Source organism: Enterobacter sp. CFEC122 (genome assembly GCF_052983755.1).
In genome coordinates, this window is record NZ_JBRIQR010000006.1 from 1 (window position 1) to 114827 (window position 114827).

The 114827-nt window shown below is 55.2% G+C and carries 111 protein-coding genes, 2 tRNA genes, 1 other RNA gene and 1 pseudogene (1 of these 115 running past the window's edge); 49 read left to right on the forward strand and 66 right to left on the reverse strand.

Going from position 1 to position 114827, the window contains the following annotated elements; all coding sequences use genetic code 11:
* Nucleotides 1-193: 193 nt before the first annotated feature.
* From exuR to ACVCAM_RS06000, 10 genes are all read left to right on the forward strand, one after another.
* Nucleotides 194-970, forward strand: a complete 777-nt coding sequence (gene exuR / locus ACVCAM_RS05955; RefSeq protein ID WP_008503145.1) for a transcriptional regulator ExuR — start codon at nucleotides 194-196, stop codon at nucleotides 968-970.
* Between the two features lie 344 nt (nucleotides 971-1314).
* Nucleotides 1315-1977 carry a DedA family general envelope maintenance protein YqjA gene (yqjA, locus tag ACVCAM_RS05960; RefSeq protein WP_008503144.1) on the forward strand — a complete coding sequence of 221 codons (663 nt, stop codon included), beginning with the start codon at nucleotides 1315-1317 and terminating at the stop codon, nucleotides 1975-1977.
* Nucleotides 1978-1979: 2 nt separating this feature from the next.
* Nucleotides 1980-2363, forward strand: coding sequence for an EnvZ/OmpR regulon moderator MzrA (gene mzrA, locus ACVCAM_RS05965; protein WP_039024794.1), 384 nt, complete (start codon nucleotides 1980-1982; stop codon nucleotides 2361-2363).
* 143 nt (nucleotides 2364-2506) lie between these two features.
* Nucleotides 2507-2875: a DUF1090 domain-containing protein gene (locus ACVCAM_RS05970; RefSeq protein WP_008503142.1), complete on the forward strand. Its 369-nt coding sequence runs from the start codon at nucleotides 2507-2509 to the stop codon at nucleotides 2873-2875.
* Nucleotides 2876-2904: 29 nt separating this feature from the next.
* Nucleotides 2905-3210: a DUF883 family protein gene (locus ACVCAM_RS05975; protein WP_407223703.1), complete on the forward strand. Its 306-nt coding sequence runs from the start codon at nucleotides 2905-2907 to the stop codon at nucleotides 3208-3210.
* Nucleotide 3211: 1 nt separating this feature from the next.
* Entirely contained in the window at nucleotides 3212-3610 is a 399-nt protein-coding gene (locus ACVCAM_RS05980; protein ID WP_407223704.1) for a phage holin family protein, read from the forward strand.
* The gene (locus ACVCAM_RS05985) at nucleotides 3607-3903 is read left to right on the forward strand and encodes a YqjK-like family protein (RefSeq protein ID WP_008503139.1); all 297 of its coding nucleotides are present in this window, start codon (nucleotides 3607-3609) and stop codon (nucleotides 3901-3903) included. The genes ACVCAM_RS05980 and ACVCAM_RS05985 overlap by 4 nt, the downstream gene beginning before the upstream one ends.
* Before the next feature lie 251 nt (nucleotides 3904-4154).
* The gene (locus tag ACVCAM_RS05990; protein ID WP_023294633.1) at nucleotides 4155-4547 is read left to right on the forward strand and encodes a DoxX family protein; all 393 of its coding nucleotides are present in this window, start codon (nucleotides 4155-4157) and stop codon (nucleotides 4545-4547) included.
* Nucleotides 4548-4618: 71 nt separating this feature from the next.
* Nucleotides 4619-5605, forward strand: coding sequence for a glutathione S-transferase family protein (locus tag ACVCAM_RS05995; protein ID WP_447093552.1), 987 nt, complete (start codon nucleotides 4619-4621; stop codon nucleotides 5603-5605).
* 106 nt (nucleotides 5606-5711) lie between these two features.
* Nucleotides 5712-6077 carry a DUF805 domain-containing protein gene (locus ACVCAM_RS06000; RefSeq protein ID WP_008503136.1) on the forward strand — a complete coding sequence of 122 codons (366 nt, stop codon included), beginning with the start codon at nucleotides 5712-5714 and terminating at the stop codon, nucleotides 6075-6077.
* A 41-nt stretch (nucleotides 6078-6118) separates the two neighbouring features.
* On the opposite strand, the gene ACVCAM_RS06005 is transcribed toward ACVCAM_RS06000, so the two are convergent.
* Nucleotides 6119-7021, reverse strand: a complete 903-nt coding sequence (locus ACVCAM_RS06005) for a LysR family transcriptional regulator (protein ID WP_407223705.1) — start codon at nucleotides 7019-7021, stop codon at nucleotides 6119-6121.
* Nucleotides 7022-7125: 104 nt separating this feature from the next.
* Between ACVCAM_RS06005 and ACVCAM_RS06010 the strand changes: the two genes are divergently transcribed.
* Nucleotides 7126-7827 (forward strand): pirin family protein, encoded by a 702-nt coding sequence (locus ACVCAM_RS06010; RefSeq protein WP_407223706.1) that lies wholly within the window; start codon nucleotides 7126-7128, stop codon nucleotides 7825-7827.
* A gap of 61 nt (nucleotides 7828-7888) precedes the next feature.
* Here ACVCAM_RS06010 and ACVCAM_RS06015 read toward each other — a convergent pair whose 3' ends face one another.
* The 13 genes and pseudogenes from ACVCAM_RS06015 to garL all read right to left on the reverse strand — a co-directional run bounded on the left by ACVCAM_RS06015 (nucleotide 7889) and on the right by garL (nucleotide 22707).
* A complete protein-coding gene (locus ACVCAM_RS06015) occupies nucleotides 7889-9190 on the reverse strand; it encodes an L-cysteine desulfidase family protein (protein ID WP_407223707.1) in 1302 nt (433 codons plus the stop codon).
* A gap of 20 nt (nucleotides 9191-9210) precedes the next feature.
* The gene (locus ACVCAM_RS06020) at nucleotides 9211-10542 is read right to left on the reverse strand and encodes an amino acid permease (protein WP_021242373.1); all 1332 of its coding nucleotides are present in this window, start codon (nucleotides 10540-10542) and stop codon (nucleotides 9211-9213) included.
* Nucleotides 10543-10803: 261 nt separating this feature from the next.
* Nucleotides 10804-11214, reverse strand: coding sequence for a Spy/CpxP family protein refolding chaperone (locus tag ACVCAM_RS06025; RefSeq protein WP_023326151.1), 411 nt, complete (start codon nucleotides 11212-11214; stop codon nucleotides 10804-10806).
* A 152-nt stretch (nucleotides 11215-11366) separates the two neighbouring features.
* Nucleotides 11367-13661: a formate C-acetyltransferase gene (pflB, locus tag ACVCAM_RS06030; RefSeq protein ID WP_150147945.1), complete on the reverse strand. Its 2295-nt coding sequence runs from the start codon at nucleotides 13659-13661 to the stop codon at nucleotides 11367-11369.
* A gap of 15 nt (nucleotides 13662-13676) precedes the next feature.
* Nucleotides 13677-14885 (reverse strand): propionate kinase, encoded by a 1209-nt coding sequence (tdcD, locus tag ACVCAM_RS06035; protein ID WP_094945148.1) that lies wholly within the window; start codon nucleotides 14883-14885, stop codon nucleotides 13677-13679.
* A 30-nt stretch (nucleotides 14886-14915) separates the two neighbouring features.
* Entirely contained in the window at nucleotides 14916-16247 is a 1332-nt protein-coding gene (gene tdcC / locus ACVCAM_RS06040) for a threonine/serine transporter TdcC (RefSeq protein ID WP_008501506.1), read from the reverse strand.
* Between the two features lie 9 nt (nucleotides 16248-16256).
* Nucleotides 16257-17246, reverse strand: coding sequence for a bifunctional threonine ammonia-lyase/L-serine ammonia-lyase TdcB (gene tdcB, locus ACVCAM_RS06045; protein WP_023326154.1), 990 nt, complete (start codon nucleotides 17244-17246; stop codon nucleotides 16257-16259).
* Between the two features lie 101 nt (nucleotides 17247-17347).
* Entirely contained in the window at nucleotides 17348-18268 is a 921-nt protein-coding gene (gene tdcA / locus ACVCAM_RS06050; RefSeq protein ID WP_008501504.1) for a transcriptional regulator TdcA, read from the reverse strand.
* 754 nt (nucleotides 18269-19022) lie between these two features.
* Nucleotides 19023-19910 (reverse strand): colanic acid biosynthesis glycosyltransferase WcaA, encoded by an 888-nt coding sequence (gene wcaA, locus ACVCAM_RS06055; protein WP_348581826.1) that lies wholly within the window; start codon nucleotides 19908-19910, stop codon nucleotides 19023-19025.
* Between the two features lie 24 nt (nucleotides 19911-19934).
* Nucleotides 19935-20294 (reverse strand): annotated as a pseudogene (locus tag ACVCAM_RS06060) (pentapeptide repeat-containing protein); the annotation flags it as partial.
* A 294-nt stretch (nucleotides 20295-20588) separates the two neighbouring features.
* An RNA gene (rnpB, locus tag ACVCAM_RS06065) (RNase P RNA component class A) lies at nucleotides 20589-20965 on the reverse strand.
* 59 nt (nucleotides 20966-21024) lie between these two features.
* Nucleotides 21025-21915, reverse strand: a complete 891-nt coding sequence (gene garR / locus ACVCAM_RS06070) for a 2-hydroxy-3-oxopropionate reductase (RefSeq protein ID WP_008501502.1) — start codon at nucleotides 21913-21915, stop codon at nucleotides 21025-21027.
* Nucleotides 21916-21936: 21 nt separating this feature from the next.
* Nucleotides 21937-22707: a 2-dehydro-3-deoxyglucarate aldolase gene (gene garL / locus ACVCAM_RS06075; RefSeq protein ID WP_023294648.1), complete on the reverse strand. Its 771-nt coding sequence runs from the start codon at nucleotides 22705-22707 to the stop codon at nucleotides 21937-21939.
* 373 nt (nucleotides 22708-23080) lie between these two features.
* Between garL and garD the strand changes: the two genes are divergently transcribed.
* Complete coding sequence (gene garD / locus ACVCAM_RS06080) at nucleotides 23081-24652, forward strand: galactarate dehydratase (protein ID WP_025912544.1); 1572 nt, start codon at nucleotides 23081-23083, stop codon at nucleotides 24650-24652.
* Between the two features lie 155 nt (nucleotides 24653-24807).
* Here the strand turns inward: garD and rsmI are convergent, their stop codons facing one another.
* Nucleotides 24808-25671 (reverse strand): 16S rRNA (cytidine(1402)-2'-O)-methyltransferase, encoded by an 864-nt coding sequence (gene rsmI / locus ACVCAM_RS06085; protein WP_407223710.1) that lies wholly within the window; start codon nucleotides 25669-25671, stop codon nucleotides 24808-24810.
* Nucleotides 25672-25733: 62 nt separating this feature from the next.
* On the opposite strand from rsmI, the gene ACVCAM_RS06090 reads away from it, so the two are divergent.
* The 4 genes from ACVCAM_RS06090 to dolP are packed head-to-tail and all read left to right on the forward strand — an operon-like array spanning nucleotide 25734 to nucleotide 29449.
* The gene (locus ACVCAM_RS06090) at nucleotides 25734-27899 is read left to right on the forward strand and encodes a penicillin-binding protein activator (protein WP_025912546.1); all 2166 of its coding nucleotides are present in this window, start codon (nucleotides 25734-25736) and stop codon (nucleotides 27897-27899) included.
* On the forward strand, nucleotides 27857-28252 hold the full coding sequence (locus ACVCAM_RS06095; protein ID WP_021242244.1) for a YraN family protein: 396 nt from the start codon (nucleotides 27857-27859) through the stop codon (nucleotides 28250-28252). Before ACVCAM_RS06090 ends, ACVCAM_RS06095 begins: the two co-directional genes overlap by 43 nt.
* 21 nt (nucleotides 28253-28273) lie before the next feature.
* A complete protein-coding gene (diaA, locus tag ACVCAM_RS06100; RefSeq protein ID WP_003861754.1) occupies nucleotides 28274-28864 on the forward strand; it encodes a DnaA initiator-associating protein DiaA in 591 nt (196 codons plus the stop codon).
* Nucleotides 28865-28873: 9 nt separating this feature from the next.
* Nucleotides 28874-29449, forward strand: coding sequence for a division/outer membrane stress-associated lipid-binding lipoprotein (gene dolP, locus ACVCAM_RS06105; RefSeq protein WP_008501489.1), 576 nt, complete (start codon nucleotides 28874-28876; stop codon nucleotides 29447-29449).
* Nucleotides 29450-29514: 65 nt separating this feature from the next.
* On the opposite strand, the gene ACVCAM_RS06110 is transcribed toward dolP, so the two are convergent.
* Nucleotides 29515-30552 (reverse strand): permease, encoded by a 1038-nt coding sequence (locus ACVCAM_RS06110; RefSeq protein ID WP_023344975.1) that lies wholly within the window; start codon nucleotides 30550-30552, stop codon nucleotides 29515-29517.
* Nucleotides 30553-30591: 39 nt separating this feature from the next.
* A complete protein-coding gene (locus tag ACVCAM_RS06115; RefSeq protein WP_023344976.1) occupies nucleotides 30592-31236 on the reverse strand; it encodes an NAD(P)H-binding protein in 645 nt (214 codons plus the stop codon).
* Nucleotides 31237-31364: 128 nt separating this feature from the next.
* On the opposite strand from ACVCAM_RS06115, the gene ACVCAM_RS06120 reads away from it, so the two are divergent.
* Nucleotides 31365-31883 carry a type 1 glutamine amidotransferase domain-containing protein gene (locus ACVCAM_RS06120; protein ID WP_008501486.1) on the forward strand — a complete coding sequence of 173 codons (519 nt, stop codon included), beginning with the start codon at nucleotides 31365-31367 and terminating at the stop codon, nucleotides 31881-31883.
* Here ACVCAM_RS06120 and ACVCAM_RS06125 read toward each other — a convergent pair.
* Nucleotides 31863-32297 (reverse strand): YhbP family protein, encoded by a 435-nt coding sequence (locus tag ACVCAM_RS06125; protein ID WP_008501485.1) that lies wholly within the window; start codon nucleotides 32295-32297, stop codon nucleotides 31863-31865. The two genes, ACVCAM_RS06120 and ACVCAM_RS06125, sit on opposite strands and share 21 nt — an antisense overlap.
* Before the next feature lie 14 nt (nucleotides 32298-32311).
* Between ACVCAM_RS06125 and ACVCAM_RS06130 the strand changes: the two genes are divergently transcribed.
* Nucleotides 32312-32641, forward strand: a complete 330-nt coding sequence (locus ACVCAM_RS06130; protein ID WP_008501484.1) for a GIY-YIG nuclease family protein — start codon at nucleotides 32312-32314, stop codon at nucleotides 32639-32641.
* Here ACVCAM_RS06130 and ACVCAM_RS06135 read toward each other — a convergent pair.
* Nucleotides 32628-33131: a GNAT family N-acetyltransferase gene (locus ACVCAM_RS06135; RefSeq protein ID WP_023344977.1), complete on the reverse strand. Its 504-nt coding sequence runs from the start codon at nucleotides 33129-33131 to the stop codon at nucleotides 32628-32630. The genes ACVCAM_RS06130 and ACVCAM_RS06135 overlap by 14 nt on opposite strands.
* Complete coding sequence (gene ubiT / locus ACVCAM_RS06140) at nucleotides 33125-33649, reverse strand: ubiquinone anaerobic biosynthesis accessory factor UbiT (RefSeq protein ID WP_008501482.1); 525 nt, start codon at nucleotides 33647-33649, stop codon at nucleotides 33125-33127. The genes ACVCAM_RS06135 and ubiT overlap by 7 nt, the downstream gene beginning before the upstream one ends.
* Before the next feature lie 211 nt (nucleotides 33650-33860).
* Between ubiT and ubiU the strand changes: the two genes are divergently transcribed.
* From ubiU to ACVCAM_RS06155, 3 genes are all read left to right on the forward strand, one after another.
* Nucleotides 33861-34856: a ubiquinone anaerobic biosynthesis protein UbiU gene (gene ubiU, locus ACVCAM_RS06145; protein ID WP_021242249.1), complete on the forward strand. Its 996-nt coding sequence runs from the start codon at nucleotides 33861-33863 to the stop codon at nucleotides 34854-34856.
* A gap of 7 nt (nucleotides 34857-34863) precedes the next feature.
* Nucleotides 34864-35742, forward strand: a complete 879-nt coding sequence (locus ACVCAM_RS06150) for a U32 family peptidase (protein ID WP_348581808.1) — start codon at nucleotides 34864-34866, stop codon at nucleotides 35740-35742.
* Between the two features lie 78 nt (nucleotides 35743-35820).
* Nucleotides 35821-36828 carry a luciferase-like monooxygenase gene (locus ACVCAM_RS06155; RefSeq protein WP_447093553.1) on the forward strand — a complete coding sequence of 336 codons (1008 nt, stop codon included), beginning with the start codon at nucleotides 35821-35823 and terminating at the stop codon, nucleotides 36826-36828.
* Between the two features lie 85 nt (nucleotides 36829-36913).
* Here the strand turns inward: ACVCAM_RS06155 and mtr are convergent, their stop codons facing one another.
* From mtr to ACVCAM_RS06215, 12 genes are all read right to left on the reverse strand, one after another.
* Complete coding sequence (gene mtr / locus ACVCAM_RS06160; protein ID WP_407223711.1) at nucleotides 36914-38158, reverse strand: tryptophan permease; 1245 nt, start codon at nucleotides 38156-38158, stop codon at nucleotides 36914-36916.
* Nucleotides 38159-38300: 142 nt separating this feature from the next.
* Nucleotides 38301-40196 (reverse strand): DEAD/DEAH family ATP-dependent RNA helicase, encoded by a 1896-nt coding sequence (locus ACVCAM_RS06165; protein WP_021242253.1) that lies wholly within the window; start codon nucleotides 40194-40196, stop codon nucleotides 38301-38303.
* Entirely contained in the window at nucleotides 40189-40269 is an 81-nt protein-coding gene (gene yrbN / locus ACVCAM_RS06170; protein WP_100122156.1) for a protein YrbN, read from the reverse strand. Before yrbN ends, ACVCAM_RS06165 begins: the two co-directional genes overlap by 8 nt.
* A gap of 107 nt (nucleotides 40270-40376) precedes the next feature.
* Nucleotides 40377-41261: a lipoprotein NlpI gene (gene nlpI / locus ACVCAM_RS06175; protein WP_008501476.1), complete on the reverse strand. Its 885-nt coding sequence runs from the start codon at nucleotides 41259-41261 to the stop codon at nucleotides 40377-40379.
* 108 nt (nucleotides 41262-41369) lie between these two features.
* Nucleotides 41370-43508 carry a polyribonucleotide nucleotidyltransferase gene (pnp, locus tag ACVCAM_RS06180; protein WP_008501475.1) on the reverse strand — a complete coding sequence of 713 codons (2139 nt, stop codon included), beginning with the start codon at nucleotides 43506-43508 and terminating at the stop codon, nucleotides 41370-41372.
* A gap of 242 nt (nucleotides 43509-43750) precedes the next feature.
* A complete protein-coding gene (gene rpsO, locus ACVCAM_RS06185) occupies nucleotides 43751-44020 on the reverse strand; it encodes a 30S ribosomal protein S15 (RefSeq protein ID WP_003861789.1) in 270 nt (89 codons plus the stop codon).
* 154 nt (nucleotides 44021-44174) lie between these two features.
* Nucleotides 44175-45125 carry a tRNA pseudouridine(55) synthase TruB gene (gene truB / locus ACVCAM_RS06190; RefSeq protein ID WP_025912549.1) on the reverse strand — a complete coding sequence of 317 codons (951 nt, stop codon included), beginning with the start codon at nucleotides 45123-45125 and terminating at the stop codon, nucleotides 44175-44177.
* Nucleotides 45125-45529, reverse strand: a complete 405-nt coding sequence (rbfA, locus tag ACVCAM_RS06195; protein WP_003024988.1) for a 30S ribosome-binding factor RbfA — start codon at nucleotides 45527-45529, stop codon at nucleotides 45125-45127. Before rbfA ends, truB begins: the two co-directional genes overlap by 1 nt.
* An 89-nt stretch (nucleotides 45530-45618) precedes the next feature.
* A complete protein-coding gene (gene infB / locus ACVCAM_RS06200; protein WP_008501472.1) occupies nucleotides 45619-48306 on the reverse strand; it encodes a translation initiation factor IF-2 in 2688 nt (895 codons plus the stop codon).
* Between the two features lie 24 nt (nucleotides 48307-48330).
* A complete protein-coding gene (nusA, locus tag ACVCAM_RS06205) occupies nucleotides 48331-49833 on the reverse strand; it encodes a transcription termination factor NusA (RefSeq protein WP_003861798.1) in 1503 nt (500 codons plus the stop codon).
* A 28-nt stretch (nucleotides 49834-49861) separates the two neighbouring features.
* The gene (rimP, locus tag ACVCAM_RS06210) at nucleotides 49862-50314 is read right to left on the reverse strand and encodes a ribosome maturation factor RimP (protein WP_014833432.1); all 453 of its coding nucleotides are present in this window, start codon (nucleotides 50312-50314) and stop codon (nucleotides 49862-49864) included.
* A gap of 207 nt (nucleotides 50315-50521) precedes the next feature.
* A tRNA-Met gene (locus ACVCAM_RS06215) sits at nucleotides 50522-50598 on the reverse strand.
* Between the two features lie 287 nt (nucleotides 50599-50885).
* Here ACVCAM_RS06215 and argG point away from each other — a divergent pair.
* A complete protein-coding gene (gene argG / locus ACVCAM_RS06220; RefSeq protein ID WP_023294661.1) occupies nucleotides 50886-52232 on the forward strand; it encodes an argininosuccinate synthase in 1347 nt (448 codons plus the stop codon).
* 179 nt (nucleotides 52233-52411) lie between these two features.
* On the opposite strand, the gene ACVCAM_RS06225 is transcribed toward argG, so the two are convergent.
* The 6 genes from ACVCAM_RS06225 to rlmE form a co-directional block, all read right to left on the reverse strand.
* Nucleotides 52412-52498: transfer RNA gene (locus ACVCAM_RS06225), tRNA-Leu, on the reverse strand.
* A gap of 9 nt (nucleotides 52499-52507) precedes the next feature.
* The gene (gene secG, locus ACVCAM_RS06230) at nucleotides 52508-52840 is read right to left on the reverse strand and encodes a preprotein translocase subunit SecG (RefSeq protein WP_021242256.1); all 333 of its coding nucleotides are present in this window, start codon (nucleotides 52838-52840) and stop codon (nucleotides 52508-52510) included.
* Nucleotides 52841-53063: 223 nt separating this feature from the next.
* Entirely contained in the window at nucleotides 53064-54401 is a 1338-nt protein-coding gene (glmM, locus tag ACVCAM_RS06235) for a phosphoglucosamine mutase (protein ID WP_021242257.1), read from the reverse strand.
* The gene (folP, locus tag ACVCAM_RS06240; RefSeq protein WP_008501468.1) at nucleotides 54394-55242 is read right to left on the reverse strand and encodes a dihydropteroate synthase; all 849 of its coding nucleotides are present in this window, start codon (nucleotides 55240-55242) and stop codon (nucleotides 54394-54396) included. Before folP ends, glmM begins: the two co-directional genes overlap by 8 nt.
* A gap of 98 nt (nucleotides 55243-55340) precedes the next feature.
* Nucleotides 55341-57275 carry an ATP-dependent zinc metalloprotease FtsH gene (gene ftsH, locus ACVCAM_RS06245; RefSeq protein ID WP_013098921.1) on the reverse strand — a complete coding sequence of 645 codons (1935 nt, stop codon included), beginning with the start codon at nucleotides 57273-57275 and terminating at the stop codon, nucleotides 55341-55343.
* A gap of 102 nt (nucleotides 57276-57377) precedes the next feature.
* The gene (gene rlmE / locus ACVCAM_RS06250; protein WP_003861812.1) at nucleotides 57378-58004 is read right to left on the reverse strand and encodes a 23S rRNA (uridine(2552)-2'-O)-methyltransferase RlmE; all 627 of its coding nucleotides are present in this window, start codon (nucleotides 58002-58004) and stop codon (nucleotides 57378-57380) included.
* 127 nt (nucleotides 58005-58131) lie between these two features.
* Here rlmE and yhbY point away from each other — a divergent pair, with 127 nt between their 5' ends.
* A complete protein-coding gene (gene yhbY / locus ACVCAM_RS06255; RefSeq protein WP_003861814.1) occupies nucleotides 58132-58425 on the forward strand; it encodes a ribosome assembly RNA-binding protein YhbY in 294 nt (97 codons plus the stop codon).
* Nucleotides 58426-58576: 151 nt separating this feature from the next.
* On the opposite strand, the gene greA is transcribed toward yhbY, so the two are convergent.
* Nucleotides 58577-59053 (reverse strand): transcription elongation factor GreA, encoded by a 477-nt coding sequence (gene greA, locus ACVCAM_RS06260; RefSeq protein ID WP_003861815.1) that lies wholly within the window; start codon nucleotides 59051-59053, stop codon nucleotides 58577-58579.
* Between the two features lie 228 nt (nucleotides 59054-59281).
* Between greA and dacB the strand changes: the two genes are divergently transcribed.
* From dacB to pmrB, 3 genes are read left to right on the forward strand one after another with little or no spacing between them, the layout of a single operon-like run.
* On the forward strand, nucleotides 59282-60715 hold the full coding sequence (dacB, locus tag ACVCAM_RS06265) for a serine-type D-Ala-D-Ala carboxypeptidase (RefSeq protein ID WP_407223712.1): 1434 nt from the start codon (nucleotides 59282-59284) through the stop codon (nucleotides 60713-60715).
* A gap of 2 nt (nucleotides 60716-60717) precedes the next feature.
* Complete coding sequence (gene pmrA / locus ACVCAM_RS06270; protein ID WP_008501465.1) at nucleotides 60718-61380, forward strand: two-component system response regulator PmrA; 663 nt, start codon at nucleotides 60718-60720, stop codon at nucleotides 61378-61380.
* Nucleotides 61377-62420 (forward strand): two-component system sensor histidine kinase PmrB, encoded by a 1044-nt coding sequence (gene pmrB, locus ACVCAM_RS06275; RefSeq protein ID WP_025912550.1) that lies wholly within the window; start codon nucleotides 61377-61379, stop codon nucleotides 62418-62420. Before pmrA ends, pmrB begins: the two co-directional genes overlap by 4 nt.
* 34 nt (nucleotides 62421-62454) lie before the next feature.
* Here the strand turns inward: pmrB and cgtA are convergent, their stop codons facing one another.
* From cgtA to rplU, 4 genes are all read right to left on the reverse strand, one after another.
* A complete protein-coding gene (gene cgtA / locus ACVCAM_RS06280) occupies nucleotides 62455-63630 on the reverse strand; it encodes an Obg family GTPase CgtA (RefSeq protein WP_021242261.1) in 1176 nt (391 codons plus the stop codon).
* Nucleotides 63631-63645: 15 nt separating this feature from the next.
* The gene (locus ACVCAM_RS06285; RefSeq protein WP_008501462.1) at nucleotides 63646-64611 is read right to left on the reverse strand and encodes a DMT family transporter; all 966 of its coding nucleotides are present in this window, start codon (nucleotides 64609-64611) and stop codon (nucleotides 63646-63648) included.
* 96 nt (nucleotides 64612-64707) lie between these two features.
* Nucleotides 64708-64965, reverse strand: coding sequence for a 50S ribosomal protein L27 (gene rpmA, locus ACVCAM_RS06290; RefSeq protein WP_004385076.1), 258 nt, complete (start codon nucleotides 64963-64965; stop codon nucleotides 64708-64710).
* Nucleotides 64966-64984: 19 nt separating this feature from the next.
* Nucleotides 64985-65296 (reverse strand): 50S ribosomal protein L21, encoded by a 312-nt coding sequence (gene rplU, locus ACVCAM_RS06295; protein WP_003025032.1) that lies wholly within the window; start codon nucleotides 65294-65296, stop codon nucleotides 64985-64987.
* Between the two features lie 257 nt (nucleotides 65297-65553).
* Between rplU and ispB the strand changes: the two genes are divergently transcribed.
* Nucleotides 65554-66525 (forward strand): octaprenyl diphosphate synthase, encoded by a 972-nt coding sequence (gene ispB / locus ACVCAM_RS06300; protein ID WP_008501461.1) that lies wholly within the window; start codon nucleotides 65554-65556, stop codon nucleotides 66523-66525.
* A gap of 229 nt (nucleotides 66526-66754) precedes the next feature.
* Nucleotides 66755-67042, forward strand: a complete 288-nt coding sequence (gene sfsB / locus ACVCAM_RS06305; protein WP_008501460.1) for a DNA-binding transcriptional regulator SfsB — start codon at nucleotides 66755-66757, stop codon at nucleotides 67040-67042.
* A 60-nt stretch (nucleotides 67043-67102) separates the two neighbouring features.
* On the opposite strand, the gene murA is transcribed toward sfsB, so the two are convergent.
* The 7 genes from murA to mlaF form a co-directional block, all read right to left on the reverse strand.
* Nucleotides 67103-68362: a UDP-N-acetylglucosamine 1-carboxyvinyltransferase gene (murA, locus tag ACVCAM_RS06310; RefSeq protein WP_008501459.1), complete on the reverse strand. Its 1260-nt coding sequence runs from the start codon at nucleotides 68360-68362 to the stop codon at nucleotides 67103-67105.
* A gap of 50 nt (nucleotides 68363-68412) precedes the next feature.
* The gene (gene ibaG, locus ACVCAM_RS06315) at nucleotides 68413-68667 is read right to left on the reverse strand and encodes a BolA family iron metabolism protein IbaG (RefSeq protein WP_008501458.1); all 255 of its coding nucleotides are present in this window, start codon (nucleotides 68665-68667) and stop codon (nucleotides 68413-68415) included.
* A gap of 126 nt (nucleotides 68668-68793) precedes the next feature.
* Complete coding sequence (mlaB, locus tag ACVCAM_RS06320; protein ID WP_025912552.1) at nucleotides 68794-69087, reverse strand: lipid asymmetry maintenance protein MlaB; 294 nt, start codon at nucleotides 69085-69087, stop codon at nucleotides 68794-68796.
* Nucleotides 69087-69722, reverse strand: a complete 636-nt coding sequence (gene mlaC, locus ACVCAM_RS06325; RefSeq protein WP_021242263.1) for a phospholipid-binding protein MlaC — start codon at nucleotides 69720-69722, stop codon at nucleotides 69087-69089. Before mlaC ends, mlaB begins: the two co-directional genes overlap by 1 nt.
* 18 nt (nucleotides 69723-69740) lie before the next feature.
* Entirely contained in the window at nucleotides 69741-70289 is a 549-nt protein-coding gene (gene mlaD / locus ACVCAM_RS06330) for an outer membrane lipid asymmetry maintenance protein MlaD (protein WP_025912553.1), read from the reverse strand.
* Between the two features lie 4 nt (nucleotides 70290-70293).
* Nucleotides 70294-71076: a lipid asymmetry maintenance ABC transporter permease subunit MlaE gene (gene mlaE / locus ACVCAM_RS06335; RefSeq protein ID WP_008501454.1), complete on the reverse strand. Its 783-nt coding sequence runs from the start codon at nucleotides 71074-71076 to the stop codon at nucleotides 70294-70296.
* Between the two features lie 7 nt (nucleotides 71077-71083).
* Complete coding sequence (gene mlaF / locus ACVCAM_RS06340; protein ID WP_008501452.1) at nucleotides 71084-71896, reverse strand: phospholipid ABC transporter ATP-binding protein MlaF; 813 nt, start codon at nucleotides 71894-71896, stop codon at nucleotides 71084-71086.
* Nucleotides 71897-72123: 227 nt separating this feature from the next.
* Between mlaF and ACVCAM_RS06345 the strand changes: the two genes are divergently transcribed.
* The 11 genes from ACVCAM_RS06345 (at nucleotide 72124) to npr (ending at nucleotide 80043) form a co-directional block, all read left to right on the forward strand.
* On the forward strand, nucleotides 72124-73101 hold the full coding sequence (locus ACVCAM_RS06345; RefSeq protein ID WP_008501451.1) for a calcium/sodium antiporter: 978 nt from the start codon (nucleotides 72124-72126) through the stop codon (nucleotides 73099-73101).
* A 13-nt stretch (nucleotides 73102-73114) separates the two neighbouring features.
* Nucleotides 73115-74101 carry an arabinose-5-phosphate isomerase KdsD gene (gene kdsD, locus ACVCAM_RS06350; protein ID WP_008501450.1) on the forward strand — a complete coding sequence of 329 codons (987 nt, stop codon included), beginning with the start codon at nucleotides 73115-73117 and terminating at the stop codon, nucleotides 74099-74101.
* A 14-nt stretch (nucleotides 74102-74115) separates the two neighbouring features.
* Complete coding sequence (gene kdsC / locus ACVCAM_RS06355; protein ID WP_008501449.1) at nucleotides 74116-74682, forward strand: 3-deoxy-manno-octulosonate-8-phosphatase KdsC; 567 nt, start codon at nucleotides 74116-74118, stop codon at nucleotides 74680-74682.
* Nucleotides 74679-75254: an LPS export ABC transporter periplasmic protein LptC gene (lptC, locus tag ACVCAM_RS06360; protein WP_407223713.1), complete on the forward strand. Its 576-nt coding sequence runs from the start codon at nucleotides 74679-74681 to the stop codon at nucleotides 75252-75254. The genes kdsC and lptC overlap by 4 nt, the downstream gene beginning before the upstream one ends.
* A complete protein-coding gene (lptA, locus tag ACVCAM_RS06365) occupies nucleotides 75223-75777 on the forward strand; it encodes a lipopolysaccharide ABC transporter substrate-binding protein LptA (protein WP_008501447.1) in 555 nt (184 codons plus the stop codon). Before lptC ends, lptA begins: the two co-directional genes overlap by 32 nt.
* 6 nt (nucleotides 75778-75783) lie before the next feature.
* Nucleotides 75784-76509 carry an LPS export ABC transporter ATP-binding protein gene (lptB, locus tag ACVCAM_RS06370; protein WP_008501446.1) on the forward strand — a complete coding sequence of 242 codons (726 nt, stop codon included), beginning with the start codon at nucleotides 75784-75786 and terminating at the stop codon, nucleotides 76507-76509.
* Between the two features lie 47 nt (nucleotides 76510-76556).
* Nucleotides 76557-77990 carry an RNA polymerase factor sigma-54 gene (rpoN, locus tag ACVCAM_RS06375; protein ID WP_008501445.1) on the forward strand — a complete coding sequence of 478 codons (1434 nt, stop codon included), beginning with the start codon at nucleotides 76557-76559 and terminating at the stop codon, nucleotides 77988-77990.
* A gap of 22 nt (nucleotides 77991-78012) precedes the next feature.
* On the forward strand, nucleotides 78013-78300 hold the full coding sequence (gene hpf, locus ACVCAM_RS06380; RefSeq protein WP_088475250.1) for a ribosome hibernation promoting factor: 288 nt from the start codon (nucleotides 78013-78015) through the stop codon (nucleotides 78298-78300).
* An 82-nt stretch (nucleotides 78301-78382) separates the two neighbouring features.
* A complete protein-coding gene (ptsN, locus tag ACVCAM_RS06385) occupies nucleotides 78383-78874 on the forward strand; it encodes a PTS IIA-like nitrogen regulatory protein PtsN (protein WP_008501443.1) in 492 nt (163 codons plus the stop codon).
* Nucleotides 78875-78919: 45 nt separating this feature from the next.
* Nucleotides 78920-79774 carry an RNase adapter RapZ gene (gene rapZ, locus ACVCAM_RS06390; RefSeq protein WP_008501442.1) on the forward strand — a complete coding sequence of 285 codons (855 nt, stop codon included), beginning with the start codon at nucleotides 78920-78922 and terminating at the stop codon, nucleotides 79772-79774.
* Nucleotides 79771-80043 carry a PTS phosphocarrier protein NPr gene (gene npr / locus ACVCAM_RS06395; RefSeq protein ID WP_003861872.1) on the forward strand — a complete coding sequence of 91 codons (273 nt, stop codon included), beginning with the start codon at nucleotides 79771-79773 and terminating at the stop codon, nucleotides 80041-80043. The genes rapZ and npr overlap by 4 nt, the downstream gene beginning before the upstream one ends.
* Before the next feature lie 41 nt (nucleotides 80044-80084).
* On the opposite strand, the gene mtgA is transcribed toward npr, so the two are convergent.
* From mtgA to lptF, 5 genes are all read right to left on the reverse strand, one after another.
* A complete protein-coding gene (gene mtgA, locus ACVCAM_RS06400; RefSeq protein WP_023326169.1) occupies nucleotides 80085-80810 on the reverse strand; it encodes a monofunctional biosynthetic peptidoglycan transglycosylase in 726 nt (241 codons plus the stop codon).
* Nucleotides 80807-81460 carry an isoprenoid biosynthesis glyoxalase ElbB gene (elbB, locus tag ACVCAM_RS06405; RefSeq protein WP_039024476.1) on the reverse strand — a complete coding sequence of 218 codons (654 nt, stop codon included), beginning with the start codon at nucleotides 81458-81460 and terminating at the stop codon, nucleotides 80807-80809. The genes mtgA and elbB overlap by 4 nt, the downstream gene beginning before the upstream one ends.
* 232 nt (nucleotides 81461-81692) lie before the next feature.
* Nucleotides 81693-84026 (reverse strand): aerobic respiration two-component sensor histidine kinase ArcB, encoded by a 2334-nt coding sequence (gene arcB, locus ACVCAM_RS06410; protein ID WP_008501438.1) that lies wholly within the window; start codon nucleotides 84024-84026, stop codon nucleotides 81693-81695.
* 135 nt (nucleotides 84027-84161) lie between these two features.
* Nucleotides 84162-85244, reverse strand: coding sequence for an LPS export ABC transporter permease LptG (gene lptG / locus ACVCAM_RS06415; protein WP_008501437.1), 1083 nt, complete (start codon nucleotides 85242-85244; stop codon nucleotides 84162-84164).
* The gene (gene lptF / locus ACVCAM_RS06420) at nucleotides 85244-86344 is read right to left on the reverse strand and encodes an LPS export ABC transporter permease LptF (RefSeq protein ID WP_407223714.1); all 1101 of its coding nucleotides are present in this window, start codon (nucleotides 86342-86344) and stop codon (nucleotides 85244-85246) included. Before lptF ends, lptG begins: the two co-directional genes overlap by 1 nt.
* 266 nt (nucleotides 86345-86610) lie before the next feature.
* On the opposite strand from lptF, the gene pepA reads away from it, so the two are divergent.
* The 5 genes from pepA (at nucleotide 86611) to ahr (ending at nucleotide 93268) form a co-directional block, all read left to right on the forward strand.
* A complete protein-coding gene (pepA, locus tag ACVCAM_RS06425; RefSeq protein ID WP_008501434.1) occupies nucleotides 86611-88122 on the forward strand; it encodes a leucyl aminopeptidase in 1512 nt (503 codons plus the stop codon).
* A gap of 117 nt (nucleotides 88123-88239) precedes the next feature.
* Nucleotides 88240-88683: a DNA polymerase III subunit chi gene (holC, locus tag ACVCAM_RS06430; RefSeq protein ID WP_008502815.1), complete on the forward strand. Its 444-nt coding sequence runs from the start codon at nucleotides 88240-88242 to the stop codon at nucleotides 88681-88683.
* Entirely contained in the window at nucleotides 88683-91538 is a 2856-nt protein-coding gene (locus tag ACVCAM_RS06435; protein ID WP_023294670.1) for a valine--tRNA ligase, read from the forward strand. Before holC ends, ACVCAM_RS06435 begins: the two co-directional genes overlap by 1 nt.
* A 123-nt stretch (nucleotides 91539-91661) precedes the next feature.
* Entirely contained in the window at nucleotides 91662-92165 is a 504-nt protein-coding gene (locus tag ACVCAM_RS06440; protein ID WP_008502817.1) for a GNAT family N-acetyltransferase, read from the forward strand.
* 83 nt (nucleotides 92166-92248) lie between these two features.
* Nucleotides 92249-93268, forward strand: a complete 1020-nt coding sequence (gene ahr, locus ACVCAM_RS06445; RefSeq protein ID WP_021242270.1) for an NADPH-dependent aldehyde reductase Ahr — start codon at nucleotides 92249-92251, stop codon at nucleotides 93266-93268.
* Between the two features lie 43 nt (nucleotides 93269-93311).
* Here ahr and ACVCAM_RS06450 read toward each other — a convergent pair whose 3' ends face one another.
* Nucleotides 93312-94952, reverse strand: a complete 1641-nt coding sequence (locus tag ACVCAM_RS06450; RefSeq protein WP_025912558.1) for a dihydroxyacetone kinase subunit DhaK — start codon at nucleotides 94950-94952, stop codon at nucleotides 93312-93314.
* A 137-nt stretch (nucleotides 94953-95089) separates the two neighbouring features.
* Between ACVCAM_RS06450 and ACVCAM_RS06455 the strand changes: the two genes are divergently transcribed.
* Complete coding sequence (locus tag ACVCAM_RS06455) at nucleotides 95090-96592, forward strand: helicase HerA-like C-terminal domain-containing protein (RefSeq protein WP_023294672.1); 1503 nt, start codon at nucleotides 95090-95092, stop codon at nucleotides 96590-96592.
* Here the strand turns inward: ACVCAM_RS06455 and ACVCAM_RS06460 are convergent.
* Nucleotides 96572-97513: a TIGR01212 family radical SAM protein gene (locus tag ACVCAM_RS06460; protein ID WP_100122167.1), complete on the reverse strand. Its 942-nt coding sequence runs from the start codon at nucleotides 97511-97513 to the stop codon at nucleotides 96572-96574. The two genes, ACVCAM_RS06455 and ACVCAM_RS06460, sit on opposite strands and share 21 nt — an antisense overlap.
* A gap of 687 nt (nucleotides 97514-98200) precedes the next feature.
* Here ACVCAM_RS06460 and gltB point away from each other — a divergent pair.
* Entirely contained in the window at nucleotides 98201-102661 is a 4461-nt protein-coding gene (gene gltB, locus ACVCAM_RS06465) for a glutamate synthase large subunit (protein ID WP_047071282.1), read from the forward strand.
* 9 nt (nucleotides 102662-102670) lie between these two features.
* Nucleotides 102671-104089, forward strand: coding sequence for a glutamate synthase subunit GltD (gene gltD, locus ACVCAM_RS06470; RefSeq protein ID WP_177317889.1), 1419 nt, complete (start codon nucleotides 102671-102673; stop codon nucleotides 104087-104089).
* Nucleotides 104090-104270: 181 nt separating this feature from the next.
* Here the strand turns inward: gltD and ACVCAM_RS06475 are convergent, their stop codons facing one another.
* The 9 genes from ACVCAM_RS06475 to zapE form a co-directional block, all read right to left on the reverse strand.
* Entirely contained in the window at nucleotides 104271-104831 is a 561-nt protein-coding gene (locus tag ACVCAM_RS06475; protein ID WP_023294675.1) for an outer membrane protein, read from the reverse strand.
* Nucleotides 104828-107242: a fimbrial biogenesis outer membrane usher protein gene (locus ACVCAM_RS06480; RefSeq protein ID WP_023326178.1), complete on the reverse strand. Its 2415-nt coding sequence runs from the start codon at nucleotides 107240-107242 to the stop codon at nucleotides 104828-104830. Before ACVCAM_RS06480 ends, ACVCAM_RS06475 begins: the two co-directional genes overlap by 4 nt.
* Nucleotides 107243-107257: 15 nt before the next feature.
* Nucleotides 107258-107962, reverse strand: a complete 705-nt coding sequence (locus ACVCAM_RS06485) for a fimbria/pilus chaperone family protein (protein WP_407223822.1) — start codon at nucleotides 107960-107962, stop codon at nucleotides 107258-107260.
* A 120-nt stretch (nucleotides 107963-108082) separates the two neighbouring features.
* A complete protein-coding gene (locus ACVCAM_RS06490; RefSeq protein WP_008502828.1) occupies nucleotides 108083-108760 on the reverse strand; it encodes a DUF1120 domain-containing protein in 678 nt (225 codons plus the stop codon).
* A 450-nt stretch (nucleotides 108761-109210) separates the two neighbouring features.
* Complete coding sequence (gene sspB, locus ACVCAM_RS06495; RefSeq protein WP_025912562.1) at nucleotides 109211-109708, reverse strand: ClpXP protease specificity-enhancing factor; 498 nt, start codon at nucleotides 109706-109708, stop codon at nucleotides 109211-109213.
* 5 nt (nucleotides 109709-109713) lie between these two features.
* Nucleotides 109714-110352 carry a stringent starvation protein SspA gene (gene sspA / locus ACVCAM_RS06500; protein WP_008502830.1) on the reverse strand — a complete coding sequence of 213 codons (639 nt, stop codon included), beginning with the start codon at nucleotides 110350-110352 and terminating at the stop codon, nucleotides 109714-109716.
* A 308-nt stretch (nucleotides 110353-110660) separates the two neighbouring features.
* Nucleotides 110661-111053, reverse strand: a complete 393-nt coding sequence (gene rpsI, locus ACVCAM_RS06505) for a 30S ribosomal protein S9 (RefSeq protein WP_003860436.1) — start codon at nucleotides 111051-111053, stop codon at nucleotides 110661-110663.
* Between the two features lie 15 nt (nucleotides 111054-111068).
* Nucleotides 111069-111497 (reverse strand): 50S ribosomal protein L13, encoded by a 429-nt coding sequence (rplM, locus tag ACVCAM_RS06510; protein WP_003860434.1) that lies wholly within the window; start codon nucleotides 111495-111497, stop codon nucleotides 111069-111071.
* A gap of 299 nt (nucleotides 111498-111796) precedes the next feature.
* Complete coding sequence (gene zapE / locus ACVCAM_RS06515) at nucleotides 111797-112921, reverse strand: cell division protein ZapE (RefSeq protein WP_407223716.1); 1125 nt, start codon at nucleotides 112919-112921, stop codon at nucleotides 111797-111799.
* Nucleotides 112922-113110: 189 nt separating this feature from the next.
* Here zapE and zapG point away from each other — a divergent pair, with 189 nt between their 5' ends.
* Together zapG and degQ are read left to right on the forward strand one after the other, a co-directional pair.
* Nucleotides 113111-113509 carry a Z-ring associated protein ZapG gene (gene zapG, locus ACVCAM_RS06520; protein WP_008502832.1) on the forward strand — a complete coding sequence of 133 codons (399 nt, stop codon included), beginning with the start codon at nucleotides 113111-113113 and terminating at the stop codon, nucleotides 113507-113509.
* Between the two features lie 171 nt (nucleotides 113510-113680).
* On the forward strand, nucleotides 113681-114827 hold the 5' portion of the coding sequence (gene degQ / locus ACVCAM_RS06525; protein ID WP_021242281.1) for a serine endoprotease DegQ. It continues 221 nt past the right edge of the window; only the first 1147 of its 1368 coding nucleotides appear in the window; its start codon is at nucleotides 113681-113683; its stop codon lies beyond the right edge, outside the window.

A 114827-nucleotide genomic window follows, 5' to 3' on the forward strand; every position in this document is an offset into this window, starting at 1 on the left:
TCTAAAGTGTTACCCATGTTTCCGGTTCATACCCTACGCTTACCCGGCCTACAAACCCCGTAGGCCCGTGCAAGCGAAGCGTCGCCGGGCATTTAAAGGCCACTCAGTAGTGGCTTTTTTAATGGCAAAATCTGGAGAGTGGCACGCAAAAGTGGTATAACAAATCATCTGCCGTACCCTGCCTGGAGCGCATATGGAAATCACCGAACCACGTCGTTTATATCAACAACTTGCTGCGGAGCTGAAAGATCGCATCGAGCAAGGTGTCTATCTTGTCGGTGATAAACTGCCCGCCGAGCGCTTTATCGCGGATGAAAAAAGCGTCAGCCGCACCGTGGTGCGTGAAGCGATCATCATGCTGGAAGTCGAAGGCTACGTTGAGGTACGCAAAGGCTCCGGCATTCACGTCATTTCCAATCTGCCGAAACACTCTCCCGTCGCGGACGAAAGTCTGGAATTCGCCAGCTATGGCCCGTTTGAGCTGCTCCAGGCTCGCCAGCTGATTGAAAGCAACATTGCCGAATTTGCGGCGACGCAGGTGACCAAGCAGGACATCATGAAGCTGATGGAAATCCAGGAGAATGCCCGCAAGGAAAAATGTTTCCGCGATTCTGAGTGGGATCTGCAGTTCCACGTCCAGGTCGCCCTGGCGACCCAAAACACGGCGCTGGCGGCAATCGTTGAGAAAATGTGGACTCAGCGCGTTCACAACCCGTACTGGAAAAAACTGCACGACCATATCGATTCCCGTACCGTCGACAACTGGTGTGACGATCACGATCAAATTCTTAAAGCGCTGATTCGTAAAGATCCGCACGCCGCTAAGCTGGCGATGTGGCAGCACCTGGAAAACACTAAGCAGATGCTGTTCAATGAAACCAGCGACGACTTCGAATTTAACGCTGACCGCTATCTTTTCGCCGATAATCCCGTTGTTCATCTCGATACGGTCCCCAGTGCCGCAAAATAGATGACCTTCCCGCTGGCAGGCGCTTCGCTGCGCCTTCCGGCGAACGTGGGTAAGCAAAACATATATAGTGTCAGCCTTTGTAAATCCCCTCGCTCACTTTCTGGGCTTACGCCAAAATCAACTCACGCCTGCAAATTCTGTGACGCAGAACGTTGGGCTTTGTTACAATTGGATTCACTTCGTTATTTTGTAAGTTAGTGCTTGCTAACCAGCCAATTAACAGGGAACAGTGTTGGCCACACCGCAATGTGTCCGCGAGCGACCATAATGAAATCACAACCATGTCGCCGTGCTGTTTGTCCCGGATAACAGGCATGACGTTAACCGATTTCCAGGAACACTGAATGGAACTTTTGACCCAACTACTGCATGCCCTCTGGGCGCAGGATTTTGAAACGCTGGCCAACCCTTCCATGATTGGCATGCTCTATTTCGTCTTGTTTATGATCCTGTTCCTTGAGAACGGCTTGCTGCCTGCTGCTTTCCTGCCCGGTGACAGTTTACTGGTGCTTGTCGGCGTGCTGTGCGCTAAAGGGGCGATGGCATTCCCGCAAACTATTTTGTTACTGACCGTCGCTGCGAGTCTCGGCTGCTGGGTCAGCTACATCCAGGGAAGATGGCTGGGCAATACCCGGATCGTCCAGAACTGGCTCTCGCACCTGCCTGCACATTATCACCAGCGGGCGCACCACCTTTTCCATAAGCACGGGCTTTCTGCGCTGCTGATTGGCCGCTTTATCGCCTTTGTACGCACCCTGTTGCCGACCATTGCCGGTCTGTCGGGGCTGAGCAGCGCGCGCTTCCAGTTCTTTAACTGGATGAGCGGCCTGCTGTGGGTACTGATTCTGACGACGCTCGGCTATGCGTTGGGGAAAACGCCAGTCTTTATGAAATATGAAGACCAGCTGATGTCCTGCCTGATGCTGCTGCCTGTGGTGCTGCTGGTCTTCGGTCTGATCGGCTCGCTGGTCGTCCTGTGGAAAAAGAAATACGGAGCCAGAGGCTAACGATGGCTATCTCACCGCTCGCCCTGCGCCGTTTTGCCTGCGCCGTGCTGACACTGGTGGTGCTCAGCGCCATGCTGCTGGCATGGAGCGCGCTTTCGCACCAGGAATCCACGCTGGCCATTCGCCCGGTGAACCAGGGTGCCAGCGTGCCTGACGGTTTTTCTGTCTGGCACCATCTGGACGCGAACGGGATCCGCTTTAAAAGCATCACCCCGCAGGACGATGTTTTACTGATCAAGTTTGATTCCCGAGCGCAAAGTGCCGCCGCAAAAGTGGTTCTCGACCGTACGCTGCCGCACGGGTATATCATCGCTCAGCAGGAAGATGACAGCCAGCCTGCTGCCTGGCTGTCGCTGATTCGCGATACGTCGCATCGGTTTGGATAATTACCAGGATTCCGAATCTTTTCACTCACTTTGGTGAATCCCCCGTTTACTTACTATGCTTAAGTACGCGGAGCACCCCTCGAATGTACTCCGCATAACTTTGGATAGCGGCTTACGCCGCAACACAATGGAAGGTTTCGATAATGAAATTCCGCATGACTCTGGCTCTGGCCCTTTTTTCTTTAAGCACAGCATCCTTCGCAAATTCTCTCTGTCAGGAGAAAGAACAGGATATTCAGCGTGAGATCGGTTATGCCGAAAAGCATAACAATCAGCACCGTGTTGATGGTCTAAAAAAAGCGCTGAGCGAAGTGAAAGCGAACTGTTCAGACAGCAAGCTGCGTGCCGACCACCAGAAGAAAATCGCTGAACAGAAGGACGAGATAGCCGAGCGCCGTCGCGACCTGCAGGAAGCGAAAGAGAAAGGGGATGCGGAAAAAATTGCTAAGCGCGAGAAGAAGTTGAAAGAAGCGCAGGACGACCTGAAAGCGCTGGAAGCTCGCGATTATTGAGTTAACGGAAATCTCAACAGGAGAGAATCATGTCAAAAGATACGACGTCTGAACATCTGCGCGCTGAACTGAAATCCCTGGCCGATACCCTGGAAGAGGTGCTGAACTCCTCTGCTGACAAGTCAAAAGAAGAGGTCAGCAAGCTGCGCAGCAAGGCGGAGCAGGCGCTGAAAGAGAGCCGCTTTCGCCTGGGTGAAACCGGCGATGCGCTGGCAAAACAGACCCGCGAAGCGGCCGCGCGTGCGGACGAATACGTGCGTGATAATCCATGGACGGGTGTCGGAATTGGTGCCGCAGTCGGTGTGGTACTGGGTGTCCTGCTGACGCGTCGTTGATATGGAAGATCCTCGTCACGCACAAGGGCCTGCTAACAACGTCCTCGGCATCGGCCAGCGTATTTTGACGACGCTGGTCGGGATTGCCGAAACGCGCGTCCGGCTGGCAGTGGTCGAACTGGAGGAGGAGAAAGCGAACCTCTTCCAGATGCTGCTGATGCTTGGACTGACCATGCTCTTCGCCGCGTTTGGTCTGATGAGCCTGATGGTGTTAATCATCTGGGCCATTGAACCGCAGTATCGTCTTAACGCCATGATTGCCACGACCGTCGTTCTGCTGGTCGCGGCGCTGATTGGCGGCATATGGACGCTGCGTAAAGCGCGTAAGTCCACGTTCCTGCGCCATACGCGTCAGGAGCTTGCTAACGATCGCGCCCTGCTGGAGGATGACAAGCCGTGAGCGGTAAAGCCGAACGTCAAAAGCGAAAAGCGTACCTGCTAAGCCAGATCCAGCAGCAACGGCTGGATCTGTCGGCCAGCCGTCGCGACTGGATTGACGCGACGCGACGGTTTGACCGGGGCTGGAACACCTTCCTGAGCCTGCGTTCATGGGCGCTGGTCGGCAGCAGCGTGATGGCTATCTGGACGGTTCGTCATCCAAATATGCTCATCCGCTGGGCGCGCCGTGGTTTTGGTGCCTGGAGCGCCTGGCGTCTGGTGAAAGCCACGATCCGTCAGCAGCAATTACGCTAGCCTTCTCGCCGGGTGGCGGCTACGCCTTACCCGGCCTACTTACACTCGTAGGACGGGTAAGCGCAGCGCCACCCGGCAAAATCCTCCCCCTCCCTTACTCAATATCTTTGAAGAAGATTGACAGTTTTCCTTGCTAACAATCGCCCACCGTCACGTTTATGATGCTCTCCATCGACAGCAACGACGCGGTATCTACCCGGAATTGCAGACAAATAACGTTCAGCCGCTGATGTGGTTTCCTGGAGAGTAAAATGAAAAAATTAGAAGATGTTGGTGTACTGGTCGCGCGTATTCTGATGCCAATTCTGTTCATCGTGGCAGGTTGGGGGAAAATCACCGGTTATGCGGGTACCCAGCAGTATATGGAAGCCATGGGCGTTCCGGGGTTCCTGTTGCCACTGACCATTCTTCTTGAGTTCGGCGGCGGCCTGGCAGTGCTGTTCGGCTTCCTGACCCGCACCACCGCGCTGTTTACCGCAGGCTTCACCCTGCTGACCGCGTTCATCTTCCACAGCAACTTTGCGGAAGGCGTGAACTCACTGATGTTCATGAAAAACCTGACCATCGCGGGTGGCTTCCTGCTGCTGGCCGTCACTGGCCCGGGCGCATACAGCATCGACCGCGTTCTGAATAAGAAATGGTAAGCACGCTATACTGAATAAACACAAAGCGAGGAGACATCTCCTCGCTTTTGCTATCTGACGGAGGAGAAAAAATGGGACAACTCGTAGACGGCGTCTGGCAGGATGTCTGGTATGACACCAAATCCACCGGAGGTCGCTTTAAGCGCTCTGTTTCGGCCTTCCGTAACTGGCTGACCGCCGACGGCGCACCAGGCCGGAGCGGCGAAGGCGGCTTCGCGGCTGAGAAAGATCGTTATCATCTTTATGTTTCCCTCGCCTGCCCGTGGGCCCACCGCACGCTGATCGTGCGCAAGCTTAAAGGTCTCGAATCCTTCATTCCGGTTTCCGTGGTCAACCCGCTGATGCTGGAAAATGGCTGGACGTTTGACAGTGATTTCCCTGCGGCAACCGGCGACGATCTTTATCACCATGATTTCCTGTACCAGCTCTATCTGCGCGCCGATCCGCACTACACCGGGCGCGTGACCGTGCCGGTGCTGTGGGACAAGAAAAACCAGACGATTGTCAGCAATGAGTCTGCGGAAATCATCCGCATGTTCAATACCGCGTTTGACGCGCACGGCGCCCGTGCCGGAGATTACTATCCGGTGGAACTGCGCGAGAAAATTGATGAGCTGAACGGCTGGATTTACGACAACGTCAATAACGGTGTCTATAAGGCCGGTTTCGCCACCAGCCAGGAAGCGTATGACGAAGCGGTCGGAAAGGTGTTTGAATCGCTGGAACGCCTGGAACAGATCCTGGGCCAGCATCGCTACCTGACGGGCGATCGCCTGACGGAAGCGGACATTCGCCTGTGGACCACGCTGGTTCGCTTTGATCCGGTCTATGTCACCCACTTTAAATGCGACAAGCACCGCATCAGCGACTACCTGAACCTGCATGGTTTCCTGCGCGACATCTACCAGATGCCGGGCATCGCGGAGACGGTCGACTTCGACCATATTCGCACCCACTATTTCCGCAGCCACAAGACCATCAACTCGACGGGTATTATCTCCATCGGTCCGTGGCAGGATCTGGATGAACCGCACGGGCGCGACGTCCGTTTTGGATAAATATTAAGGGCATCACCAGATGCCCTTTTTTAATTCACAATCTCCATCTATTCTTACCTCGATCGCTTAGAAAACAAGTGATTGACTGACTAATGAGGCAAGGAAAATGGACTGGTATTTAAAAGTACTGCGCAACTACATTGGATTTGGTGGCCGCGCCCGCCGCAAAGAGTACTGGATGTTCGTTCTGGTGAACTTCATCCTCATCATGGTGCTGGGTATTGTGGATAAAATTCTTGGCTGGGAGCGGGCTGGCGGTGAAGGCGTGCTGACCACCATTTATGGCCTGTTAGTCCTGCTGCCATCGTGGGCGGTACTGTTCCGTCGGCTGCACGACACCGATCGTTCAGCATGGTGGTTATTGCTGCTGTTGATCCCGATCGTGGGCTGGATCGTGATTCTTATCTTCAACTGTCAGAGCGGCACCCCAGGTGAAAACCGCTTTGGTCCGGATCCTAAGATCGTCGCGTAAATTACTGCCCGGTGGCGCTTACGCTTACCGGGCCTACTCGTTTATTTATTGTGGTGGGCGAAGAGTTTGGGTATTTCGCGCAGGCACCATGATTTGGCTTCGCCCATGCTGTCGCGACGCCACGCCATAATGATATCCACTTCGCTGGTGTACTCCGGACTCACGACCCGCAGCCGCCCTTCCGCAATATCTTTCTCCACAAACGGGTACGGCATCGTCGCCACGCCCAGACCGGCCAGCAGCGCCTGCCGTTTGTCTTCCAGTGAGGTCACCGTCAGACGTGGCTGTTTATCCAGCAGCTGCACCGTCAGTACCGGACGCTCGCGCGCGGTATCCGCGACCGCGACGCCGCGATATTTCACGCGCGTCACTTCAGAGAGCGGCTCCGGCTCCTGGTGAATCGGATGGTTGGGGGAGGCAACGTAGACGTTCATGACGCTGTAGAGCTTGCGCGAGTTGATTTCTGACGATGAGCGGAAGTGCATGTCCGGCGCAATAACGATATCTGCCCTGCCCGTCTCCAGGCGCTCCCACGCCCCTGCCAGCACCTCGGTGATGATCGACAGCTGCGTATTAGCCTTCGCCGCCAGGCGGTCCACCAGCGGGAACAGCGCTTCGGTCGGCACCAGCGCTTCGGTCACGAGCGTCAGATGGGTTTCCCAACCGCGCGCCAGCGCTTCGGCGTCGGTCGTCAGCTTATCCGCCGCTTCCAGCAACACGCGGCCGCGCTCCAGCAGCATTCGACCGACGTTGGTGAATTTTGTTCGATGACCGGAGCGGTCAAACAGCACCACGTCCAGCTCTTCCTCCAGCTTCTGCATGGTGTAGCTCAGCGCAGACGGAACGCGCCCCAGTTCATCGGCCGCCGCCGCAAAACTGCCGCGCCGGTCAATCGCGTCCATGACGCGAAGCGCCTCAAGCGTCAATGCTCTCTCTTTAGCCATCTCGTTCTCATTCAGGAAATTTGAACATACCAGGCAGAATATCTGGCTAACAATGAAGCGTCCATACCTTTACCATTGTTTTAGTGTAAAGAGAGGTCAAGTTTATGATTACGACAAGAACAGCTAAACAGTGCGGACAAGCCGATTTCGGTTGGCTGCAGGCCCGCTACACCTTTTCCTTTGGACACTACTTTGACCCTAAACTCCTCGGTTACGCTTCACTGCGCGTGTTGAACCAGGAAGTGCTCGCCCCGGGCGCCTCCTTCCAGCCGCGTACGTACCCGAAAGTCGATATCCTGAACCTGATCCTGGAAGGCGAGGCAGAATACCGCGATAGCGAGGGCAATCATGTCCAGGCAAAGGCTGGCGAAGCGCTGTTAATTTCCACGCAGCCGGGCATCAGCTACAGCGAGCATAACCTCAGCAAAGACAAAACGCTGACCCGCATGCAGCTGTGGCTCGACGCCTGCCCTGAGCGGGAAAATCCGCTGGTACAGAAGTTAGATTTAACGGGCGATAAGCAACAGCTGATTGCATCCCCTGATGGCAGTAAAAAGAGCCTGCAGCTGCGTCAGCAGGTGTGGCTGCACCATATCGAGCTGAAGAAAGGTGAGCAGGCAAGCTTCCAGCTTCACGGCCCGCGCGCCTATCTGCAGTCGATTCACGGTACGGTGCATGCGGTGACGCACGCGGAAGAGAAAGAAGCGCTCACCTGCGGCGACGGCGCGTTTATTCGTGATGAAGCGAATATTACCCTGGTGGCGGATACGCCGCTGCGCGCGCTGCTGATTGATTTGCCGGTTTAAAGAACGCCCTCACCCTAACCCTCTCCCACAGGGAGAGGGAACCGATAGAGCTCTGAACTCGCTACACCTTACTCGCCATGATCTCAATAATCTGCCGGTCCGTGGCCTGCATCGAGCGGCACGCCAGGGCGCACAGGTTCGCGATCGACTGCTCCACATCGTGCGCGACAATTCCCTCGTTGCCCGTCACGCCCGACTCATCCAGCGCCATCATCACCGCTTTCCAGGCGCTGCTGACGCTGGTGGAAACCTTCATGGCGCAGCTGTTTGACGCCCCGTCGCAGATCATCCCGCTGACGTCACCGATCATACTGCCGATCGCCATTGCGATGGTCTGGTAACGGCCACCCATCAGCCACGCCATGCCCGCCGCAGCGCCCATCGCCGCCGTTGTCGCCGCACACAGTGCGGACAGGCGCGGAAGCTGATAATGGATATAGATCGCCGACAGATGCGACAGCATCAGCGCCCGCGCCAGCCGTTCGTCACCGGCCTGAAGGTGCTCAGCCACAACAACGACGGGCATGGTGGCGGTGATCCCCTGGTTACCGGAGCCCGAATTGCTCATCGCCGGCAGCGTTGCGCCCCCCATCCGGGCATCCGAGGCGGCGCTGGTGCGAATAACAATGTCCGAACCCAGATCCTGCGCCAGCCATCCGCGCGAGCGCTGCTTATCAAGCGTTGCGCCAATGTGCAGCCCCCACTTCCCGCTGAGCCCTTCGCGGGAGAGCGCATCGTTCAGTTGCCCTGCTTCCAGGATGAAGCGAATGGCCTCAAACGGCACCTGCTCGACAAATTCCAGGATCTGCGACAGCGTAGCGTGTGACAGTACCGCCAGCGGGTCGTCATCCACCTCGGTCACGGGCTTATCCAGCGTAAAGCGCGTTTCCCCCTGGCAAACCACTTCCACCACCCGGGTATGCCCGCCCGCGATGGTCACCATTGCCGAGAGTTCGCCGGCATAAACGCAGGCGCGGGAATAGAGGATCTCATCGCAGGGCTCCTGCAGTTTTACCTGCACTTGCCCTGCCTCAAGCAGGGCTTTGGCGCGGACCAGTGCATCGGCTGTGGCATCTTTCAACACCTCCAGTCCGGCGTGCGCGTTACCGCCAATCGCGCCCAGCGCCGCCGCAATCGGTAATCCGACCATGCCGGTACCCGGTACCGTCACGCCCAGCCCGTTTTTCATCAGGTTCGGCGAGACCCACGCCTCAATCCGTGTGACCTCCCCCGGCAGGAGGTCTGCGGCCATCGCACAGGCCAGTGCCAGAGAGACGGGCTCGGTGCACCCAAGGGCAGGCTTCACTTCTTCCTGCACCGCGCATATAAATTGATTCCATAAAGGATGAGTTTGCTCAGACATCGTTACGACCTTAATTACCCTCAGGAGAATGCGAGGAAAGGAGAAACACAAAGCAGCAGTCCGGTGATGATGATTATCACCAGCGATACGCCTTTATATTTATGCAGCGCCGGTACCTTGTAGACCAGCCATGCCGGGATCAGACAGCCCACCATGCCGAAGATGGGGCTACAGATGGAGGTGAAGCTCAACACCGGCGCGTTCAGGACTATCGCGCTCCAGGCCAGCAGAATGGCGAACAGCATAATCCCGCGCTGGACGGCGTTTTCATTGATTCTTTCTGCCGGCATTTTGCGGCGCAGGATGTTCATGACGATACCCTGCGTGGCCTCGCGGAAGCCGAGGTAGACGCCGAAGAATGCGGTCATCACGGCGAAGATATTGAGGATCACGCTGACGATTTTGACCCAGCCCGCGCCGTCGCCGCTGATAAACTGCGCCGCAATCGCCAGGGCAGAGATATTCTGCTCGTAGGCTTTGACCGCCTCATCGTGCCCCATCGCCAGGGTGAAAGAGACGGCATAGAAGAAGACCGTCACAAACAGGACGCCAAAAGCAATGTTCATTGCCCGGAGCGCCTTATGACGCGCCACCTCTACCGATTTTTCACGTGAACGGTACGAGATCACCATCGGGCTCAGGGTCTGAATAAAGAGAATGGAGGTTAAGGTAAAGGGCAGCGTAATGATGGCGTTTTTAATCAGCAGCCCCAGCGGCGGCAGCATGCCCACGTTGGCTAAATGCCAGAGGCCGATCATCGACAGGCCCAGCGCGGCAACTACGAATAATTTGGTCAGCACCATCAGGCTGGACACTTTAAACAGCAGCTTTTCACCGCGTGAAGAAATCGCGACCAGAATGCAAATCAGGAATAAACCGTAGAACGGATTTTCCGAGAGCAAACCGTCGGTCACGCCGAAGGTGTGCAAATACGAGGCGCTGTCGTTGGTAATGGCCGTGGAATAGACAAACATCCAGATCACCAGCATCACGAAATAGAGCGCACCTAATAAAATTCCCCAGTTCTTACCCAAATACCCGCTAATTACGCTCGGGTAGTCTTTGCATTCCGGGGATTCTGCCAGCGTGTTAATAAACAACCGTTGGAATAAATACATGGCGGGATAACCAATAATGGACGAGAGCAAAAAGACCCACAGCCCCATTAATCCGACTTGTACCGGGAGAAAAACAATCCCCGCGCCGATAGCCATCCCAATACTCATGATGACCCAACCCGTGTCGGTACTGTCGAATTTGATCGCCTCTCGCCACTCGCTTTCACTCATTCCCGCCCGCCTTGCCGCGGGGGAATCATTCACAATGACACTGCTGTTTGTTGCCGTATCCATGGGGCACTCGCTTATTTTGTAGGGTAAACAGTTGTTTTTATAAGGTTCCGATCGCCAGCGATGGCGATTCAGATGGCAGCAGGTGCTTGTTATTGATGTGAGAAAATCTTAACCGGAGCGAGGGAGAAAAAAGTCACAACTTTTATGAGGATTTTCGAATGATAGAGGAAAATTTGCTTTGTTAATGGGTTGATAGACGGTATTTTTCTAAAAGTGACGCCGATCAAGAAATAAAAACCCGCGCGATGCGCGGGTGAGAGATCACTCAGCCAGCGCGTTAGCCATATCCGTTCTAATCTGTTTGCGCTGTTCCGGCGTCAATACCTGACTGACGTCGAAGTAATATTTCACGCGGTAATAGCGGGTCTGCTCTTCAATTTTGCTGAATGCACTAAGCTGGCTTTTCACCGTGCTTTCGTCCCATTTGCCCGCCTGGAACATGTCGATCAGCGCACCGTCCTTCACGCCCGTCATCGGGATCCTGCTGACATTTTGTTCCAGCTGCTTATGCAGATCTTCAATCTTTTTCACCTGCTCATTGCTGAGCTTCAGGTGCTGTACCAGAGGATCCTGGGACGGTGACGGGGCAGCCTCAACGTTCGCGGCCTGCGCCGTAAAACTGCACACCACCAGTGAAGCAGCAGCCAACGCAATGCGGGTCATTTTCATCATCTTACAGTCCTTACATGCTGTTATAGGAAAAAGCAGGAGCATTGTTTTTCAAGAGCGGATGAATATGTGTGAGTAATTATATAAACAATTTTGTATGTTTAGCGGGCAAAAAAATGCCCCCTGCAGTGAGGGGGCATGAGAGTAGGTTTTCGTCAAATCGCCTGCGTAAACGTCCTCGAAATCACGTCCTGCTGCTGCTCGCGCGTCAGCGCATTAAACCGCACCGCATAGCCCGACACGCGGATGGTCAGGTTCGGGTAATTCTCGGGATGCGCAATGGCATCGAGGAGCATCTCCCGGTTCATCACGTTAACGTTCAGGTGCTGCCCGCCCTCAACAGATGCTTCGTGATGGAAGTACCCGTCCAGCAGCCCTACCAGATTGGTTTTACGCACCAGCTCATCTTTGCCCAGCGCCTGCGGCACGATGGAGAAGGTGTAAGAGATCCCGTCTTTGGCATAGGTGAACGGCAGCTTGGCGACCGACGTTAACGAGGCCACCGCCCCTTTTCTGTCGCGGCCGTGCATGGGGTTCGCGCCTGGAGCAAACGGCGTGCCGCCGCGGCGTCCGTCCGGCGTGTTCCCGGTCTTCTGCCCGTAAACCACGTTGGAGGTGATGGTCAGGATCGACTGGGTCGGTACCGCGTTGCGGTAGGTTGGCAGCGCCTGAATTTTCTTCATAAAGCGCTCCACCAGGTCGCAGGCGATGCTGTCCACGCGGTCATCGTTGTTGCCGTACTGCGGGTAATCCCCTTCTATCACGAAATCGACCGCCAGACCGGTATGGTCGCGCACCGGCTTCACCGTGGCGTATTTAATGGCGGACAGGGAATCCGCCGCTACCGACAACCCGGCAATGCCGCAGGCCATGGTGCGGTAAACGTCCCGGTCGTGCAGCGCCATCAGCGAGGCTTCGTAGCTGTACTTATCATGCATGTAGTGAATGAGATTCAGCGCGCTGATGTACTGCACCGCCAGCCAGTCCATGAAGTGATCGAGGCTCGCCATTACGGTGTCGTAATCCAGTACCTCATCCAGCAGCGGATCGGTTTTCGGGCCGACCTGGATCTTCAGCTTCTCGTCCACCCCGCCGTTGATTGCATACAGCAGCGTTTTCGCCAGGTTGGCGCGTGCGCCGAAGAACTGCATCTGCTTGCCGATCACCATCGGGCTGACGCAGCAGGCAATGGCGTAGTCGTCGCTGTTGAAGTCGGCGCGCATCAGATCGTCGTTCTCATACTGCAGCGACGAGGTAACGATCGACACCTGCGCGGCGTATTTCTTGAACGCGATCGGCAGCTGTTCAGACCAGAGGATCGTCAGGTTCGGCTCCGGCGCGGGCCCCATGGTGTGCAGCGTGTGCAGATAGCGGAAGCTGTTTTTGGTCACCAGCGTGCGGCCGTCCAGCCCCATGCCGCCGATCACTTCCGTGGCCCAGATCGGATCGCCGGAGAAGAGCGTGTCGAATTCCGGCGTGCGCAGGAAGCGCACCATGCGGATCTTCATGATGAAGTGGTCGATCAGCTCCTGCGCCTGCACCTCGTTCAGCCGCCCCGCCTGCATGTCGCGTTCGATGTAGATATCGAGGAACGAGGCCGTGCGCCCCAGCGACATCGCTCCGCCGTTCTGGGATTTCACCGCCGCCAGGTAGGCGAAATAGAGCCACTGCACTGCTTCCTGGGCGTTCATCGCCGGGCGTGAGATATCAAAGCCATAGTTGGCCGCCATCTGCTGGATCTGCAGCAGCGCGCGCTTGTGCTCCGCCAGCTCTTCGCGCAGGCGGATCGTCGCCTCCAGATCTTCGCCACGTTCCAGCCTGCCCTGCAGATCGGCGAACTGAAGCTCACGCTCGCGCACCAGATAGCGGATACCGTAGAGCGCCACGCGGCGGTAATCGCCGATGATGCGCCCGCGCCCGTAGCCGTCCGGCAAACCGGTCAGCACGCCGGATTTGCGGCAGCGCATCATCTCTGGCGAATAGACGTCAAACACGCCCTGGTTGTGGGTTTTGCGCAGGTCGGTAAACAGGTATTCGAACTGCGGATCCATCTCCCGGCCATAGGCTTCGAACGAGCTGCGGATCATGTTGATCCCGCCGTACGGATGCAGGGCGCGCTTGAGCGGCTTGTCGGTTTGCAGGCCGACGATCGTCTCCAGATCCTGGTCGATGTAGCCCGGCCCGTGGGCCGTAATGGTGGTGGCAATGTTGGTGTCAAAATCCACCGGGGCGTGGGTGGCATTCTCCTGACGAATGCCGACCATCACCTTCTGCCACAGCGCCGTCGTTGCTGGCGTCGCCTGCGCGAGGAAAGCTTCATCGCCCTCATAAGGGGTGTAGTTATGCTGAATAAAATCGCGGACGTTGACGGCGTTTTTCCATTCTTCACCGCGAAACCCGGCCCATGCGTCGCTGTAGGGCGCGACGCCCGTTTCGATTGTTACTTTCATCAGATTCTCGCTTTATCAGGCGTAAGCCGCAGCCGGGGTAACCTTCCCAAGACGGAGGGCGTCCAGCGCGATCATTTTTTCTTCGTTGGTAGGGATCACCGCGCAGATCACGCGGGAGGTATCAGTGGAGATGACGCGCTCACCCGCGCTACCCGGCAGGGCATTTTTGGCGTCGTCGAGGCGGATGCCGAACACTTTAAGATGTTCCGCCACCAGCGCGCGGACAAGCGTTGAGTTTTCGCCGATGCCGCCGGTAAAGACCACCCCATCGAGGCGGTGCAGCGACGCCGCGTGCCCGGCGATATGTCGCGCTATACGGTGAACGAAGGTCTGGATAGCCAGCTGCGCCCGCTCATTGCCAGCGTGCCAGGCTTTCTCCAGCGCCCGTAAATCGGAGGAGATGCCGGAGATCCCCAGCAACCCGGACTCTTTGTTGACCATGCGCTCCAGATCCTCAAACGACTGGCCGGTCTGCTGGGCAATCCACGCCATCGCGCCAAAATCCACGTCGCCGCAGCGCGTACCCATCATCAGTCCTTCCAGGGGGGTCATCCCCATCGAGGTATCCACGCTTTGGCCGTTACGCACCGCGCAGATGGACGCCCCGTTGCCGAGGTGGGCAACCACCAGGCCGCTGTCATCGGGGGACAGCCCGAGGAGCGCGTGCGCCTGCGCGGCCACGTAGCGGTGAGAGGTGCCGTGGAAGCCGTAACGGCGCACGCCCAGCGCTTCAAAATAGCGGTACGGCAAACCGTACAGGTACGCCTGCGGCGGCAGCGTCTGGTGAAAGCTGGTATCAAATACCGCGACCTGCTGCACGCCCGGAAACAGGCGCTCTGCGGCTTCCACGCCGCTCAGGTTGGCGTAGTTATGCAGCGGCGCCAGCGGGGAGACCTGGCGGATCTGCTCAATCACCTCTTCCGTAATCAGGGTCGACTCGCTGAAGAGGTCACCACCGTGCGCAATGCGGTGGCCAATTAAGGCCACGCTGCTCATCAGGTCACGCTTCTCCAGCTCCAGGGCGATGGCAGCCAGCGCCCCTTCGTAGTCCTGGTGAGCCAGTCTGGCTGGCTCACCCCCGTTCACGGAAATAAAGGCTTTATCCGTGTTGATGCCGTCTGCAATGCCCGTCATCAGGGCGTCGCAGCTGCTGGCATCGAGCACCGAAAACTTAACAGAGGACGAACCGCAGTTAATTACCAGTACAACCGGAAACTCAATCATCATGTGACTCCGCTCTTCCTGAGCAATGGGTTAGAACAGTTTGTAAACGATATTCAGAATGGTCAGCAGGCCCACAACCGTGACGAAGATGTTCTCGGGTTTGCCCTTATATTTCGCCATGGCCGGCGCTTTGCGGATGGCGTACATCGGCAGCAGACACAGCAGAGAGGCGATGATTGGCGCGCCCATGGCTTCGATAAGGTCGAGAATGTTCGGGTTGGCGTACGCGACAACCCAGGTGGAGCCCATGATGAACACCATGCTGATGGTGTTCAGTTTGCCGACAGAGACCTTCTTCTTATCGCCTTTGTAGCCGAACTTGAGGATCAGGCCATTCAGCCCTTCCAGCGTGCCCAGGTAATGACCGAAGAAAGATTTGAAAATAGCGACCAGGGCAATAATGGAAGCGCCATATTCCAGTACCGTCGCGAACGTCGATTTAGTGCCGGACATGGAGGCAAAGTGGTTCGCCAGGTAAGAGAGCACCGGAATGTTCTGCGCTTTGGCGTCCGCCATGTTCTGCGGAGAGAGCGTAAACAGGCAGCTAAAGGCGAAGAACATCACCACGGCGACCATCAGCATGCTGGCGCGACCGATGATTTTGGAACATTTCTGCTCGGTGAATTCTTTACCGAACTCCGGCTCGTACTCTTCGCGCTTGGAGACCACAAACGAGGAGACGATAGGCGAGAAGTTGAAGGAGAAGACCATGATGGAGATCCCCAGCCACACCGTGACCAGAATGCCGTCATGGCCGGTGAAGGCGATATCGCTCAGGTTGACCTGGTCGATCACCGCGGAGTTCCAGTAAGGGATCAGCGACAGGGAAATCAGCACCAGACTGGCAATAAACGGGAACACCAGGAAACTCATCACCTTCACCATCAGGTCTTTACCAAACCAGATAACAAAAGCCATCAGCAGCAGCAGGAACAGCGCCACCACGCCGCGGTTTAGCGCAGGCAGCTGGAGCTGGTTTTCCCAGAAGGTCATGAAGGTGTTAGTAATAGTGACGCCGTAAATCCACAGCAGCGGGCAAATGGCAAAGAAGTAGAGGAACGTGATCACCACCCCACCGGTTTTACCGAAATGCTCTTCTACCGTTTCGGTGATGTTGCCGGAGACGTTGCTGCCGGACAGGCAGAGGCGCGCCAGCGCGCGGTGGCAGTAAAACGCAATCGGGAACGCGAGAACCAGCATCAGCAGGATAGGGATTAAGCCCCCAAAGCCTGCGCGAATGGGGAAGAACAGCACGCCTGCGCCAATGGCGGTACCAAACAGGCCAAGCGTCCAGGTGGTATCAGACTTACGCCAGGAGGACGTTTTTGTCTGGCCAACGATAATGCTTTCTGTGTTGCTCATAGGTCACCTTTATGCGTCAACGAAGCCGGTAATTTGGGAAACACGGGAGAGATCGATATTGCCGCCGGAAATAATGCAGACGGTTTTGCGGCCCTGAATATAGTGGTCAAGCTTGCCGCTTAATAACGCGGCACAGGCCAGCGCGCCGGCGCCTTCCGTCACCACTTTATTTCGCTGAATAAGGGCAATCATGCTGTTGCGAATATCGTCTTCGCTCACCAGAACAATGTCATCGACCAGTTCACGAACGATTTCGAAGGTTAATTTACCCGGACGAGAGACGTCGCAGCCGTCGGCTAACGTGCCGGTAACGCGATGGTTGGTTATTTCTCCTGCCTGCCAGGAAGCTGCCATTCCGTGTACGTTTTCAGACTGTACGCCGATAATATTAATGGTCGGGTTGATGGATTTAATCGCCGTTGCAATCCCGGCAATTAATCCGCCGCCGCCGATAGGGACAATGACGTTATCCACGTCGTATAAATCTTCGAGAATTTCCAGACCGATGGTGCCCTGCCCGGCGATCACTTTGGCGTCATCGTAAGGCGGAATAAAAATGCGCCCTTCCATCTCGACGATTTCGCTCACTTTAGCGATGGTGTCGTTGAAGTTCTCACCGTGGAGCACCACTTCCGCCGAGTAGTCGCGGGTCGCGGCCACTTTAGATTTTGGTGCGCCCATCGGCATCACCACTTTACCGTCGATGCCGAGCATGGCGCAGGAGAGCGACACTCCCTGCGCGTGGTTTCCCGCAGAGCAGGCGACCACACCTTTGCGCTTTTCAGCATCGGTCAGCGAGCTTAATTTATTAAACGCGCCGCGAATTTTGAACGAACCGGTACGCTGCATGTTCTCAAACTTAAGGAATATTTCGCCCTTACACCGTTCGCTGAGATAATTCGAGCGCGGCATACCGGTTTTATATATCTTGCCTGCCAGTCGTTTTCTGGCGTCCTGAATATCTTCAATGGTTACCGGGAGATCGTAGGTAATATGCATAATATCCTCGTTATAATAATTCATTCTTTTCAGGCAAAGTCAGGGTATCAGAGCGTTAATACGTTAAGCTCTGGGTATTTTTTAAAATTAAAACTTATTATTCATCGTCGTCTTTCGATATTCATCGACGAATATTGTTTAGCCAGCTCAACTAATACTGACGCCGATTTTTTAATCCTGTAATTTTTAGACCACACGGCGGCATAACGCGCCACGGGTAATTCGTCTTCCACGGGCAGCACAATAAATTGATCCGAACCGAATGGGGCAATCATGTCGCGGGGAATCACCGTCAGATAATCGGCATTCAGGACAAGGTTATAAATGGTGACGACGGAATCGGTCTGGACGATGTTTTCGATGCTGATGTGGTTGTCTTGCAGAGTGGTCAGAAGTTCTTTGTAGTAGCCCATATCGGTTTGCGGCATCACCCACTGCTCGTGCGTAAGCGATGCCAGTGTCGTCGGGCCGGTGCACGTTCGCGTTTTGCTGGCGACCAGCACAAACTCAGACTCAAACAGCGGTTCGACGTGCAGATCCTGAAGCAGCATTTCATCGCTCAGCGTGCCGATAGCGAAATCCAGACGACCATCGCGAATGGCCGGGAGGAAAGAGGAGAGCTGAGCTTCATACATTGAGACGCGCGCTTTCGGGAACACTTCCTTGAATTTTTTGATCATCTCAGACAGGAAGGTAAAACCAATCAGCGACGGATAGCCAAAGGAGACATCCATAACGGTGCTAAAACTGAGACTATTGATTTCGCTCACCATGTTTTTCATTTCACGCGTGATCGACTCGGAGTACGAGAGCAGAACCTGGCCTGCAGCCGTCAGTTTTACGCCCGTATTTTTACGTACCATCACTTCCACACCGAAGTAAGATTCGATATCGCTGATGATTTTGCTGACGGCGGGTTGCGTCAGGCCCAGTTGTCTTGCAGCAGAACCTATGGAGCCACTTTTAATGACTTCCTGAAATACCACGAGGTGCTGTGTTTTCGGTAGAATAATAGTGTTCATAATATTCTGCGCTTATTTCCCTATGACGGGGTGAATTCTACTCAATAATGTTTAAAGGGGTATGTGCTGTTACTCACAATTTGCTTTGAGCAACCCTTAACTCACGCTTCAAAAACCCATTAAAAACCTTATAAATCAATGCATTGAAGGTAATGAAATACGCTACAACGCTGATATTGATCAACAAAAATAGCGCTAATAAATTTATTTTATGGCGATAACCCGGATTTATTTCACCGTTCTTAAAAAAACAATAAAGACGATATTTCAGGCAATTAAAGGCTAATAAATAACCGTCATTTATTTGAAACATACTTTCATTTAAGCCATTTTTTACGACGTAAATTTTCAAATTTCAGGAAAAGAGTGGAATACGTCACATATTCACGGAGGAAATGTATTTGATTTCAATAAGCGCATATCAAACGAGAAAAGATTTACGAACATTAAGCTAACAATCATAACAAATTATCAATACTACAGATCGCCGGTTTTTTAGATTTAAATTTTGTGATGGCGATCGTCTGCAGATGCCGAGGCGGAACCGTCGAGTGAAAAACAGTGAAATGTGCTTAATGTCGCAAATATGAGAATTGATGTCGTTTGTGTGGTGCCGGATAGCGCTGCGCTTACCCGTTCGTCGTGGTTGTCCGCCGGGGTAATTCCCGGCGACTTATCCAGCCCCTCGTCACAATCATTGCCGTATTAACCTACTATTTCCGGACACCACAACGACTCTTGTCGTTTGTAGGCATCAGAACTTTTTGTTCCGGAAGCGGGTATACATCATCAGATAGCGTTTCAGATTGCGTAGCGTCATCAGTTTCATCAGGGTTTGCGGGCGCATCTTTTTGTTGCGAATGTAGTATAGAGTGAAGAGCTGATATTTTTTACTCGATACGTCTAATTTGGCTTTGTGTTTCCGGTAAAAACGTAGATAACCTGAAAACTTTCGTCCTGAGCAGGTAATGCGGGCTTCGCCGTGATTGACATAAAGCACCTGTGTGATGTCATCCAGTTTGTAAGGTTCACCAAAAGTTTCTGCAAGCCGATAAAAAGCATCATAATCCTGAGCAGCAGGCAAGGCGTCGTCGAACAGGATCTGCTGCATTCTACTGGTTAAGGTCAGCATTTGGTTACCTATAATATTCCGTTTATCAAACAGGCTTTTTTTATAAGCCGGTTTCGGATACACCTGTAATTCATCAGGATGATGATATCCGGTACCGTCACAGAGATAATCATTTGCGTACAAAAAACTGTGCAACTGAAGTTTATGTTGCCAGGTAAGAAAAGAGGACAGGCGTGTCGGTAGCCATTCATCATCATCATCCAGACCCGTAATAAGGTCACCACGGGCCATTCTTATAGCCTGATTTCGGACTGCACAAGCGCCAGAGTTAAATTCATTGCGGATATAGGTAATGCGTGGGTCATTCAGTTCGGAGATATACGTCAAGAGTTGGTCAAATGAGGATGAGAAATCGTCAATGATAATGAGTTCCCAGTTCACATAGTCTTGATTCAGTACCGATTGTATGGCTCTGATCGTCAATGCCTGGCGGTTCCAGGTTGGCATGTAGATGGAGATGAGTGGTCGGGATAGTGGCGTATCACTTTCATTTTGTTGATGTTCCGTCAATAACCTGACATCATGGATATCACTTCCAGTAAAATCCACGCAAGTACAATCAGCGTGACTAAAAATTGTACCTTCCGTTTTACAGTAGCTAAGATTAGCGCCTGCAAGGTTGGCACAGGAGAAATCGGCTCCTCGAAGATCACAAAACGAAATATCGCATCCCGATAAATTTATATTGCGTAAATAGAGCCCCCTGAGATCCATAAACCTCAGATCTGCACCTGCTAAACCAGGCTGATATCGGTGATTTTTAAGTATATTTTTATGATATTTGATTAGTTTTTTTAGTTTGTTTTTTCTGTCCATGCTCAACCGAATACCGATGAGAAAATTAGGTATTGAGTTAAGCGCTCTTATCATTCTATAGCAATAGTCCCCCTTCATTTTCAGAAATTAATTAGGGACAAACTGTATTTATTAACGTTTTATTTATTTTTCTCATACATTGTAGTGAGCCAGGGGGGTCTGTAGAGCCAATATTGTCAGTAAATAAATATGAATCGCAATTCAGAGACATACATATAAACTGAAGGCAGACGGAAATGAAGGCTGTAGCGGTTGCAAGGTTTCAGGATAGTCGGGATGGAACAGCCGTTGGTGTGCCTCGTTTGTATCACAGTCTGTGTCACAGTTTTGCCTTAGAAAGCCTGAGACACACCAACGAATTGTTTTAGAAGAAGTTGAAGCTGACCGATAAGCCGGGTTCTGTCGTGGACAGTCATTCATCTAGGCCAGCAATCGCTCACTGGCTCAAGCAGCCTACCCGGGTTCAGTACGGGCCGTACCATGTGAACCCCTATTTGGCCTTGCTCCGGGTGGAGTTTACCGTGCCACGGACTGTTACCAGCCGCGCGGTGCGCTCTTACCGCACCCTTTCACCCTTACCTGATCCCGCTTGCGCGGGCCATCGGCGGTTTGCTCTCTGTTGCACTGGTCGTGGGTTTCCCCCCCAGGCGTTACCTGGCACCCTGCCCTATGGAGCCCGGACTTTCCTCCCCTCCGCCCGTCTCCCCCGAAAGGGACGACGACGAAGCGGCGACTGTCTGGTCAGCTTCGGCGCGCAGTATAGAGGGTTTGCGCGCCGCTGTCACCCTCGGCTGTGGGTAAGCCGTGATTAACGCGCCACTTCCACCTTCGCCAGTTTTTCGTAGTAGCATGCAATTGCGCTGTGATCGGCCGTGCCCAGGCCATCGGCACGCAGCGCCTGCATCATCTCCATGACCGCCGCGGTCAGCGGCAGCTGTGCGCCCACGCCGTGGGAAGTGTCCAGCGCGTTCGCCAGATCTTTAATATGCAGGTCGATGCGGAAACCGGGTTTGAAATTGCGATCCATGACCATGGGCGCTTTGGCATCCAGCACCGTACTGCCCGCCAGACCGCCGCGAATAGCCTGGTAGACCAGGTCCGGATTGACGCCCGCTTTGGTCGCCAGCGTCAGCGCTTCAGACATGGCGGCAATGTTGAGTGCCACGATCACCTGGTTTGCCAGCTTGGTCACGTTACCCGCGCCGATCTCCCCGGTGTGTACCACGGAGCCCGCCATGGCTTTCATCAGGTCGTAAAATTTATCGAAAATAGCTTTATCGCCGCCGACCATGACCGACAGCGTGCCGTCGATGGCTTTCGGCTCGCCGCCGCTGACCGGTGCATCCAGCATATCGACGCCCTTCGCCTTCAACGCCTCGCTGATTTCACGGCTCGCGAGCGGTGCGATAGAGCTCATATCGATCAGCACCAGGCCCGGTTTCGCGCCGTCGATAATGCCGTTTTCACCCAGCGCGACTTCTTTGACGTGCGGGGAGTTTGGCAGCATGGTGATGATGACATCGCACTGCTCGGCAATGGCTTTCGCGGTGGTGGCTGCTTCTGCGCCAGCCGCTATCACCTCAGCCACGGCCTGTGGATTATGATCGGAGACCACCAGCGAGTAACCTGCTTTGATGAGGTTCTTACTCATTGGTTTACCCATGATCCCCAGGCCAATAAAACCCACTTTCAGCGTCATAATCTGTTTCCTCAATGATGGTTATTTTTTAAAAGCGTCCGCTAATTTCTGCGTAGCCGAGCGGAAAACGCCGAGGTCGCTGCCGACGGCAACAAACGTGGCTCCCCACTCCAGGTAGCGGCGGGCGTCAGCCTCAACCGGCGCCAGAATGCCGCACGGCTTGCCGTGTGCTTTGGCGCGGGCAAAGATGTGCTGGATCGCGCGCTGCACGTCAGGGTGGCTGGCGTTACCCAGATGGCCAAAGGCCGCAGCCAGATCGCTTGGGCCGACGAAGATCCCGTCCACGCCGCTTGTGGCGGCAATCGCGTCGACGTTATCGACGCCCTGCTGGCTCTCGATCTGAACCAGAATGGTGATGTTGCTGTTGGACTGCGCGAAATAGTCCGGGACGGTGCCAAACATATTGGCGCGGTGCGAAACGGAAACGCCGCGGATCCCTTCGGGAGGATAGCGCGTTGACGCCACGGCCAGCGCCGCTTGCTCTTCCGTCTCCACAAACGGGATCAGGAAGTTGTAGAAGCCGATATCCAGCAGACGCTTAATAATCACCGGTTCGTTGGTGGGGACACGCACCACCGGGGCACTGTTGCTGCCTTTCAGCGCCATCAGCTGCGGAATAAACGTGCTGATATCGTTTGGTGCATGTTCGCCGTCCAGCACCAGCCAGTCGAAACCGGCCAGGCCCAGCACTTCGGTGCTGATAGGGTTTGCCAGCGCGGACCAGCAGCCAATCTGAATCTGGTGCGCCGCGAGGGCCGCTTTAAATTTATTCGGGAAGATAGCGTTATTCATCGTATTTACCTTTTTAATTCCGCAGCCTTTTTCAGTACCGTTTTATTTATTCAGACACCGCGCCAGCATGATATTTATTATTCGGACATATTCTGGCGTAATAAAATCGTCATTCAGTATAAGATGCAATCCACGACCGCACATTGTTTTAATGCTCAGGCATTACGCTATTTTTCGATAAAAATTTTTGCATATGCACAAAGCACTGGGCGCTAATGCACAGAATCAAGGATTACGGGCTCGCGAGCGATCGGGATCACATTTTGATATTGAATCTGCTGACATGCTTTATTTCTGAAAGTCGCGTATTTATTTCTACCATCAGAAAAATGGCTGAACCTATTATCAGAATTTTGCTGGAGAATACTGACCAATGGCCGACATTGAAATTCGACAGGCACCCCCGACGGCGTTTTATATAAAAGTGCACGATGCCGATAACGTGGCGATTATCGTCAACGACAATGGCTTAAAAGCAGGAACCCGCTTCCCGGACGGGCTGGAACTGACTGAGCATGTTCCGCAGGGACATAAAGTCGCCCTGGTGGATATCCCTGCTGAAAGCGAAATTGTGCGTTACGGTGAAGTCATCGGCTATGCCGTCCGTCCTATTCCGCAGGGAAGCTGGGTGGAGGAGTCGCTGGTGGCGCTGCCAGAAGCGCCGCCGCTGAACACGCTCCCGCTAGCAACCCGCGTGCCGGAACCGCTTCCCCCGCTGGAAGGCTATACCTTTGAAGGGTATCGCAATGCGGACGGCAGCGTCGGCACCAAAAATCTGCTCGGCATTACCACCAGCGTGCACTGCGTGGCGGGCGTTGTGGATTACGTGGTGAAAATCATCGAACGCGATCTGCTGCCAAAATACCCGAACGTCGACGGCGTGGTGGGCCTGAACCACCTCTACGGCTGCGGCGTGGCGATTAACGCGCCCGCTGCGGTGGTGCCTATCCGCACCATCCACAATATCGCCCTGAACCCCAACTTTGGCGGCGAAGTGATGGTTATTGGCCTGGGATGTGAAAAGCTCCAGCCCGAGCGCCTGCTGCAAGGCACGGAAGATGTCAAAGCCATTCCGGCAGACGAGGCCAGTATCGTGCGCCTGCAGGACGAACGCCACGTCGGTTTCCGCTCAATGGTCGACGATATTTTGCAGGTAGCAGAACGCCATCTGGACAAGCTCAACCGCCGCCAGCGCGAAACGTGCCCGGCGTCGGAGCTGGTGGTCGGAACCCAGTGCGGCGGCAGCGATGCCTTCTCCGGCGTGACGGCCAACCCGGCGGTGGGCTATGCGTCCGATCTGCTTGTTCGCTGCGGCGCCACGGTGATGTTCTCCGAGGTGACTGAAGTGCGTGACGCCATCCATCTGCTGACGCCGCGCGCCGTTAATAAAGAGGTCGGCAAGCGACTGCTTGAGGAGATGGCCTGGTACGATAACTATCTCGATATGGGCAAAACCGACCGCAGCGCCAACCCGTCTCCGGGCAACAAGAAAGGCGGCCTGGCAAACGTGGTGGAAAAAGCCCTCGGCTCTATTGCCAAATCCGGGCAGAGCGCCATTGCAGAAGTGCTCTCTCCGGGCCAGCGCCCGACGAAACGCGGCCTGATCTACGCGGCAACGCCGGCCAGCGATTTTGTGTGCGGCACGCAGCAGGTAGCATCCGGCATTACGGTACAGGTCTTTACCACCGGGCGCGGCACGCCGTACGGCCTGATGGCGGTGCCGGTGATCAAGATGGCGACTCGCACCGAGCTGGCAAACCGCTGGTATGACTTAATGGATATTAACGCGGGCACCATCGCCACCGGAGAAGAGAGCATTGAGGACGTGGGCTGGAAGCTGTTCCACTTCATTCTGGATGTCGCCAGCGGGCGAAAGAAAACCTTCTCGGACCAATGGGGATTGCATAATCAGCTGGCGGTGTTTAACCCGGCACCGGTGACGTGATTTTCCGTCCCACATCTATCCCGCATTTAGGTAACCCGTCGGACACGCCGCAAACCTTCCAGGTTGAGGCGATACCTGCTAGCTAAAAGACACATAACGATCCGTAGGCCGGATAAGGCGTAGCCGCCACCCGGCAAAAACCGGCAGGGGATGCCTTACTCCCCCTGCTGCTCCAGCGCATACTTATACAACGCATTTTTCTTCACGCCGTGAATTTCTGCCGCCAGCGCAGCGGCTTTCTTCAGCGGCAATTCCGACTGCAGCAGCGCCAGCGTGCGCAGCGCGTCGGCAGGAAGGGCGTCTTCTTCCGCCCTGTGCCCTTCGACGATCAGCACCATTTCACCCTTGCGGCGGTTTTCGTCTTCCTTCACCCACGCCAGCAGCTCGCCCACCGGTGCGCCGTGGATGGTTTCCCAGGTTTTGGTCAGCTCGCGCGCCAGCACCACGTAGCGGCCTTCCCCCCAGACGGTCACCATATCTTCCAGGCTCTCCAGCAGGCGGTGCGTGGATTCGTAGAAAATCAGGGTGCGCGGTTCCGCTTCCAGCTCTTTTAAGACGTCGCGGCGGCCTTTGGATTTAGCAGGCAGAAAGCCTTCATAGCAGAAACGGTCAGACGGCAGACCTGCGGCGCATAACGCAGCAATCGCGGCGCACGGTCCCGGCAGGGGCACAACGCGAATACCGGCTTCGCGACAGGTACGCACCAGGTGATAGCCCGGATCGTTGATCAGCGGCGTACCGGCATCGGAGACCAGGGCAATGTTCTGCCCCTCTTTCAGCTTCGCCACCAGCGTTTCGGCTTTTTGTTGCTCATTGTGATCGTGCAGCGCAAACAAACGGGCGTTAATCGCGAAATGTTGCAGCAGCAGGCCGGTGTGGCGGGTGTCTTCAGCAGCAATTAAATCAACAGCTTGCAGTACGGTGAGCGCACGTTGGGTAATATCAGACAAATTCCCGATAGGAGTAGGTACAATATAAAGCTGGCCTTGAGAATTATCTGCCGTTTCGTGTTGTTTCATTGTTTCGTCCGTATTGCCGATTTAATATTGAGCATTGCGTAAAAAAAATCACTGGATACAGTATGGTACCGTTAACGTTTCTTCGAAAAAAAGCCACGCGCAGCGTGCCGCTTCTGCTGGCAGCCCTGATCTTTGCAGGCTGTGGCACTCAGGCACCTGACCAGAGCACCGCCCATCTCCAGGGTTCTGCTCAGGCTGATTCTGGCTTTTATCTGCAACAAATGTCGCAGAGTTCAAATGATACCAAGACCAACTGGCAATTACTCGCCATTCGTGCACTGCTGAAAGAGGGTAAAACCCAGCGGGCAGCCGAACTGTTTAACCAGTTGCCAAAAGATCTTAACGACGCACAGCGTCGCGAGCAGAGCCTGCTCTCTGCCGAGCTGAAAGTCGCGCTGAAAGATTACGCCGCCGCGAAGAAGATCCTCGGTGATATCGACGTAAGCGCGCTGGATAAAAACCAGCAGGCGCGCTTCTGGCAGGCGGGTATTACCGCTGAGCAGGGACGCCCTTCCCTGACGCTGCTCCGCGCGCTCGTCGCGCAAGAGCCGCTGCTTGGCGGTGCTGATAAGCAGAAAAATATTGATGCCACCTGGCAAGCGCTGGCGTCGATGACGCAGGAACAGGCGCAGGCGCTGGTCATCAACGCCGATGAAAACGTCCTGCAGGGCTGGCTGGATCTGCAGCAGATGTGGTTTAACAACCGCAGCGATCCAAAAATGTTGAAAGCCGGCATTACGGACTGGCAGACGCGCTACCCGCAAAACCCGGGCGCGAAAATGCTGCCAACCCAGCTGGTGAACGTGCAGAACTTTAAGCCAGCTTCCACCAGCAAAATCGCCCTGCTTCTGCCGCTCAACGGCCAGGCGGCGGTGTTTGGACGTACCATTCAGCAGGGTTTTGAAGCGGCGAAAAACGGCACGACGTCGGTAGCCGGCAGCGCCGTTCCCGCACAGGCAGCCCAGGCGGCTAATGTGAATAATGATGTTGTCAGCCCATCCGCCGCAGAGACCAGCGACCTGACCACGGCGCAAACGCCAGCGCAGGGCACGATGCAAAACCCTGTGACGGCCCCGACGACGCCTCCAGCTGAAGCTGCACCGGCTACAGCAGCACCTGCGGCCCAGGCTCCGGCCGAGACGCAAACGGCGCCAGCTCCTGCCACAACAGCAGAACAGCCTCAACAGCAGCCTGCACAACCCGCGGCTCAACCTGCCACGCAGCCGCAGGCCGTGGCAACCACCAGCGCCAACCCGGGCGCTGAATTGAAAATCTACGACACCAGCTCGCAGCCGCTTGACCAGGTGCTGGCGCAGGTACAGCAGGACGGGGCGAGCATCGTTGTCGGTCCGCTGCTGAAGAACAACGTGGAAGAGCTGATGAAGAGCAATACCACGCTGAACGTGCTGGCGCTCAACCAGCCAGAGCAGGTTCAGAACCGGGCCAATATCTGCTACTTCGCGCTCTCTCCAGAAGATGAAGCCCGCGATGCGGCGCGTCATATTCATGAGCAGGGTAAGCAGGCTCCGCTGCTGCTCATCCCACGCAGCACGCTGGGCGATCGCGTGGCCAATGCCTTTGCCGATGAGTGGCAGAAGCTGGGCGGCGGCGTGGTGCTGCAGCAGAAATTCGGTTCCGTCTCTGAACTGCGCGCAGGCGTCAACGGCGGGGCGGGTATCGCACTTAACGGTAGCCCGGTCACCGCGAGCCTGCCACAGCAGCAGGGCGTGACGATTGGCGGCCTGACGATCCCTGCGCCGCCAACCGACGCGCAGATTAGCGGTGGCGGTAAAGTGGATGCGGCCTATATCGTTGCCACGCCGCAGGAGATCGCCTTTATCAAACCGATGATTGCGATGCGTAACGGCAGCCAGAGCGGCGCAACGCTCTACGCCAGCTCCCGCAGCGCACAGGGCACCGCAGGCCCGGATTTCCGTCTGGAAATGGACGGTCTGCAGTACAGCGAAATCCCGATGCTGGCCGGCAGCAATCCATCCCTGATGCAGCAGGCGCTGAGCGCGGTGCGTAACGATTACTCTCTGGCGCGTCTGTATGCGATGGGGGTTGATGCGTGGGCGCTGGCAAACCACTTTACCCAGATGCGTCAGGTGCCGGGCTTCGAGCTTAACGGCAACACCGGCGATCTGACCGCGACCCAGGATTGTGTGATTAACAGGAAGTTATCATGGCTCAAATACCAGCAGGGGCAGATCGTCCCGGCCAGTTAAGCCGCAAACAAACCGGCGATGCGTGGGAGTTAAAGGCGCGTCGCTGGCTTGAAGGCAAAGGACTGCGTTTTATCGCCGCCAACGTCCGTGGACGTGGTGGCGAAATCGACCTGATCATGAAAGACGGTCAGGTCATTGTGTTTGTAGAAGTGCGCTTTCGACAGTCCTCCCGTTTTGGCGGTGCTGCCGCCAGCGTGACGCTCGCCAAACAACATAAATTATTACAGACTGCCCACTTGTGGCTTGCCCGCCATAATGGGAGTTTTGATACTGTGGATTGCCGGTTCGATGTGATAGCCTTCACCGGAAATGAGATCGAATGGCTTAAAAACGCTTTTGGCGAAGACGCATAATTAAGATTTAAAAGGGATAACGTGCTCGAAAGAATTAAAGTGTGCTTCACAGAAAGCATCCAGACTCAGATTGCCGCGGCGGAAGCCCTTCCGGATGCTATCTCGCGTGCCGCAATGACGCTGGTGCAATCCCTGCTAAACGGCAACAAAATCCTCTGTTGTGGCAACGGCACGTCAGCCGCCAACGCACAGCATTTTGCTGCCAGCATGATCAATCGTTTTGAAACAGAACGTCCCAGTTTACCTGCCATTGCACTTAATACCGATAATGTGGTCTTAACGGCGATTGCTAACGATCGTCTGCATGACGAAATTTACGCAAAGCAGGTGCGAGCCCTGGGTCATGCCGGAGATGTGCTGCTGGCTATCTCCACGCGCGGCAATAGCCGGGATATAGTCAAAGCTGTTGAAGCCGCCGTCACCCGCGACATGACTATCGTGGCCTTAACCGGCTATGACGGGGGTGAGCTGGCGGGTCTGCTTGGGCCGCAGGATGTGGAAATCCGCATTCCGTCTCACCGGAGCGCGCGTATTCAGGAAATGCATATGCTCACGGTGAACTGCTTATGTGACTTGATCGATAACACGCTTTTCCCTCACCAGGATGATTAAGGAGTTCTTATGAAGGCTTTATCGACCCTCGCAGTCCTTATGTCTGCATTACTGCTTCAGGGATGTATCGCTGCGGCCGTTGTGGGTACTGCCGCAGTAGGCACCAAAGCGGCAACCGATCCGCGCACTGTGGGAACACAGGTGGATGACGGTACGCTGGAGCTGCGCGTCAACAGTGCGCTGTCGAAAGACGAACAGATCAAGAAAGAGGCGCGTATCAACGTGACGGCTTATCAGGGCAAAGTGCTGCTGGCAGGCCAGGCGCCGAATATGGAGCTCGCCTCGCGTGCGAAACAGATTGCGATGGGCGTTGAAGGGACCACAGAGGTGTTTAACGAAGTGCGTCAGGGCAAGCCAATTGGTTTGGGTGATGCCTCTTCCGATACCTGGATCACCACCAAAGTACGTTCCCAGCTGCTGGGCTCGGACCAGGTGAAATCTTCCAACGTGAAGGTGACAACGGAAAACGGTGAAGTGTTCCTGCTGGGTCTGGTGACCGAACGTGAAGGGAAAGCGGCGGCCGATATCGCCAGCCGGGTGAGCGGCGTGAAGCACGTCACCACCGCGTTTACTTACATTAAATAAAAAAATCCCCTCAAGTGAGGGGATTTTTTTGTAGGCCCGGTAAGCGTAGCGCCACCGGGCGTTTTTCACAGAAGCGCAATACTTCCCACCATCACCCCGCTCAACGCCACCAGCCCCGCGGTGAGCCACAGCGCTTTCGCCGGGAATGACTTACGCAGCATAATCAGCGACGGCAGGCTGATGGCCGGTAACGTGATGAGCAATGCCAGTGCCGGTGCGGTGCCCATGCCGGCCAGCATCATGGTCTGAACAATAGGAATTTCTGCGGCGGTAGGGATCACAAACAGGCAGCCTGCAACGGCCATCGCAATGACCCACAACAGCGTGTTGTCGATAGCGCCATCCGCATGCGGGAAGAGCCAGACGCGCGCCGCCCCGAGAACCAGCACCGCCAGGATATAGACCGGGATGGTGCTCCAGAAAAGCTGCCATAGCGCCCTGCCCCAGCGCGCAAAGAACCCGCCCTGCGGCTCGCTGACGTCCAGCTCAACAGACGCGGACTCTGGCGCCTTATCCTTCACCAGATTCTGCACCAGCGTCGCCACCACCAGCACGGTCAGCAGTCCGGCCACCAGACGAATGAACGCGAAATGCCAGCCCAGGACAAAGCCCATAAACACCAGCGTCGCCGGATTGAGCAGCGGGTTGCCCATCCAGAACGCCAGCGCGCCGCCCATCGACACGCGCTGGCGGCGCATCCCTGCCGCCACGGGCGCAGCGCAGCAGGAGCACATCATGCCCGGCAGGGAGAAGATCGTTCCCAGCAGCGTCCCCTGAAAGCGCGGCTGTCCGAGGGTTTTCACCAGCCAGTTGCGCGGGATCAGCACCTGAATCAGTGAGCCCAGGATCACGCCTAAGACGGCGGCCTTCCAGACGGCAAGGAAGTAGACCATGGCATAGTCCCACGCCGCCTGAAGCGGGCTGGCATCCGCCTGAGCGAGAATAGATTTACCGATGCTGTGCGTTTCGGCGGCGGTGAAGGCTTTGCCGTAGTACGGCTGCCATTTCACGTACCAAAGGCCAACGATGACCACGAGAAAGAAGAGTGCGGGCTTCCACCATTGAACAGGTGTTGCCGCCTGAGATGAAGACTGACCAGTCATAGCATTCCCCGGAGAGTATGAGTAATTAGCCGGGGGAGTTTACGCCTCGCCCTGCGCGATTTCACGCAGTTTTGCCGAAGGGATAATGTTTACGCCCGCTTTCGACGGAGCCAGTCCCTCTTTTAACAGCGCACGCGCGACGTCCCGCGCCTCGATAGATTTCCAGTTGCCGGGCAGGATCCGAAACAGCGGGGCAAATATCGACTCGTTAAAGCGGCGCTCGTCCCGGTGGCCGATCAGCATTGAGGGGCGCACAATCGTCAGCTGCTCCCATTTCTGCGCAATCAGCGCATCCTCCATCTTGCCCTTCACCTTGTTGTAGAAGAAAGGCGATCCGGCACTGGCGCCCAGCGCGCTGACCACCAGAAAATGTCTGGCTCCCAGCTTTTTCGCCGCAAGCGCGGTGTCCACCACCAGCGTATAGTCGGCGTGGATAAATGCCTCTTTGCTACCCGCCTCCCGACGCGTGGTGCCCAGACAGCAAAAGGCGATATCAATCGGGTCCTGGACCTGCGCCAGCGCATCCGTCAGCTGGGGATCGTGCGGATTAAAGACCCCGGAGATGTCCACCAGCGGTCGACGCGTCGGGGCGGCGATGTAGTTCACGCGGCGATCCTGAATCAGCAGCCGCAGCAGATGATCGCCCACTAGCCCGGTAGCCCCGGTAATCAGTACCTGACTCATCGTATCCCCTTTACAGAATTGTCCGTTTGCGAACTCAGCGTCGTCGACCACACTTAGAAGTCTGTTACAGGTAAGTATTTACCACAAGCGGAGAAAAATCAGTCTGAAGCCAAAACAACGGAGGAAGCATGGGCAAGAAAATCGCAGTCTTGATTACCGACGAGTTTGAAGATTCAGAATTCACCTCTCCTGCAGAGGCGTTCCGCAAGGCGGGACATGAGGTCATCACCATCGAGAAAGAGGCGGGCAAAACGGTGAAAGGCCATAAGGGCGAGGCCAGCGTGACCATCGACGAGACTATCGATAACGTGAGCCCCTCAGATTTTGACGCCCTGCTTTTACCCGGCGGCCATTCACCGGATTCCCTGCGCGGAGACGAGCGCTTCGTAACCTTCACCCGGGACTTTGTCTCTACCGGCAAACCGGTCTTTGCCATCTGTCACGGGCCGCAGTTGCTCATCAGCGCGGAGGTTGTACGCGGGCGTAAGCTCACGGCGGTGAAACCGATCGTTATCGATCTGAAAAATGCGGGGGCCGAGTTTTACGATCAGGAGGTGGTCAACGACAAAGACCAGCTGATCACCAGCCGGACCCCGGACGATCTCCCGGCGTTTAACCGCGAAGCGCTACGCCTGCTCGGCGCGTAACCAGTGCAGCTTCTTGCCAAAGCCCAGGGTGTTGTCGGTAAATTTCAGCTCATCGAGGCGGATTTCCCACACCGGGGCTTTTAGCGCAGCGGCGACCGGAAAGCGGCGCGTGTAGTGCTTGCGACGCGCGTCGCTCTCTTCTCCGTCCAGTCGACGGATTTCCCCCTTAAACTGTACCCCACGGATCAGCGCGACTGTCTTCGGCTGGCCATTTACCGTGCCCGCGACTTTTGCCTGCTGGCCGGTCATCTGCGCATGACGCGTTTTGTCTTCGCTCATGACGTAAAACGCGACGCGCTCCGGATCGTAGTAGTAAAACGCGTTTGCGCACCACATCTCACCCTCGCTGTAGACGCACCAGGTGACGACGTGCTGCTTCGCCAGCCAGCGGTTAATGGCGGCCAGTGTTTCCATTTTCGTTCTCTCTCATGCTATGGTGCGTTCACCTTAACATACTGAATCTGTTTACCGTGTGCTGGTTTCTCTATCTTGTCCGAACCGCTGATAACGCACTCTACACCGGGATCACCACCGATGTGGCGCGGCGTTTTTTACAACATCAAACGGGGAAAGGGGCAAAAGCGCTGCGGGGGAAAGGAGAATTACAGCTCGCCTTTTCGGCGCCCGTCGGTGACCGATCGTTGGCGCTCAGGCTGGAATACCGCATCAAACAGCTGACGAAGCGCCAGAAAGAGCGCCTCGTGACCGGAGACGGCTCCTTTGAGGCGCTACGCGAGAGCCTGATTAAAAGCGATTGAAATGGTCGTGGTATTCGACCAGACCATTGACGCCGTTGAGCGCGTCGTCCGCAAGACGGTGCACCTGGAAAGCGGATTCCGTACCCGGCCAGCGGCAGCGCAGATCGTAATGCGCGGCCTGCTCGAAGCCCAAACGGCCATAGAATGCCGGATCGCCCAGCGTTACAACGGCCGCATAACCGAACTCATTGAGCGAATCCAGCCCTTCATAGACCAGCTGGCGCGCTAGCCCCTGCCCGCGATAGTTTTCATCCACCGCCAGCGGTGCCATACCGACCCACTGCAGATCTTCGCCCTGAACGATGACCGGACTGAAGGCAACATAGCCCACCACCTGACCTTCATCATCGGTGGCAACCAGCCCCAGCGTGATCAGGCCGTCTTCACGGAGATCGTGGACCAGTTGGGCTTCCGCATCGCTCTCAAAAGCGCGGCGTAATAACGCATCGATACCCGGTGCATCAATCCCAATTTCGACTCGAATCAGCATGGCTCACCTACTGAAGTGTGTTTACTGTCCGGCGGGGTTTTCAGCCCGGCCTCAACGAAATCTGCCATTTGCATTAACATTACGCGCAGCGCTTTCGGCATCTGCTCCAGCTCAATGGCATCCATTAAATTCTTAACGTACAGGCCCAGCTCCGTGTCGCCTTCAATCACCAGACGGCGCTGGAAGAAGAGCGTATCCGGATCCTGCTTGCGCGCGGCGATCATCAGCAGATCGCTGGCATTGGCGCTAAAGCTCACGTCCGCCTCGGCGGTTTCGCGGACGATCAGCTGGTCATTCTCAACGGAGGTAAACCAGCGCAGCCCGATGTCACGCACCTCAATGCTCAACCAGCGGCCTTCCAGGAATTCCAGCTCGCCATCCTGCAGCGCCTGGCGGAACTGCCAGCTCAGGACCTGCTCCAGCACCTGACGTTTAAGCGCGAACGGCGCCAGCTTTACCGGCACGCTCAGCATTGATGGGCCAAATTGTACGAGACGTGAACGCAGTTTATCCAGCACGAGCTTTACTCCCTGATATCTATAGTCCTGCTATTTTGCCATATCCGACGCATAACATAGCGGCGTAAATCAACAAACCGTCGTCCGGACAACCTCATTATTGGTGCCATCAATACGCCATTAGCTGCCTTAAATCAAAAATTGTCGCGTATGGGTTAATTAAAATCCCAGCTCGTTAACATTTTTGCGATCGACAACATCAGGATAAATTATGGAGCTGCTCTGCCCTGCCGGAAACCTTCCGGCGCTTAAGGCGGCCATCGAAAATGGGGCCGATGCGGTCTATATCGGGCTGAAAGATGACACCAATGCCCGCCATTTTGCTGGCCTCAACTTTACGGAGAAAAAGCTTCAGGAAGCCGTTAACTTCGTTCACCAGCACCGACGCAAGCTGCATATCGCCATCAATACCTTTGCTCATCCTGACGGCTACGCCCGCTGGCAGCGCGCGGTGGATATGGCAGCACAGCTGGGTGCTGATGCGCTGATTCTGGCCGACCTCGCCATGCTTGAGTATGCGGCAGAACGCTATCCCCATATTGAGCGCCACGTCTCTGTTCAGGCATCTGCCACCAACGAAGAGGCCGTACGTTTTTATCACCGAAACTTTGACGTGGCCCGCGTGGTGCTGCCGCGCGTACTCTCTATTCATCAGGTTAAGCAACTCGCGCGCGTCACGCCAGTGCCGCTGGAAGTTTTTGCCTTTGGTAGCCTGTGCATTATGGCCGAAGGCCGTTGCTATCTTTCCTCCTATTTGACCGGCGAGTCGCCAAATACCGTCGGGGCCTGCTCCCCTGCCCGCTTCGTTCGCTGGCAGCAAACGCCGCAGGGGCTGGAATCTCGCCTGAATGAGGTGCTGATCGACCGCTATCAGGACGGTGAAAACGCGGGTTATCCTACCCTGTGTAAAGGCCGCTATCTGGTAGACGGCGAGCGTTACCACGCGCTGGAAGAGCCCACCAGCCTTAACACGCTGGAGCTGCTGCCGGAACTGCTGGCGGCCAATATCGCCTCGGTGAAAATTGAAGGTCGCCAGCGCAGCCCGGCGTACGTGAGCCAGGTGGCGAAAGTGTGGCGTCAGGCCATCGACCGCTGCATGGCGGACCCGCAGAACTACGCGCCGCAGCAGGCCTGGATGGAAACGCTCGGATCGATGTCCGAAGGCACGCAAACCACGCTGGGCGCGTATCACCGTAAATGGCAGTGAGAAAATCATGAAATATTCATTAGGGCCGGTGCTTTACTACTGGCCAAAAGAGACGCTGGAAGATTTTTACCAACAGGCCGCCACCAGCAACGCCGATGTGATTTACCTCGGCGAAGCGGTGTGCAGCAAACGTCGGGCGACGAAAGTGGGCGACTGGCTGGAGATGGCGAAAAACCTGGCGGGAAGCGGCAAACAGGTGGTGCTTTCCACGCTCGCGCTGGTGCAGGCCTCTTCTGAACTGGGCGAGCTGAAACGCTACGTTGAGAACGGCGAGTTCCTGCTGGAAGCGAGCGATCTCGGCGTGGTGAACATGTGTGCCGAGCGCAAGCTGCCGTTTGTCGCGGGTCATGCCCTGAACTGCTACAACGCGGTGACCCTGCGCCTGCTGCTCAAACAGGGGATGACGCGCTGGTGCATGCCGGTGGAACTCTCCCGCGACTGGCTGGCAAACCTGCTCACGCAGTGTGAAGAGCTGGGCATTCGCAACAAGTTTGAAGTGGAGGTGCTGAGCTACGGGCATCTGCCGCTGGCCTATTCCGCCCGCTGCTTTACCGCACGCTCGGAAGACCGTCCGAAAGACGAGTGCGAAACCTGCTGTATTAAGTATCCGAACGGGCGCAGCATGCTGTCGCAGGAGAATCAGCAGGTGTTTGTTCTCAACGGTATTCAGACCATGAGCGGCTATGTCTATAACCTCGGCAACGAGCTGCCGTCGATGGACGGACTGGTCGATATGGTGCGCCTGTCGCCGCTGGATACCGGCGTGTTCGCGATGCTGGACGCCTTCCGCGCTAACGAAAATGGCGCTGCTCCGCTGCCGCTGGCGTCAAACAGCGACTGTAACGGCTACTGGAAGCGTCTGGCCGGGCTGGAACTGCAGGCTTAAAAAAGGCTCACTTTGTTAACAACGGTTATCATTTTTTAATGCAGTATTAAAGATTCACCGTCGACAAAGTGAGCTGTTATGACTGACAAAACCCTTCCGTTTTCGGTGCTGGATCTGGCGCCGATCCCACAAGGCTCCTCGGCAAGAGAAGCCTTTTCGCACTCTCTGGATCTGGCTCAGCTGGTCGAAAAGCGTGGCTATCACCGCTACTGGCTGGCCGAACACCACAACATGGTGGGCATTGCCAGCGCCGCTACCTCGGTACTGATTGGTTATCTGGCGGCAAACACCACCACGCTGCACCTGGGCTCCGGCGGCGTGATGCTGCCGAACCACGCCCCGCTGGTGATCGCCGAGCAGTTCGGCACGCTGAATACCCTCTATCCGGGCCGTATTGATTTAGGGATTGGCCGTGCGCCGGGTAGCGATCAGCCGACCATGCGCGCCCTGCGCCGCCATATGAGCGGCGATATCGACAACTTCCCGCGCGACGTGGCCGAACTGGTGGACTGGTTCGACGCGCGTGACCCGAACCCGCACGTGCGCCCGGTACCGGGTTACGGCGAGAAGATCCCGGTCTGGCTGCTGGGCTCAAGCCTCTACAGCGCGCAGCTTGCCGCCCAGCTGGGGCTGCCGTTTGCGTTTGCCTCGCATTTCGCACCGGATATGCTGCATCAGGCGCTGCATCTTTACCGCACGCACTTCAAACCGTCCGAGCGTCTGGAGAAGCCGTACGCGATGGTGTGTATTAACATCATTGCCGCCGACAGCAATCGCGACGCGGAATTCCTGTTTACCTCTATGCAGCAGGCGTTTGTGAAGCTGCGCCGCGGCGAGACGGGCCAGCTTCCGCCGCCGGTGGAGAATATGCATCAGCTGTGGTCAGCTTCAGAGCAGTATGGCGTACAGCAGGCGCTGGGCATGTCGCTGGTAGGCGATAAAGCGAAAGTGCGTCACGGGCTGGAGGCAGTGCTGCGCGAAACGCAGGCGGATGAAATTATGGTTAACGGTCAGATTTTCGATCACCAGGCACGTTTGCATTCGTTTGATTTGGCCATGCAGGTGAAAGAGGAGCTGGTGGGGTAGTTTTTTGCCAGGTGGCGCTTCGCTTACCTGGCCTACGGGGACGCGTAGGCCGGATAAGGCGTAGCCGCCATCCGGCACAAAATGTTTACTGGTACACCGGCAACAGATTAAAACTCGACAGCACATGTACCAGGGCATTGCCCGCGCCAAACACCAGGATCAGCGCAATCATCGGCTTGCCGCCCCAGACGCGGAATTTCGGGCTGCCGAAGCGTTTACGTGATTTGCGGGCCAACAGCGCCGGCACAATCGCCGCCCAGATGGTCGCCGCCAGACCGGCATAGCCGATGGCGTACAGGAAACCGTTTGGCCACAGCAGGCCGCCCACAATCGGCGGCAGGAAGGTCAGCAGCGCGGTTTTGAAGCGGCCCATCGCAGAGTCATCAAAGCCAAACAGATCCGCCAGGTAGTCAAACAGGCCCAGCGTCACGCCGAGGAAAGAGCTCGCCACCGCGAAGTTAGAGAAGATCACCAGCAGTAAATCCAGGCTGCGGCTGTTCAGCACGCCGCTCAGGGCCTGCACCAGCACATCAATGTTACCGCCCTTCTGCGCAATACCGATAAACTCCGGGCGCGGGATATTGCCCATCGTCCCGAGCAGCCAAATCACGTACAGCCCCAGCGCCAGCAGCGTACCGTATACCAGACACTTCACAATGGTGCGCGGATCTTTGCCGTAGTACTTCATCAGGCTCGGCACGTTGCCGTGGTAGCCAAACGACGCCAGACAGAACGGCAGCGTCATCAGCAGGTACGGCGTGTAGGAGGTATTCACTTCGGCGACGTTAAACAGCGTGGCGGGCGTCACGTGCCCCAGCAGGCTGCCGAAGGTCAGGAAGAAGGTGATGACCTTAGCGCCCAACACGATCGCCGTCATGCGGCTCACCGCTTTGGTACTCATCCAGACGATAAACGCCACGCCCAGTGCAAAGCAGAGCCCCGCCAGACGCGCCGGAACGTTCAGCGACATCTCAGCAAAAGTGTGATGCAGAATCGAGCCGCTCGCCGAAATATACGCATAGGTCAGGATATAGAGCACAAACGCGATGGACAGCCCGTTCACCAGGTTCCAGCCTTTGCCCAGCAGGTCTTTGGTGATGGTGTCGAAGCTCGCGCCAATGCGGTAGTTCAGGTTGGCTTCGAGGATCATTAGCCCGGAATGGAGCATACAGAACCAGGTAAAGACCAGCGCGGCCAGCGACCAGAAGAACCACGCACCGGACATGACCACGGGCAGGGAGAACATCCCGGCACCTATAATGGTTCCGCCGATGATCACCACGCCGCCAAGCAGCGAAGGTGACGTTTGGGTGGTGGTTAGTGTCGCCATACAGCCTTTTCTCCAGTCAATCATGCGGTTTTGCATTTTAATGCGACGCAATGTACCAGTACAAGAGTACAAAGGGAATAAAAAAAGCCCCGATAGCATGTATCGGGGCTGTATATTTTACTTTACGTCAGAAGCGTAAGGCTTACGCGTCACCGAAACGACGACGGCTGGTGCCTTCTTCACGACGCGGGCCACGGCTTTCACGGCGCTCGCCGGAGAAACGACGACCTTCACCACCGCGACCTTCGCTGCGACCGCCTTCACGACGCTCGCCGCCGAAACCGCGACCACCGCCACGACGTTCGCCGCCACGGTCAGGGCGTGGCTGCGCATCGCCCAGCAGCTGCATGTTCATCGGCTTGTTCAGGATGCGGGTACGCGTAAAGTGCTGCAGTACTTCACCCGGCATGCCTTTCGGCAGCTCGATGGTAGAGTGGGAGGCGAACAGCTTGATGTTACCAATGTAACGGCTGCTGATGTCGCCTTCGTTAGCGATAGCGCCAACGATGTGACGAACTTCAACACCATCATCACGGCCCACTTCAATGCGGTACAGTTCCATATCGCCTGCGTCGCGACGTTCACGACGAGGACGGTCTTCACCACCACGCTCTGGACGGTCACCACGTGGGCCACGATCGTTACGGTCGCCACGACGTTCGAAGCGGTCGTCACGGTCACGGAATTCACGCTTAGGACGCATCGGTGCATCTGGTGGCACGATCAGGCTACGTTCGCCCTGAGCCATTTTCAGCAGTGCTGCAGCCAGGGTTTCCATGTCCAGCTCTTCGCCTTCAGCAACAGGCTGAATCTGCGACAGCAGCGCACGGTACTGATCCAGATCGCTGCTTTCCAGCTGCTGCTGTACTTTGGCGGCGAATTTTTCCAGACGGCGTTTGCCCAGCAGTTCTGCGTTTGGCAGGTCCGCTTCTGGAATGGTCAGCTTCATGGTGCGTTCGATGTTACGCAGCAGACGACGCTCGCGGTTCTCAACGAACAGCAGCGCACGGCCAGCACGACCCGCACGACCGGTACGGCCGATACGGTGAACGTAAGACTCGGAATCCATCGGGATGTCGTAGTTAACAACCAGGCTGATACGCTCAACGTCCAGACCACGTGCTGCCACGTCGGTTGCAATCAGGATATCCAGACGACCGTCTTTCAGACGCTCCAGAGTCTGCTCACGCAGGGCCTGGTTCATGTCGCCGTTCAGCGCTGCGCTGTTGTAGCCGCTACGCTCCAGGGCTTCAGCCACTTCCAGGGTCGCATTTTTGGTACGAACGAAGATAATCGCCGCATCAAAATCTTCCGCTTCCAGGAAACGTACCAGCGCTTCGTTTTTACGCATGCCGTATACAGACCAGTAGCTCTGGCTGATGTCCGGGCGAGTGGTTACGCTGGACTGAATACGCACTTCCTGAGGTTCTTTCATGAAGCGTTTGGTGATACGACGAATCGCTTCCGGCATGGTGGCAGAGAACAGCGCGGTCTGATGACCGTCCGGGATCTGCGCCATGATGGTTTCAACGTCTTCGATGAAGCCCATACGCAGCATTTCATCTGCTTCATCCAGTACCAGACCGCTCAGTTTAGAGAGATCCAGGGTACCGCGCTTCAGGTGATCCAGCAGACGGCCCGGCGTACCGACAACAATCTGTGGGCCCTGGCGCAGGGCGCGTAACTGCACGTCATAACGCTGGCCGCCGTACAGGGCAACCACGTTTACGCCGCGCATATGTTTAGAGAATTCCGTCATGGCTTCTGCAACCTGAACAGCCAGTTCACGGGTTGGAGCCAGAACGAGGATCTGCGGTGCACGCAGGTCCGGATCAATGTTGTTCAGCAGCGGCAGCGAGAACGCTGCAGTTTTACCGCTACCAGTCTGGGCCATGCCCAGCACGTCACGACCAGAAAGCAGGTGTGGGATACACTCAGCCTGGATCGGAGATGGTTTTTCGTAACCCAGATCGTTAAGGGCTTCAAGGATAGGAGCCTTCAGGCCCAGATCTGCAAAAGTGGTTTCGAATTCAGCCATGTAGTACGAGTGCCTCAATGTCAATGGCGGCCAGTCTACTTAGCTCATCGTGAAAATGATTAGCAATTTTCATTGAAAAGTGTGAACCGGCTCAAAGTAGGTGTATTGACGAACAACAACGCCCTCACCAGTTAAGGTGATGGCAATCAAAAGATTACGGGCTGATGTTTATGTCGTCAGCTATTGCTGGTCCGATTCTGCCAGGTCGTCTTGCTCCTGGCCCAAGAGCGATAATTCCAACAATGCATAACGGTGCTCAACGAAGTTGTGTACGTTGTTAGCAACCGCTAATTTGAACAGTGCCGTAGCGCTGTCCTTATCCCCCAGACTTAGGTAGTACTTACCTAAATAGAAGTTGGTTTCACTGAGATGCTCAGCGAGCGAGGTGTTATCCGTTGCGTCCGCCTTGAGGCGTTCCATCAGCGTTGCTTCGCTAATGTTGCCCAGGTAGAACTCGACAATGTTCCATCCCCACTGTTCCTTGTCCGATTTATCGAAGCGCTGTTTCAGTGCCTCTTTTGCCTGCTTCTCATCGAGCTTCCGCTCAACGATGTAAAGCCACAGGCTACGGAAAGGATCATTAGGATCGTCTTGATAAAACGCCAGCAGATCATCTTGCGCTAACTTGTCACGACCGCCGTAATACAATGCGATACCGCGATTCAAGTGCGCGTAGTTGTAAGTTGGATCAAGCTCAAGTACAGAATCAAACGCTTCATAGGCAGCATCAAAATTGCCTGCCTGCGTTAAATAAATGCCTAAGTAATTGAATACTTCAGGCATATCAGGTCGGATAGCCAGCGCTTGTGAAAAATCATTTCGCGCCAATGCCCTCAGACCGAGACTATCATACAACACTCCGCGCTCATATAAAAGCTGTGCGCGTTCGTCATCGGTTAAAGCCCGACTGGCAAGTATTTGTTCCATGCGTGCCAGGATCACTTCCTGCTGCAAAGTCGGTTGCAATGGCACTGCGAGGACTTCGCTCTTACGCCAGGCAGAGTTGCTGCATCCTGCCAGCGTTAAAGCTGTCGCAACGAAACACCAGCGCAAAAAAGGCTTCATTTCCCACTCCCGAAGACAACTATTGGATGAACGTCCTGTCCCCCGGCGGCTTAACAAGGCGTCCTGCCTGATAATAGGCCCTCCGCAGAGCGGAGGGCAAATGGCAACTTACTCGCCTTGCTGTTCTGCGGCCTGTGCTTCTGGCGCAGCAGCTGGCTGAGACTGCTCGGTTGCTTCTTTAATGCTCAGACGGATACGGCCCTGGCGATCGACTTCCAGAACTTTAACCGGCACTTCCTGCCCCATCTGCAGGTAATCGGTCACTTTCTCAACGCGCTTGTCAGCGATCTGAGAGATGTGAACCAGACCTTCTTTACCGCCGCCGATGGCAACGAACGCGCCAAAGTCAACGATACGGGTCACTTTACCTGCATACACGCGGCCCACTTCGATTTCTGCAGTGATTTCTTCGATGCGACGGATCGCGAATTTCGCTTTCTCGCCGTCGGTTGCTGCGATCTTCACGGTACCGTCATCTTCGATTTCGATGGTGGTGCCGGTCTCTTCGGTCAGCGCACGGATTACGGAACCGCCCTTACCGATAACATCTTTGATCTTGTCTGGATTGATCTTGATGGTGTGAATACGCGGTGCGAATTCAGAGATATCACCGCGTGGCGCGTTGATAGCCTGTTCCATCACACCCAGGATGTGCAGACGTGCACCCTTAGCCTGGTTTAGCGCAACCTGCATGATCTCTTTGGTGATACCTTCAATTTTGATATCCATCTGCAGCGCAGAGATACCGTCGCGGGAACCCGCTACTTTGAAGTCCATATCGCCCAGGTGGTCTTCGTCGCCCAGAATGTCAGACAGAACAACATAGTTGTCGCCTTCTTTCACCAGGCCCATTGCGATACCCGCAACGGCGGCTTTGATTGGCACGCCTGCATCCATCAGCGCCAGAGAGGCACCGCACACGGAAGCCATGGAAGAAGAACCGTTAGATTCGGTGATTTCAGACACCACACGTACGGTGTACGGGAATTTGTCTGCTTCTGGCATCACTGCCAGCACGCCGCGCTTCGCCAGACGACCGTGACCAATTTCACGACGCTTCGGTGAGCCAACCATGCCGGTTTCACCTACGGAGTACGGAGGGAAGTTGTAGTGGAACAGGAAGCTGTCAGTGCGCTCGCCCATCAGTTCGTCGATGATCTGCGCGTCACGGGCTGTACCCAGGGTCGCGGTAACCAGCGCCTGCGTTTCACCACGGGTGAACAGCGCAGAACCGTGAGTACGTGGCAGCACGCCAGTACGCACGTCCAGACCACGGATCATGTCTTTTTCACGGCCATCGATACGCGGCTCGCCAGCCAGAACGCGGCTACGAACAACGTTTTTCTCGATAGCGTGCAGGATTTCGCCAATTTCGTTAGCGTCCAGCGTTTCGTCTTCGGCAACCAGGGTCGCGGTTACTTCAGATTTGATCACATCAACCTGAGCGTAACGCTCCTGTTTGTCGGTGATGCGGTATGCATCGCTCAGACGAGATTCTGCCAGAGCTGCAACGCGTGCATTCAGCGCATCGTTAGCTGCTTCAGGCTGCCAGTCCCAACGTGGTTTACCGGCTTCTTTCACCAGGTCGTTGATGTTCTGGATAACAACCTGCTGCTGGTCATGGCCGAAGACCACAGCACCCAGCATCTGATCTTCGCTCAGCAGTTCAGCTTCGGATTCAACCATCAGCACAGCGGCTTCGGTACCCGCAACCACCAGGTCCAGCTTACTTTCTTTCAGCTCTTCCTGAGTTGGGTTCAGCACGTACTGGTCGTTGATGTAACCGACGCGCGCGGCACCGATTGGGCCATTGAATGGAATACCAGACAGTGACAGGGCTGCGGACGCACCGATCATCGCCACGATGTCCGGGTTAACCTGTGGGTTAACGGAAACAACGGTCGCGATAACCTGCACTTCGTTGACGAAGCCTTCCGGGAACAGCGGGCGAACCGGGCGGTCAATCAGACGCGCGATCAGGGTTTCGCCTTCGCTTGGACGGCCTTCACGACGGAAGAAACCACCCGGGATTTTACCGGCAGCGTAGGTACGCTCCTGGTAGTTAACGGTCAGCGGGAAGAAGTCCTGACCTGGTTTAGCTTTTTTCTGGCCAACAACGGTAACGAATACCGCGGTGTCATCCATGCTTACCATAACGGCAGCAGTCGCCTGACGTGCCATCATGCCGGTTTCCAGCGTGACGGTATGTTGACCATACTGGAATTTACGAACGATCGGATTCAGCAAAGTTCTGTCCTTTCTTAAATGTTTGACAGCACACCACCGGTGTGCTGTCGATTTGACCCGACCTTCTTCGCATCCTCGCGACTAATGACAACCAACACCCCCCTGGGTGAAGCCTCTCATTAGCCGCGCGAACCTCTGCAATGAAGATCATTTATAGCAACAATACAATAGTTTCCAGTGAATTGCTGCCGTCTGCTTGAAAAAAGGGGCCATCAGGCCCCCTTTTCTGAAACTCGCAAGACTTAGCGACGCAGACCCAGACGCTCGATCAGCGCGGTGTAGCGTGCAACATCTTTACGTTTCAGGTAGTCGAGCAGTTTACGACGCTGAGAAACCATACGCAGCAGACCACGACGGCTGTGGTGATCTTTTTTGTGCTCTGCAAAGTGACCCTGCAGGTGGTTAATCTGTGCAGTCAGCAGTGCAACCTGAACTTCGGTAGAACCGCTGTCGTTAGTACCACGACCAAACTCAGAAACGATTTTAGCTTTAGCTTCAACGCTTAGAGACATTTTCAAACTCCAAAGTATAAAGAATGTAAGGATGCCGATCTCTAATTCAGCAATCCCATGTACGCCCCGCAGATTGTTAAACAATTTACCAGGCGTTAAGCGGCGATATTCTACTCGTCTCCCCTGCTTATCGCAAGGTGAGCCGTTATTACCGTCACGCGTCGACCGGATATTCGACGACCAGACGACGCGGCGCAACGCGCCCTTCGCCATCCATTTCGCCCATGCCGATGAATTTCCCTTCGTCACCTTCAGTCACGCGTACCAGGCCTTCCAGCGGCGCATCTGACGTACGAACCGGGTTGCCGTTCTTAAAGTAAACGGACGATGTTAAAGGAAGATTAACAACCGGGAAGTCCGCAGCCGGACTGTCCATCGGCATCAGCAACGGATCCAGCAAATCTGCCGGCGCGATCCCCTGCGCTTCAGCCTGTTCAACCAGCTCGCGCAGATGTTCCAGGGTCACCATTCGCTCCACCGGGTACTTGCTCACCGCAAGGCGACGCAGGTAAATCACATGCGCGCCGCAGCCCAGCTTTTCACCGAGGTCATCAATGATGGTGCGAATATAGGTCCCTTTCGAACAGTGCACTTCCAGCTCCAGCTCATCACCTTCGTGGCGAATAAAGAGCAGCTCATACACGGTAATCGGACGGGCTTCACGCGGGACGTCAATGCCCTGGCGCGCATATTCGTAGAGTTTTTTGCCCTGATACTTTAGCGCCGAATACATCGACGGCACCTGCATCGTCTCCCCACGGAAGCTCTCCAGCGCCGCATCAAGCTGCTCCGCACTGAAGGTCACCGGACGCTCTTCCACGACCTGACCATCCGCGTCGGAGGTATCCGTGCGCTGACCCAGCTTAGCGATAACGCGGTAACGCTTATCGGAGTCGAGCAGATACTGGGAAAACTTTGTCGCCTCTCCCAGGCAGATCGGCAGCATGCCGGTTGCCAGCGGATCGAGCGCGCCGGTGTGGCCCGCTCGGTTGGCGTTAAAAATACGCTTCACTTTTTGCAGCACGTCGTTGCTGGAAGCGCCCTGGGGTTTATCCAGCAGCAGCACACCATGCACGTCGCGACCACGACGACGAGGACGACTCATCAGTCCTCCTTGCTGTCGTCCGCCGGGTTAACACGACGCTCATCGTCATGTTTCACCACGCTGGTCACCAGGTTGGACATACGCATACCTTCGACCAGCGAGTTGTCGTAGAAGAAGGTCAGTTCAGGCACGATACGCAGGCGCATCGCTTTGCCGAGCAGAGAGCGGATGAAACCAGAGGCTTCCTGCAGCGCTTTAATGCCGTTTTTCACTGCGGCTTCGTCCTGATCGTTCAGGAAGGTGACGAACACTTTTGCATAGGCCAGGTCGCGGGACATTTCCACACCGGAAACGGTGGTCATCATGCCGACGCGCGGGTCTTTGATTTCACGTTGCAGAATGAGTGCGATCTCTTTCTGCATTTCCTGCGCTACGCGCTGAGGGCGACCAAATTCTTTCGCCATAATAAATTCTCCAGACAAAAAAGGGGCTAAAGCCCCTTTTTGAAATTATTGCCGGGTGGCGCGAGGCGATCCCGGCTTACAATCGGAAATTAAGCGATGGTACGCTGAATTTCGATGATCTCGAACACTTCGATCATATCGCCAACGCGAACGTCGTTGTAGTTCTTCACGCCGATACCACATTCCATGCCGTTACGGACTTCGTTAACGTCATCTTTGAAGCGGCGCAGGGATTCCAGCTCGCCTTCATAGATAACCACGTTGTCACGCAGTACGCGGATTGGGTTGTGACGCTTGATGTTACCTTCGGTAACCATACAGCCCGCGATCGCACCGAATTTCGGTGATTTGAACACGTCACGTACTTCAGCCAGACCGATGATCTGCTGTTTCAGCTCAGGAGACAGCATGCCGCTCATCGCTGCTTTCACTTCGTCGATCAGGTTATAGATGACGGAGTAGTAACGCAGATCCAGGCTTTCGGATTCAATCACTTTACGCGCAGAGGCATCCGCACGAACGTTGAAGCCAACCAGGATAGCGTTGGAGGCAGCAGCCAGGGTCGCGTCGGTTTCGGTGATACCACCTACGCCAGAACCGATGATCTTCACTTTCACTTCGTCGGTAGACAGTTTCAGCAAGGAGTCGGAGATCGCTTCCACAGAACCCTGAACGTCGGCTTTCAGAACGATGTTCACTTCGTGAACTTCGCCATCGGTCATGTTGGCAAACATGTTCTCGAGTTTAGATTTCTGCTGACGAGCCAGTTTAACTTCACGGAATTTGCCCTGACGATACAGTGCCACTTCACGCGCTTTCTTCTCGTCACGCACAACGGTCACTTCGTCACCAGCAGCCGGAACGCCGGACAGACCCAGGATTTCCACTGGAATGGACGGACCTGCTTCCAGCACTTCCTGACCCAGTTCGTTACGCATCGCACGAACGCGACCGTATTCGAAACCGCACAGAACGATATCGCCTTTATGCAGCGTACCTTCACGAACCAGAACGGTAGCAACAGGGCCACGTCCTTTATCCAGGAAGGATTCGATAACCGCACCGCTCGCCATACCGTTACGGATGGCTTTCAGCTCCAGAACTTCGGCCTGCAGCAGGATCGCGTCCAGCAGTTCGTCGATACCGGTACCCGCTTTCGCAGACACGTGTACGAACTGGCTTTCGCCGCCCCACTCTTCCGGCAGGATACCGTACTGGGAAAGTTCGTTTTTAACACGATCGGGATCCGCTTCTGGCTTATCGATCTTGTTCACTGCAACCACAACCGGCACACCCGCTGCTTTCGCGTGCTGGATAGCTTCGATGGTCTGCGGCATGACGCCGTCGTCTGCAGCAACAACCAGAACAACGATATCCGTCGCCTGAGCACCACGAGCACGCATGGAGGTAAACGCGGCGTGGCCTGGGGTATCCAGGAAGGTGATCATACCGTTGTCAGTTTCTACGTGGTATGCACCGATGTGCTGAGTAATACCACCCGCTTCGCCAGAGGCAACCTTGGTAGAGCGAATGTAGTCAAGCAGCGAGGTTTTACCGTGGTCAACGTGACCCATGATGGTCACTACCGGTGCGCGCGGTTCTGCCGCAGCACCTGTGTCACGGTCGCTCATTACTGCTTCTTCCAGCTCGTTTTCACGACGCAGGATAACTTTGTGGCCCATCTCTTCCGCAACCAGCTGCGCAGTTTCCTGATCGATCACCTGGTTGATGGTTGCCATCGCGCCCAGCTTCATCATTGCTTTGATGACCTGAGAGCCTTTAACCGCCATCTTGTTCGCCAGTTCGCCAACGGTAATGGTTTCGCCGATCACAACGTCACGGTTAACGGCCTGAGCAGGCTTCTGGAAGCCCTGCTGCAGAGCGGAACCTTTACGCTTGCCGCCTTTACCACCGCGAACAGCCGCACGTGCTTCTTCACGGTCAGCTTTGGATTCCGCGTGCTTGTTGCCTTTTTTCGCCGGACGCGCTGCTTTTGCATTACGACCACGGCCACGGCCGCCTTCTACTTCACGGTCGTTATCATCTTCAGCCTGACGTGCGTGCTGAGAAGTGGTCACGTGATAGTCGCTGGTGTCTTCAGACTGCTCAGCGGTATCAACACCGTTCTTCTCATTTTCTTCTGCCATGCGACGCGCTTCTTCGGCGACGCGGCGAGCTTCTTCTTCCAGCTTACGGCGGGCTTCTTCTTCCGCTTTACGCTTCAGCTCGGCAGCTTCATTTTCACGGCGGGCTTTTTCAGCCTGGGCGGTTTTGGTCATTTCGTCTGTCTGTTGATTGCTCACTTTGTCTTTTTCCGCAGCGTCACGCTTCACTTTATCACTTGCGTCGCGTTTCGCTTTTTCTGCGGCCTCACGTTCAGCTTTTAATTCTGCTTCACGTTTAGCGGCTGCTTCCGCCTCACGCTGAGCTTGTTCTTCCGCTTCACGCTGTGCCTGCTCTTCCGCGGCAAGGCGTTCTGCCTCTTGCGGATCACGTTTTACAAAGGTGCGCGTCTTGCGGACTTCAATTTGTACCGATTTGCTTTTGCCACCGGTACCAGGGATGTTTAACGTGCTACGCGTTTTGCGCTGCAGCGTTAACTTGTCAGGCGTAGAGCCGTGTTCACGGTTCAGGTGCGTTAACAAGGTTTGTTTTTCTTGCGCGGTCACCGAGTCATCAGCGGACTTCGGGATCCCTGCATCAGCAAATTGCTGTACCAGGCGGTCCACGGAGGTCTGAATCTCAGCAGCCAGCGATTTTACAGTTACATCAGTCATGCTGTTCCTTCCTGCTACAGTTTATTACGCTTCGTCGCCGAACCAGCAAATATTACGTGCGGCCATGATGAGCTCGCCGGCTTTCTCGTCGGTTAAACCTTCGATATCAGCCAGGTCATCAACGCCTTGCTCAGCGAGATCTTCCAGCGTACAAACACCACGGGCAGCCAGCTTGAACGCAATCGCACGATCAAGACCTTCCAGATTCAGCAGGTCATCAGCCGGCTTCTTATCGCCAAGGCTTTCTTCCTGAGCCAGTGCCAGGGTGGTCAGTGCGTTTTTAGCGCGTTCACGCAGGGCTTCAACGGTTGGTTCATCCAGACCGTCAATTTCCAGCAGCTCTTTCATTGGCACATAGGCCAGTTCTTCCAGCGTAGAGAAACCTTCTTCAACCAGAACAGTGGCGAAATCTTCGTCAATATCCAGGTATTTGGTGAAGGTATCGATCGCCGCATGGGCTTCAGCCTGATGCTTAGCCTGCAGGTCATCAACGGTCATGACGTTGAGTTCCCAGCCGCTCAGCTGTGACGCCAGGCGTACGTTCTGACCGTTACGGCCGATTGCCTGCGCCAGGTTGCCCGCTTCAACAGCGATATCCATGGTGTGTTTGTCTTCGTCAACAACGATAGACGCCACATCAGCCGGAGCCATTGCGTTGATCACGAACTGCGCCGGGTTGTCATCCCACAGAACGATATCAATACGTTCGCCGCCCAGCTCAGTAGAAACTGCCTGGACACGCGCACCGCGCATACCGACGCAAGCACCGACCGGGTCGATACGCTTGTCGTTGGTTTTCACCGCAATTTTCGCACGGGAGCCCGGATCGCGAGCCGCCGCTTTAATTTCGATAACTTCTTCACCGATTTCCGGTACTTCGATACGGAACAGTTCTACCAGCATTTCTGGTTTAGAACGGGTCACGAACAGCTGCGCACCGCGAGCTTCTGGACGCACAGCGTACAGAACACCACGAATACGGTCGCCCGGACGGAAGTTTTCACGCGGCAGCATATCTTCACGCAGGATCACGGCTTCAGCGTTACCCGGCAACCCTTCGGATTTGATCTCCAGGGAGATGTTGTCGCGGTTCACTTTCTTCACCACGCCAGTGATGATTTCGCCTTCCTGATCGCGGAACTGATCGACAACCAGCGCGCGCTCGGCTTCGCGCACTTTCTGCACGATAACCTGTTTAGCGGTCTGGGTAGTGATACGGTCGAAGGTCACAGACTCAATCTGATCTTCAACGTAGTCACCCACGTTCAGACTTTCGTCTTCAAAACGGGCGGCTTCCAGCGTGATCTCTTTAGTCGGCTGGGTCACTTCTTCAACGATTACCCAACGACGGAATGTATCGAAGTCACCGCTTTTACGATCGATTTCTACGCGAACATCGATCTCTTGTTCGTATTTTTTCTTGGTTGCTGTAGCCAGTGCACTTTCCAGCGCTTCAAAAATCTTCTCACGCGGCAGTGATTTCTCGTTGGAGACGGCTTCAACAACAGCCAAAATTTCTTTGTTCATCGCGGGCTTTTCACCTCAATCCAGACTGTTAAAAGTGGGGAACCAGGTTCGCCTTCTGGATATTACTCAGCGCGAACACTTCATCTTTGCCTTCGACTGTCACCGTGATCATTTCACCATCAACGGCTTTGATAATTCCCTGCCATTTACGGCGGTTCTGTACGGCCATACGCAGAACGAGAGCCACTTCTTCACCGGTAAAGCGCACATAGTGCTCGGCCGTGAACATCGGGCGATCGAGGCCAGGTGAGGAAACTTCCAGGTTGTACGCAACGGTAATTGGGTCTTCAACATCAAGAACCGCACTCACCTGGTGGCTGACATCAGCACAATCATCAACATTGATGCCATCTTCACTATCAATATAGATGCGCAGCGTCGATGTACGGCCGCGAACGAATTCGATGCCGACCAGTTCGTAGCCCAGTGCTTCGACCGGTGCAGTAATCATCTCTGTTAATTTTTGCTCTAATGTGGACAAGCCCACCCCCAAGACATAAAAAAAGGGCGTAAAGCCCAGTTATTCTGTAGTCAGATAACAAAAAACCCCGATAAATCGGGGCTTTAGATAACTGAACCCTATAGCCACAACTGTGGCCTGGAGCACTCTCCGAAAGAATTTTTTCAAATCCAGCTACGAAGGCTCTAAGTCTTCACAGTATATTTGAAAAAGAACTTTATGGGAAAGTGGTTGCGGGGGCCGGATTTGAACCGACGACCTTCGGGTTATGAGCCCGACGAGCTACCAGGCTGCTCCACCCCGCGCCTGAAACGTGGCAAATTCTACGCGTTTTGGACAGAATTTGCAAATAATGCTGGGATTTGGTACCGAAGACGGGACGTAAAATCGGCGTTTAGTATATTGATAGTTGACCCCACCTGTCAAGGCGACTTCCGCCAGATCGATCAGACCAAAATTTTTACAAAAAACGCACGAGTCTCTTCCGGTCTTCGCCAAAAGATGATTAAATGAATACTCACTTATTTTGCATAAAAATGCACAAGAGAGCGAAAGCGGTCTCTAATCAGTCAATCAAGCAGGGTTTTATTCTATGACGACGATTCTCAAGCATCTTCCGGTAGGACAACGTATTGGCATCGCTTTCTCAGGTGGCCTGGATACCAGCGCTGCACTGCTGTGGATGCGCCAGAAGGGAGCGGTTCCGTATGCTTATACTGCGAACCTGGGTCAGCCGGATGAGGACGACTATGATGCCATTCCTCGTCGCGCGAAAGAGTATGGTGCAGAGAACGCGCGCCTGATTGACTGCCGTAAGCAACTGGTCGCGGAAGGTATCGCGGCGATTCAGTGTGGTGCATTCCATAACACCACCGGCGGCCTGACCTATTTCAACACCACCCCGCTGGGCCGTGCGGTCACCGGTACCATGCTGGTTGCCGCCATGAAAGAAGACGGCGTCAACATCTGGGGTGATGGCAGCACCTATAAAGGAAACGATATTGAACGTTTCTATCGTTATGGCCTGCTGACCAACGCCGAATTGCAGATCTACAAACCGTGGCTGGATACCGACTTCATCGACGAGCTGGGTGGTCGTCATGAGATGTCCGAGTTTATGATCGCCTGCGGCTTTGACTATAAGATGTCCGTCGAGAAAGCCTACTCCACCGACTCCAACATGCTGGGTGCGACGCACGAAGCAAAAGACCTGGAATTCCTGAACTCCAGCGTGAAGATCGTTAACCCAATCATGGGCGTGAAGTTCTGGGATGAGAACGTGAAGATCCCGGCAGAAGAAGTGACCGTGCGTTTCGAACGTGGTCATCCGGTTGCGCTGAACGGCAAAACCTTCTCTGATGACGTTGAGCTGATGCTGGAAGCTAACCGTATTGGTGGTCGTCACGGCCTGGGCATGAGCGATCAGATTGAAAACCGTATCATCGAAGCGAAAAGCCGTGGCATCTATGAAGCCCCGGGAATGGCGCTGCTGCATATTGCTTACGAGCGTCTGCTGACTGGTATTCACAACGAAGACACCATTGAGCAGTATCACTCTCATGGCCGTCAGCTGGGCAAACTGCTGTATCAGGGCCGCTGGTTCGATCCGCAGGCGCTGATGCTGCGTGATGCGCTTCAGCGTTGGGTGGCGAGTGCAATTACCGGTGAAGTGACCCTGGAACTGCGTCGCGGTAACGACTACTCCATCCTGAACACCGTGTCTGATAACCTGACCTATAAAGCAGAGCGTCTGACCATGGAGAAAGGTGAGTCAGTGTTCTCACCGGACGATCGTATTGGCCAGCTGACCATGCGTAACCTGGACATCACCGATACCCGTGAGAAGCTGTTCAACTATGTTGAGAATGGCCTGCTCTCTGCGAATTCAGGTAACGGCCTGCCGCAGGTTGAAAACCTGGAACACAGCGATAAGAAATAATCGATAATGAAACATGCAAAAGGCGCCCAATGGGCGCCTTTTTGTTCGGCTTTTGTAGGGCGGGTAAGCGCAGCGCCACCCGCCATTTTGCCCGGTGGCGCTGCGCTTACCGGGCCTACGAACGGCAAAAGCTACAGACGAAAAAAAAGACGTCTTTCGACGTCTTTCTTCTGGAATATTGGTACCGAGGATGGGACTCGAACCCACAAGCCCGTTAGGGCACTACCACCTCAAGGTAGCGTGTCTACCAATTCCACCACCTCGGTACGGAATACTTACTGCGGGATATCGCTGGTTGGCTTAGCCGGTGCAGCTGGCTGAGTCTGCTCAGTTTTTGCTGGCGCGCTCAGGTTTTCCCACTCGCTTCCTTTGCTGGTCTTGTTGCTGTTGATATTGCCAAGCACCAGACTGATGATGAAGAACAGCGTCGCCAGAATCGCCGTCGTGCGGGTCATGAAGTTCGCAGAACCACTTGAACCGAACAGCGTACCGGAAGCGCCTGCTCCGAAGGAGGCTCCCATATCAGCGCCTTTACCTTGCTGCAGCATAATCAGCGCTACGAGAGCGATGGCTACAATAAGGAAAACAACTAAAAGAGCTTCGTACATAATCAACCTGTTCCTTGCGGATTTGCCGCATACCAATGCTTCGACCAATTAGCAGGATTTCTGTTTCCCACTGAAGCGGGTGTGAATACTAACCAAAGCGAATCACCTTCGCAAGGGCATTTTCGACGCATTGTATCAACTGCGGAAAAAAACAGCAAAAAGCCATTAATTGCTTAAAACAAAGGCGGCAAACGCCGCCTTTTTAAACATTTAGCGTGCAAGATTATGCAGCTTTAACAGCATCCGCAATACGGTGCGCAAATTCGGTTACCTGCGCTTCGTCTTCGCCTTCCACCATCACGCGGATCAGCGGTTCAGTACCAGACTTACGCAGCAGCACGCGTCCACGGCTGCCCAGGGCCGCTTCAACGTCAGCCATTACCGCTTTCACGTTCTCATTTTCCAGCGGATCGCCTTTGCCGGCAGTGAAACGTACGTTTACCAGGATCTGTGGGAACATTTTCATGCCGCTACACAGATCGTGCAGGCTCATATGGTTTCGCGCCATGGCGGCAACCACCTGCAACGCGGCCACAATACCGTCACCGGTGGTGGTTTTGTCGAGCAGGATCACGTGACCTGAATTCTCAGCGCCGATACGCCAGCCCTTCTCCTGCAATTTTTCCAACACATAGCGGTCACCCACTTTCGCGCGAACGAACGGAATACCGAGCTGTTTCAGCGCCAGTTCCAGGCCCATGTTACTCATCAGCGTCCCGACCGCACCGCCGCGCAGCTGACCCTGACGCAGACCTTCACGCGCAATAATGTAGAGGATCTGGTCGCCGTCGACCTTGTTACCTTCGTGATCAACCATGATCACGCGGTCACCATCGCCGTCCAGCGCAATACCCAGATCGGCTTTTTCTGCCAGCACGCGCGCCTGCAGGGCACGAACGTCCGTCGCACCGACCTGCTCGTTGATGTTCAGACCATCCGGCTCACAGCCGATGGCGATTACTTTCGCACCCAGTTCGCGGAAGACATTCGGGGCGATGTGATAGGTCGCGCCATTTGCACAGTCCACCACAATTTTGAGGTGGGCCAGGCTCAGCTCATTCGGGAAGGTGCCTTTACAGAATTCGATATAGCGACCCGCCGCATCAACGATACGGTTCGCTTTACCCAGCTCGGCGGAATCAACACAGGTGATCTCTTTTTCCATTTCAGCTTCAATGGCTTCTTCCACCTCATCCGGCAGCTTGGTGCCATCAATAGAGAAGAACTTAATGCCGTTGTCGTAGAACGGGTTGTGAGAGGCCGAGATAACAATCCCCGCTTCCGCACGGAAGGTGCGCGTCAGATACGCGACCGCAGGCGTTGGCATTGGGCCTGTAAAAGAGGCGGACAGTCCAGCCGCCGCCAGTCCCGCTTCCAGCGCGGACTCCAGCATATAGCCGGAAATACGAGTGTCTTTACCGATGATAATTTTACGTGAGCCATGACGCGCCAGAACCTTGCCGGCAGCCCAGCCGAGCTTCAGGACAAAATCAGGGGTGATGGGAGCATCGCCTACGCGCCCACGGATACCGTCGGTACCAAAATATTTACGATTACTCATAGCGTTTGTTTTCCTTCGCTGCCAGTGTGGCTTCCACCACACGCATGGCTTCTACTGTTTCTTTGACGTCATGGACACGAATGATGTGCGCACCCTGCATCGCCGCAATCACCGCGCAGGCCAGGCTGCCGCTCAGGCGTTCGCTCGGGCCTACATTCAGCAACTGGCCAATCATCGACTTTCTCGACATCCCCACCAGCAGCGGCAGGCCAAAATGATGAAATTCCGATAAGCGCGCAAGCAGCGCATAGTTGTGTGAGAGATTTTTACCGAAACCGAACCCCGGGTCGAGCAGCAATTTCTCTTTTGGGATACCGGCACGTTCACAACGTTCGATATGCTCAATAAAGAAGCGATTTACGTCGGCAAAGACATCGTCATACTTCGGCGCGTCCTGCATGGTTTTCGGTTGCCCCTGCATATGCATCAGGCAAACCGGCAGCCCGGTTTCCGCAGCCGCCTCAATCGCTCCCGGCTCGGTAAGTGAACGAATATCATTGATAATGTGAGCGCCCACTTTCGCAACTTCTCGGATCACTTCCGGTTTGGAGGTATCTACTGAGATCCACACTTCAAACCGCTGCGCGATTGCTTCAACGACCGGCACCACGCGCGCCAGCTCTTCTTCCACAGACACGTCCGCCGCACCGGGGCGCGTCGATTCGCCGCCAACATCAATGATGGTGGCACCTGCATTAATCATTAAATTCGCATGCTTAACCGCCTCGATAAGCGTGTTATGCGTGCCGCCGTCAGAGAAGGAGTCAGGGGTAACATTCAGGATCCCCATCACATGGGGATGTGAAAGATCGAGATGCGAGTCCTGAGCGAATAATTTCATGGCGAAATCCCTGATATCTAAATGGTTAAACAGAAATGAAAAACCCCGGAGCAAGCTCCAGGGTTTGAGGTACAAACAAACGCTTCAACAGCAGTGACTTACTTATCGCCCAACTGTTCTGACATGGTGTTGCCCGGGTTTGGCGTACGCGGTTCATCAACCGGACGCGGCGCACGCGGGGTGCCATTGTTGTCAGAGTTATTGGAAGCGCCTGGGTCTTCCCAGCCTGCTGGCGGACGCACTTCGCGGCGCGCCATCAGGTCGTCAATCTGCGGTGCATCGATGGTCTCATATTTCATGAGCGCATCTTTCATGGAATGCAGAATGTCCATGTTGTCATTCAGGATCTGACGCGCGCGACCGTAGTTACGTTCAATCAGCGCTTTCACTTCCTGGTCGATGATACGAGCCGTTTCATCGGACATATGTTTCGCTTTCGCGACGGAGCGGCCCAGGAACACCTCACCCTCTTCCTCTGCATACAGCAGCGGACCGAGTTTGTCGGAGAAGCCCCACTGCGTCACCATGTTACGCGCCAGGTTTGTCGCCACTTTAATGTCGTTCGACGCACCGGTAGAAACATGTTCCGGACCGTAAATAATCTCTTCCGCCAGACGACCGCCGTACAGGGTTGAGATCTGGCTTTCCAGCTTCTGACGGCTGGCGCTGATCGCGTCGCCTTCAGGCAGGAAGAAGGTCACACCCAGCGCACGACCGCGCGGAATAATCGTCACTTTATGCACCGGATCGTGTTCCGGCACCAGGCGACCGATAATCGCGTGACCCGCTTCGTGGTAAGCCGTGGACTCTTTCTGCGCTTCCGTCATCACCATGGAGCGACGTTCCGCACCCATCATGATCTTATCTTTCGCTTTCTCGAACTCCACCATCGACACGACGCGCTTGTTACCGCGAGCGGCAAACAGTGCAGCTTCGTTGACCAGGTTAGCGAGATCCGCACCGGAGAAGCCCGGAGTACCGCGCGCAATGATTGCCGCGTCGATATCTGGCGCCAGCGGTACGCGACGCATGTGGACTTTCAGAATCTGTTCACGACCGCGAACATCCGGCAGACCGACAACAACCTGACGGTCGAAACGGCCTGGACGCAGCAGCGCCGGGTCAAGTACGTCCGGACGGTTAGTTGCCGCGATAACGATGATACCTTCGTTACCTTCGAAGCCGTCCATCTCAACCAGCATCTGGTTCAGCGTCTGTTCACGTTCATCGTGACCACCGCCCAGGCCTGCGCCACGCTGGCGGCCTACGGCGTCGATTTCATCGATGAAGATAATGCACGGTGCTGCCTTCTTGGCCTGCTCGAACATGTCACGCACACGAGATGCACCAACACCCACGAACATTTCAACGAAGTCAGAACCAGAAATAGTAAAGAACGGCACCTTCGCTTCACCCGCGATGGCTTTCGCCAGCAGGGTTTTACCGGTACCCGGAGGGCCAACCATCAGCACGCCTTTCGGGATCTTACCGCCCAGCTTCTGGAAACGGCTCGGCTCGCGCAGGTATTCAACCAGTTCACCCACCTCTTCTTTTGCTTCGTCACACCCGGCGACGTCTGCAAACGTGGTTTTGATCTGATCTTCCGTCAACATACGCGCCTTGCTCTTACCGAACGACATGGCACCTTTGCCACCGCCGCCCTGCATCTGGCGCATAAAGAAGATCCAGACGCCGATAAGCAGCAGCATCGGGAACCAGGAAATGAAGATAGAAGCCAACAGGCTTGGTTCTTCTGGTGGCTCGCCTACCACTTTGACGTTTTTGGTCAGAAGGTTATCAAGCAGCTTAGGATCGTTCACCGGGATGTAAGTCGTGTAACGGTTACTATCTTTCTTGGTAACGTTGATCTCACGTCCGTTGATACGCGCTTCGCGAACCTGGTCCTGATTGACCTCCTGCAGGAAGGTAGAATAATCCACCTTGCGGCCATTCGACTCGCTGGGCCCAAAGCTCTGGAATACTGACATCAGCACAACGGCAATGACCAGCCAGAGTATTAGGTTTTTCGCCATGTCACTCAAGGGATTAACCTCATATTACAACTGTGTTAAAAACAGCGTCAGGATACTCTATATCCAGTTTCATTCAAACTTTCGTCTGAAATCTCCCGGTTATCATTTTCGCCCGGTCGCTACAATATACACTTCACGGGAACGGGCCCGGGAAGAGTCCGGCTTACGAACTTTGACCTTCGCAAACAGGGAGCGAATTTCCTTAAGATACTCCTCGAAACCTTCGCCCTGAAACACCTTCACAACAAAACTACCACCAGGCGCTAGTACATCACGACACATTTCTAACGCTAGCTCCACCAGATACATGGCGCGGGGGATATCCACCGCCGGTGTTCCGCACATATTTGGTGCCATATCTGACATGACAACCTGGACCTTACTGTCACCTACACGATCAAGTAACGCTTTCAGCACTAATTCATCACGAAAGTCGCCCTGAAGGAAGTCGACACCGACGATGGGATCCATTGGTAAAAGATCGCACGCGATGATTCGGCCCGTTCCGCCGATCTGCGTTACCGCATACTGGGACCATCCGCCAGGTGCCGCACCGAGGTCAACAACCGTCATCCCCGGCTTAAAAAGTTTGTCACTTTGCTGTATTTCATCAAGTTTAAACCAGGCACGGGAACGCAACCCCTTTTTCTGTGCCTGTTGAACATATTTATCGCTAAAGTGTTCCTGAAGCCAGCGGCTGGAGCTGGCAGAACGCTTTTTACCTGTCATTTAACATTTCCGTCCTGGTTCATCGTTACTTGCCTGTGACGTAAATTTCTACGCAGCTATTTGGCGATATTAGGGAGATGGCGGTAGAATGAACCGTTTTCAATCCCAACGTAAGCAAAAATATACGATGAATCTGAGTACTAAACAAAAACAGCACCTTAAAGGTCTGGCACATCCGCTCAAGCCTGTAGTGATGCTTGGCAACAATGGTTTGACCGAAGGGGTGCTTGCCGAGATTGAACAAGCGCTGGAACACCACGAGCTGATCAAGGTGAAAATCGCCTCTGAAGACAGAGACACTAAAAACCTGATCGTGGAAGCCATCGTGCGCGAAACCGGCGCCTGTAATGTACAGGTCATCGGTAAAACGCTGGTGCTCTACCGCCCATCTAAAGAGCGTAAAATCTCGCTGCCACGTTAAGGATATCCTGAATTAAACACATTTTCTGTGTGAAACGAGGGATTTCTGTCAGCAGGCGAGCAAAATGCCATGCTCCTTGAGTTGATAAAAGGCCGCTACGCGGCCTTTTTCTTTTCTTTACAATGTATCAACATCTTAGTAGAGAAGCGAATTACAGGTATTCAACCTTAATAATTTCGTATTCCACTTCACCGCCAGGGGTGCGGATGGTGACAACATCGTCCTGCTCTTTGCCAATCAGGCCGCGAGCAATCGGTGAGTTCACCGAAATCAGGTTCTGTTTGAAGTCAGCTTCATCATCACCCACGATGCGATAGGTCTGCTCTTCGTCGTTGTCCAGGTTCAGCACGGTAACGGTTGAACCAAAAATCACACGGCCATTATTCGGCATTTTGGTGATATCGATAACCTGTGCATTGGACAGTTTTGCTTCGATATCTTTAATACGCCCTTCACAGAAGCCCTGCTGCTCACGCGCGGCGTGGTATTCAGCGTTCTCTTTCAGGTCGCCATGCTCACGCGCTTCCGCGATAGCGGCGATGATTTCAGGGCGACGTACGGATTTCAGAAAATCCAGCTCTTCGCGCAGTTTTTCGGCACCACGTAAGGTCATCGGAATAGCTTGCATTTGTTATACCTCTTAAACATTCCTGTTGGGAGCAGTGTTCCCTGCTCCAGCCCACCTGAACAGGCCAGAAGCAAAAAGAAAACCGACCCGGGAGCAACGCCCCAGGTCAGCAGCAATTTTTCAATTTGATACGCATTTTACCGCGAAGTTCACTATGGGTCATCGTTTACTTTACAGTGCTATGCACCGTAGTATGACGGTTTGTTTTCGGGTTGTTAGCGCGAGATTATGCGATTTTCCAGTTTTATCATCGGATTGACTACCAGTATAACGTTCACCGTTCAGGCCGCGAATGTTGATGAGTACATTAATCAGCTTCCCGCCGGCGCGAACCTTGCCCTGATGGTGCAGAAGGTTGGCGCGCAGGCTCCCGAGATTGACTATCACAGTCAACAGATGGCGCTGCCTGCCAGTACCCAAAAGGTGATCACCGCCCTCGCCGCTCTGCTCCAGCTCGGGCCTGACTTCCGTTTTACGACCACCCTTGAAACCAAAGGTAACGTCGAGGGTGGCGAACTGAAAGGCGATCTTATCGCCCGTTTTGGCGGCGATCCGACCTTTAAACGCCAGGATATCCGCAATATGGTTGCGGTGCTAAAAAAAACCGGCGTGCAGAAAATTGATGGCAATGTGCTGATCGACACGTCCATCTTTGCCAGCCACGACAAAGCTCCGGGCTGGCCGTGGAACGACATGACGCAGTGCTTTAGCGCCCCGCCCGCCGCCGCGATTGTTGACCGCAACTGCTTCTCGGTTTCGCTTTACAGTGCGCCAAAGCCGGATGATTTAGCATTTATCCGCATCGCGTCCTACTACCCGGTCACCATGTTTAGCCAGGTTCGCACGCTGGCCAAGGGTTCCCCCGATGCCCAGTATTGCGAACTGGATGTGGTGCCAGGCGACCTTAACCGCTTCACGCTCACCGGCTGCCTGACGCAGCGCGCCGATCCGCTGCCGCTGGCCTTTGCAATACAGGATGGCGCAAGCTATGCAGGCGCCATCCTGAAAGATGAGCTGAAACAAGCGGGAATAACCTATTCCGGTACCCTGCTTCGTCAGACGCAGGTCAACCAGCCCGGCACGGTCATCGCCAGCAAACAGTCTGCGCCGCTGCACGATTTACTGCGAATTATGCTGAAAAAGTCGGACAACATGATTGCCGATACGGTGTTCCGCATGATTGGCCACGCCCGTTTCGGCGTGCCGGGAACCTGGCGCGCGGGCTCAGACGCGGTGCGTCAGATTCTGCGCCAGCAGGCGGGGATCGACCTGGGTAATACCATCGCCGTCGATGGCTCCGGCCTGTCGCGCCATAATTTGATCTCTCCGGCCACGATGATGCAGGTGCTTCAGTACATTGCACAGCATGACACTGAGCTAAACTTTATTTCAATGCTGCCGCTGGCCGGACATGACGGTTCACTGCAGTACCGCGCAGGGCTTCACGCTGCCGGCGTGGATGGCAAAGTCTCCGCGAAAACAGGCTCACTGCAGGGGGTTTACAACCTTGCAGGCTTCATCACTACCGCCAGCGGACAGCGTATGGCATTCGTGCAGTATCTTTCCGGCTATGCCGTCGAACCGACCGATCAGCGCAATCGTCGTATTCCGCTGGTTCGCTTCGAAAGCAGGCTTTATAAGGACATCTACCAGAATAACTAGCGATGAAACTACTTATAGTTGAAGACGATCTGTTATTGCAGGAAGGGCTGGCGCTGGGGCTGGCCAATGAAGGGTATGCTCTCGACTGTGCAGGCACCGCAGCAGAGGCGGATGCCCTGATCCAGAGCGGCGAATACAGCCTGGTGATCCTCGATTTGGGCTTGCCGGATAAAGACGGCGCCACGCTGCTCAGCCAGTGGCGACGTCGCGGCATCAACAATCCCGTCCTGATCCTGACGGCACGTGATGCCATTGAAGATCGTATCACCGGCCTCGATGCAGGCGCAGATGATTATCTGGTGAAGCCTTTCGCGCTCGCGGAGCTGCAGGCACGGGTGCGAGCGTTGATTCGCCGTTATCAGGGCCATAGTGATAACTTACTGACCGACGGCGACATTACGCTGAATTTGCAAACCCAGCAGGTGCTGCAACAGGATCAGGCCGTAGAGGTCACGCCAAAAGAGTTCGCCTTGCTTACGCGTCTGATCATGCGCAGCGGGCAAACGGTACACAGAGAAACGCTCCAGCAGGATATCTACTCCTGGCAGGACGATCCCGGGTCAAATACCCTTGAGGTCCACATCCATAATCTGCGGCGTAAGCTCGGCAAAGACAGGATCAAAACCGTTCGCGGCGTCGGCTATCGTCTGGAGAGCCAGAAATGAACAGCATGCGTCGGCGTCTGATGGTACTGCTGGCGGTCATTCTCCTGTTTTTCCAGCTGATAAGCGTCATCTGGCTATGGCATGAAAGCCGTGAACAGATTGGTTTTCTGGTCAACGAAACGCTGTCAGCGAAAGCGCGCAATAATCACGTTGAGAAAGAGATACGCGAAGCGATTGCCTCGCTGCTGGTCCCTTCTCTGGTGATGGTTGGCTTTACCCTGCTCTTCTCTTTCTGGGCGGTCACCTGGATAACCCGGCCGCTGAATAAACTCCGCGCCAGCCTCGCTAATCGTTCAGCCGATAACTTAACCCCGCTTCCCATGTATTCCGACATGGAAGAAATTGGCGCGGTGACGACCTCCCTGAACCAGCTGCTGGCCCGGCTGGATAGCACCATTCAGCAGGAACGTCTCTTCACTGCAGACGCCGCTCACGAGCTGAGAACGCCTCTTGCTGGCATCCGGCTCCATCTGGAGCTGATGTCACAGTCAGGTGCGCCACAGGCCGCCACGCTGATTAGCCGTATCGATCAGCTCATGCATACCGTCGAACAGCTGCTGATGCTGGCCCGGGCCGGACAGGCCATGGCGAGCGGACACTACGAAACCGTGAACTGGACGGAAAATATCATTGAACCTCTCGGCCTGGGGCATGAAGCCAAAGAGCATACGGTGATTTGGCCCGCTAAAAGCGCGCTCACGGTTCAGGGAGACGCCGTTCTCCTGCGCCTCATGCTGCGCAACCTGCTGGAGAATGCCGGGCGCTACAGCCCGGCAGGGACAACGATTACAGTGACATTAACCGAGGTCGACGGCGGGACGCAGATTAGCGTTATCGATCAGGGTCCTGGAATTGATGAAGCGCACCGACAGTCAATTACCGAGCCGTTCCGCCGTCTTGACCAGCGCTACGGAGGCAGTGGGCTGGGCCTGAGCATCGTGCAGCGCATCCTCCAGCTCCACCACGGCAGGCTAACGCTTGAGAATGGCGCTGAAGGTGGCTTAATCGCCAGCTGCTGGCTGCCCGCAACGCTGGAATAAAAAAAGCCCCCATAACGGGGGCTTTGAACAGCAATTAGTGCTTGTAGATGAACTCGACGCCTTCTTCGTCGTCTTCATCCCAGTCATCATCCCAGTCTTCATCGTCTTCTTCCGCTTCCAGCTCTTCGAGCTGCTGGCGGTGGTAGTCATCCCACATGAATTCGACTTTTTCAGGCTGTTTGACTTCTTCCGCCTGAACAATTGGGTTCTCAATGATGAAGGTCATCACATCCCAGCACAGATCTTTCACGCCAACCTGGCTTGCCGCAGAGATCAGGTAGTATTTATCTTCCCAACCCATTGCTTCAGCAATGGCTTTCGCTTTTGCTTCCGCTTCGGCTTTGTCCATCAGGTCGATCTTGTTGAAGACCAGCCAGCGTGGTTTGTTCGCCAGTTTCTCGCTGTATTTCTCCAGCTCGCCAACAATGATGCGGGCGTTTTCAACCGGATCGGAACCGTCGATAGGATCGATATCAATGAGGTGCAGCAGCACGCGGCAGCGCTCAAGGTGTTTCAGGAAGCGAATACCCAGACCCGCCCCTTCCGCGGCGCCTTCAATCAGGCCCGGAATATCGGCGACCACGAAGCTCTTCTCGTTATCCATACGGACAACGCCCAGGCTTGGTACCAGCGTGGTAAACGGATAGTCAGCCACTTTTGGCTTCGCCGCAGAAACCGCGCGAATAAACGTCGATTTACCTGCGTTTGGCATACCCAGCATGCCCACGTCAGCCAGAAGCATCAGTTCCAGCTGCAGGTCGCGCTTATCGCCCGGCGTACCCATCGTTTTCTGACGCGGCGTACGGTTAACGGAAGATTTGAAACGGCTGTTACCCAGACCGTGCCAGCCGCCTTTCGCCACCATCAGGCGCTGACCGTGTTTGGTCATGTCGCCCATGGTTTCACCCGTCCCCTGGTCAATCACACGCGTACCGACCGGAACTTTAATGGTGACGTCTTTACCGCGTTTCCCGGTACAGTCACGGCTCTGGCCGTTCTGGCCACGTTCAGCGCGGAAGGATTTTTCGAAACGGTAGTCGATCAGCGTGTTGAGGTTCTCATCCGCCTCCAGCCACACGTCACCACCATCCCCACCGTCGCCGCCATCAGGACCGCCACGAGGGATATACTTTTCACGGCGGAAGCTCACGCAACCGTTGCCGCCATCACCAGCCACGACCAGGATCGTCGCTTCATCAACAAACTTCATTTTACTCTCCGTAACTCATTCGCCTGAGCGGGGGACTACTACAACCGCTTCATTTTTGCGCCAACGTCCCCAAAGACGATGACCAATGGCGGAATACATCGCGCCCGCAACCACGACAAACGCACCGAGATAACCCAACAGGTTGAGCATCGGTCTGACGAAGACATCGGGCCAGGCCATTGATAACAAATCTGAAAATAACAGCGTAAACAGCGGGGTAAGCGTGATCAACGCGCTCACCTGTGCTGCCTGCCAGCGCGCCATCGCTTCGGCCAGCGCGCCATAACCGACCAGCGTGTTCAGCCCACAAAAAATGAGGCACGCCAGTTGCCAGTCGCTAAGCTGGGTAATCACGCCCGGCTTCGCTAATGGCAGCAATGCTATTGTACACAAAGTGTACAGCAAAAAGAGGATCTGCTGTGAGGCAAGCCGACGCAATAACACCTTTTGCGCGACGCCATAGCTCACCCAGACCGTTGCTGCCCCCACACCGAAAATGACACCCCATGTGTAATCCGTCAGGCGGGTAAAAATCTCGATCAGACTGGTGTTGAAGAACATCACCAGACCGCACAACAGCATGCTCGCCCCGATAATCTGCGTACCGCGCATCTTCTCCTTGAGGATAAAGACGCTGGCGACCATCATGCCCACCGGCGAAAGCTGACCAATCACCTGCGACGCCGTGGGGCTGAGATATTGCAGGGAAGAGCTGAACAGGATGAAGTTACCGAACAGACCGCCCGTCGCGATAGCCAGCAATACCAGCCAGCGCGGTTTACGGAAGAGCCGCAAGGGTGGAAGCTTACCTTTGATGGCCAGAATCGCCCCGAGGCCGATGCTTGCCATCAGAAAGCGATAAAAGACCACCGTAGGCGGCTCCATCACTTCCAGTACCTGCTTCATTGCAATTGGCAGCGCACCCCAGCACATTGCGGTTGTGAGCGCCAAAAGAATTCCTATGCCGGCCTGCTGCTTCATGCCCGTTTTCCCTACAGAAAAAATTACCGGGTTTCCAATGTAAAAAGCCCCGCAACAGGTTGCGGGGCTTTAATCCGTTACCGGACCGAGAAAACCTTACTCAGCAACGATGCTGATGTATTTACGGTTGTTCGGGCCTTTAACTTCAAATTTCACTTTACCGTCTGCTTTAGCAAACAGAGTGTGGTCACGACCGCAACCTACGTTGTTGCCAGCGTGGAATTTGGTACCACGTTGACGAACGATGATGCTACCCGCCAGAACGGATTCGCCACCGAAACGCTTAACGCCCAGGCGTTTAGCTTCTGAATCGCGACCGTTACGTGTGGAGCCGCCAGCCTTTTTATGTGCCATTTAAATCTCTCCTCAGGTCTTAGGCGCTGATGCCAGTAATTTTCACATCAGTGAACCACTGACGGTGGCCCTGCTGCTTACGGTAGTGCTTACGACGACGAAACTTAACGATTTTAACTTTCTCGCCACGACCGTGTGCAACAACTTCAGCTTTGATAACGCCGCCATCAACGAAAGGAACGCCGATTTTGACTTCTTCACCGTTTGCGATCATCAGAACTTCTGCGAACTCAACAGATTCGCCAGTTGCGATGTCCAGCTTTTCCAGGCGAACGGTCTGACCTTCGCTTACTCGGTGTTGTTTACCACCACTTTGGAAAACCGCGTACATATAAACTCCGCTTCCGCGCACGTCCTCGTATGAATCAGAGTGCGCTATAAATATTCACAATAGGGCGCGAATATTACGCAAAACGCGAGCCTTTGACAAGTGCTACCGTCAATACATGAAGAAAAAAAACACAACACGTACGGTAACGTTTATCTGAGCCGTTTTTTCAGTACAATCAGCACTACTATTGATAAACCGAAACCCTTCGTTACCCCATTGAAGATGGGATCAACAGGATAAAAAGCCCGGCTTTTGCGATGAATTTAGAAAAAATCAACGAGTTAACCGCGCAAGATATGGCGGGTGTGAATGCAGCAATCCTGGAGCAACTCAACTCTGACGTTCAGCTGATCAATCAGTTGGGCTATTACATTGTCAGCGGCGGCGGTAAACGCATTCGTCCGATGATTGCTATTCTGGCTGCCAGAGCCGTTGGCTATCAGGGAAATGCCCACATCACTATCGCCGCGCTCATCGAATTTATCCACACGGCGACGCTTCTGCACGACGATGTGGTGGATGAATCGGATATGCGTCGTGGCAAAGCCACGGCTAACGCCGCGTTCGGGAACGCAGCCAGCGTCCTGGTGGGGGATTTTATCTATACCCGCGCCTTCCAGATGATGACCAGCCTGGGTTCCCTGAAAGTGCTGGAAGTGATGTCCGAAGCCGTAAACGTCATTGCTGAAGGCGAAGTGCTCCAGCTGATGAACGTCAACGACCCGGACATCACTGAAGAAAACTACATGCGCGTCATCTACAGCAAAACCGCGCGCCTGTTTGAAGCGGCGGCCCAGTGTTCCGGCATTTTGGCGGGCTGTACCGAAGCGCAGGAAAAAGGCCTGCAGGACTATGGCCGCTATCTGGGCACAGCCTTCCAGCTGATTGACGATCTGCTGGATTACAGTGCGGACGGCGAGACGCTCGGCAAAAACGTTGGCGATGACCTGAACGAAGGCAAACCGACCCTGCCGCTGCTCCACGCCATGCGTAACGGAACGGCCGACCAGGCGAAGATGATCCGTGAAGCGATTGAGCAGGGAAATGGCCGCCATCTTCTGGAACCTGTACTGGAAACCATGGCAATCTGCGGATCGCTCGAATGGACGCGTCAGCGTGCAGAAGAAGAAGCCGACAAGGCCATCGAGGCCCTTCAGGTCATTCCAGACAGCCCATGGCGCGAAGCACTGATTGGCCTTGCCCACATCGCCGTTCAGCGCGACCGTTAATCTCCCTTTTTCTCCCCGCGAACCTGGCGGGGAGATTCCAGTACACACCAGTAAATTCCGCGTTCATGTAAATTCATCGGTTTAGAGACCGCATGAATAAAGCCATGTTTTATTCTGAATATTCCTTCAAGTAACGCGAACTTTTTAGAACAAGAGTTCGAAATGGGTATAGTAAACCCGTCGTTTCAGAAGAAACGGCGTAGGTGAATCCGAACTTAAGGACGGCGTTATGGATACGAAATTTATCGACTGGCACACGGCTGATATTATTGCCGCACTGCGCAAAAAAGGCACTTCACTGGCAGCAGAGTCCCGCCGCCATGGACTGAGTTCTTCAACTCTGGCAAACGCCCTCACCCGCCCCTGGCCAAAAGGAGAATTAATTATCGCAACGGCGCTGGACACGCATCCGTGGGTGATTTGGCCTTCGCGCTACCACGATCCTGTCACCCATGAATTTATCGACAGATCGCGCATGATTCGCCAGAGAAAAGTAAAAAAAGAATCGCAGGAATAAGGTTTTTTTGACAGGAACAGCAACCCCCCGGTCATTTCTGGCAGGGGGCTGCCGGAACGATTACTCGCCCTTCACACGCTCGATATTGGCACCCAGCGCGCGCAGTTTATCTTCGATACGCTCATAGCCACGATCGATGTGATAAATACGATCCACGATCGTTGTGCCTTCCGCGATACAACCCGCCAACACCAGGCTGGCAGACGCACGCAGATCGGTTGCCATCACCTGAGCACCGGACAGTTTCTCAACGCCGTGGCAAATCACGGTATTACTTTCGATCTCGGCACGTGCCCCCATACGGATCAGCTCCGGTACGTGCATAAAGCGGTTCTCGAAAATGGTTTCCGTGATAAAGCCGGTCCCTTCGGCGACCAGGTTCAACAAGGTGAACTGTGCCTGCATGTCAGTTGGGAACGCCGGATGCGGTGCCGTACGCACATTGACCGCTTTTGGACGCTGTCCATGCATATCAAGGCTGATCCAGTCTTCACCGATTTCGATATCCGCGCCCGCATCGCGCAGTTTCGCCAGCACCGCATCCAGGGTATCTGGCTGCGCGTTGCGACAAACAATTTTCCCGCCAGAGATCGCAGCAGCGATCAGGAAGGTACCGGTTTCGATACGGTCCGGCAGTACGCGATAGACACCCCCGCCCAGACGCTCAACGCCTTCGATGGTGATGCGGTCGGTACCCTGACCGGAGATCTTCGCACCCAGCGCCACGAGGAAGTTGGCAGTATCCACAATCTCCGGTTCACGCGCGGCGTTTTCGATGATCGTGGTCCCTTCTGCCAGCGTTGCCGCAGACATAATGGTCACCGTTGCACCCACGCTCACTTTGTCCATAACAATGTGCGCGCCTTTCAGACGACCATTGACGGACGCTTTAACGTAGCCTTCTTCCAGCTTGATCTCTGCGCCCAGTTTTTCCAGGCCAAAGATGTGCAGGTCAACCGGACGCGCACCGATAGCGCAACCGCCCGGCAGCGAAACCTGACCCTGACCGAAACGCGCCACCAGCGGGCCAAGCGCCCAGATGGAAGCACGCATGGTTTTCACCAGATCGTAAGGGGCAGAGAAGTTATTCACCTTGCTGGCGTCGATCCAGACGGAACCGTTACGCTCGACTTTCGTGCCCAACTGGGTGAGCAGCTTCATGGTGGTGTCGATATCTTTCAGCTTCGGTACGTTCTGAATCTCTACCGGCTCTTCCGCGAGCAGTGCAGCAAAGAGGATGGGCAGCGCGGCGTTTTTCGCGCCAGAAATTGTGACTTCGCCCTGGAGACGCGTTGGCCCCTGTACACGAAATTTATCCATGGTGTGCTCTCTTATAAATTCAACCGTGCTGCGGGCCTGTCGCCCTCAGCTCAAAAACCGTTTAGTTTGCGATCGCGTGCCCACTCTTGCGGGGTGAACGCTTTAATCGACAGGGCGTGGATGCGGTTATCCGCAATATATTCCATCAGCGGCGCGTACACAGCCTGCTGTTTCTTCACACGGCTCATACCGTCGAACATCTCACCCACAGCAATAACCTGGAAGTGACTGCCATCGCCTGTGACGTGGGCTTCCTGAAGGGAGAGTGCATTCATCAGCACTGTCTGGATTTCATGATTTTCCATGGGCTCTTAATCATCTGATAGTGAAAACAAGCCCAACATCTTAGAGCAAAGTGGCGTCGTCTTAAACAAGCAAAAAGCCCCGACGATGAAACTGTCAGGGCTTTCGGAAGTAACGCACTGAAAATATTAACGAGGCAGTACGTCCTGAGGGAGATTGTAGAGCTGCGCCAGGGTCACGACATTCTCGCTCGCGCCGCGAAGCGTGACGCTCGCCCCCTGCTTTTTCCCCACCGCAACCAGATGGGCAAGCAGTGCAACGCCTGCCGTATCTACCCGCGTGACGTTGGTTAAGTCAATAACCGTCACGCCCTGCATGGCCTCATGGCGTTTATCCCATAAGGGGTTCAGCAGATCCTGATCCAGCTCACCGGACAGCTTTAATGTCTCGCCTTCACGCGACCAGCTGAGTTGCTGTGACATTACTTCTTCTCGTCCAGACTAATTTTCTGACGAGCGATGGACTGCAGCTGCGCGGTCAGGCCATCAATCCCCTTGGTGCGCAGCAGGTCGCTCCACTCGTTCTGTTTGGTGGTGATCATGCTTACGCCTTCGGCGATCATGTCATACGCCTGCCAGTGGCCGGTCTGGCTGTTTTTACGCCACTGGAAATCCAGACGCACCGGCGGACGGCCGTTAGGATCGTTGATCGTTACGCGAATAGGGACGATGGTCGCATCACCCAGCGGCTGCTCCGGGGCGATCTGATAGGTCTGACCGTGGTACATCGCCAGCGCCTGACCATACGCCTGCTTCAGGTATTCACGGAAAGCGGCAAAATAGGCCTCACGCTGAGCCGGGGTTGCGTCTTTGTAATAGCGGCCCAGCACCAGGGCTCCCGCATATTTGATCTGCACGTACGGCAGCAGCTCCTGGTCAACCACGTCACGCAGGTAATCAGGATTAGCACGAATCTTAGGCTGCTCGTTTTTAAGACGATCGAAGGTTTTCTTCGCGGCTTCGTCCATCAGTTTGTACGGGTTACTCTGATCCGCCGCGTGCACCGCGGTGAGAGGGGCAATAACCAGCATGGCAACCATTAACAGTCGTTTAAACATGAATGACTTCTCCTGATATTAATTCGTAGCACCTGGGGTCGGCGCAGCATTGGTATGGTCTTCACTCTGCGCAGGGGCATTGTCAGACTTTTTATCATCCCCTTTACTGTTGTAAAGGAACTGACCAATCATATCTTCCAGCACCATGGCGGACTTGGTGTCCTGGATCACGCTCCCGTCCTTAAGGATAGTCGTTCCCAGCTCGGGGTCTTCAAAACCGACGTTAAGCGCCAGATATTGTTCGCCCAGCAGACCGGAAGTCCGGATAGAAAGGGAGCTGGTGTCCGGAATGTGGTTGTAACGCTCTTCGATATCCATCGCGACACGTGGCAGATAGGTCTTCTCATCCAGCGTAATGTCAGATACGCGTCCGATCACCACGCCGCCAATACGGACCGGTGAACGCGCCTTCAGCCCGCCGATGTTATCGAAGGTGGCATAGATGCGATACGTCGGCTCGGTGCGCACAGACGTGATATCCGCCGCTCTCAGGCAGATAAACAGCGCGGCCAGCAGCGCCAGCAGCAGGAATACACCGACCCAAATTTCATTTTTTCTCGTTTGCATGAACTCAATTCCCAAACATCAGTGCGGTGAGCACAAAATCCAGACCCAGTACGGCCAGCGACGAATGAACGACTGTACGTGTAGTTGCGCGGCTAATGCCCGCCGACGTCGGGATGGCATCGTAACCATTGAACAATGCAATCCAGGTGACCGTAATGGCAAATACCACGCTCTTAATCAGGCAGTTAATCAGATCCATTCGCAGATCAATGGCGTCCTGCATGGCAGACCAGAAGAAACCGGCATCAATGCCTTTCCAGTGCACGCCAACCAGCGAACCGCCCCAGATCCCCACGGCGACAAACAGAATCGTCAGCAGCGGTAAAGAGATGACCCCGGCCCAGAAACGCGGCGAGATCACGCGACGCAGCGGATCGACCGCCATCATTTCCATGCTGGAGAGCTGCTCGGTCGCGCGCATCAGGCCAATTTCAGCCGTTAAGGCCGACCCCGCGCGCCCGGCGAAAAGCAGCGCCGCCACAACGGGCCCCAGTTCACGCAGCAGCGAGAGCGCCACCAGCATCCCGAGGCTGGTTTCCGCACTGTAGGTTGTCAGCACCAGGTAGCCCTGCAGACCCAGCACCATACCGATAAACAGACCGGAGACAATGATGATGAGCATCGACAGCACGCCGACGTTATAAAGCTGACGCACCAATAGCGGCGCGTGCTTGCGGAATTCCGGCTTGCCGACCAGCGCGTTGAATAACATCAATCCGGCACGCCCGAACGTCCTGATGGTTTTTATGCCACGGTGTCCGAGAGCGGCCAACGCATTTAACAGCATGAGTGGCTTAACTCCCTATTCCCAGTAAATCGTCACGATAGTCGCCCGCCGGGTAGCGGAACGGCACAGGGCCATCGGCAATACCGTCGAGGAACTGCCGCACGCGCGGATCGCAATTTTCCTGCAGCGCCTGGGCGCTACCGTGTGCGACGATCTTTTTGTCCGCTACGATGTAGGCGTAATCGGCAATGCTCAACACTTCAGGTACATCGTGAGACACCACAATGCAGGTGACGCCAAGCGCGCTGTTCAGCTCAGAGATGAGCTTCACCAGCACGCCCATCGTGATGGGATCCTGCCCGACAAACGGTTCGTCGAACATGATTAAATCAGGTTCTAATGCAATGGCTCGCGCCAGCGCGGCACGACGCGCCATCCCGCCGGACAGCTCCGAAGGCATCAGCTTCGCGGCGCCCCGCAGCCCGACGGCTTCTAGCTTCATCATCACCGTGCTTTTCAGCAGCGCAGGCGGCAGGCTGGTATGCTCGCGCAGCGGATAGGCAACGTTATCAAAGACGTTCATGTCGGTGAACAAAGCCCCCGACTGAAAGAGCATGCTCATGCGTTTGCGAACAGTATACAGGCGCGAGCGCGACATCTCCGGGATGTTTTCGCCGTCAAAGAGGATTTCACCGCTATCCGGTGGGATCTGCCCACCAATAAGGCGGAGCAGGGTCGTTTTACCGATCCCGGACGGCCCCATGATGGCAGTAATTTTGCCACGCGGCACGGTCAACGAAATATCATCAAATATCAATCTGTTGGCGCGAGAAAAACTCACACCGCGGACATCGACTAAATTCGCCATGGTTTGGCTCATTTATGGTTCCTTTCTTATCCTGCTCACGTTAAGGCATGTAGCCTGAATCAGCCCTAAACTCCGCATTTTTACAGAATAATAACCGTAGAGGTTAGCGAAAGCTGGCATTTGTTTTACTTTTCCGGCGCATAAAGTCAAAATTAGGAATTCGTTACGCCTCAGACTGTATGCAGTCCAGCCATTCCCGAGCAATGGACCGACGAGTATACCTGAAGAAAGGACTTTTGATGCTTTTAGCAACAGCACTGTTAATAATTGGTTTACTGTTGGTGGTCTACAGTGCTGACCGTTTAGTGTTTGCTGCATCTATCCTGTGTCGCCTGAGTGGCGTACCACCTGTTGTCATCGGGATGACTGTGGTCAGCGTAGGAACGTCGCTTCCTGAAATCATCGTCTCTGTCTCCGCCTCGCTGCATGGTCAGGTAGACCTGGCAGTCGGCACCGCCATTGGCTCTAACATCGTCAATATTTTATTGATTTTAGGCCTGGCCGCGCTGCTCCATCCTTTTCGCGTGCATTCTGATGTTCTGCGCCGTGAATTGCCGCTAATGTTACTCGTAAGCCTGCTGGCAGGGTGCGTATTTTACGATGGCGTACTGAGCTACAGCGACGGCATTTTCCTGCTGGCGCTGGCCGTTATTTGGCTGCTGTATAGTGTTAAGATCGCCCGTCTGGCTGAAAAGCAGGGTCAGGATAGCCTCACGCGCGAGCAGGTCGCCGAGCTTCCGCGAGAAGGCACGCTGCCTGTTGCCCTGCTCTGGCTGGGCGTCGCACTGATCATCATGCCGATGGCAACGCGCATGGTCGTGGATAACGCGACAGTGCTGGCGAACTATTTTGCCATCAGCGAGCTGACTATAGGCCTGACGGTGATTGCCATCGGCACCAGCCTGCCGGAGCTGGCCACCGCCATTGCGGGGGCACGTAAAGGTGAGGATGACATTGCCATTGGTAATATCATCGGTTCTAACATTTTTAATATCGCCATTGTGATGGGCCTGCCGGCCCTGATTTCGCCAGGGCCCTTTAATCCTCTGGCGTTCTCACGTGATTACGGCGTGATGTTGCTGGTCAGCGTGATTTTTGCCCTGCTCTGCTGGCGGCGGCAACGACAGATCGGCAAAGGCGCAGGCGCGCTGCTGACGGGTGGATTTATCGTATGGATGGCGATGCTGTACTGGCTCTCGCCTCTTCTCTCTGGGTAAACGGAAACGCATTATGTCGCAAATAGAATTGCAGCCGGGTTTTGACTTTCAGAAAGCAGGCAAAGACGTTCTGGAGATTGAACGTGAAGGTCTGGCGCAGTTAGATCAGTACATTAATCAGGATTTTAGTCTGGCATGTGAGAAGATATTCTACTGCGCCGGCAAAGTCGTGGTGATGGGGATGGGCAAGTCCGGCCACATTGGACGCAAAATGGCGGCAACCTTTGCCAGTACCGGCACCTCTTCCTTCTTTGTCCACCCGGGGGAAGCCGCGCACGGGGACCTGGGTATGGTCACGCCGCAGGATATCGTCATCGCGCTCTCCAACTCCGGTGAGTCCAATGAAATCCTGGCGCTCATCCCGGTTCTGAAGCGACTGCAGGTGCCGCTGATTTGCATGACCAGCCGTCCGGAAAGCAGCATGGCGCGTGCAGCCGATATTCACCTGTGCGTGAAGGTTCCCAAGGAGGCCTGTCCGCTCGGTCTGGCGCCGACCTCCAGCACCACCGCTGCACTGGTCATGGGCGATGCGCTTGCCGTGGCGCTGCTTGAAGCCCGCGGCTTTACGCCGGAAGATTTCGCGCTTTCCCACCCGGGCGGCGCGCTGGGGCGCAAGCTCCTGCTGCGGGTAAACGATATTATGCACACCGGGGATGAGATCCCTCACGTCAGTAAAGAAGCCTCCCTGCGTGATGCGCTGCTGGAAATCACCCGTAAGAATCTGGGGATGACGGTCGTGTGCGACGATCTGATGAAAATTCAGGGGATCTTCACCGATGGCGACCTGCGTCGCGTGTTCGACATGGGTGTCGATGTCCGCACGCTCGGCATTGCCGACGTGATGACGCCGGGCGGTATCCGCGTGCGTCCCGGTACGCTGGCCGTGGATGTGCTGAACCTGATGCAGTCCCGCCATATCACCTCCGTTATGGTTGCCGATGGCGACCAGTTGCTGGGTGTGGTACATATGCATGATCTGCTGCGCGCAGGCGTAGTGTAATGAAGGATAAGACAATGAGTAATGCGGGTGCATCCCTTGCAACCTGTTATGGTCCGGTCAGTACGCAGATGATGGCAAAGGCGGAAAACATTCGTCTGCTCATCCTCGATGTGGATGGGGTTCTCTCCGACGGCCTGATTTACATGGGCAATAATGGTGAAGAGCTGAAGGCGTTTAACGTTCGCGACGGCTATGGTATCCGCTGTGCGCTCACCTCGGGGATTGAGGTGGCGATCATCACCGGGCGAAACGCTAAACTGGTAGAAGACCGCTGTGAAACTTTAGGTATTACCCATCTGTATCAGGGTCAATCCGATAAGATGGCGGCGTTCAATGATTTACTGGGTAAACTGGCTATCGCACCGGAAAACGTGGCCTACGTCGGGGACGACCTGATTGACTGGCCGGTGATGGCTGAAGTTGGGCTGAGCATCGCCGTTGCCGATGCGCATCCGCTGCTGATCCCGCGCGCCGACTACGTTACCCACATCAACGGTGGCCGCGGCGCTGTCCGTGAAGTCTGCGATCTGCTTCTGCTGGCGCAGGGCAAGCTTGATGAGGCCAAAGGGCAATCGATATGAGTAAAACCAGACGTTGGATTATCATTTTGCTTTCGCTTGTCGCACTGGTATTGATTGGCGTGGACCTTGCCGATCGCGACGATACGCAAACGGAAGTGATCAACAATACCGATCCAACCTATAAAAGCGATCACAGCGACACCGTGGTCTACAGCCCGGAAGGTGCGCTGAACTATCGCCTGATTGCCCAGCATGTTGAATATTTTTCCGATGATGGCGTTTCATGGTTTACCCAACCTGTGATGACCACATTTGATAAAGACAAAGTGCCGACGTGGTCAATTAAGTCAGATCGGGCCAAACTGACAAATGACCGTATGCTTTATCTGTATGGCCACGTTGAAGTCAACGCCCTGACCGCTGACTCGCAACTGCGAAAAATTACGACGGATAATGCCCAGATCAACCTGGTAACCCAGGACGTGACGTCGCAGGATCTGGTCACACTGTATGGCACAACATTTAATTCCAGCGGTTTAAGAATGCGCGGGAACTTACGCAGCAAGAACGCCGAGCTGATTGAAAAGGTTAGAACCTCCTATGAAATTCAAAACAAACAAACTCAGCCTTAAAGTAATTATCGCCAGCGCGATGCTGGCGGCCAGTCTCCCCGCGCTTGCTGTAACGGGCGATACCGACCAGCCGATCCATATTGAGTCCGACACCCAGTCTCTCGATATGCAGGGTAACGTCGTCACCTTCACGGGTAACGTCGTCATGACCCAGGGCACCATCAAAATCAACGCCGACAAAGTGGTCGTGACCCGTCCGGGTGGCGAGCAGGGCAAAGAGATTATCGATGGCTATGGTAATCCGGCGACCTTCTACCAGATGCAGGACAACGGCAAGCCGGTGAAAGGCCGCGCTACGCACATGCACTATGAGCTGGCGAAGGATCTGGTCATCCTGACCGGGAATGCGTATCTGGAACAGCTGGACAGCAACATTACCGGCGACCAGATTACCTATCTGGTTAAAGAGCAAAAAATGCAGGCCTCCAGCGAGAAAGGCAAACGCGTGACCACCGTACTGGTTCCGTCGCAGCTGCAGGACAAAGGCAAGGGCCAGGCCCCGGCACAGAAGAAGAGTAACTAATTCGTTATGGCAACATTAACTGCAAAAAACCTCGCGAAGGCCTATAAGGGCCGCCGTGTCGTAGAAGATGTCAGTCTGACCGTCAACTCCGGCGAAATCGTGGGGCTGCTTGGCCCGAACGGTGCGGGTAAAACGACCACCTTCTACATGGTCGTGGGTATTGTGCCGCGCGATGCCGGCAACATTATCATTGACGATGAAGACATCAGTCTTCTGCCGCTGCACGCGCGCGCGCGTCGCGGGATCGGCTATCTGCCGCAGGAAGCCTCCATTTTCCGTCGTCTCAGCGTTTACGACAACCTGATGGCGGTCCTGCAAATTCGTAACGACCTGACCAACGAACAGCGTCAGGATCGTGCCAACGAGCTGATGGAAGAGTTCCACATTGAGCATCTGCGCGACAGCCTCGGTCAGGCACTCTCCGGGGGCGAACGCCGTCGCGTTGAGATTGCGCGTGCGCTGGCCGCAAACCCGAAATTTATCCTTCTGGATGAACCGTTTGCGGGCGTTGACCCCATCTCCGTTATCGACATTAAACGTATCATTGAGCACCTGCGCGACAGCGGGCTTGGCGTACTGATTACCGACCACAACGTGCGTGAAACGCTGGCCGTATGTGAACGCGCCTATATTGTCAGCCAGGGCAATCTGATCGCCCACGGTACGCCGCAGCAGATCCTCGAAGACGATCATGTTAAGCGCGTCTATCTTGGGGAAGACTTCAGACTCTGATAGGGTAGAGGTAACGTAACGCCGAACCGGAGAAAAATGCTCTGAACATGAAGCAAGGTTTGCAATTAAGGCTCAGCCAACAACTGGCGATGACGCCGCAGCTACAGCAGGCAATTCGCCTGTTGCAACTGTCCACGTTAGAACTTCAGCAGGAGCTTCAGCAGGCGCTGGACAGTAACCCCCTGCTGGAACAAACCGATCTTCATGACGAGGTAGATACCCAGCAATCGCAGGATACTGAAGCGCTCGATACCGCGGATGCACTCGAACAAAAAGAGATGCCCGACGAGCTTCCGCTTGATGCCAGCTGGGATGAAATCTACACCGCCGGAACCCCTTCCGGTACGCGTGCAGACTACCAGGACGATGAGCTACCGGTCTATCAGGGCGAAACCACCCAGTCGCTGCAGGATTACCTGATGTGGCAGGTGGAACTCACCCCCTTCTCCGATACCGACCGCGCGATTGCCACGTCGATTGTCGATGCCGTTGACGACACCGGCTATTTGACCGTCACCCTCGACGATATACTGGAAAGCATGGGCGACGACGAGATTGAGCTTGAGGAAGTCGAAGCCGTTCTGAAGCGCATCCAGCGTTTCGATCCGGTAGGCGTAGCCGCAAAAGATCTGCGCGACTGCCTGCTGATTCAGCTTTCTCAGTTCAGCAAAGAGACGCCATGGCTCGAGGAGGCGCGCGCGATCATCAGCGATCATCTGGATCTGCTGGCGAACCACGATTTCCGCACCCTGATGCGCGTCACGCGCCTGAAAGAAGAGGTGCTGAAAGAAGCGGTGAATCTGATCCAGTCGCTCGATCCGCGCCCCGGTCAGTCGATCCAGACCAGCGAGCCCGAGTACGTGATCCCGGATGTACTGGTCAGAAAACACAACGGCCGCTGGGTCGTTGAACTGAATTCAGACAGCATCCCTCGCCTGCAAATCAACCAGCAGTATGCCTCCATGTGCACCAGCGTGCGTAACGACGCCGACAACCAATATATTCGTAGCAATTTGCAGGAAGCGCGATGGCTGATCAAAAGTCTGGAGAGCCGAAATGATACGCTGCTACGCGTCAGCCGCTGTATTGTCGAACAGCAGCAGGCTTTCTTTGAGCAGGGCGAAGAGTATATGAAACCGATGGTGCTGGCGGATATCGCCCAGGCCGTCGAGATGCATGAATCAACCATTTCCCGTGTCACCACGCAGAAGTATCTGCACAGTCCACGCGGTATTTTTGAGCTTAAGTATTTCTTCTCCAGCCATGTGAATACCGAGGGCGGCGGCGAAGCGTCGTCAACGGCCATTCGTGCTCTGGTGAAGAAGTTGATCGCCGCGGAGAACCCCGCGAAGCCACTAAGCGACAGTAAGTTAACCACCATGCTGTCCGATCAGGGTATTATGGTGGCACGTCGTACTGTTGCGAAGTATCGAGAGTCTTTATCCATTCCGCCGTCCAACCAGCGTAAACAGCTGGTCTGACACAACCGATAAGGAAGACACTATGCAGCTCAACATCACTGGACAAAACGTCGAAATTACTGAGGCTTTACGCGACTTTGTGAACGTGAAGTTTGCAAAACTCGAGCAGTATTTCGAAAGGATCAATCAGGTCTACATTGTGTTGAAAGTGGAGAAAGTGACTCATATCTCGGATGCCACCCTGCATGTTAACGGGGGGGAACTGCATGCCAGTGCGGAAGGGCAAGACATGTACGCTGCTATCGACGGCTTGATTGATAAGCTTGCGCGACAGCTCAATAAACATAAAGATAAACTGAAACAACACTAATTGTCCGGGCAGTTAACGGGTGCAGGACGGCCTGTTGTGAAACACAACAGGCCATTTGTACAGTTAGCGCTTAGGTGAAATTATGATGAACAACGATTCCGCTCTTCAACTGAGCAATGTCCTTAACCAGGAATGTACCCGCAGTGCGGTTCACTGCCAGAGCAAAAAACGTGCGCTGGAAATCATCAGTGAACTGGCCGCAAAACAGCTGGGCCTGCCGCCGCAGGTGGTGTTCGAAGCGATTCTGACCCGCGAAAAGATGGGCAGTACCGGTATCGGCAACGGCATCGCAATCCCGCACGGCAAGCTGGAAGAGGATACCCTGCGTGCCGTCGGTGTGTTTGTGCAGCTTGAAACACCGATCGCCTTTGATGCCATTGATAACCAGCCCGTCGATCTCCTCTTCGCGCTGCTGGTGCCTGCTGACCAGACGAAAACCCATCTGCATACGCTGTCGCTGGTCGCCAAACGTCTGGCTGATAAAACCATTTGCCGTCGACTGCGCTCGGCTCAAAGTGATGAAGAGCTTTATCAAATTATCACCGAAGCAGAAGGCAATCAGGATGATGCATAACCAGGAGATGGCCTTCACATCTGTTGTCCTGAGGAGAAACGGAACATGGTGCTGATGATTGTCAGCGGTCGTTCAGGGTCGGGGAAATCCGTGGCTCTGCGCGCGCTGGAAGACATGGGTTTTTACTGCGTCGATAACCTTCCGGTCGTGTTGTTGCCCGACCTGGCCCGTACGCTTGCCGAGAGACAGACCTCGGCTGCCGTCAGTATCGACGTTCGTAACATGCCGGAATCGCCAGAGATCTTCGAGCAGGCCATGAGTAACCTGCCTGACACGTTCTCGCCTCAGCTGCTGTTCCTCGATGCAGACCGTAATACCCTGATTCGCCGCTACAGCGACACCCGTCGTTTGCACCCGCTTTCCAGTAAGAACCTCTCCCTGGAGAGCGCAATCGATGAAGAGAGCGATCTGCTGGAGCCGCTGCGTTCTCGCGCCGACCTGATTGTCGACACCTCTGAGATGTCCGTTCACGAGCTGGCGGAAATGCTGCGTACCCGGTTGTTGGGTAAACGCGAGCGCGAACTGACGATGGTGTTCGAATCCTTTGGCTTCAAGCACGGTATCCCGATTGATGCGGATTATGTTTTCGACGTGCGCTTCCTGCCGAACCCACACTGGGATCCGAAACTGCGTCCTATGACCGGTCTGGATAAACCCGTCGCGGCCTTCCTCGACAGGCACACAGAAGTTCACAATTTTATCTACCAGACGCGAAGCTACCTTGAGCTATGGTTACCTATGCTGGAGACAAACAATCGTAGCTACCTGACGGTAGCGATTGGCTGTACCGGCGGTAAACATCGTTCGGTTTATATCGCCGAACAGCTGGCCGACTATTTCCGCTCGCGCGGGAAGAACGTTCAGTCCCGTCATCGCACGCTGGAAAAACGTAAAACATGACCGTAAAACAGACCGTTGAGATCACCAATAAGCTGGGCATGCATGCGCGCCCGGCGATGAAGCTGTTTGAGCTGATGCAGGGTTTCGATGCAGAAGTTCTGCTGCGGAATGACGAAGGTACCGAAGCGGAGGCGAACAGCGTCATTGCTCTGCTGATGCTGGATTCCGCCAAAGGGCGTCAGATTGAAGTCGAAGCCACCGGCCCCCAGGAAGAGGAAGCGCTGGCGGCGGTGATTGCGCTGTTTAACGCAGGGTTCGACGAAGATTAAGGTCTCTGCCCTTCAGGCGGGTGGCGCTGCGCTTACCCGCCCTACATAAGTTTGTTGCTCTCCATAAACCCTTCTCCTCCCAACTGACGCATCTGGCGCATAATCCACGCCTGACGGCTTCGCACGTACCCTGAGGGGGCACTGGCTTTAAAACGGATGGGATTAGGCAGAACAGCCGCGAGCAGCGCCGCCTCAGACATGCTCAGCTTGCTGGCGGGTTTATTAAAATAGCGTTGTGATGCAGCTTCGACACCAAATACCCCGTCGCCAAACTCGGCAACGTTGAGATACACGGTCAGAATGCGCTTTTTGCTCCAGACCGTTTCCATGCCCAGGGTGAGCCCCGCTTCCAGCCCCTTTCGCACCCAGCTGCGGCCGTCCCACAGAAACAGATTTTTGGCCGTCTGCTGCGACAAGGTTGACGCGCCGCGCACGCGGTTTTCATGGCGTTCGTTATGCGCCAGCGCCTTCTCAATGGCCGCAACGTCGAACCCCCAGTGCTCAGGGAATTTCTGATCCTCCGCTGCGATGACCGCCAGCCCCATAAACGGAGAGATCTCGTCCATGCTTACCCAGTCAGAATGGGCAACATAGCCGAAATCGCCGCTGAGCCACGCGCCGAGCTGACGCTCAACCATCACGGCAGAGAACGGGACCGGCATAATGCTGAACACGGCCAGCCCGCCTCCCCAGAACACCGCCATGACGAGAACGATGCGTAGAAGAAGGCGTTTCACCCATGCGCCTGCGGAAAACGGACGCCTCATTCCGTCAGCACCAGCACGCGGGCGACCAGTTTTTCAATGCCCACGGCGGCTTCCGCGATATTCTTCGCCAGCATATACGCAGGCGTGGTGACAATCTTGTTATCTTCATCAACCACAATGTCATCCACCGGGCACGGAACGTGTTCGCCCCCCATTTCTTCGACAATCTCTGCGGTATCAATATCCGTCCCGATGGTCACGCGCAGCGGGAAATCAAAAATTTTAGGCAACATCGCCGGTGCGATACAGATAAAGCCCAGCGGTTTCCCTGCCGCATGCATGGCCTGCGACAGCGCTTTGAGATGAGGATCGATCTGACACTCCGCGCCCTGCGCGGCAAAGGTACTGAGATTTTTGGCTGCGCCAAACCCACCTGGCACAATGAGCGCATCAAGCTCTGCAGGGTCTGCCTGAATAAGAGGATGGATGTCACCTCGCGCAATGCGCGCGGCTTCAATCAGCACGTTACGGGTTTCCGCCATCGGCTCACCGGTCAGATGGTTAATCACATCCGCCTGATTTTTGTCTGGCGCAAAACAAATCACCTCGGCTCCCTGCTTAGCCAGGGCCAGCAGCGTGATGACGGCTTCATGTATCTCAGAGCCATCGTAAACACCGCATCCGCTTAGCACGACACCAATCTTTTTCATCATGACAATCCTTTTCTGCAACTTGCTGAAGCACATTAATAATTTTGATTAAAACGCTATGCTTCACACATTTCACTGATTCATGTAACAAACCATTTAAGATTTGCTATCTTATCTGCGTGCGGCCTAAATTTTTCAGGCAGCGCCCTTTCAAAAATAACGTTTAAAAACAGGCGCAGCCACGATTTCCCTGGTGTTGGCGCAGTATTCGCGCACCCCGGTTAATCCGGGGTCATTTTTTTCTGGCGTCAACCCAGGCTTTTAGCACCGCCACATCGTTTTGCCATTCCTGTTTCATCTCTTCAACCCAATCACCCACGTTATCTTCCCATGCAGGTAAATCAGGCGACTGAATCTGTTGCCCCAACTGCTGCAGATGGCGTAAGCCAACCGAGCCGGCGGCACCTTTGATTTTATGCCCTTCTTCCACGATCCCCTTCTGGTCACGGGCCGTCAGGTTGGATTCCAGCACGCTCAGATAGCCCGGCATCATTTTTTCGAACACCGCCAGACCGTCGGTAATCAGTTTCGGCCCCACCAGATCGATGTACTGTTCCAGCATCGCGGTATCGAGTATCGTTTGGGCTTTTGCGCTATCAACAGACGTCATGGTGCTCTCCTCTTCATCATGGGTATCCCAGAACTTTTTGATCATAGCGGTCAGAGCAGGCACCGCCAGCGGCTTGCTGAGTACATCGTCCATACCGGCATCGAGATACTCTTTTTTATCTTTCAGCACGTTCGCCGTCAGGGCAACCAGCGGCGGCAGTTCGTCGGCCGCGTACTGACGCGTCAACTCGCGCGAGATATCCAGCCCGGTCATATCCGGTAATTGAATATCCAGCAGAACAAGATCGTATTCGCCTGGTTTAAACATCTCCAGCGCGGCTTTGCCGGTCATCGCGACATCCACGCTGTTGCCCAGTTTTTCCAGTACAGAGCGCGCCACAATTACGTTCAGCTCAATATCTTCGACCAGCAGGACGTGCAGGGCAGGCAGCGGCATATCGTCATTTTCAAAGGTATCCTCTACCTCTTCCGCCACCGCAGGGGCATGGACCGTCAGCGTGAAGGTTGACCCTTTGCCAGGCTGGCTGGCAACGGTGATATCGCCGCCCATACTCTTCGCCAGACGTTTAGAGACCGCCAGGCCAATGCCCGTACCGGTGGCCGGTTTCCCACCGTTGCTGTCCTTCACCTGATAGTACATGGCGAAGATTTTGTCCTGCTCCTCCAGCGGAATACCCATCCCGGAGTCTTCCACCTCGAAGTGCAGCATGTCACCTTCGTCATAGCGGATACGCACCGCAACCTTTCCTTTCTGGGTAAATTTCACCGCGTTGCTGATCAGGTTCCACAGGATCTGGCGCAGTCGCGTGCCGTCCGTCACCACTTTATGCGGCAGCGGCAGGGTTGGCTCCATGACAAAGCTCAGTCCCTTCTGCTGCGCCTGCAGGCCAGACAGGTTTTCCAGATCGGCAAGGAAGCTGGTGAAATCCACAGGCTGGTTATCAAGCTGAACTTTACGGCGCTCCATCTTATCCATATCAATAATATCGTTGAAGATATTACCCAGCGTGACCGCTGAAACATGGATAGTCTTGAGGTATTTTTCCTGCTCTGCGGTCAGGTCGGTATCCAGCAGAATACGGCTCAACCCGACGATGCCGTTAAGCGGCGTACGCAGCTCGTGGCTGATGGTGGAGATAAAGGTGGTCTTGTCGCGGCTGGCGCGCTCCAGGGCATCCTGATAGCGCTTACGCTCGGTGATGTCGCGGCCAAAGCCCATCAGGCCGTGGCGTTTCCCCACGCGGTCATAGTAGGGCACCTTACGGATCTCAAAGCAGGCTTTGCGCCCGTCCGGGTAATCCAGCCACTGTTCATAGGTCAGCGAGACGTTATGACGGAAGACTTTTTCGTCGGTCTCCATGACCTTGGCCGCCGCCTCTTCAGAGTAAACGTCCTGCGGCTTCAGGTGTATCAGCTGCTTCTCGCTTTTCCCGGTGAGCAACTCCATCGCCCGGTTACAGCCGGAAAACTCTTTATCTTCATTACGGTAGAACACCAGATCCGGCGACGCATCCAGGAACGATCGCAGGAAAGAAGATTGCTGCTCAAGCTGGATCTGCGTGACCTCGCGCTCTTTCATTTCGATTTTCAGCTGCTCCAGGGTGGCCTGACGCTCGGCCTCCGCTTTCTCACGATCTGAAATCTCCTGATTCAGCTGCGCAATGTTGTCTTTGAGCTGGACGTTGAGCTTCAGGTCGCGCTCGCGCATCTCTTCCAGCTTATCCACCAGCTTAGACAAACGCTGACGGGACTCTTCCAGCTGTTCAACCACCACGGAAAGGAAATAGACCGCCCAGGGAGTAATAAGCAAGCCAAAGAAGATAGAGCGGATGACGTCGATACTCTCGACCTGACCATGCAGAACCATGGTAACCGCCATTTGCACGACAATGGCCAGAACGACCAGCGCCAGCGCAAGCAGCATGGAAAAACGCACCAGCCCAAGCTTCATCATCAGGTCGACGTAATACTGGGCAAGCATTCGAATTTGCTTCATAGAGGATCCCTTCACGACGTTATCGCTCAATAATACTCAAATTCGCGGCGGGACGTTGAAGGTTGTGAGAAAAAGTGCGGGGTGAAACAGGAGATTAGCCTCGCTCCCGGGTAACCGGAAGCGAGGCGAGGTCAATCAGGAGCGTTTCAACAGCAGCCAGAGACTGATCAGGAGGAAGCTGGCGCTTGGCAGCAGCGCACCGATAATCGGCGGAATGCCATAAACCAGCGTCAGCGGACCGAAGATCTGATCGAGCACGTAGAACACAAAGCCGAAGCTGATGCCGGTCACGACGCGGACCCCCATCGGCACGCTGCGCAACGGACCGAAGATAAACGACAGCGCCATCAGCATCATTACCGCCACGGACATCGGCTGGAAGATTTTGCTCCACATGTTGAGCTGATAGCGTCCCGCATCCTGTCCGCTCGACTTCAGGTATTTCACATAGTTGTGTAAACCGCTGATGGAGAGCGCGTCAGGATCCAGCGCCACGACGCCGAGCTTATCGGGCGTCAGGTTGGTTTTCCACGTACCGGTTACCGTCTGAGAACCCGTAATCTGTTTCGGATCGGTCAGGTCAGATTCATCAACCTGGGACAACCGCCACTGCTTATGTTCGGCGTCAAACTTCGCCGAAGAGGCGTGGCGAACGGACTGCAGACGGCGCTGGTCATCGAAAGCGTAGATGCTCACTCCGCCCAGTTCATCATTCCCCTTCACCCGTTCGATGTAGACGAAGTTTTTACCGTCTTTCGCCCATAAACCTTGCTGAGTCGAGAGCAGTGAGCCGCCGTACATCGCCTGAGCACGGTAGTTACGCGCCATCTGTTCGCCCTGCGGCGCGACCCACTCGCCAATCGCCATGGTCAACAGCACCAGGGGGATGGCGGTTTTCATTACCGACAGCGCGACCTGCATACGGGTAAAACCCGAAGCCTGCATAACGACCAGCTCACTGCGCTGCGCCAGCATCCCCAGCCCCAGCAGCGCCCCCAGCAGGGCCGCCATCGGGAAGAAGATCTGCACATCTTTCGGCACGCTGAGCAGGGTATACATCCCCGCGCCCAGCGCGTCATAGCTCCCCTGCCCGGCTTTTTTCAGCTGATCGACAAATTTGATAATGCCGGAGAGGGACACCAGCATGAACAACGTCATCATGATGGTGGTAAAAATGGTTTTACCGATATAGCGATCAAGAACGCCAAACGCCTGCATTAGATGGCTCCTTTACGCGATAATCGGGCACGTATGCGGCGCACAGGCACCGTATCCCACAGGTTTAACCCCAGCGCCAGTAAGATGTACAGGCTGTTAACGAACCATGTCCAGACCATAGGGTCCAGCTTACCCTTCGCGCCGTTGGAACGAATCGAGGTTTGCAGCAGGAAATAGATCAGGTAAAGCAGCATCGCTGGCAGCATAGAGAGCACGCGTCCCTGACGCGGGTTCACCACGCTCAGCGGAACGACAATCAGCGCCATCATAAACACGGTGAAGACGAGCGTAACACGCCAGTGGAACTCAGCACGCGCTCGGTTGGTATCGGTATTCCAGAGGGTACGCATGTCCATTTGCTCGGTATCCGTTGGATCGAGCGCCACGGTCTGATGGCCGATAATGGCCTGATAGTTCTGGAAATCCGTAATGCGGAAGTCACGCAGCATCGCGGTGCCTTCGAAACGGGTGCCTTTGTTCAGCGTCACAACCTGAGAACCATCTTTGCGCTGAGCAAGCTGACCGGAGTCGGCAACCACCACAGAAGGACGCGCGTTACCTTTAGGACGCAGCTGCGCCAGGAAGACATCGTTGAATTTGCTGCCGTCAACGCTCTCAATAAACAGCACGGAGTTTCCGTCGGTTGCCTGCTGGAACTGTCCCTGGGCTAACGCCGCCATGCCGGGGTTGGCTTTCGCTTCGGCCAGCACTTCGTCCTGATGGCGAGAAGACAGAGGACCCGCCCACATCACATTCACCGCCGCAACGATACCCGTGAACAGCGCCAGTATCATGGCGGCTTTGACCAGCACCGCTTTGCTCAGGCCACAGGCATGCATCACCGTGATTTCACTCTCGGTGTAGAGTTTCCCAAGCGTCATGAGCAGGCCAAGGAAAAGACTTAGCGGCAGGATAAGCTGCGCCATTTCCGGGATCCCTAAACCAAGCAGGGAAAGCACCAGATTTGTTGGAATTTCGCCGTCAACGGCCGCACCGAGGATCTTAACCAGCTTCTGACAGAAAAAAATCAGCAGCAGGATGAAGAGGATCGCCAGTTGGCTTTTGAGCGTCTCCCGCACCAGATATCTTATGATTATCACTTTAAATACGCCCGTAAAAACCCGTCTCTTTGCTGGAAAATCGCTTGTTTCATGGCTTAAACGTCATTTATTCTCTTGAGTCGTCGAAATCATCGCTAAGATTAAAACATCCGGCGGATTCACGCTTCAGGACTTTTTCTGACGTGTCGAAACCGTAGTAACGTAAGATTAACACGAAGTCACCACAACAGCGGACATGAGTTACGAAAGGTTTCAATTCTATCCGTAGCCGCCGCCGTTGTCTTTAAGATTCAGGAGCGTAGTGCATGGAGTTCAGTGTAAAAAGCGGTAGCCCGGAGAAACAGCGGAGTGCCTGCATCGTTGTGGGCGTCTTTGAACCACGCCGACTCTCCCCGATCGCCGAACAACTCGATAAAATCAGTGACGGCTATATTAGCGCCCTGCTGCGCCGTGGCGAACTGGAAGGCAAACCTGGGCAGACGCTGTTACTGCACCATGTTCCGAACGTACTGTCAGAGCGCATTCTGCTGATTGGCTGCGGCAAAGAACGCGAGCTGGATGAACGTCAGTACAAGCAGGTGATTCAGAAAACCATCAATACGCTGAATGATACCGGTTCAATGGAAGCGGTATGCTTCCTGACCGAGCTGCACGTTAAAGGGCGTAACACCTACTGGAAAGTGCGTCAGGCAGTCGAAACGGCAAAAGAGAGTCTGTACAGCTTCGATCAGCTGAAGACCAATAAAAGCGAGCCGCGTCGTCCGCTGCGTAAAATGGTCTTTAACGTGCCAACCCGTCGCGAGCTGACCAGCGGCGAGCGCGCCATCCAGCACGGTCTGGCGATTGCCGCCGGTATTAAAGCGGCAAAAGATCTCGGCAACATGCCGCCGAACATCTGTAACGCCGCTTACCTCGCCTCTCAGGCGCGCCAGCTGGCCGACGCCTACAGCAAAAACGTGATTACCCGCGTCATCGGCGAACAGCAGATGAAAGAGCTGGGAATGCACTCTTACCTGGCGGTGGGTAACGGCTCTCAGAACGAATCCCTGATGTCGGTTATCGAGTACAAGGGCAACCCGGCCGAAGACGCGCGCCCTGTCGTGCTGGTCGGTAAAGGCCTGACCTTCGATTCCGGCGGTATCTCCATCAAGCCTGCCGAAGGCATGGATGAGATGAAATACGACATGTGCGGCGCGGCGGCGGTTTACGGCGTGATGCGCATGGTCGCGGAACTTCAGCTGCCGATCAACGTGATCGGGGTCCTGGCGGGCTGCGAAAACATGCCCGGCGGTCGCGCGTATCGCCCGGGTGACGTCCTGACCACCATGTCTGGCCAGACGGTAGAAGTGCTGAACACCGACGCCGAAGGCCGTCTGGTACTCTGTGACGTGTTGACCTACGTTGAGCGCTTCGAGCCAGAAGCGGTCATTGACGTCGCCACCCTGACCGGCGCCTGTGTGATTGCCCTTGGCCACCACATTACCGGCCTGATGTCGAACCACAACCCGCTGGCGCACGAGCTGATTAGCGCCTCGGAGCAGGCCGGTGACCGCGCATGGCGTCTGCCGCTGGGTGACGAATATCAGGAGCAGCTGGAGTCTAACTTCGCGGATATGGCGAACATTGGCGGACGTCCTGGCGGGGCGATCACCGCGGGATGCTTCCTGGCGCGCTTCACCCGCAAGTACAACTGGGCGCACCTGGATATCGCGGGCACCGCATGGCGCTCCGGTAAGGCAAAGGGCGCAACCGGTCGTCCGGTGGCGCTGCTGTCGCAGTTCCTGCTCAATCGTGCGGGTTTTAACGGCGACGAGTGATATAAAGTGCCGGGTGGCGGCTTCGCCTTACCCGGCCTACACGCCACTCAACCGTAGGCCGGGTAAGCGAAGCGCCACCCGGCTTTGCATTTAAATCCACGACAAGAAGCCCCATATATGAAGAATGCAACGTTCTACCTTCTGGACAACGACACCCATCAGGATGGACTCAGCGCCGTCGAACAGCTGGTGTGTGAAATTGCCGCAGAACGTTGGCGCGCAGGCAAACGCGTGTTGATAGCCTGTGAAGATGAGCAGCAGGCGATTCGTCTCGATGAAGCGCTGTGGGCCCGCCCGCCTGAGAGCTTTGTTCCGCATAACCTGTCAGGCGAAGGGCCACGCGGCGGGGCGCCGGTGGAAATTGCCTGGCCGCAAAAGCGCAACAGCAGCGCGCGCGACATTCTGATTAGCCTGCGGATAGATTTTGCAGATTTTGCCACCGCTTTCACAGAAGTGGTAGACTTTGTCCCTTACGAAGAATCCTTGAAACAACTGGCGCGCGAACGCTATAAAGCGTACCGCCTGGCTGGTTTTAACCTGAATACGGCAACCTGGAAATAATGGAAAAGACATATAACCCACGCGATATCGAACAGCCGCTTTACGAGCACTGGGAACAGCAGGGCTATTTCAAGCCTAACGGCGACGAAAGCAAAGAGTCCTTCTGCATCATGATCCCGCCGCCGAACGTCACCGGCAGTTTGCATATGGGTCATGCTTTCCAGCAGACCATCATGGACACCATGATCCGCTACCAGCGCATGCAGGGCAAAAACACCCTGTGGCAGGCGGGGACTGACCACGCGGGTATCGCGACCCAGATGGTGGTTGAGCGTAAAATTGCCGCTGAAGAAGGGAAAACCCGCCACGACTACGGTCGCGACGCGTTCATCGACAAAATCTGGCAGTGGAAAGCGGAATCTGGCGGCACCATTACCCGTCAGATGCGCCGTCTCGGCAACTCCGTGGACTGGGAGCGCGAGCGCTTCACCATGGATGAAGGCCTTTCCAACGCCGTGAAAGAAGTCTTCGTCCGCCTGTACAAAGAAGACCTGATTTACCGCGGCAAACGCCTGGTTAACTGGGACCCGAAACTGCGCACCGCGATTTCCGATCTGGAAGTGGAAAACCGCGAGTCCAAGGGCTCCATGTGGCACATCCGCTATCCGCTGGCCGACGGCGCAAAAACCGCTGACGGTAAAGATTACCTGGTGGTCGCGACCACCCGTCCGGAAACCCTGCTGGGCGATACCGGTGTGGCCGTTAACCCGGAAGATCCGCGTTATAAAGATCTGATTGGCAAATTCGTGGTGCTGCCGCTGGTAAACCGCCGTATTCCGATTGTGGGCGACGAACACGCCGACATGGAAAAAGGCACCGGCTGCGTGAAAATCACCCCGGCGCACGACTTCAACGACTATGAAGTGGGCCGTCGTCACGCCCTGCCGATGATCAACATTCTGACCTTCGACGGCGATATCCGTGAAAGCGCAGAAGTGTACGACACCAAAGGCAACGAATCCGACGTCTATTCCAGCGACATCCCGGCTGAGTTCCAGAAGCTGGAACGTTTTGCCGCGCGTAAAGCCATCGTGGCTGCTGTTGACGCACTCGGCCTGCTGGAAGAGATCAAACCTCACGACCTGACCGTGCCATACGGCGACCGTGGTGGCGTGGTTATCGAGCCAATGCTGACCGACCAGTGGTACGTGCGTGCCGACGTGCTGGCGAAACCGGCAGTGGAAGCGGTTGAAAACGGCAGCATTCAGTTCGTGCCGAAGCAGTACGAAAACATGTACTTCTCCTGGATGCGCGATATTCAGGACTGGTGTATCTCCCGTCAGCTGTGGTGGGGTCACCGTATCCCGGCATGGTACGACAACGAAGGCAACGTGTACGTTGGCCGCAGCGAAGATGAAGTGCGCCAGGAAAACAACCTGAGCGCTGACGTTGCCCTGCGTCAGGACGAAGACGTGCTGGATACCTGGTTCTCCTCCGCGCTGTGGACCTTCTCCACCCTCGGCTGGCCAGAAAACACCGACGCGCTGCGTCAGTTCCACCCAACCAGCGTGATGGTGTCCGGCTTCGACATTATCTTCTTCTGGATTGCCCGCATGATCATGATGACCATGCACTTCATCAAAGACGAAGACGGCAAGCCGCAGGTTCCGTTCCATACCGTCTACATGACCGGTCTGATCCGCGACGACGAAGGCCAGAAGATGTCCAAATCCAAGGGTAACGTCATCGACCCGCTGGATATGGTTGATGGTATCTCTCTGGAAGAGCTGCTGGAAAAACGCACCGGCAACATGATGCAGCCGCAGCTGGCGGAGAAAATCCGCAAGCGCACCGAGAAACAGTTCCCGAACGGGATTGAGGCTCACGGTACCGACGCCCTCCGCTTCACCCTGGCAGCGCTGGCCTCGACCGGCCGTGACATCAACTGGGACATGAAGCGTCTGGAAGGTTACCGTAACTTCTGTAACAAGCTGTGGAACGCCAGCCGCTTTGTGCTGATGAACACCGAAGATCAGGATTGCGGCTTCAACGGCGGCGAGATGACCCTCTCCCTGGCCGACCGCTGGATCCTGGCGGAATTCAACCAGACCGTGAAAGCGTTCCGCGAGGCGCTGGACAGCTACCGCTTCGATATCGCGGCGGGCATTCTGTATGAATTCACCTGGAACCAGTTCTGTGACTGGTATCTGGAGCTGGCGAAGCCGGTCATGAACGGCGGCACTGAGGCGGAACTGCGCGGCACGCGCAACACGCTGATTACCGTTCTGGAAGGCCTGCTGCGCCTGGCGCATCCGGTTATTCCATTCATCACCGAGACCATCTGGCAGCGCGTGAAGGTGATTGCAGGCATCAACGCCGACACCATCATGCTGCAGCCGTTCCCGGCATTCGATGCGGCTAAGGTTGATGAAGCGGCGTCTGCGGATACCGAGTGGCTGAAGCAGGCGATCGTGGCGGTACGTAACATTCGTGCTGAAATGAACATCGCACCGGGCAAACCGCTGGAGCTGCTGCTGCGCGGCTGTAGCGAAGCGGCCGTTCGTCGCGTCACCGAGAACAACACCTTCCTGAAAACCATGGCGCGTCTGGAAAGCATCACCGTGCTGCCTGCTGATGACAAAGGTCCGGTTTCCGTGACCAAAATCATCGACGGCGCCGAGCTGCTGATCCCGATGGCGGGTCTGATCGACAAAGACGCTGAGCTGGCTCGTCTGGCGAAAGAAGTGGCGAAAGTCGACGTGGAAATTGGCAAAATCGAAAGCAAGCTGGCGAACGAAGGCTTTGTTGCCCGCGCGCCGGAAGCGGTCATCGCGAAAGAGCGTGAGCGTCTGGTTGCCTTCGCCGATGCGAAGACCAAGCTGATTGAGCAGCAGGCGGTTATCGCTGCCCTGTAATGCTTTTACCCCTTACGCTTCAGGGCGTAAGGGGTAACCTTCCTGAAAACTCCTCGCTTGCACTCCCCTTTCTGCGGTGCTATTAACAGCAGTTATGTGTCAATTTTTGTAATGAGTAATGCTATGAGCGTGATTACCCCCGTCGCGACGACGATGCGCCGGATCGCTGAGCAGGATAACCCGGCTATCGCCGCCGTTATTCGCACCGTTTCTGCCGAATATGGACTGACGGCTGACAAGGGCTACACGGTTGCCGACCCGAATCTGGACGCGCTTTTCCAGCTCTACAGCCAGCCTGGTCATGCCTACTGGGTCATCGAGCAGAACGGCCAGGTCGTGGGCGGCGGCGGCGTGGCGCCCCTCAGCTGCAGCGAGCCGGATATCTGCGAACTGCAGAAAATGTATTTCCTGCCAACGGCACGCGGACAAGGACTGGCAAAAAAGCTGGCGCTGATGGCGCTGGACCACGCGCGCAAGCAGGGTTTTACCCGCTGCTACCTTGAAACGACCGCCTTCCTCAAAGAGGCCATCGGCCTGTATGAACATCTGGGCTTTGAGCATATCGATGCGCCGCTGGGCTGTACCGGCCACGTTGATTGCGAAGTCAGAATGCTGAAAAGTCTGTAACTTTCGTTCCTGCCCTCTTCTGTTAAGCGGCTGTAAACTGAATGCTCTACACTCTCAGTTCACACCACAACGGGGGAAACACGATGTCGAAGATAAAAAGCTACGCCGCACCGCAGGCGGGTGCAGAACTTGAGCTGTACGAGTACGATGCGGGCGAACTAAAAGCAGAAGACGTCGAAGTACAGGTTGATTACTGCGGGATCTGCCACTCGGATCTCTCGATGATCGACAACGAATGGGGCTTCTCCAGCTATCCGCTGGTTGCCGGGCACGAAGTTATTGGTCGCGTCGTGGCGCTCGGTAGCGCCGCGCAGGACAAAGGGCTCAAAGTGGGCCAGCGCGTGGGCATTGGCTGGACGGCACGCAGCTGCGGTCACTGCGATGCCTGTATCAGCGGCAATCAAATCAACTGCCTCGAGGGCGCCGTTCCCACCATTCTCAACAAAGGTGGTTTTGCCGATAAACTGCGCGCCGACTGGCAATGGGTTATCCCGCTACCGGACAGCATTGATATCGAATCCGCCGGTCCGCTGCTGTGTGGCGGCATCACCGTCTTCAAGCCGCTGCTGATGCACCATATCACCGCTACCAGCCGCGTCGGCGTCATCGGTATCGGCGGACTGGGGCATATTGCCATTAAGCTGCTGCACGCGATGGGCTGTGAAGTCACGGCGTTCAGCTCGAACCCGGCGAAAGAGAAAGAAGTGCTGGCGATGGGGGCGGATAAAGTGGTGAACAGCCGCGATCCGCAGGCGCTGAACGCGCTGGCGGGCCAGTTTGACCTGATCATCAACACCGTTAACGTCGATCTCGACTGGCAGCCGTACTTTGAAGCGCTGGCCTACGGCGGTAACTTCCACACCGTGGGTGCGGTAATGAAGCCGCTGCCGGTTCCGGCGTTTACCCTGATCGGCGGAGATCGCAGCATCTCCGGTTCTGCAACCGGTACGCCTTACGAGCTGCGCAAACTGATGAAATTCGCCGGACGCACCAAAGTGGCGCCGACCACCGAACTGTATCCGATGTCAAAAATCAACGAAGCGATCCAGCACGTGCGCGACGGCAAAGCCCGCTACCGCGTGGTGCTGAAAGCAGATTTCTGATGTGAGTTTGCCGGGTGGCGGCTTCGCCTTACCCGGCCTACTTTCACTGCTGCGCCAATACGTTAAATACTTCCGCTACCGCGACCGCTCCCGGATCCATCACTCCATCCAGGTTATCTTTATTGACATACGACGAGCGTCCCGCGCCGGCTTTCGCCATCTTCGACGTTGCTTCTGCGCCCTGCTGCGCGGCCTGCGCTGCCGCCTGAATATTGCCTTTCTGTAACGCCTCCAGCGCCGGTTGCAGCGCATCGATCAGCGTGCGATCGCCGAGATCTGCCCCGCCGTACTGCTTCATCTGCGTAAGTCCACTGAGCAAGGCCTCCGGGAGCGTCTGACCATCGTGAAGCTTTTGCCCGGCCGCGGTAAAGAAGATCGACATCAGCACGCCGCTCGACCCGCCCATTACCGTAGCCAGCCGCTCGCCAACCAGTAACAGCAGCTTAGGCACGTCATTAAGCGGGAGCGCGTTCTCCTCCAGGCGCTGCGCAATATCCCACGCCCCTTGCGCAAAGGTAGAGCCGGTATCGCCATCCCCCACTTTAGCATCCAGCGCGTTCAGGCGGTTTTCGAGCTGGAGCAGCGTTGTCGACACGGAGGAGACAAACGCACGCACCTGTGGATTGTCAGACGGGGTATACTCCACACGGTCATGAATGGCGCTATGCGCCACGGTGCGCAGTGGCGCAAACGCGACGGGCTTCTGCCAGCCCAGCGTCTCGACGTCGGCGTGAATCGCCTTTTCAAAGAAATCGTTGAGCTTCAGCAGCGTCAGAGAAAAGCCTTTCATATCCAGCGCGCTGACCAGCGGCGCAGGGCCAATCAGGTACGCGATATTCTCTTTCAGCGCCGAGTGCGCCAGCTCTTTGGTCAGCAGCGCCATCTCCAGCGCCGATACGCCGCCAAGATTGTTAATCAGCACCGCAAAACGCCCCTCCCCCGCCTGCGCGCGTAACGGCGTCACCAGGGTGTCGATAATGGCTTTGCTGTTTTGCGTATCCACCACGGAAGCCCCGGGCTCGCCGTGAATGCCCAGGCCCAGCTCGACATGGCCTTGCTTAATGCGCCCCTCTTCATCGTCGCTGCCCGGCAGGTTGCACGTTTGCATCGCTACGCCCAGGCTCCAGAGGTTATCGCAGGCCTGTTGCGCAATATCCCGCACCTCGCTCAGGGATTTCCCCTGTTCCGCCGCATAGCCCGCAATCTTGTGCACCAGCGCCGTGCCGGCAATACCGCGCGGCTGCTTGTTATCCGGCAGCGCGATATCGTCCGCCACAATCACCATCTCCACCTTCAGGCCGTAGCGTTTGGCCTTTTCAGCGGCCAGGCCGAAGTTCAGGCGGTCGCCGGTGTAGTTTTTGACGATCAGCAGACAGCCGCGATCGCCCGTGACCGCGACGATGGCATTCAGTACCGCATCCACGCTCGGCGAGGCAAACAGATCGCCGCACACTGCCGCCGTCAGCATCCCTTTGCCAACAAACCCGGCGTGTGCGGGTTCATGGCCTGAGCCGCCGCCGGAAATTACCGCCACGCGGCTTTTATCCCAGTCGCCGCGCGCGACGATCCGGATGGCCGGATCGATATCAAGCTTGACGAGATTGGCATGTGGCGCAGAGAGCAGTATGCCTTCAATGGCATCGTTGACCAGCTGTTTGCGATCGTTAAAGAAGAATCTGGACATAGTTTCCCACTATTTTGTGAACCGTATGCAAAAGCATAGTCCGCGCTGGATAATGCGCCGCAAAGTCAGCAATTTACTCAGCCGTTTTACCGTCAGGTTGCCTATACTCCACCCAGGACTACGAGAGGAAGCGCATCATGAGTACACCATTGTTAATTGCCCGGACGCTGGAAAAAGAGCTCTATTTACTGCCCACGATGGCGAACCGCCACGGTCTGATCACCGGCGCGACCGGGACGGGGAAAACCGTCACCCTGCAAAAGCTGGCGGAGTCGCTTTCAGAGATTGGCGTACCGGTCTTTATGGCTGACGTAAAAGGCGATTTAACCGGTGTGGCTCAGGAAGGGACCGCCTCTGAAAAACTGCTCGAACGGTTGAAGAATATCGGCATCACGGACTGGACGCCGCACGGTAACCCGGTGGTGGTATGGGACATCTTCGGTGAAAAAGGCCACCCGGTGCGCGCCACCGTCTCCGATCTCGGTCCCTTGCTGCTGGCCCGTTTGCTTAACCTCAACGACGTGCAGTCCGGCGTATTGAATATCATCTTCCGTATTGCCGATGACCAGGGGTTGCTGCTGCTTGATTTCAAAGATCTGCGCGCCATTACGCAGTACATCGGCGATAACGCCAAATCCTTCCAGAACCAGTACGGCAACATCAGCAGCGCCTCGGTGGGCGCAATTCAGCGTGGCCTACTGACGCTGGAGCAACAGGGTGCCGAGCACTTCTTCGGCGAGCCGATGCTGGAGATCAAAGACTGGATGCGCACCGACAGCAGCGGCAAAGGGATTATTAACATCCTGAGCTCCGAGAAGCTCTACCAGATGCCGAAACTCTACGCCGCCAGCCTGCTGTGGATGCTCTCTGAACTTTACGAACAGCTGCCAGAGGCGGGCGACCTTGAGAAGCCGAAGCTGGTGTTCTTCTTTGATGAAGCGCACCTGCTGTTTAACGATGCACCGCAGGTGCTGCTGGACAAGATCGAGCAGGTTATCCGCCTGATCCGTTCCAAAGGCGTCGGCGTCTGGTTTGTCTCGCAAAACCCGTCGGATATACCCGATAACGTACTGGGACAACTCGGTAACCGCGTACAGCACGCCCTGCGCGCCTTCACGCCGAAAGATCAAAAAGCGGTAAAAGCCGCCGCGCAAACCATGCGCGCCAATCCGGCCTTTGATACCGAAGCCGCCATTCAGGCGCTGGGCACCGGTGAAGCGCTGATCTCGTTCCTGGATGCGAAGGGCAGCCCGTCCGTAGTGGAACGCGCCATGGTCATTGCGCCTTGCTCGCGCATGGGGCCGGTGACCGACGATGAACGCAACGGCCTGATTAACCACTCACCGGTTTACGGGAAGTACGAAGACGAGGTGGATCGCGAATCTGCGTTCGAGATGCTGCAAAAAGGAGTCCAGGCGACAACGGAATCGCAGGATGCGCCTGCCGCTAAAGGGCAGTCTGTCGCCGTGGATGACGGCATTCTTGGCGGACTCAAAGACATCCTGTTCGGCAGCACCGGGCCGCGCGGCGGCAAACGCGACGGCGTAGTGCAGACGATGGCGAAAAGCGCCGCGCGACAGGTCACCAATCAGATCGTGCGCGGCATGCTGGGGAGTTTGTTAGGCGGCCGTCGCCGGTAGACGCGGAACCCACGGGCGGCCCAGCGCCGAACCCTGTACGCCGTTCTCCTGCAGGTAGCGGTCAATTTCCACCATCCCCGTCCAGCGGTTCTCACACCACAGCGGTGCCAGAAGCGTTGGACGGCGGGCGCTGGCCGAGATGCGGTGGTAGACAATCTCCGCTGGCGTGTGGCGAATCATCTCCCCCGCCGTCACCGTATAGTCCTCAAGCTCGATACCGCTTAACCGCCCGGCCTCCCAGGCTTTCGCCATAATGCTGCCCTTCACGATATGCAGCGGATGAAGCTTGATGCCGTCCACGCCGGTTTCAACGACTTTTTCCAGCGTTTCAAGGGCATGCTGTTGACCTTCTCCGGGCAGACCGACAATCAGATGTGAACAGACCTTCAGCCCGCGCTCGCGTGCCAGCCGCGTGGTGCGCTGGTAGCAGGCGAAATCATGGCCACGGTTGATACGGTGCAGCGTTTTATCATGTGCCGTTTGCAAGCCCAGCTCCAGCCAGATCTCGTAGCCTTGTTCTTTGTACTCGCTGAGCAGGTCCAGCACCGCGTCCGGTACGCAGTCCGGGCGGGTTCCCACGCACAGCCCAACGATGTTGGCCTGGCTGACGGCCTGCTGATACATCGATCGCAATACCTGCACCTCCGCCCACGTGCTGGTGTAAGCCTGAAAATAGGCCAGATACTGCTTCGCACGGTTCACCAGGCTGGCCTGATGAGCAAGCTGTTCAGCGATAGAGTTATGTTGCTGTGCTTCATCGGCAAACGACGCAACGTTACAGAAGGTGCAGCCTCCGCGCCCGATGGTGCCGTCGCGATTCGGGCAGCTAAACCCGCCGTGCAGCGTCAGCTTATGAACCTTTTGCCCGTAGCGCTGCAAAAGATCCCCACCAAACATATTGACTAATTTCTGTAACTGCATAATCTGATAGACCGTCCCGGAGAAAGGGGACAAGCCTGCCATTTTTAGCCTCTGTCGGCGATGACCTGGATCAATCGCCCCGGACGGCCTTTATCTATATGAATAAATACTCAGGATTACTGCAATTTCATTCACGCCGCATGTGATTACTTTTCCTTATGTTCTGATTGTTTTTTTCATTTATAGCGCCATCACTGAAAAACAGTGTGTTTATGCGGGTTTGCGGCCAATGCCAGATTATTGTTCTGCTATAAAACCGCTATTCAGCACGCTACATGGATAATACCGCTTTCATATAGTGAGTCAGATCACACTCCGCTGCGCTCTTTCAGGGCAATCAATCAATGTAAAATTAGTTAAATACCCTTTAAATACAGGTAGATAAACTCTCTTTAGCACATTTTTGTATAAATAAGATTGCCATTTGACCTGTGTACCAATTCCCGATAAGTTGGAAATCCGCTGGAAGCTTTCTGGATGAGCGGCCTGCTCATCATATTTATGCAGTAATTGAGATTCCCTCTGAAGCAAGTCCTCAAACTTGTTTACCTGCGCGAAAGGATGAAAAAGAGGGCGAATGCGAGGTCCGCGTATGAAACGCAAACCCCGTCGCCATGCTCTTTCTGTGCCTGTGCGCCACGGTAAAGTTCAGTGGGAAGCCCGACGAGCCTGGGGAGGTTCACTGATATGTTGTACGATAAATCCCTTGAGAAGGATAACTGTGGTTTCGGCCTGATCGCCCACATAGAAGGCGAACCTAGCCACAAGGTGGTGCGTACCGCTATTCACGCACTGGCCCGTATGCAGCACCGTGGCGCCATTCTTGCCGATGGTAAAACCGGCGACGGTTGCGGCCTGCTGCTGCAAAAACCGGATCGTTTCTTCCGCATCGTGGCGGAAGAGCGCGGCTGGCGTTTAGCCAAAAACTACGCTGTCGGCATGCTGTTCCTGAACCAGGATCCTGAAAAGGCTGCCGCCTCACGCCGCATCGTCGAAGAAGAACTTCAGCGTGAAACCCTGTCGATTGTCGGCTGGCGCGATGTGCCAACCAACGAAGGGGTGCTCGGTGAAATCGCCCTCTCCTCGCTGCCTCGTATTGAACAGATTTTCGTCAACGCGCCTGCGGGCTGGCGTCCGCGTGATATGGAACGCCGTCTGTTTATCGCCCGCCGCCGCATTGAAAAACGTCTCCAGGACGATAAAGAGTTCTACGTCTGTAGCCTCTCTAATCTGGTGAACATCTATAAAGGTCTGTGTATGCCGGCTGACCTGCCGCGCTTCTACCTGGACCTGGCGGACCTGCGTCTGGAATCGGCCATTTGCCTGTTCCACCAGCGCTTCTCCACCAACACCGTTCCACGCTGGCCGCTGGCGCAGCCGTTCCGCTACCTGGCACACAACGGTGAGATCAACACTATTACCGGTAACCGCCAGTGGGCCCGCGCCCGTACCTACAAGTTCCAGACGCCATTGATCCCTGACCTGCATGATGCCGCGCCGTTCGTGAACGAAACCGGCTCGGACTCCAGCTCGATGGATAACATGCTGGAACTGCTGCTGGCGGGCGGGATGGATATCGTGCGCGCCATGCGTCTGCTCGTGCCGCCGGCCTGGCAGAACAACCCGGATATGGACCCTGAGCTGCGCGCGTTCTTCGACTTTAACTCCATGCACATGGAGCCGTGGGACGGCCCGGCGGGCATCGTCATGTCCGACGGTCGTTTCGCTGCCTGTAACCTGGACCGTAACGGCCTGCGTCCGGCGCGCTACGTCATCACCAAAGATAAGCTCATCACCTGCGCCTCTGAAGTCGGCATCTGGGATTACCAGCCTGACGAAGTGGTCGAGAAAGGCCGCGTCGGTCCGGGCGAGCTGATGGTGATCGACACCCGCAGTGGACGCATCCTGCACTCCGCCGAAACCGACAACGATCTGAAGAGCCGCCATCCGTACAAAGAGTGGATGGAGAAAAACGTGCGTCGTCTGGTGCCGTTTGAAGATCTGTCGGATGAAGAAGTGGGCAGCCGCGAGCTGGACGATGACACCCTCGCCAGCTACCAGAAGCAGTTTAACTACAGCGCGGAAGAGCTGGACTCCGTCATCCGCGTGCTCGGTGAGAACGGCCAGGAAGCGGTCGGCTCGATGGGTGACGATACCCCGTTTGCCGTGCTCTCCAGCCAGCCGCGCATCATTTACGACTACTTCCGCCAGCAGTTTGCGCAGGTCACCAACCCGCCAATCGACCCGCTGCGTGAAGCCCACGTGATGTCGCTGGCCACCAGCATCGGTCGCGAGATGAACGTCTTCTGCGAGGCCGAAGGCCAGGCGCACCGTCTGACCTTTAAATCGCCGATCCTGCTGTACTCCGATTTCAAACAGCTCACCACCATGAAAGAGGAGCACTACCGCGCCGACACGCTCGATATTACCTTCGACGTGAACGACGCGAGCCTCGAAGAGACGGTGAATGCGCTGTGCGACAAAGCCGAACAGATGGTGCGTAACGGTACCGTGCTGCTGGTATTGTCCGACCGCAACATCGCGAAAAACCGTCTGCCGGTGCCTGCACCAATGGCGGTGGGCGCTATCCAGACGCGTCTGGTGGATAAGAGCCTGCGCTGCGACGCCAACATCATTGTTGAAACCGCCAGCGCGCGCGACCCGCACCACTTTGCCGTGCTGTTAGGCTTTGGCGCGACGGCGATCTACCCGTACCTGGCCTATGAAACGCTGGCCCGTCTGGTGGATACCCGCGCGATCGACAAAGATTACCGCGCGGTGATGCTGAACTACCGTAACGGCATCAACAAAGGTCTGTACAAGATCATGTCCAAAATGGGCATCTCGACCATTGCCTCCTACCGCTGCTCGAAGCTGTTTGAAGCGGTCGGCCTGCATGATGAGGTCGCCAACCTCTGCTTCCAGGGCGTGGTCAGCCGCATCGGCGGCGCCGGTTTTGCTGACTTCCAGCAGGATCTGGTGAACCTGTCCAAGCGCGCCTGGCTGGCACGTAAGCCGCTGGATCAGGGCGGTCTGCTGAAATACGTTCACGGCGGCGAGTATCATGCCTACAACCCTGACGTGGTGCGCACGCTGCAGCAGGCGGTTCAGAGCGGCGAATACAGTGATTATCAGCAGTACGCTGAACTGGTGAACAACCGTCCGGCGGCGACGCTGCGCGACCTCATTGCCCTGAATCCGGGTGATGAAGCGGTCAGCATTGACGAAGTCGAACCGGCATCCGAACTGTTCAAACGCTTCGATACCGCGGCGATGTCCATCGGCGCGCTGAGCCCGGAAGCCCACGAGGCGCTGGCAGAAGCCATGAACAGCATCGGTGGCAACTCTAACTCCGGCGAAGGCGGTGAAGATCCTGCCCGTTACGGCACCAACAAAGTGTCCCGTATCAAGCAGGTGGCATCCGGCCGCTTTGGCGTGACGCCAGCGTACCTGGTCAACGCCGACGTGATTCAGATTAAAGTCGCTCAGGGTGCGAAACCGGGCGAAGGCGGTCAGTTGCCGGGTGATAAAGTTACCCCGTACATCGCCAAACTGCGCTACTCGGTACCGGGCGTGACGCTGATCTCCCCGCCGCCGCACCACGATATCTACTCTATTGAGGACCTGGCGCAGCTGATTTTCGACCTGAAGCAGGTCAACCCGAAAGCGATGATCTCCGTGAAGCTGGTTTCCGAACCGGGCGTCGGCACCATTGCCACCGGCGTGGCGAAGGCCTATGCGGACCTTATCACCATCGCCGGTTATGACGGTGGTACCGGCGCAAGCCCGCTCTCCTCCGTGAAATATGCGGGCTGCCCGTGGGAACTTGGCCTGGTGGAAACCCAGCAGGCGCTGGTGGCTAACGGTCTGCGTCACAAGATCCGTCTGCAGGTGGACGGTGGCCTGAAAACCGGCCTCGACATCATCAAGGCGGCGATTCTGGGTGCGGAAAGCTTCGGCTTCGGTACCGGCCCAATGGTTGCGCTCGGCTGTAAATACCTGCGTATTTGCCACCTGAACAACTGCGCAACCGGTGTTGCGACCCAGGACGAGAAGCTGCGTAAGAATCACTATCACGGTCTGCCGTTCAAAGTGACCAACTACTTTGACTTCATCGCCCGTGAAACCCGCGAGCTGATGGCGCAGCTGGGCGTGAAGCGCCTGGTAGACCTGATTGGCCGTACCGACCTGCTGAAAGAGCTGGAAGGCTTCACGGCCAAGCAGCAGAAGCTGGAGCTGTCTAAGCTGCTGGAAACCGCGCAGCCGCATCCTGGCAAAGCGGTCTACTGCACCGAGAACAACCCGCCGTTCGACAACGGCGTGCTGAACGCGCAGCTGCTGCAGCAGGCGAAACCGTATGTGGACGACAAGCAGAGCAAAACGTTCTGGTTTGATATCCGCAACACCGACCGTTCCGTGGGTGCCTCCCTCTCCGGCTACATTGCACAGACGCACGGTGACCAGGGGCTGGCAGCCGATCCGATTACCGCACACTTCAGCGGTACTGCGGGTCAGAGCTTCGGCGTGTGGAACGCAGGCGGCGTTGAGCTGTACCTGACCGGCGATGCCAACGACTACGTCGGTAAAGGCATGGCGGGCGGTCTTCTGGCGGTACGTCCTCCGGTCGGCTCAGCCTTCCGCAGCCATGAAGCCAGCATTATCGGTAACACCTGCCTGTACGGCGCAACCGGCGGTCGTCTGTTTGCCGCGGGCCGTGCGGGCGAGCGTTTTGCGGTGCGTAACTCCGGTGCTATCACCGTGGTGGAAGGCATTGGCGATAACGGTTGTGAATACATGACGGGCGGGATTGTTTGCGTTCTGGGTAAAACCGGCGTGAACTTCGGCGCAGGCATGACGGGCGGTTTTGCCTACGTCCTGGATGAAGACGGTGAGTTCCGTAAACGCGTGAACCCTGAACTGGTAGAAGTGCTGGACGTTGACACGCTGGCCATTCACGAAGAACACCTGCGCGGTTTGATTACCGAACACGTGCAGCATACCGGTTCTTCGCGCGGCGAAGAGATCCTGGCGAACTGGCCGGCGTTCTCTGCGAAATTCGCGCTGGTTAAGCCGAAGTCCAGCGATGTTAAAGCCCTGTTGGGTCACCGTAGTCGTAGCGCAGCAGAGCTGCGCGTGCAGGCGCAGTAAGGAATTCAGATGAGCCAGAACGTATACCAGTTTATCGACCTGCAGCGTGTTGATCCGCCAAAGAAACCGCTGAAGATCCGCAAAATTGAATTTGTTGAAATCTACGAGCCGTTTTCAGAAGGCCAGGCCAAAGCACAGGCAGACCGCTGCCTGTCCTGCGGTAACCCTTACTGCGAATGGAAATGTCCGGTACACAACTACATCCCGAACTGGCTGAAGCTGGCCAACGAAGGGCGTATTTTTGAAGCCGCCGAGCTGTCTCACCAGACCAACACCCTGCCGGAAGTGTGCGGCCGCGTGTGTCCTCAGGATCGTCTGTGCGAAGGTTCCTGTACGCTAAACGACGAGTTTGGCGCGGTGACCATCGGCAACATCGAGCGCTATATCAATGATAAAGCGTTTGAGATGGGCTGGCGTCCGGACATGACCGGCGTGAAGCAAACCGAAAAGCGCGTGGCGATCATCGGCGCGGGCCCGGCGGGCCTGGCCTGTGCGGACGTGCTGACCCGCAACGGCGTGAAGGCGGTGGTCTTTGACCGTCATCCGGAGATCGGCGGCCTGCTGACCTTCGGTATCCCGGCCTTCAAGCTGGAAAAAGAGGTCATGACCCGTCGCCGCGAAATCTTCACCGGCATGGGCATTGAGTTCAAACTGAACGTGGAAGTGGGCCGCGACGTACAGCTCGACGATCTGCTGAAGGATTACGACGCCGTGTTCCTGGGCGTGGGTACCTATCAGTCCATGCGCGGTGGTCTGGAAAACGAAGACGCGCCGGGCGTTTATGACGCGCTGCCGTTCCTGATTGCCAACACCAAGCAGATTATGGGTTACGGCGAAACCGCTGATGAGCCGTTCGTCAGCATGGAAGGAAAACGCGTGGTGGTGCTGGGCGGCGGTGATACCGCGATGGACTGCGTGCGAACCTCCATTCGTCAGAATGCGGCGCACGTTATCTGTGCTTACCGTCGTGACGAAGAGAACATGCCGGGCTCTAAGCGTGAAGTGAAAAACGCACGTGAAGAGGGCGTAGAATTCCAGTTCAACATCCAGCCTCTGGGTATTGAAGTGAATGCCAACGGTAAAGTGAGCGGCGTGAAGATGGCGCGCACTGAGATGGGCGCACCGGATGCAAAAGGCCGTCGTCGCGCCGAGATCGTGGCCGGTTCTGAACACGTGATCCCGGCCGACGCCGTGGTGATGGCGTTCGGTTTCCGCCCTCACAGCATGGAATGGCTGGCGAAGCACAGCGTTGAGCTGGATTCGCAGGGCCGTATTATTGCGCCAGAAGGCAGCGATAATGCCTTCCAGACCAGCAACCCGAAAATCTTCGCCGGTGGCGATATCGTTCGCGGTTCCGACCTGGTGGTGACGGCGATTGCCGAAGGGCGCAAAGCGGCTGACGGGATACTGAACTACCTGGAAGTGTAAAAAAAAAGGGAATAAACCTTCCGGTTTATTCCCTTTGTTACCTACAGTGTAATCAAAAAAATTTCAGATATTTCAGCATGAAGGTTGCCAGCCTATCAATGCTTGAGTCAGCTGCAAGAAAAAAACAGGCATTTCATTGGCGATAGAAATAATGAAGAGCTATTTTTTACTCTCCGAAATGCTACCTCGTCAGCAGAGTCCAGGTTAAGTCACTTTCCAGTACGGTTTGATCGGTGATGCGGCTAAACGCATTGTCATCCAGCACAGGTGATAGCGTGACCCGGAAATTCATCTGCTGGCCTGAAGGCACCTGATTATTATCAACCGCAATAACCGCTTCATTATTACGCACATAAAACGGCGAAGGCGTGCCGCTTTGCGGAGTAAAACCGAGCTGATCGACCGTTTTGCCGACGGTGTAATTTTTACCGTCGATGGTCATATCATCGATTTTAACCGCCATCCCGCCAGACTGGCCGAATGTGAAGCGCCCTTTATCGCCTGCCGTCCCCTGTAACAACACCGCCATTTGCTGCGGCTGCGGGCAGTAAACATTAACGTTGAGGGTACGGTCCGCCATTTTGTGCCAGTTCTGCTGGGTTTTATCGATATTATCTCGACGCATTTCATGGTAATCCACCACCGGCTGCGAAAGCGATATTTGGCAATCTTCCGCATTTGCAGTCGCCACGAAGAAAAGTATCCCCAGCGCTGTTAATCCTACTGTTTGTTGATAATTCATCGGCATACTCCGTTTACTTCTTCATAGAAGGCGTCTTCATTGCGTTTCTCAGGAAGAGCGAAATCGAGTTTGCACAAACGATTGTTGTTGGCGTCCATGGCGTACAGCGCCGGTAACTGATCCGCATCGTTGATAAAGACATGACCATCATCAACGACCGTCACAATGTAGTTGCCCTTCTCATCCACGATTGCCAGCCCTTTTCTCAGCGGCTGACCATCGGTTTGCTTCATACGCAGCATCACACGTCGGCTGTTCAGCACCTTGAAGTCAAGCTCGCTGACTGAAGCGTGACCTGCGGCGATATATCGGGTGCCGTTTGCCAGCGTCATATTCTGCGGCAGCTTGTTGGCATCCACTTCTATACGCGAATTGCGCCACTCGTTTAGCGAAGGTACAACCGCCTGTCCCCAGGCATCGGTCCAGACCGTACCCTGTGGCGTAGCGATTTCTACCCCGCTTTTCTTCTCGCTCAGTCTGGCAATCGCAAAGGTATCGCGAATCGCATACGGCGAGAACGTCACGCCATTTTTGTGCATAGCGATGCCGCCCGCCAGGGTGGCGTTATAGTTACGCTGGTGATCACCGTTGCTGCCACCACCCACGCTCAGCTGGGTATAATGCAGGTTGGTGTTAAGGTTACCGTTGAAGCTATTATCGCTGGACGACTGGTCACGATCGGCGGCGATATAGTAGTGTGTGTTTTCGCCCAGCGAACCGCTGTTGGCCACACCGTAAGTGGTATTGTCGCCCTGCTTGCGCATGTAAGTGCTGACAGACTGCCCCGGACTCAGCGGAATGCTGACGTTGATGTACAGCATTTCATCATCCTGGTCGTCATCGACGTTGCCCACAGCGCTTTGCCAGTTGGCGGTAACGCTGGCATATTTAAATGTCTTACCCCACGACAGAAGCAGATAGCGGGAATCCTCAGAGTTCCCGCTGCTCTGGTTATAGTTGAAGCCTGCTGAGAAAACGCCTGCCAGACCGGATGAGAAACGTATGCTGCCGGAGTAGGCGTTATCGTACCCCTGATAGTCATCGTCCATCGCTTCTGCCATCTCACGGTAGCCGCCGCTGTAGTGCGTCGCGCTGGTGGAAAGCGATACATGGGAGGAAAGCGTAAGATCGCTTCCTAGCTCGGTTTTAAGTCCACTGTTGCTGTCACCAAACGACTCTTTGCTTGCCGCAACCGTCGTGGAAACAGACCAAAGATCGCTGATAAGAAAATCGGTACGACCGCCAGCTGCCTGGTAATCTTGAGCGGCAGTACCGGAGGCCAGAAGGTTCATCCACGGGAAAATGCGCCAGCCGTCGGAAACGTTCATCACCAGCGGATCGCTGTAGTCGCTATCGATGCTGCGTACCTGACCGGCAGACACGGTAAGCCCCTGCGGGCGAGAAAGATTTCGCTGCTTCACTGCGGCAGCAGGAACAATAAAGTGATTCGTGGAGCCGTCCGACTCTACGACGGAAACGTCTAAATCGACGTTGTTACGCGCAACCGGCACGTCATCCAGCGTAAATGGTCCCGCGGGCACGAGCGTACTGAAGATCAGCTGATTGTTCTGGCGAATCTCCACGCGAGCCTGGGAGGAACGGGCAATGCCTGACACGCTGACGCCGCTGCCGTCTTTTGTCAGCCCACTAGTCGGCATAAGCTGGATACCGGTAATGGGTATGCCGCTCAGCACATTAGACATGGCATTAATTTCACCGACCTGCATGGTTAACTTCTGCGGGACAAAAACATGCTCTGCGTAGGTGTAAATGCTGTCGGCATTTTTCTTGCCATTGTCATCCGTCAGGATGTAATTACTGCGAAGCGACCAGTCAAATGCGTTAAAACCCGCTTCCAGATTGGCCTGCGAATAGCGGGTTTTGTCGCTACCGCCATATTCGTTACGGGTGCTGAAAAGCGAATAGTTGAGCATCCCGGCGGCACCGCCGTGCTGGAAGTTTCGGATATCCGACGACAGGCTGTTTACCGCTTCAGGCGGCAGATACAACTCAACGGCTTCCTGGTTTGGCAACGCGTTGATCACCGCTTTCGGGTAGTCGTCGCGGATGTTGTGGCACGCCTCGCCAGCCTTCAGGGGAACTGGCATGAGGCCTGCGAAATCAAGCAGATCGTTATCAAAACACAGCACGCCGTCCTTATTGAAACGGACGGCGGCCATTCCGCGATCTTCACCATTCACTTTAACGTTCACGGAATGGGTTCCGGGCAGAAAACGCGGTGCTTCAGCGAAATAATGGTTCAAGTCGCTCGATAACCCCAGCGTTTTCATTACCCCCGTATCAAACGTCACTTCCCTTGCGAGTACGGAGGCGGAGTCAAACATCATCAGAGGCAAGGTGCCGCAGAGAACTGCGCGGACACAAAGTGCAATACGGCTTTTTTTATTCACCGTTTGATCCCTATATTATTTATTTAATTCTGAGGTAAAACTCGGCACTTCAATGCCATAACGGCTGGCTGGGAAAAACTTAACGTGGCTATCACCGCTGCTCGTTTTGTTCAACGCAGCCGTCATCGTCTCACCTGGCAGAAGGTAAGTTTTGGAAAGCGTGGCGTTTGCGCCTGAAGGTTGTAATACGACTTTTTGTGCCAGACGAACAACGTACTTACTTGGGTTGGTTACTTTTACAGAAGATCCGACCGTAGACCATTTGAGATATTTCCACGCATCCGTCACGACCCCCAGCGTAGCCGGGCGTATTAGCACTGGAATATCCTGGCGAATATTAATGCCAATTTTAATTTTTTTATCGTCATTTTTTGGTGGAATACCGTCAAATGTGACGCGTTTGAAATGCTCAACATCCAGCGGCTGCTTGCTTTGCAAAATAAAACGAAGCTGCTGCGTTTGGCCCGGCTCAAGGCGAACCACAGGCTGCGTGACGATCAACTTAAGCCCCTGGTCGTCCGGCAGGTCTACAACGTTCGTATATAATAAGGATGGGTGTGAATCCGTATTTTTTACGTTAATGGTACCGCTGTGTGTGGCTTCATCAATAATTAGCAGGCTGGTTTCTGGCACCATACCTTCTGCATGCACCACAAAATTGGCGGAAAATAAAGCGACAGTAAAAAGTGTTTTAAATATATTCGACCTTATGCATTGCATAATATTATCTCCTTGATAGCCCAACAGAACATTCCATGTTTATCGTGCTGTTAAAAAGAGAGTAAATGCAGAACATTCACTCTCTGGATTATTTTAAAATTACTTTTACTCAATAAAGTCTTACAGATAACGCAGGCTGATGGTCAACTGACCGTCAAGCTGAGTATCGTCCGTAATCGCCAGAGTTGTGGTGTCTTGAAGAGCCAGTGAAGTTGCCAGCGGGAAGGTCGCGGTCTGGAAGGCCAGCGGATCCAGAGAACCTGCAGACGCAACGGTGAAGTCACGAATATGGCTGCCCTGAGAAGAACCGTTGGTGGATTTGGTCCAGGTACCCGTCGCGTTCTGCTGATAGATTGGATCTACCGCAGCACCATCAGCCGTTACGCTGTCTACTTTAACTAGCAGAGCGTAAGAGCCAATGTTAACGCCACCCGCGGTTTTGCCCACACCGTAAGTTTGGCTAGCGCCTTTAATAATACCACCACCAAACATACCGTTTTCTACGGTCAGACCCGCGTTAGTATCAGCGCGATCGTCAACCATATTCCAGGACACTTTTGTTGCTGCGGTGCAGTTAATGGTCAGATCGATATTCTTCTGTCCCAACTGGTTGACAGCAGAAGCGTTCAGACTGCCCAAATTAATTGTACCGTAGTCAACAGTACCGCCGTTGCTTAATACTGGCGTACATGCTGCATTCGTCAGCGTACCTTTAACCTTCAGTACAGCTGAAGGGTCTGCAGCAAATGCTGAAGTCACACACAGAGAAAGCGCAGTAGCGAGTAAAACTTTTTTCACTTGTTAATCCTTAACATATGAGTAATTGCAATATTTAACCCAGTAATGATAAATACCTTTACCAGTTACTGATTGTCGTCATGCTTGTCAGCATGTGCACATAGTATTGTTTTTATAAATACATGCAATTTAGCAAAATTAACTATTCTATTAAGGATAACCACAAAATGATTTTTTCCTTATTTTATTAAGGAATTACCCAATCAAAAAAGAGATCAACATCAAAAAAATAATATTACTCAGAATTCCTCTTTACTTTTCTCATCGTTTTGATATTAGTTCACACCTCATTTATTCATGGAGTTTATAAATCTATTTAATTATTAATCAAGCAATGAAGAAACAAGAGATATAAACAATGCTTATTTAAAAATATTACAACGGTAGATTGATATAGAAATAAAAAAAGCCAGTGATATCACTGGCTTTTTACAAACGGCGCAAGCGGATTTATTTCACAACGCGTAGCGCTGGGCGACCACCGCGCGGAGGCGGATCGTCATCAGGGTCATTGTCATCTTGATGATCGGGTTTGTCGCCATCGATAATTGACATCACCGTGTCGCTTTCACGCTCATCAGATGCGTTGTCATCATTCAGGCTGGCAACGTCTTCATCATATGCCGCTTCCGGCTCGAACATGGTACCCGCACCGTTTTCACGCGCGTAGATAGCCAGCACAGCAGCCAGCGGTACGGAAACCTGGCGCGGTACGCCGCCGAAACGCGCGTTGAAGCGCACTTCATCGTTTGCCAGCTCCAGGTTACCCACCGCGCGCGGGGCGATGTTCAGTACAATCTGTCCGTCACGTGCGTATTCCATTGGAACCAGCACGCCCGGCAACGTCACATCCACAACCAGGTGCGGCGTGAGCTGGTTATCCAGCAGCCATTCATAGAAGGCGCGCAGCAGATACGGACGGCGTGGGGTAAGTTGTGACATTTCCACAGTCATTAGCCTCGGCCGAGACGCATTTCACGTTCCGGTTCAGTTAAAGATGCCAGGAAAGAGTCGCGCTCAAAGACGCGAGTCATGTAGCCCTTCAGCTCTTTCGCGCCAGGACCGCTGAACTCTACGCCCAGGATTGGCAGACGCCACAGCAGCGGTGCCAGGTAGCAATCCACCAGGCTGAATTCATCGCTCAGGAAGAACGGTTTCTGACCAAACACCGGGGCGATTGCCAGCAGCTCTTCACGCAGTTGCTTACGCGCAGCGTCAGCTTCGGCAGCGGATCCGCTGGTAATCACGTTCATCAGCGAATACCAGTCTTTTTCGATACGCTGCATGTACAGGCGGCTTTCACCACGCGCAACAGGGTAAACAGGCATCAGCGGCGGATGCGGGAAACGCTCATCCAGGTATTCCATAATGATACGGGATTCCCACAGGGTCAGCTCGCGATCCACCAGCGTCGGTACGCTTTGGCTCGGGTTGAGATCGATCAGATCCTGAGGCGGGTTATCCTTTTCCACATGCTCGATCTCAAAACTGACACCCTTCTCGGCCAGCACGATACGAACCTGATGGCTATAAATGTCAGTAGGACCAGAAAACAGCGTCATTACCGAACGTTTGTTGGCAGCGACAGCCATGAAAACCTCCAGGTATATTCAGAATTTTTACTGCTACCAGCCCAACAGGGGCCAGCCAGATGTTGTATCGCCCATCCCAGAGAAGACACATTGTTCAAGAATCGAACAAAAATCGAGTATTCACCGATATTTGGGCAGAAAATTGGATGATAGTTTACCAGATTTTGATGGCTTTGTGGTGAGGGGATTCTGGAAATGTGGAAAAAGAGAAGATATATGCATGGATATTGTGGATAACCTGCGCATTATCCATAAAAAAACCCGCCGAAGCGGGTTTTTCGCCAATCGTTCTGCGTAAGCAGAATGGATTAACGTTTGGAGAACTGTGGACGACGACGTGCTTTACGCAGACCCACTTTCTTACGTTCAACCTGACGCGCGTCACGAGTAACGAAGCCAGCTTTACGCAGTTCAGAACGCAGGGATTCGTCGTACTCCATCAGAGCGCGGGTGATACCGTGACGGATCGCACCTGCCTGACCGGAGATACCACCACCTTTAACGGTGATGTACAGATCCAGTTTTTCTACCATATCAACCAGTTCCAGCGGCTGGCGAACTACCATGCGGGCAGTTTCGCGACCGAAGTACTGTTCCAGAGAACGCTGGTTGATTACGATTTTACCACTGCCCGGTTTGATGAAAACGCGAGCTGCGGAACTTTTGCGGCGACCAGTGCCGTAGTATTGATTTTCAGCCATTGCCTATAATCCCGATTAGATGTCAAGAACTTGCGGTTGCTGTGCCGCGTGGTTGTGCTCGTTGCCTGCGTAAACTTTCAGTTTACGGAACATAGCACGACCCAGCGGGCCTTTTGGCAGCATGCCTTTAACCGCGATTTCAATCACACGCTCAGGACGGCGGGCAATCATCTCTTCAAAGGTCGCTTCTTTGATACCACCGATGTGGCCGGTGTGGTGGTAGTACATTTTGTCAGTACGCTTGTTGCCGGTAACAGCAACTTTGTCAGCGTTCAGAACGATGATGTAATCACCGGTATCAACGTGCGGAGTGTATTCCGCTTTGTGCTTACCGCGCAGGCGACGAGCCAGTTCAGTAGCCAGACGGCCCAGAGTTTTACCGGTCGCGTCAACAACATACCAGTCGCGCTGTACGGTTTCTGGTTTAGCTGTAAAAGTTTTCATTAAAAGCTTACCCAAATAATAAGTTACACGTTGGTGAACACCCAAACGTTTAGTCAGTTGAGGTTCACACGACAAAGTCCGGCAAACCTACCCCTTCGAATAGCACATGCCGACACATAGAAAGTTTCGGGAAAAAAACCTTCTCGTAACGTGGGGTCGCAAGATTATAGAGAAGTTGAGGTCAAAGATCGACCCTTAAATGTGATTCAAATCGGGTTTTTCGAGGCGGTGGAAAATGCCGGGTGGCGGCTGCGCCTCACCCGGCCTACAAGTCCCCCGTCACAGGGAGAGGGTGGCATTTATGGCATATGCTCCAGCTTCAGGTATTCCTCGCTCTGCATCTCCTGCAGGCGAGACAGGCAGCGCTGGAACTCAAACTTTAGCCGCTCCCCCTGGTAGATCTCATATAAAGGAACCTCGGCGCTAATCACCAGCTTAACGTGGCGCTCGTAAAACTCGTCCACCATCGCGATGAAGCGCCGCGCCTCGCTCTCCATCAGCCGCGTCATCACCGGCACATCCAGCACCATCACGGTGTGGAACAGACGTGAAAGCGCAATGTAGTCGTGCTGGCTGCGGGCATCAACGCACAGCGTCGTAAAGGAGACCGCCAGCGTTTGGTTTTCAACGCCGAGCGTTGGCAGCGGGCGATGGTTAATCTCGAGTTCCGGGGCGTTCTCGCGTTTTGCCCCCGCCAGCGCCAGCCAGAGTTTATCCATCTCGCGGGTGGTCTCTGCATTTAACGGCGAGAGCCACAGGTGCGCCTGGGTTAAGGTGCGCAGGCGATAATCGACACCGGCATCAACGTTCATAATGTCACAATGCTGCTTAATGGCGTCGATGGCAGGCAGGAAGCGTGCCCGCTGCAGGCCGTTGCGGTAAAGCTCATCCGGCGGAATATTCGACGTGGCCACCAGCGTGATCCCGCGGGCAAAAAGCGCTTTCATCAGGCCGCCTAACAGCATGGCATCGGTGATGTCAGACACAAAAAATTCATCGAAGCAGAGCACGTCCGTTTCCGCCTTGAACCTGTCGGCCACAATCTCCAGCGGATCGCTTTTACCCTGCAGCGCAGTCAGCTCTTCATGCACACGCAGCATAAAGCGGTGGAAGTGCAGACGCTGTTTACGCGCCCCCGGCAGGCTCTGGTAGAACATGTCCATCAGCCAGGTTTTTCCGCGACCGACCCCGCCCCACATATATAGACCGCGCACCGGCGCGTGGGCCTGTGGCGTTTTTTTTCCAAGCAACCGTCCAAATGCCGCCTTTAGCCCACCATTCTGTTCGGTTTCAGCGGGTTTGGCCGTGAGTTCCTGATAAATCATCTCCAGACGACTTACCGCCTCACGCTGTACGTCATCCGGCTGATGAGTGCCCTCGTTTAGGGCCAGTTGATATCGCGATGCAGGGGACAGGTTTTGCATAATCTTATTGTTATTCCTTCAATTAACGCTCACCAGCAGACGTGACTGATGAAAAAAAGGCCGTTCTACACTACGCGATGATACGTCAGGATTCCACTTCTACGGAAATAGCGGTTATAGTGGCATTATCAGGCACAGGCAGGAGCCGAGCCAACACCCTACGGAACAACAAGACAACGGGAGAAGTTCATGACCTGGGAATATGCGCTAATCGGTTTAGTCGTCGGCATCGTCATCGGTGCTGTGGCCATGCGTTTCGGTAATCGCAAATTGCGTCAGCAGCAGTCACTGCAGTACGAACTGGAAAAGAACAAAGCCGAGCTGGAAGAGTATCGTGAAGAGCTGGTCAGCCATTTTGCCCGTAGCGCCGAGCTGCTGGACAACATGGCGACCGACTATCGTCAGCTGTATCAGCATATGGCAAAAAGCTCCAGCAGCCTGCTGCCGGAAATGACGGCGGAAACCAATCCGTTCCGCAACCGTCTGGCAGACTCTGAAGCCGGTAACGACCAGGCGCCTGTTCAGATGCCTCGCGACTATTCAGACGGCGCGTCCGGCCTGCTGCGCGGCGGTGTAAAACGCGATTAATCGCACAACCTGAATTTATTTTACGGGCGCAGCGATTGCGCCCGTCCTTTCTTCCTGACCCCAGCTATCATTTAGTTAAACACCTCATTGTTCAGCGGTTTAAAATTCAATAACATCAACGTGTTTTTGGGGCCGTTTTTCCTTTATTCCAGGTTACGAGAGTCAACATCGATGAAGAAAAAAAACCAGCTGTTGAGCGCTATCGCGTTAAGTGTCGGGTTATCTCTCTCGGCGTCCGTCCCTGTATTTGCCGCCCTTCCCTCCCAGGTGCCTGGCCAGGCGGCCATTCCAAGCCTCGCACCCATGCTGGAAAAAGTGTTGCCTGCGGTGGTCAGCGTTCAGGTTGAGGGCACTGCGGTACAAAGCCAACGCGTCCCTGAAGAACTGAAAAAATATTTTGGCGATGAGTCTCCCGACCAGCAGGCCCAGCCTTTTGAAGGCCTGGGTTCCGGCGTCATTATTGATGCGGCAAAAGGCTACATTCTGACTAACAATCACGTCATCAGCCAGGCCGATAAAATCAGCGTCCAGCTAAACGATGGCCGCGAATTTGATGCCAAACTGATTGGCGGTGATGACCAGAGCGACATTGCGCTGTTGCAGGTACAAAACCCGAGTAACCTGACCCAGATTGCCATCGCGGACTCCGACAAACTGCGCGTCGGTGATTTTGCCGTCGCCGTGGGTAACCCCTTTGGCTTAGGGCAAACCGCCACTTCCGGGATCGTCTCCGCGCTGGGACGCAGCGGCCTCAATCTGGAAGGGCTGGAAAACTTTATCCAGACCGATGCCTCAATCAACCGCGGGAACTCCGGCGGGGCATTGCTTAACCTTAACGGTGAGCTGATTGGGATCAACACAGCCATTCTGGCCCCGGGTGGCGGCAGCATCGGGATCGGTTTTGCGATTCCCAGCAATATGGCCAAAACCCTGGCGCAGCAGCTCATTCAGTTCGGCGAAATCAAACGCGGGCTGCTGGGTATTAAAGGTATGGAGATGAGCGCCGATATCGCCAAAGCGTTCAACATCAACGTACAGCGCGGGGCGTTTGTCAGTGAAGTGCTGCCTAATTCCGGCTCGGCAAAAGCAGGTATCAAATCGGGCGATGTGATCGTCAGCCTCAACGACAAGCCGCTGAGCAGCTTTGCCGAGCTGCGCTCGCGGATAGCGACCACCGAACCCGGCGCCAAAGTGAAGCTGGGTCTGATCCGTGACGGTAAGCCGCTGGACGTTGAAGTGACGCTGGATAAGAGCACCTCCTCCTCTGCCAGTGCGGAGCTGATCGCCCCGGCGCTGCAGGGTGCGACGCTGAGCGATG

Bases quoted from the DNA above. Each gene is read 5' to 3' on its own strand.
- mzrA (WP_039024794.1), top strand. From the start codon at position 1,980: ATGGCTATCTCACCGCTCGCCCTGCGCCGTTTTGCCTGCGCCGTGCTG.
- folP (WP_008501468.1), bottom strand. From the start codon at position 55,242: ATGAAATTATTCGCTCAGGACTCGCATCTCGATCTTTCACATCCCCAT.
- ubiU (WP_021242249.1), top strand. From the start codon at position 33,861: ATGGAGCTGCTCTGCCCTGCCGGAAACCTTCCGGCGCTTAAGGCGGCC.
- ACVCAM_RS06000 (WP_008503136.1), top strand. From the start codon at position 5,712: ATGGACTGGTATTTAAAAGTACTGCGCAACTACATTGGATTTGGTGGC.
- ACVCAM_RS05975 (WP_407223703.1), top strand. From the start codon at position 2,905: ATGTCAAAAGATACGACGTCTGAACATCTGCGCGCTGAACTGAAATCC.
- pmrA (WP_008501465.1), top strand. From the start codon at position 60,718: ATGAAACTACTTATAGTTGAAGACGATCTGTTATTGCAGGAAGGGCTG.
- zapE (WP_407223716.1), bottom strand. From the start codon at position 112,921: ATGCAAAACCTGTCCCCTGCATCGCGATATCAACTGGCCCTAAACGAG.
- lptA (WP_008501447.1), top strand. From the start codon at position 75,223: ATGAAATTCAAAACAAACAAACTCAGCCTTAAAGTAATTATCGCCAGC.
- sfsB (WP_008501460.1), top strand. From the start codon at position 66,755: ATGGATACGAAATTTATCGACTGGCACACGGCTGATATTATTGCCGCA.
- mtr (WP_407223711.1), bottom strand. From the start codon at position 38,158: ATGGCGACACTAACCACCACCCAAACGTCACCTTCGCTGCTTGGCGGC.
- ACVCAM_RS05995 (WP_447093552.1), top strand. From the start codon at position 4,619: ATGGGACAACTCGTAGACGGCGTCTGGCAGGATGTCTGGTATGACACC.
- kdsC (WP_008501449.1), top strand. From the start codon at position 74,116: ATGAGTAATGCGGGTGCATCCCTTGCAACCTGTTATGGTCCGGTCAGT.
- ACVCAM_RS06435 (WP_023294670.1), top strand. From the start codon at position 88,683: ATGGAAAAGACATATAACCCACGCGATATCGAACAGCCGCTTTACGAG.
- tdcB (WP_023326154.1), bottom strand. From the start codon at position 17,246: ATGCATATTACCTACGATCTCCCGGTAACCATTGAAGATATTCAGGAC.
- rbfA (WP_003024988.1), bottom strand. From the start codon at position 45,529: ATGGCGAAAGAATTTGGTCGCCCTCAGCGCGTAGCGCAGGAAATGCAG.
- lptG (WP_008501437.1), bottom strand. From the start codon at position 85,244: ATGCAGGCGTTTGGCGTTCTTGATCGCTATATCGGTAAAACCATTTTT.
- pflB (WP_150147945.1), bottom strand. From the start codon at position 13,661: ATGAAAGTAACAATCGAAACGGGCGTCGCGCCCTACAGCGACGCATGG.
- ACVCAM_RS06015 (WP_407223707.1), bottom strand. From the start codon at position 9,190: ATGTCTGAGCAAACTCATCCTTTATGGAATCAATTTATATGCGCGGTG.
- dacB (WP_407223712.1), top strand. From the start codon at position 59,282: ATGCGATTTTCCAGTTTTATCATCGGATTGACTACCAGTATAACGTTC.
- nusA (WP_003861798.1), bottom strand. From the start codon at position 49,833: ATGAACAAAGAAATTTTGGCTGTTGTTGAAGCCGTCTCCAACGAGAAA.
- ACVCAM_RS06135 (WP_023344977.1), bottom strand. From the start codon at position 33,131: ATGCTGATTCGAGTCGAAATTGGGATTGATGCACCGGGTATCGATGCG.
- ACVCAM_RS06110 (WP_023344975.1), bottom strand. From the start codon at position 30,552: ATGACTGGTCAGTCTTCATCTCAGGCGGCAACACCTGTTCAATGGTGG.
- ispB (WP_008501461.1), top strand. From the start codon at position 65,554: ATGAATTTAGAAAAAATCAACGAGTTAACCGCGCAAGATATGGCGGGT.
- truB (WP_025912549.1), bottom strand. From the start codon at position 45,125: ATGAGTCGTCCTCGTCGTCGTGGTCGCGACGTGCATGGTGTGCTGCTG.
- mlaB (WP_025912552.1), bottom strand. From the start codon at position 69,087: ATGTCACAGCAACTCAGCTGGTCGCGTGAAGGCGAGACATTAAAGCTG.
- mtgA (WP_023326169.1), bottom strand. From the start codon at position 80,810: ATGAGGCGTCCGTTTTCCGCAGGCGCATGGGTGAAACGCCTTCTTCTA.
- mlaE (WP_008501454.1), bottom strand. From the start codon at position 71,076: ATGCTGTTAAATGCGTTGGCCGCTCTCGGACACCGTGGCATAAAAACC.
- mlaF (WP_008501452.1), bottom strand. From the start codon at position 71,896: ATGAGCCAAACCATGGCGAATTTAGTCGATGTCCGCGGTGTGAGTTTT.
- pepA (WP_008501434.1), top strand. From the start codon at position 86,611: ATGGAGTTCAGTGTAAAAAGCGGTAGCCCGGAGAAACAGCGGAGTGCC.
- rapZ (WP_008501442.1), top strand. From the start codon at position 78,920: ATGGTGCTGATGATTGTCAGCGGTCGTTCAGGGTCGGGGAAATCCGTG.
- rpoN (WP_008501445.1), top strand. From the start codon at position 76,557: ATGAAGCAAGGTTTGCAATTAAGGCTCAGCCAACAACTGGCGATGACG.
- rsmI (WP_407223710.1), bottom strand. From the start codon at position 25,671: ATGAAACAACACGAAACGGCAGATAATTCTCAAGGCCAGCTTTATATT.
- ACVCAM_RS06155 (WP_447093553.1), top strand. From the start codon at position 35,821: ATGACTGACAAAACCCTTCCGTTTTCGGTGCTGGATCTGGCGCCGATC.
- secG (WP_021242256.1), bottom strand. From the start codon at position 52,840: ATGTACGAAGCTCTTTTAGTTGTTTTCCTTATTGTAGCCATCGCTCTC.
- ptsN (WP_008501443.1), top strand. From the start codon at position 78,383: ATGATGAACAACGATTCCGCTCTTCAACTGAGCAATGTCCTTAACCAG.
- ahr (WP_021242270.1), top strand. From the start codon at position 92,249: ATGTCGAAGATAAAAAGCTACGCCGCACCGCAGGCGGGTGCAGAACTT.
- nlpI (WP_008501476.1), bottom strand. From the start codon at position 41,261: ATGAAGCCTTTTTTGCGCTGGTGTTTCGTTGCGACAGCTTTAACGCTG.
- ACVCAM_RS06485 (WP_407223822.1), bottom strand. From the start codon at position 107,962: ATGCAATGCATAAGGTCGAATATATTTAAAACACTTTTTACTGTCGCT.
- tdcC (WP_008501506.1), bottom strand. From the start codon at position 16,247: ATGAGCAACACAGAAAGCATTATCGTTGGCCAGACAAAAACGTCCTCC.
- ACVCAM_RS06455 (WP_023294672.1), top strand. From the start codon at position 95,090: ATGAGTACACCATTGTTAATTGCCCGGACGCTGGAAAAAGAGCTCTAT.
- ACVCAM_RS06120 (WP_008501486.1), top strand. From the start codon at position 31,365: ATGGGCAAGAAAATCGCAGTCTTGATTACCGACGAGTTTGAAGATTCA.
- arcB (WP_008501438.1), bottom strand. From the start codon at position 84,026: ATGAAGCAAATTCGAATGCTTGCCCAGTATTACGTCGACCTGATGATG.
- ACVCAM_RS06345 (WP_008501451.1), top strand. From the start codon at position 72,124: ATGCTTTTAGCAACAGCACTGTTAATAATTGGTTTACTGTTGGTGGTC.
- mlaD (WP_025912553.1), bottom strand. From the start codon at position 70,289: ATGCAAACGAGAAAAAATGAAATTTGGGTCGGTGTATTCCTGCTGCTG.
- tdcD (WP_094945148.1), bottom strand. From the start codon at position 14,885: ATGATTGAGTTTCCGGTTGTACTGGTAATTAACTGCGGTTCGTCCTCT.
- argG (WP_023294661.1), top strand. From the start codon at position 50,886: ATGACGACGATTCTCAAGCATCTTCCGGTAGGACAACGTATTGGCATC.
- murA (WP_008501459.1), bottom strand. From the start codon at position 68,362: ATGGATAAATTTCGTGTACAGGGGCCAACGCGTCTCCAGGGCGAAGTC.
- ACVCAM_RS06285 (WP_008501462.1), bottom strand. From the start codon at position 64,611: ATGAAGCAGCAGGCCGGCATAGGAATTCTTTTGGCGCTCACAACCGCA.
- yhbY (WP_003861814.1), top strand. From the start codon at position 58,132: ATGAATCTGAGTACTAAACAAAAACAGCACCTTAAAGGTCTGGCACAT.
- kdsD (WP_008501450.1), top strand. From the start codon at position 73,115: ATGTCGCAAATAGAATTGCAGCCGGGTTTTGACTTTCAGAAAGCAGGC.
- ACVCAM_RS05970 (WP_008503142.1), top strand. From the start codon at position 2,507: ATGAAATTCCGCATGACTCTGGCTCTGGCCCTTTTTTCTTTAAGCACA.
- ACVCAM_RS06010 (WP_407223706.1), top strand. From the start codon at position 7,126: ATGATTACGACAAGAACAGCTAAACAGTGCGGACAAGCCGATTTCGGT.
- ACVCAM_RS05980 (WP_407223704.1), top strand. From the start codon at position 3,212: ATGGAAGATCCTCGTCACGCACAAGGGCCTGCTAACAACGTCCTCGGC.
- dolP (WP_008501489.1), top strand. From the start codon at position 28,874: ATGAAGGCTTTATCGACCCTCGCAGTCCTTATGTCTGCATTACTGCTT.
- hpf (WP_088475250.1), top strand. From the start codon at position 78,013: ATGCAGCTCAACATCACTGGACAAAACGTCGAAATTACTGAGGCTTTA.
- garR (WP_008501502.1), bottom strand. From the start codon at position 21,915: ATGACGCTGAAAGTGGGTTTTATTGGCCTGGGGATCATGGGTAAACCA.
- rlmE (WP_003861812.1), bottom strand. From the start codon at position 58,004: ATGACAGGTAAAAAGCGTTCTGCCAGCTCCAGCCGCTGGCTTCAGGAA.
- elbB (WP_039024476.1), bottom strand. From the start codon at position 81,460: ATGAAAAAGATTGGTGTCGTGCTAAGCGGATGCGGTGTTTACGATGGC.
- holC (WP_008502815.1), top strand. From the start codon at position 88,240: ATGAAGAATGCAACGTTCTACCTTCTGGACAACGACACCCATCAGGAT.
- tdcA (WP_008501504.1), bottom strand. From the start codon at position 18,268: ATGAACACTATTATTCTACCGAAAACACAGCACCTCGTGGTATTTCAG.
- rpmA (WP_004385076.1), bottom strand. From the start codon at position 64,965: ATGGCACATAAAAAGGCTGGCGGCTCCACACGTAACGGTCGCGATTCA.
- npr (WP_003861872.1), top strand. From the start codon at position 79,771: ATGACCGTAAAACAGACCGTTGAGATCACCAATAAGCTGGGCATGCAT.
- ACVCAM_RS06090 (WP_025912546.1), top strand. From the start codon at position 25,734: ATGGTACCGTTAACGTTTCTTCGAAAAAAAGCCACGCGCAGCGTGCCG.
- ACVCAM_RS06130 (WP_008501484.1), top strand. From the start codon at position 32,312: ATGCTATGGTGCGTTCACCTTAACATACTGAATCTGTTTACCGTGTGC.
- sspA (WP_008502830.1), bottom strand. From the start codon at position 110,352: ATGGCTGTCGCTGCCAACAAACGTTCGGTAATGACGCTGTTTTCTGGT.
- rplU (WP_003025032.1), bottom strand. From the start codon at position 65,296: ATGTACGCGGTTTTCCAAAGTGGTGGTAAACAACACCGAGTAAGCGAA.
- gltB (WP_047071282.1), top strand. From the start codon at position 98,201: ATGTTGTACGATAAATCCCTTGAGAAGGATAACTGTGGTTTCGGCCTG.
- ACVCAM_RS06005 (WP_407223705.1), bottom strand. From the start codon at position 7,021: ATGGCTAAAGAGAGAGCATTGACGCTTGAGGCGCTTCGCGTCATGGAC.
- ACVCAM_RS06450 (WP_025912558.1), bottom strand. From the start codon at position 94,952: ATGTCCAGATTCTTCTTTAACGATCGCAAACAGCTGGTCAACGATGCC.
- lptC (WP_407223713.1), top strand. From the start codon at position 74,679: ATGAGTAAAACCAGACGTTGGATTATCATTTTGCTTTCGCTTGTCGCA.
- rplM (WP_003860434.1), bottom strand. From the start codon at position 111,497: ATGAAAACTTTTACAGCTAAACCAGAAACCGTACAGCGCGACTGGTAT.
- ibaG (WP_008501458.1), bottom strand. From the start codon at position 68,667: ATGGAAAATCATGAAATCCAGACAGTGCTGATGAATGCACTCTCCCTT.
- glmM (WP_021242257.1), bottom strand. From the start codon at position 54,401: ATGAGTAATCGTAAATATTTTGGTACCGACGGTATCCGTGGGCGCGTA.
- rpsI (WP_003860436.1), bottom strand. From the start codon at position 111,053: ATGGCTGAAAATCAATACTACGGCACTGGTCGCCGCAAAAGTTCCGCA.
- ACVCAM_RS06095 (WP_021242244.1), top strand. From the start codon at position 27,857: ATGGCTCAAATACCAGCAGGGGCAGATCGTCCCGGCCAGTTAAGCCGC.
- ftsH (WP_013098921.1), bottom strand. From the start codon at position 57,275: ATGGCGAAAAACCTAATACTCTGGCTGGTCATTGCCGTTGTGCTGATG.
- lptB (WP_008501446.1), top strand. From the start codon at position 75,784: ATGGCAACATTAACTGCAAAAAACCTCGCGAAGGCCTATAAGGGCCGC.
- ACVCAM_RS05990 (WP_023294633.1), top strand. From the start codon at position 4,155: ATGAAAAAATTAGAAGATGTTGGTGTACTGGTCGCGCGTATTCTGATG.
- zapG (WP_008502832.1), top strand. From the start codon at position 113,111: ATGACCTGGGAATATGCGCTAATCGGTTTAGTCGTCGGCATCGTCATC.
- greA (WP_003861815.1), bottom strand. From the start codon at position 59,053: ATGCAAGCTATTCCGATGACCTTACGTGGTGCCGAAAAACTGCGCGAA.
- ACVCAM_RS06125 (WP_008501485.1), bottom strand. From the start codon at position 32,297: ATGGAAACACTGGCCGCCATTAACCGCTGGCTGGCGAAGCAGCACGTC.
- exuR (WP_008503145.1), top strand. From the start codon at position 194: ATGGAAATCACCGAACCACGTCGTTTATATCAACAACTTGCTGCGGAG.
- ACVCAM_RS06115 (WP_023344976.1), bottom strand. From the start codon at position 31,236: ATGAGTCAGGTACTGATTACCGGGGCTACCGGGCTAGTGGGCGATCAT.
- cgtA (WP_021242261.1), bottom strand. From the start codon at position 63,630: ATGAAGTTTGTTGATGAAGCGACGATCCTGGTCGTGGCTGGTGATGGC.
- pmrB (WP_025912550.1), top strand. From the start codon at position 61,377: ATGAACAGCATGCGTCGGCGTCTGATGGTACTGCTGGCGGTCATTCTC.
- yrbN (WP_100122156.1), bottom strand. From the start codon at position 40,269: ATGAAAATTGCTAATCATTTTCACGATGAGCTAAGTAGACTGGCCGCC.
- garL (WP_023294648.1), bottom strand. From the start codon at position 22,707: ATGAATAACGCTATCTTCCCGAATAAATTTAAAGCGGCCCTCGCGGCG.
- garD (WP_025912544.1), top strand. From the start codon at position 23,081: ATGGCCGACATTGAAATTCGACAGGCACCCCCGACGGCGTTTTATATA.
- ACVCAM_RS06025 (WP_023326151.1), bottom strand. From the start codon at position 11,214: ATGATGAAAATGACCCGCATTGCGTTGGCTGCTGCTTCACTGGTGGTG.
- infB (WP_008501472.1), bottom strand. From the start codon at position 48,306: ATGACTGATGTAACTGTAAAATCGCTGGCTGCTGAGATTCAGACCTCC.
- gltD (WP_177317889.1), top strand. From the start codon at position 102,671: ATGAGCCAGAACGTATACCAGTTTATCGACCTGCAGCGTGTTGATCCG.
- ACVCAM_RS06460 (WP_100122167.1), bottom strand. From the start codon at position 97,513: ATGCAGTTACAGAAATTAGTCAATATGTTTGGTGGGGATCTTTTGCAG.
- ACVCAM_RS06150 (WP_348581808.1), top strand. From the start codon at position 34,864: ATGAAATATTCATTAGGGCCGGTGCTTTACTACTGGCCAAAAGAGACG.
- ACVCAM_RS06440 (WP_008502817.1), top strand. From the start codon at position 91,662: ATGAGCGTGATTACCCCCGTCGCGACGACGATGCGCCGGATCGCTGAG.
- mlaC (WP_021242263.1), bottom strand. From the start codon at position 69,722: ATGTTTAAACGACTGTTAATGGTTGCCATGCTGGTTATTGCCCCTCTC.
- yqjA (WP_008503144.1), top strand. From the start codon at position 1,315: ATGGAACTTTTGACCCAACTACTGCATGCCCTCTGGGCGCAGGATTTT.
- ACVCAM_RS06020 (WP_021242373.1), bottom strand. From the start codon at position 10,542: ATGGATACGGCAACAAACAGCAGTGTCATTGTGAATGATTCCCCCGCG.
- ACVCAM_RS06165 (WP_021242253.1), bottom strand. From the start codon at position 40,196: ATGGCTGAATTCGAAACCACTTTTGCAGATCTGGGCCTGAAGGCTCCT.
- ACVCAM_RS06475 (WP_023294675.1), bottom strand. From the start codon at position 104,831: ATGAATTATCAACAAACAGTAGGATTAACAGCGCTGGGGATACTTTTC.
- rpsO (WP_003861789.1), bottom strand. From the start codon at position 44,020: ATGTCTCTAAGCGTTGAAGCTAAAGCTAAAATCGTTTCTGAGTTTGGT.